A 115,343-nucleotide genomic window follows, 5' to 3' on the forward strand; every position below is an offset into this window, starting at 1 on the left:
CCTTTCCGTCGAGTGCAAAGGGCCGACCGATAAGGTGCTCTTGCCCTGGCTGGTCCACATCGCCAAGTTGCGCTGCAAGGTGCAACTCGATGAGAGTGCTGCCCAACTCTTGCTTGACCTGGTCGGCTCCGAGGTCGGCCTGCTCGTCGCCGACATCGAGAAACTCTCCGTCTATGTGGGCGAGAAGGCCAAGATCCGGCGCGAGGACGTCGCAAGGATGGTGGGGGCCGGGCGGGTCGAGCAGATCTGGAAGGTTCTCGGAGCCGCCGCCACGGGTAGCGGCAAGGTCGCCCTCGAACTACTCGACCGGTTGATCGCGGCCGGAGAACATCCTGTCGGGTTGCTCGCGGCCATGAACGCGTCCTTGCGGAAGCTCCACCACGCAGGCCAGTTGCGGCGGGCACGTTTCGACGCCAAGACGGCGTGCGCCAAGGCCGGTATCAATTTCGGTGTCGACGATGCAATCCGTCAACATGCCCACCTCGGCCCCAAGCGGGTCGACCAACTCCCAGCGATGCTGCTCCAGGCCGACCTCGACCTCAAGGGGTCGTCCAGCCTCCCTCCCCGCGTGATCATCGAACGTTTCCTGGTCCAGCTTGCGCGCCCTCGCGAAGACTGAACCCCTAGCCATCAGACAGGAGTTTCAAGGACATGACGCAGAGGTCGCGAGCCTGGTTCTTCCTGTGCGCCATGTCCACGGCGATGGCCACCCCGGCCATCGCCGCCGACGTCGATTCCTCCATCAAGGTCGAAGCTGAATCCGCCAAGGTACCCGTCGCTCTCGCCTGGGATCAGGGCGGCAAGCTCCTCGTCGCGCTGCGCGATGCCAGGTCCATCGCGGCCATCGATCCTGCTGGCTGGAAGGTCGTCGGGCGTTGGAAGATCGACATCTCCCCTATCTCGATGGCGTTCGCCGGGGACCGCAAGACGCTCCTCGTGGGCGGGCTTGATGGCAAGGTCCTCGTCCTGAATTCCGAATTTCAAACGATCCGGACGATCCCTTCGCCAAGTGGATCGACACGCGTGCTGCCTTTGCCGGGGACTCGCGTCGCGACGTCCTCGCCCTGGGACGGGGCGGTTCGGATCTGGGACTGGGAAACTGGGGCCGAAGTCAAGCGACACGCATTGCCTTTCGCTCCCGGAGCAATGATCCGCCATACTGATGGCCGTCTCATCGTGGCGGATGCTTTCGGCGGTCGGCTCTCCGTTCTCAAGCCGGGTGATACCGAAGCTCCTCGGACTTACGAGCTCGACGGCGTCAATCTCCATGCACTCGCGATCTCGGGCGACGGAAACGAGTTGCTCATCGGCCATATGTTCCAGTTCGATTCCGTCTCGGTCACGAATACGAATATCGACTGGGGTCTCATTCTCTCGTCGAAGCTGAGTGCGGTGCGATTGACCGACCTGGAACTGGATCCCGAGTCGACGAGCCAACTGCCAAGGCGTCGCCTGACTCTCGATGGCTCGGTCCACGGAGCGGCCGATCCGGCGGCTCTCGTCCTTTCGCCGGACGGAACCGAGATCTTCGTCGCCCTGTCCGGAGCTCATCAGGTCATCAAGTCCGTGAGGAGCGACGGCCGCAACAAGCCTCATCCCGGCGAGTTGCTCCCACTCGGCCACAATCAGCGGCTCGAAGTCTCCGAGGTCGGCCGCTCACCCGTCGCCCTCAGCCTCGACCCAACCGGACGATTCGTCGTCACGGCCGATTCCATGTCGGATAGCGTGACCGTCCTCGACCGCACTTCGCTGTCACAGATCGCTTCGATCCCCTTCCATGACGGGAAGCTTGCTCAGTCCGCGGCCCAACGTGGGGAGGCATTGTTCCGCGATGGCCGCCGTTCCTTGGATCGCTGGATGACCTGCGCGAGTTGTCATCCGAGCGGACATACGACGGGACTAAACTTCGACACGCAGGGGGATGGCGGTTATGGGGCCCCCAAGAACACCCCATCACTTCTCGGAGTCGCGCGGACAGAACCATTTACTTGGGTTGGGACTTTCCCCAAACTGAGCGACCAGATTCACCAATCGTTTTTGAACAGCCTGCGAGGTCGACGTCCCGAGCCCGAAGAAGTGAGCGACGTCGTCGCCTATCTTGAAACCCTGACTCCCCCCCCCTCGCTGAATACCCCCGACGAGGCCAAGGTGCGTGAGGGCGAGCAGCTTTTCCGCACGAGAGGCTGCGTCGAATGCCACCGAGCCCCGAATTTCACCGTCGACGGGCTACGCGATGTTGGATTGAATGACGACGCGGGCGGGCACAACGAATTTAATCCCCCATCGTTGCGTGGGCTTCATTGGTCGGCCCCTTATTTCCACGACGGACGCAGCGATACCCTCGAAGAAGTCCTCGCCGTTCATCCCGATCCCGAGAAACCCTCACTCAAATCTGACGAGATCCAGGCATTGATTGCATACCTGCGCTCCCTCTGATCCCCTCCCAAGATTCAAAATTCATGCTCGATTCGGCCTCCCGGTCGCCCTTCCCTTACTCAGACTACCGTCTGATGCCTTCTCACTAGGCTCCGTCCACAGAGTCCAGTGCTTTGGCATGGCACTTGCAATTTCACCATCTTAACAACCTTCGCCGCTTTGACCCACTCTCACTCAAGAACTCACCCACGACCTGTCGTCGGGGCGAGTCGGTTATTGAACCAAGCCCAGGAGCCCATGAATTCTTGACGATTGTTGAATTCAAGCATTTGATAGAGCCATCGGTCGGGCGGCCTTTTTCGATCCTGCAGGATTTGCGAAAAGTAGGAAGAAGTTGAATTCAAGAGAGTCTCAAAACCGAAGATCCATCGGCGGATGATTCTCGAAAATTCTGCTTGCATCTGTGATCGAATTATACCAGGATAAGACCTGTCCGACCGATCAAGGCAATCGAATTCGTTATGCTTGACCATTTGCCTTGCAGATAGGACCCGACCTAGCCTTTATTGGAAACTCAGGAGTCGGACGGTATGTTGCTTGAAACGTCGGATCATGAGCCCACGCTCTCCGAGCGAGTCGAAAGTCGAATCCGAGAATCGACTTATGGCCGGATCCGAAATCTGTCGGTTGAAGAGGTTGCTGGTCGTTTGGTGGTCCGCGGGCGTGCCCCGTCGCACCACACCCGGCAACTCGCCCTCCACGGCGTCCTCCAGTTGCTCTCGGGCGACCGTTTGCATGAGAAGATTGTGGTTGGTTGATACGTTTGCGTTTGTCTAAGACCGGATTTGAATTCGCGCCAAAGTTGTTACGCTCATCCGCGTCTGGGGGCTTTGATCTTCCCATCGCAGATTCCGAATCCCTTCACGATTCGGCCTCTGGCATGCGATCATGACCCCCGGGCGGTACACTCCCCCCTGAGCCGCACACCTCTCCCACCCTCATCAGACTGCCCTCCCTCGCTCGTCCGATTCTCAACCCCTGAACTTGAGCGACCGGCGTTTTTCGAGCATAGTACAATCGACTCTGTGTCTCCTTGCGCAGCCTCAAGGAAGGTAACTCGAAGCTCGCCACCAGGCTCGGTTCCCCTGTCGCTCCTCGTGCGCCGGGCGATCGGGTTTGCGTCGCTTTACGGAAAGGTTGAGACTCATGCGACCAGTGTGTCAGGCCTTGGCCCTGGGGATACTCCTGGCCGGATTGGGCCAGTTTGGGTTTGCGGCGGGCGATGCGGGCAAGTCCGAAGACTCGTGGGACGCGATCTACGTCGGCGGGAAGAAGATCGGCTTTATCCACGTCAGCGTCACACCAGTCAAGGACCGGGGACGTGACCTCCTTCGTGTCCGAGTCGATCAGGAATTCCGCATCAAGCGTGAAAACGACACGATGACGATGCGGACGACCTATGGCACGATTGAAACCCTCGCCGGCGAGGTCCTCAGGCTCGACCACCGAACGCTCGCCAGCAATCAAGAGATGCGAATCCATGGCGACGTCATCAATAATAAGATGAAGATCATCCTCGAGGGGAGCGGCCAGACGCAGGAGCAGGTCATCCCCTGGAGTTCCGACGTCCGCGGCCCTTACGCGGCCGAGCAAAGCCTCTCGCGTCAGCCGATGAAGCCCGGCGAGAGCCGGACGCTCCGACTCTACATCCCCGACGTCAACAAGGTCTGCGAGGGCACACTGACGGCCAAGGCCCCCGAGCAGGTCCTCCTCGGCGACGGCAAGCGTTCCCTGCTCCGAATCGATCAGCAGCTCAAGATCGATGGCAGGCCCTTCCCCGGCGGCGACGCGACCCTCTGGGTCGACTCCGGCGGACAGGTCCTCAAGACCCGCAGCGATCTCTTCCGCGAGCAGGGGGGCATGGAATACTACCGGACCACCCGCGAAGGGGCCACCGCCGGTGATACGGCCGAGTTCAACCTGCTCCAGGCTTCGATTGTCAGGATCGCAAACAAGATCGACCAGCCAGACAAGCGGCAGCACATCATCTATCGGGTCACGCTGACCGACGAGGATCCGACCAAGGTTTTCCCGAATGACCGTCGACAGACGCTCAAGCCGGAGAAGAACTCCAAGAGCGCGATCCTGGAGATCAAGACCGCGGGCCCGAACGAAGGTACTGCCTCGACCCAGCCGGTCGATCCCGTCTACCTCCGTCCCAATGCGATGATCACGAGCCAGGACTCCAACGTCGTCCGCCTCGCTCAGAACGCGGTCCAAGGCGCGGTGACCCCGTGGGACAAGGCGGTCAAGATCGAGCAGTGGGTCGCGACGAAGCTGACGGATAAGAACTTCAAGACGGCGTTCGCCCCCGCGAGTGAAGTCGCCGAGAACCTCTCGGGCGACTGCACCGAGCACAGCGTCCTCGTGGCGGCCATGTGCCGGTCCCAGGGGATTCCGACTAAGGTCGTGATCGGCCTGGTCTATGCGGATCGGCTCGGCGGCTTCGGCTACCACATGTGGAATGAAGTCTATGTGAACAATCGCTGGGTCGCCATCGACGCGGCGTTCGACCAGTCGGCGGTCGACGCGGTCCACGTCAAGCTCGACGAGTCGAGCCTCGACGGCGTCTCCCCCGTCGAGTCGATGCTCGCCGTCATCCGAGTCATCGGCAAGCTGTCGATAGAGACGCTCGAATTGCGATAACCAGGTGTCCTGGTCGCGAGCCGAACGTTTCGTCCCTCCACCCGCGGCCCCGAGTCGCAGTAATGCGGCTCCGGAGCCGTGGTCCGAAAAGCATGGTTGCAGAGGCTTGTCGGTCTCTGGTGCGGCTCGTAGACTGCCAGGTAGGTGGCCTTCCTTGCACTTCCCCCCCGCGAAGGGAAGGCCCGCCAAGGAGGTTGACGCACCATGTCTCGGCATCGATTAGGAATCTTGACCGTCCTCAGCGGCCTCGGATTGATCCCCGGCTTCCCTGCCGCCGCCCAGCAATCCATCTACCGTAATCTCCCCGCGAACAACCCCCGCCAGGCCGCTGTCACTCAAGAGCGCTCGGATATCACTCTGCTCCGAGCCTTGCAGAGTAATCCCGTCACGGCTCCCTACCGCATAATGACCTCCACGAGCAAGGAAGGTCGCGTCGTCCTCTCGGGCAGGGTCGGTACGCGTCAAGTTCACGACGTGGCCGTTCGCATCGCCATCGAACTGGGGATCCCCTTTCGGGACGATCTGAAGATTGACACGAACGAGGTCTACCGAGTCGCTTCTCTCACCGCTCCTTACGCCGCGGGCATCCCCGCGATGGGTGGGAGCCCTGGCTACATCTATCCCCAACCCCTCTTCGGCCGCCTCGACGATCCTTTCTACGGCTTCGAACCCCCGATCATCAGCTATCCCCCCTGGTGGCGATCCGTCACCATGCGTGAATCGCTGGCGACCACGCCTCCGCAGGGCAATTTTTCCCAGGGTGTGAACCCAGCGATTCCGAATCCCTACGAGCAGCCCAACGATCCCGCGGCCACTCAAAACGGCTCGGCTCCCGTCGCCATCCCGATGGGCGCCGAGGGTAAGGACGGTACGGTCGAGATGACCCTCAATGCTCAGGGGCAGGCCGTCCTCCGCGGCACCGTCCCCACGCTCGCCGATCGCGTGGCCGTGGGCCAGAAGATCGCCCAGACGCCGGGTATCACCGAGGTCGTGAATCTCATCGATGTCCAGGATACCAAGACCGACAACACGCCCCCACCTCCGCCCGAGCCCGCCGCGCCCGCCCTCCGGGAACTCGACGCGGACAAGCCCGCCCCCGCCGGTGAGCCCATCGAGCCGGTCGCCGAGAACGATCTGACGGCTCGACTGCGCCAGGTGTTTGGCCGACGTCCAGCCCTTGCCGATCTCCCGGTGCGCATCACGTCCCGTGATGGCATCGCCTATCTCTCTGGTAAGGTTCCGAGCATTTACGAAGCGATGCTGGCCTATCGAGCTGCGCAGCAGACACCGGGCATCAAGGAAGTTGTGGACCGGCTCGAGTTCGTCGTGCCCGACGGCGAGAGCAAAAATCCCCTGATCCAGAAGGGCCGCCCCGAAGACGTCGAGCCTTACCTTGCCGCCCAGATCCGCCGTCAAGTCGGTGACCTCGCCCACATCGACAAGGTCGATCTCAACGGCGAGTCCCTCGAGATCCAGGGCAACATCAGGCGCGATGAGGATCGGATGCGTCTGGAGGCGATCCTGCGTTCGATGCCCGCGTTGAGAGGCTACCGCCTGTCGACCGAGGTGGTCGTCGATCAATGAGATATGGCCGGAAAGCGGTTTGGGGCGGCCATGACTTCATGCCTGAGGATCGCGTGATACAATCGGGCCACGGGACGTCGGCCTCTAACTCGGCGTCTCGCTCGAGATGAGCAGGTCTAGGCCCGGCTGAGCCGCCCCCAATGACGACGACCGAGTCTTCGGAAGATTACACCCAGTCGCGACAAACGAGGGTTAATAACGCGGCCCCTGCTCCGCTGCCCGCCGACGTCGGGATCGTCGCGGCCTTATCAATCGAAGTCGGCTTCTTGCTCGACAGGCTCGCCAAGGTCCGCAAATATTCCGGTCCGAAGCATACGATCATCGAAGGCGAGTTGGGGTCCAAGCTCGTAGTGGTCATCATCGCGGGGATGGGCAGCGAGAGGATCCGCCAGGGCGCGCAACTGCTGCTCGACGGGCATCGGCCCCGCTGGATCTTCTCCGTCGGGTTTGCTGGCGCGTTAAACCCCGAGTTGGCCCGCCTGGACCTAGTCCTTGCCGATGAGGTACTCGACCTCGAAAGCGGGAGATTTGCGATCGATGTTGCGATCCCGTCCGACTCCCGCTTCAGGTCGGTCCACACCGGCAAGCTACTGACCGTCGACCAGATCATCGCGACCGCTGCCGAAAAGGCCGAGCTACGCAGCCGGACCGGGGCCGATATCGTCGACATGGAGTCGAGCGCCGTCGCCTCGCTGTGCAGCGAACGCTCGATCCGGTTCCTCTCGATCCGCGTGGTGAGTGACGACGCTCGAAGCGACCTCCCTCCCGAGGTCGTGAGCATGCTCACGCAGTCCGGCAGCTACCGCGTCGGCGCCGCACTTCGGGCCCTGTGGAAACGCCCTTCCAGCATCAAGGACTTCTGGGCCCTGCACGAGCATGCCCAGGAGGCGGCCGATCGCCTGGCCACCTTCACCGCCGAGGCCATCGGCCAGATTGATTGATTTGTATTTTTTGAGTCTTAGGAGTTACGCAGTAGTGTTCGCCTGTCCGTTGATTTCGATCGGTTGGGCCGCTCCGGAAACAGCCTGGAAATCCCAAAGGTCGCAAGCTCTCCACGGATGGGCCGATTTTCACGAACAAACGTCCACTACTGCGTAACTCCTAAGTCTTTGAGCCTCTCCTACTTCGATTCAATGGGTCGTAGGCGGACGGTACGAAGATCCATCACGGCGACTCCCGGCTTGGCGATCGCACGAACCTCGAGTTGGTACCGCCCGGCTTTCGGGATCGAGAGTCGCCCGATGTTTTGCGACTGGAACTTCTGGAATCCTCCGGTCTCGGGCACCGTGAGTTTCAGAACTTGGTCGCCGAGGCGAAACTCGACGCTGCTCCCCCCACTCCCGGTTCCGCAACCGACGAGTGCTTCGAGTTCGTAGTCGCCGGGGCGAATCGCGTCGAATTCCCAACTGGCCCAGTCATCGGCACGGACCCAATAGCCTAACGTGTTCTTATGGGGTAGCGGTTCGTAGCGGAGCATGATCCCGTGGATTTCAGCCGTGCTCGCGGGCAGGACGATGTTCCCGTCATCTTTCTGGCGATTCGGGGAGTAGTCCGGGTTCGGCGCGGGAGTTTGTGCCTTCACCCCGTCCCGCCAGGCCTTGAGCTGAGAGCCCAGTTCCTCCACGCGTTCGGGAGATACATCGGAGAGGTTCGTCGATTCGCCCGGATCGCGCTCGAGGTCGAACAATTCCCGCCGACCGGTTTCGTAGAACTCGATTAACTTCCATTTCCCCACCCGAATCGCCCCGCCAGGCCGACCTCCCTGGTTACTGTAGTGGGGATAGTGCCAGTACAGAGGGCGAGGTTTGAGTGCTTCGCCTTGGGTCAGCAACCCTACGAGGCTGACGCCATCCGACCCCGTGAAGGGATCGAGGCCACAAAGAGTCGCGAGAGTCGGGGCGAGGTCCCCGCTCCAGACGGGGGTCGACTCGATACCGGCCTGAATCTTCTCGGGCCATTTGACGATCAGGGGAACACGGATGCCTCCCTCGTAGAGCCAGCCCTTGCCTTCCCGCAAGGGAGCGTTAATCGTCGCGGGAGTATGCGGACCTTCGACCGTGGCCAACCCGCCGTTGTCACTCGTAAAAATGACGATAGTTTCTGAGGTCAGCTTGAGCCGGTCGAGGCAATCGAGAACCCGCCCGACGCTCGCGTCCAGACTCTCGAGCATGGCTGCATAAATGGGATTCTCTTGCCGGCCATGCGGCGTGCCGTCCCATTCGGCGTAGTGCTGAACGAGCTCTCGCTTGGCGACGAGTGGCGTATGCACGGCGAAATGGGGCATGTAGAGGAAGAACGGCCCCTTTGCATGAGCCTCGATGAATCGTTCGGCCTCGGTCGTGAGTCGATCCGTCAGGTATTCCTGGTCCGGTGCGTTTTCCAGGCCAGGAATGGTCTGACCGCCTCTTTCATAAGGCGAAAAGTAGCTCAGTGGCGAGCCCTTGGCATCGCCCGCTACATTCATGTCGAAACCTTGTGCCTTGGGATCGAAGCCAGCACCACCCAGGTGCCACTTGCCGATGCTCGCCGTCGCGTACCCTCGACGCTTGAACACCTGCGAAATCGTCCGCTCCTCTATCGGCAATTGCTGCAAGATCTGAGGCCGGGCCAACCGCTGTGCGGGAGAATCGGGGCGTCCAGGCAGCCAGTCGGTCAGGTGGAGTCTCGCCGGGTGACTTCCGGTGATAAGTGCTGCCCGCGTCGGCGAGCATACCGGGCTTGCCGCATACGCTTGCGTGAATCGCTTGCCTTCGCCGGCGAGTTTGTCGATGCGCGGAGTGCGATGAAAACGACTGCCATAGACTGAGAGGTCGGCCCAACCCAGGTCGTCCGCCACGATGAGGACGACGTTGGGATGAGCCACGTCTGCTCGACTCCCCGAACCTCCAACGACCGACAGCAGAACCACAAGCAGTGCGATGGAAACCCGAAAGTTGAGCGTCATGGCGTTCTAGCATCTCCAGACATCATTTGTTCGCGCCGCGATATGAGAAGACCTGCACTGCATCAACCTGAGTGACCGTCCTGAGGCTCACTCCGACTTCGAGACTGCTTCGAACCAAACGGGTTGCGTAAATGCCCCGTTCGTCGCTATGTCCCAGGCCTCCGCTCGGATCCATTTCCTGCCTGTCAGGTCGGCGGAACGGGTGATGGTTCGTTGCCCGAAAGATGAGGTGTCATCGAGCATGATGCGATCCCGATAGATGCGTTCGCCATCGCCGCTGATGAGGTCGACGTGGTGCATCGGAAACGTCCAATCGAGATCCAATTTAACCTCGACCTTGCCATTCGGCGGCCTAATGAGGGACTCGCCGCTCAACTTGCCGCCGACCTGGAAGTCACGAATCAAGACTTCGCCCGTGGTGACGAAGAAACGTCCATGACTCAGGGCGTCGAGGATGGGGCTCCAATCGTCATCGTATCGCGGCAGCCTGGGCAATCGAACGTAATTGACGTTCATATGACCGAAAAGTTCATGCGTGTGGTCGATCTTGAAGACATCGACCTCGCCGATCGCGTACTTGCGATCGCCCCAATTTGCCATGTCGTCGAGCAGATCGAGGCACCTTACGCCCAATCGAGGGATCGATAAATCCGCCGGCATCGCCTTCCAGGTTGCTCCCAGGAACGACCTATCCCGGAAGAACGGCTCGTGACGATACTCATCCGGTGCCCAGTTCGAGGCCTTGATCCTGGGATGGGCCGTCCAGGCGAGGCCATGTTCCTCGCGGATGAGGCGTTCCATCTCTGCCTGATTGCCCACGTGATAGAGTGTTCCCAGCCCGGGGCGAGTCTCGGCGAAAGGCTCATCCTTCCCGCGTTTCATGGTCCAGTAAACGGGCTTTGGGAAAAGATAAAGCCAGTGGCCGGGGTGCTTTTCCTTGCCCTCGGCGCCGAGATGGACGTTGGCCTCCTCGCCCGGCAGGAAGAGAATCTGATCGTCGGAGAGCCTGCGGCATTCGGCGAACATGGCCTCGAGTTCAGGGATTCGGACCTTCTCAGGCCCTTGCGGATGACCTTGGCCGTGGAATTCTGCCAGGTGGACGATCTTGACGCCCATATCCTTGAACATCTTCACGAGATCCGGGATCGACCTCCCCTTCCCTCGGGCGATCTCCTGCATGGCCGCGACGGCGACCTCCACGTGCCAGTGGCTGGTCATCGCGAGATGGCCGGGGATTTCGGGATAGCTGTCGTTGCGTGTGAATTTCAGGACCTGGCTGAGTGCCTCCTCCGTCTTGCCGCGACTCAGGAGGAAGAACACCCCCATCTTCTGCACTGTCTCCGGCGGGGCATTGAACCAGGGGACGTAATTACCCCCGCCCTTCTCCGTCTGACGGATCCCGAATCCCCAATTCTCCGCAGAGCCACGATGGGATCGACCCGCCCAGACCGTGCTCTGATTGTCGGTGAGATCTCGCGGATAGAAATATTGATGCGGGGGCGGAAAGCAGGCGACCGAGCCTCCGCCCGTCTCGGCGATCAGTGTGCGATTCCTGACGGCGATCGAGCGATCGTCATCCTCCGGCTTCACGTCCAAGGCTTGCGTTTTGCCCTCGGTGTCGCGCCATCCCAACCGAACCGGCATCGAGTCCGAGGCGACGAGCCCTGCGTCGTAGACGAAGGCACGAGAGTCCTCGTCGGTCTTCATCGCTGCGGCGACATGGACCAATGGAACCTTCGAATAGATCGTGAGTTCGAGCGCCCCCGCGAATGGCCCCGCTTCGAGTTTCTCCAGTCGAATCGTGGCCCGCCCTGGTATGCTCGTCACCTTGACCTTCTGCAGGTTCAGGCGTGAGCGAAATGTCTGATGAGGTCGCTTCGCGGGCGAGTCGAAGAAGACGTTGAAGACGCTCATGCTCGGGGGTCTGTCGGGGGGAGATTCTCGCTTCCCCACCGTGACCCAGAAGGTGGGCTCCAGATTCTTCAGGAGCGGATTTTGATCCTGAGGCTCCCCTTCGCGGTGTCCCGCGCCGAGTAAGGATATCGCGGAGACCAGCGCATTCTTGTCAGAGCTCAGGTCCAGGTCGATCCGTCCGCGTTCACGTTCATTGATGGGCCAGGATACCGACAGGCGGCTATTGCCGGCGCCTTCCTTCACCTCGACGCCGCAATCCGAGCGGTATTCGGTCAAATCGACCGCCGCTGAGCGGCTCTCCGCCCGCGAATCGCTGACGAGGACCAGGGCGAAACTTCCGATGAGAAGAAAGAAGGCCGTAGGACGAATGCGCGAGCGGTGTCGAAACATGGGAGAGGTTCCAGCCCTCGACGCGGCGGTAGTTCAGCTCTATTCATGCGCAACAAACGACTCGCCCGAGTATCCGAGAACCGTTTCACCCAGACAAGGACCGAGCCGGTCGTCGAGATGAGGGGGCGAATGGTTCAGTCCTGGCCGTCACTTTCCAGGGCTCTCTCCAACACTTGACCCATCAGCCGACGTGCCTATAGTTGGCTAATCTTGCTCATCGTCAGCCGAGACGAAGGCGAGTCCGCACCATTCGATTCCGATCACTTGAGGTCGGGCACGGTTGAGACGGGGTAGAAGGCCTTCGCGGACAGCCCGATTGATCGATATCTGTCTCATCCGTCTTTTCCAACTCGACCTCTCTAAAGTGATTGAAAACCTACATTTGCGTCGGCATCGACGGATCGACTGGCCTGACAATCCGTCCGGCTTCAGCAACGAGGGCCCGAGGAGATTATCCGCAGGGCCGCGAGAAATGCGCACTCGTTTCCCCCCCGACCTGAGAGATGGTTCAGCAAGGACTGCTTGAACCGGCTGGTAGACCATTCTTCGATCATTTGAATTTTCAAAGGATTGTCATGGATCATTCGAATACGACGAGCACCGCTGAAATCACGCCAGGGCGACAAAGGGCGATTCTCCTCACGCTTGCCGCGGTCCAGTTCACCAGCATCGTGGATTTCATGGTGGTCATGCCGCTTGGTTCGCAGTTGATGGATAAGTTGAACATAAATCCAGACAAGTTTGGAAACATCGTCTCGGCATACACCATCAGCGCGGGTATCGCCGGATTCTTCGCGGCGAGCTTTATCGACAGGTTCGGGCGACGTGCCTCGTTTCTCTCGCTTTTCAGCGGGTTTCTGGTCGGAACCTTACTCTGCGGTCTCGCCAATTCTTATGTGACGCTCCTGGCGGCCCGCGTGCTGACGGGTGCTTTCGGTGGGGTTCTCGGCGGCATGGCCATGGCGATCATCGGCGATGTCTTTCCTCCCCAGCGACACGCGTCGGCGACCGCGGCATTGATGTCGGCTTTCGCCGTAGCGTCGGTGCTGGGTGTGCCGTTCGGGCTCTTCATCGGCACGAAATTCGGGTGGCAATGGCCGTTCCTGGTCCTGGCGGGTTGCGGTGTGTTGGTGCTTCTTGCGGCGATGTATACCATGCCCCCTCTTCGGCAGCATCTCGATCCTTCGAAACCGGCGGCATCTCCCATCCGGCAACTCCAGGAAACTCTTTCGGATCCGAATCACGTTCGCGCCTTCACCCTTATCATCACCTTGATGTTCGGGACCTTCGCCGTCGTACCCTATATCGCGGCGTACCTCGTGGCGAACGTGAACGTCAAAGAGGATCAACTTCCCTGGATTTACGTCACGGGTGGAGCCCTGACCCTCGTAGCCGCGCCGGTAATCGGACGCCTGGCTGACCGCTTCGGCAAACTCACAGTCTATCGGTGCGTCGCCCCGGTCTCGGCGCTCTTGATGTTTCTCGTGACGCTGTTGCCTCCCGTCCCGCTGGTTGTGGCGGTGGCTATCGTTGGGTTGCTCATGATGAGCAATGCCGGGCGGATGATTGGCGCCATGGCCATGGTGATGGCCAGCGTCGATCCCAGGCGTCGGGGCACGTTCATGAGCGCGAACTCGTCCGTCCAACACCTGGCCAGTGGTCTCGGGGCGTATGTCGGGGGACAGATCATCGTCAAGCTTTCCAGCGGTCGCTGGATGAATTACCCGTGGGTCGGGGTCATCGGTGCCCTGGCGACGCTCTTCAGCCTGTACCTGGCCGGACGGCTCCGCACTTTCTCGGCTCCCTCGGCCCCGAACTCGACGGTTCCGGGCGAAATGGAGGAGGCCACCGAGGCCGTCGTCGCGGCCGAATCGTTCTAAATAGCAAAGACTTAGGTTCGTTCAATCTGACCTGCGGCCTCGATCCAGCAGCGAGGCCGCCTTATTTTCATCCTACATCCTCCCCGCCCATCTTCGCCGGATCTACCCTTCCCTTTCACGATTCTGATCCCGTTTGCGGCCTCGAACCGAGCATTCCAATCTCGGTAGAGAGTGTTTGCGCGGCTTGTAGGCCGCGCGAGAAGCGGCATTCTCAGGAAACGGTTGCATTTTGCGAGACCTCGTCGCACACTATCAAACTCTGTGTGGATCCCGATTGCGGGTGTCGTCCGGGGCTCTCATCTCTCCCCTCGGGCCGGTCCCTTGTCGGACCTCATCTGGGACCGTGCGCCCATTCTCCAGGTTGCAACCAACCGCATAAATCACTCGCCTTCATCGCTCGAGATCGAGGTCGGAGTCTGCGACCAAGGCTCCCCTCGACCCCTGGGCTGTGATCGAGGTACCTCTCGACCATACGAGTCTTGCAATGGCCATTCGCGTATCGCTGAACCATAAGACCGAATACCGCTACGATCGCGAGGTTCAGCTTACCCCCCAGGTCGTCCGCCTCCGGCCCGCGCCCCACTGCCGGACGCCGATCGTCAGCTATTCGCTGCGGATCCAACCCGCCGAGCACTTCATCAACTGGCAGCAAGACCCGTACAGCAACTACCAGGCGCGGCTCGTCTTCTCCAAGCCCACGAATGTCTTCTCGGTCGAGGTCGACCTGACCGCCGAACTCTCGGTCATCAACCCCTTCGACTTCTTCCTCGACCCCACGGCCGAACGAGTTCCGATCCGCTACGAGGAGCAACTCGTCCGGGAACTCGCCAGCTATCTGGAGAAGGAGCCGGCCGGTCCCCTGCTCCAGGGCCTGGTCGATGAATTTAACGATTCCGACGCCAAGACGATCGACTACATCGTTGCGATCAACCAACGCCTGAATCAGGCGGTCCGCTACGTCATCCGGATGGAGCCAGGGATCCAGGCGTGCGAGGAGACCCTCACCCTCCAGAGCGGTTCCTGCCGCGACTCGGCCTGGCTCCTTGTACAATTGTTCCGGCACCTGGGCATCGCGGCCCGATTCGTCTCCGGGTATCTGATCCAGTTGAAGCCGGACATCGTCGCGATCGACGGACCCCAGGGTGCCGCTGAAGACTTCACGGATCTGCACGCGTGGACCGAGGTCTTTCTCCCGGGAGCCGGCTGGGTGGGGCTCGACCCAACCTCCGGCCTTCTGGTCGGCGAAGGCCACATCCCCCTCGCCTGTGCGGCAGATCCCACGAACGCCTCGCCGATCTCCGGGTCGTTCACCTGGAACAAGCGACCTGGAGAATCCGAAGACGAGAAGTGCGAGACGGAATTCTCCTTTCATATGTCCATCACGCGGGTCCACGAAGATCCGCGCGTGACCAAGCCCTACACCGACGAGCAGTGGCAGTCGATCCTCGACCTCGGCCGTCGGATCGACGAGCAACTCCTGAATGGGGATGTTCGCCTGACGATGGGGGGCGAGCCGACCTTCGTCTCCGTCGACGACATGGAAGGGGCCGAGTGGAATGTGACGGCCCTCGGGCCGACCAAACGGGTCCTCGCCGGTGCACTCCTCAACCGGCTCCGAGATCGATTTGCCCCTGGCGCTTTCCTCCACTACGGGCAGGGTAAATGGTATCCCGGTGAACCCCTACCCCGTTGGGCGCTGTCGTGCTACTGGCGGCGCGACGGCGTCCCGCTCTGGGAAGACCCCAGCCTCTACGCCGACGAGACCCGCAATTACGGACATGCCGGCCCCCAGGCCCGAGCGTTCATAGAGGCCCTAGCACGAGCCCTGAACGTCGACCCGGCGAACAGCCGGCCTGGGTATGAAGACGTCTGGTACTATCTCTGGAAAGAGCGACAACTCCCCGTCGACATCGATCCGCTGGCTCGTTCGCTCGACGACCCGGAGGAGCGAAAGACCCTGGCCCGCGTCTTCGAGCAGGGATTGAACCACGTCGTCGGTTATGCCCTTCCGCTCCGTCGAGATCCGGTCGGATCGCAAAGGCGCTGGGTGAGTGGCCCGTGGGCCTTGCGTCGCGGTCATCTGTTCCTGATGCCGGGCGATTCGCCCATGGGGTTCCGGCTCCCCCTCGACTCCTTGCCCTGGCAGGCGCCGCAGGATCTCGAGCCGGTGGTCGAGCTCGACCCGCAGGCACCTCGCGACTCCCTGCCGAAGCTCGAGGATCTGCTCAAGCAACGGCGAATCTCCTTGCCCTCTTCCTATGGCCAGGGTCGCGAGCCCGGCACGGGTCCCCCGCAGTCGGATCCGTCGGCCCCGTTCGCCAACGCGTCGACGCTGGTCCGGACGTCCCTGTGCGTCGAGCCTCGCGACGGACGGCTCTACATCTTCATGCCTCCCTTGAGCCTCCTGGAAGACTACCTGGAGCTTGTGAGCGCGATCGAAGGGACCGCGGACGCACTCAACTTACCCGTGCTGGTCGAGGGCTATGGCCCCCCGACCGATCACCGCATCAATCATCTCAGCGTGACGCCCGACCCCGGCGTCATCGAAGTCAACATGCACCCCGCCCATAGTTGGGACGAGCTCGTCGACCAGACGACCACGCTCTACGAGGAGGCGCGGCAGACCCGGCTCGGCACCGAGAAATTCATGGTCGACGGCCGGCACACGGGGACCGGCGGGGGCAACCACATCGTCCTGGGTGGGACATCTCCAGCGGATAGCCCGCTCCTGCGGCGCCCGGACCTCCTCCGCAGCCTGGTCGCCTACTGGCACAACCATCCGTCGCTCTCGTACCTCTTCTCCGGGATGTTCGTGGGCCCGACGAGCCAGGCCCCACGGATCGACGAGGCGAGGAATGACAGCCTCTATGAGATGGAGATCGCCTTCCAGCAGATCCCCGACCACGGCACCACGCAGCCTTGGCTCGTCGACCGGGTCTTCCGCCACCTCCTCACCGACGTGACGGGCAATACCCACCGCGCCGAGTTCTGCATCGACAAGCTCTACTCGCCCGACAGCAGCAGCGGTCGTCGCGGCCTGCTCGAGATGCGCGGCTTCGAGATGCCCCCCGACGTTCGCATGAGCCTCGTGCAGCAGCTCCTGATCCGCTCGCTCGTCGCCCGATTCTGGGATCAGCCCTATGATAGGCAGCTCGCTCGGTGGGGGACGGAGCTCCACGACCGATTCATGCTGCCCCACTTCATCTTCGAAGACTTCGCCGACGTCATCACCGAGCTCCAGGAGAGCGGTCTCCCGCTCGAACGCGAGTGGTTCGTACCCCACTTCGAGTTCCGCTTCCCTAGGTTTGGTGAGGTCGCATACAAGGGAGTGGACATGGAACTTCGCCAGGCCATCGAGCCGTGGCACGTGTTGGGAGAGGAGGCCGGCCCCGGTTCGACGGTGCGATACGTCGACTCCTCGGTGGAGCGCCTCGAGCTGAAGGTCCAGGGGATGACGAATACACGGCACACCATCACCTGCAACGGCCGCCCGCTTCCCCTCCATCCTACGGGGACGAACGGCAAGTTCGTGGCGGGCGTCCGTTATCGGGCCTGGCAGCCCCCTTCATGCTTGCACCCGACGATCCGGGTGCATGCGCCGCTCGTTTTCGACCTCGTCGACACGTGGATGGCCCGCTCGCTAGGCGGATTTACGTATCACGTCTCTCACCCTGGCGGACGCTCCTTCGACACGATGCCAGTCAACGCCTACGAGGCGGAGAGCCGTCGGATCGCCCGGTTCGTCCCATTCGGCCATTCTCCGGGCAAGCTGAACGTGCCCAAGCCCGCGAGAAGCCTCGAGGCGCCTTTCACACTCGACCTCCGCTGGTCGTAATACCAAGCCTGTGCGCTTTCGTTCATTAACGCCAGTGAGTGGGCATATCTTAGATATGCCCACTCACGTTTAAGCCTTGTGAGTTTGCTGCCTTCGACGCAAACGATTCTCTGAATCGAACTTTGAGAGTGCCGCTCGCGAAAGCCTGGGTCGTCACTTCTGGGAATATTGTGACGATCCCGACTCTCGTCGTCAGGCATCCCGGAACCTTTGAGAAATCGACGAGATTTGATTGCACTGATGTCGTAACGGCCGTTTTCGCTAAAATCGACGTCGCAAGTACTTACTATGATAGCACTTGCAAGATCAGTGTACAACCGACCATTTAATACGAAAACGACGAGATTTTGGCCGATGGTTAGAATGGGGACCGAAGCTAGGCGCTCGGCACCTGGATCGTTATGAGGCGAACAGACCATCGTTTGGTCACTTCAACCTCTCCCTTAACTCGGATCGTCCCGACGACCATGGCCGAACTGCAATCCCCCGAACTGCTCGGGCACTCGCTCACTCCCGACGAAGGCTCCCCGCAGGCCTTCGACGAGATGGTCGCACCCGACGGCACCATCCGGGGGCACTGGCAGAGCTTCGTCCGGCAGTTGGTATCGCTCGGGCTTCCGGACGTTCGGAACCGCTGGGAAGACGCCAAGCACCTGATCCGCGAAAACGGCGTCACCTACAACGTCTACGGCGACCCGAGGGGCATGGAACGCCCCTGGGAACTCGACCCGATTCCGCTCCTTGTGTCATCGCAGGACGCGAGCTGGATCGAGCATGGGCTGACGCAACGCGCCCGGCTCCTCGAACTGATCCTGGCTGACCTCTATGGCCCGCAGCGAGCCCTGGCCGAGGGCTATCTGCCCCCGCCCCTGCTCTATGGACACCCTGGTTTCTTGCGCGCCTGCCAGGGGATCGAACCGCTGGGCAATCGCCGACTCCTGCTCTACGCCGCGGACGTGGGTCGAAGTCCCGACGGCATCTTTCGCGTCATTTCCGACCGCGCCCAGGCCCCCTCGGGACTTGGTTACGCGCTCGAGAATCGGATCGTGCTCACGCGGATGATGCCCGAGATCTTCCGGGAGTGTCGGGTCCAACGACTCGCCCTCTTCTTCCAGAGTTTGCGGCAGACACTGGCCTCGATCGCCCCCTATGATCGCGACAACCCTCGGATTGTGCTCCTCACGCCGGGCCCCTACAACGAGACCTATTTCGAGCACGCGTATCTGGCTCGGTACCTGGGATACACGCTCGTCGAAGGCAACGACCTGACCGTCCGCGATAACCGGGTCTATCTCAAGCTCCTCGGCGGCCTTCAACCGGTCGACGTCATCCTTCGACGCCTCGACGACGACTATTGCGACCCGCTCGAGCTGCGTCGAGATTCGTTCCTCGGAGTGCCCGGTCTGGTGCAAGCCGTCCGCGCGGGGAACGTTGCGGTGGCCAACTCCCTCGGCAGCGGGTTGGTGGAATCCCCCGCACTGCTCGCGTATCTACCGGGTCTCTGTCGCTTCTTCCTCGGTGAAGACCTGCGCTTGCCCTCAATTGCCACCTGGTGGTGTGGCGAGGAGTCTGGTCTTTCCTACGTCCTCGCGAACCTGTCGCGGATGATCGTCAGGCCCGCGTGTCGGTCAGGCCTGGTCGAGCCGATCTTCGGCGAGCGTCTCACCCGAGATGAGTTGGTAGCCCTGTCGGATCGCATCCGTCGTCGTCCCCTCGATTTCGTGGGGCAGGAGCAGATTTCACTCTCCACCGCGCCTGGCCTGGACGACTCCGGGTTCCAGCCCAAGCAAGTGGCCGTTCGCTGGTTCCTGGCGGCGACCGGCAACGGCTTCACCATGATGCCCGGCGGCCTCTCGCGGATCACCTCCTCGGCCGACTCCCTGGTCGTGTCGATGCAACGAGGCGGCGGGAGTAAGGATACCTGGCTCCTTTCCGATGGCCCGGTAAGCACCTTCAGTCTGCTCTCGCCCAAGGTCCAGGTGGTGAAGTTGAGCCGAGGCGGCGGCGACCTACCCAGCCGCGTGGCCGATGACCTCTTCTGGCTGGGGCGATACGTCGAGAGAGTCGAGGGGACGATTCGCCTCCTTCGCGTGATCCTGATCCGCATGACGGATCAAACGGGGCTCACGGAAGCCCCCGAACTCCCCGCATTGCTCCGAAGCCTCACGTACCAGACCATGAGTACCCCCGGCTTCATCGGGGCCGGAGCGGCGGAACGCCTCGCCACGCCCGAGGCCGAGTTGCTCTCGCTGATCGGCGACCCCAGCCGGACCACGAGCCTGAAGGCCACGATCCACTCGCTCCATCACCTCGCCGGCAAGGTCCGCGACCGCTTCTCGATCGATCTCTGGCGTATCCTGATCGGCTTGGACTTGGACACCGACGAGGATGACTTCCATCGCTACGACGGGGGCCGCGAATGGCCTCCGTTCGTCAGCTCGGGCCAGAAGGCACCTAGGCTACTCAGCGAGATCCGCGACATCCTCGACGACAAGATCCTCCGGCTTGCCGCCTTCTCCGGCCTCGTCGCCGAGAGCATGACGCGCGGCCAGGGGTGGCGGTTCCTCGACATGGGCCGGAGGCTCGAGCGGTCCCTCCGAGGCGTCGGCCAGATCCGGAGCACACTGACGACCGTGACCGGCCCCGAGGACTCCCTGCTCGAGGCCCTGCTCCAGGTCGCCGATAGCTCCATGACGTATCGTCGACGCTACATGAGCCAGCTCCAGACGGCTCCGGTCCTCGACCTCCTCCTCGCCGACGAGACGAATCCGAGGTCCGTTGCCTTCCAACTCCTCGCCCTGGCGGAAAGCCTCGAGCAACTCCCCCGCGGCGACTCAACGCATGACCCGAAGCTCGATTACAAGATCGCGATCGCGGCACTCGACCGAGTGCGGAACGCTGACCCCGACATGCTGGCCAGCGTCGATCCACGCGGCTCGCGCGCCGGGCTCGACGGACTTCTCTCGACCCTCGAATCGGAAATCCCCGACATTTCCGACCACCTCAGCCGGAGTTACTTCAGCCATCTCTATCCGTCGCGACATTCCATGAAGACCGTCGGGTTCCATCACTATGTACTATAAAATCACGCATACCACCCGATATCATTACGCCTATAACGTTTCCCTTTGTCATAATTTGACCCATCTGTCGGCGAGAAATAGCCCCTGGCAAGACTGCCTCGAAAGCGAGATCACGGTCAACTCGCAACCCGCGGTCTCCGTACCGCAAGTCGATTTCTTCGGCAACCCCGTGACGTTCTTCACGGTGCAAGAGCCGCACGAGCGCCTGGAAGTCACCGCGTTCAATCGCGTACGTATCCGACCCAGGCCCACACCCCATTCCGACGCTTCATGCAACTGGGAGGCGGCGCGTGACGTGATCGCGTCGGGCCGGGACGCAGAATCGCTCGACGCCTATCAATACGTCTTTGAATCTCACTACGTGAGGCATGAAGACGAATTGGCGCACTACGCGAGCCCTTCGTTCACGCCCGGTCGTCCGCTCATCGACGCGATCCTGGACCTCACGCGACGGATCCACGAGGAGTTCATTTTCGATCCGCAGGCGACGACGATCGAGACCCCTCCGCGGGAACTCTTGAAGATCCGGCGAGGAGTCTGCCAGGATTTCGCCCACTTCCAGATCGCCTGCCTGCGATCCCTCGGACTGGCCGCCCGTTATGTCAGCGGCTACCTGCTGACGACGCCGCCCCCCGGTCAACCCCGGATGGTCGGCGCGGACGTCTCGCACGCCTGGCTCTCGGTCTACTGCCCCGGCTACGGGTGGCTCGACGTCGACCCGACTAACAACCTCGTCGTCTCGGACTTACACCCGACGATCGCCTGGGGCCGCGACTACGACGACGTGAGCCCTATCAAGGGCGTGGTCCTCGGGGGGGGGAACCACACGGTTTCCGTCTCCGTCGACGTCATCGCCGAGCCCGATCCGCTCTGACATCGGGCTGGCGACATCGCACTCGGCAAGACGATCAGGCTTTCGCCTTCTCGAAGAGGCCGTAGATGCGAACGTGGCCATCATGATGGGCTACGGCCACATGACGCCCATCGTTGGCGAGGTCCAACCCACGGCCTGTGTTGGGCAGCGCCAGCTTGAAAAACTCGTTCACCTCGGTGGGCTTGAAGAACCAGAGAAATCCTCCACTCGTCCCGCCCGAGACCATCACGATCACGTTGGGCGCGAGGCTGCGGACGCCCCAGCCAACCCCCTTGATGTCCTCCTTGGGTCGCTGGAGTTGGACGAGTTTCCCATCCTTCCAATCGAGGACGACATTCGCGGGGTTACTCACCGCACCGAGCGGATTCGAGGCCTCGATCAATCCGGAGCCGACCAGATAGGTCCCGTCTGGGGTCAAAGTGAGGTCACGTACTCCGCCGTAATCAACCCCCTGAGAGGCGAAGTAGATCGCCAGCTTCGAGGCATCGAACCGCCGGACTTCCTTGAAGGTCGCGAGATCCCACTGGACGATCCGCCCCTGCAAATCCGCCGAGATCAGGAACTGCCCGGAGGGGTCGAACAGCACCTTGTAGACGGGTTTGTCGTGGCCGGGGAGACTGGCCAGCGGGGCCCCATCGGCCGCCGACCAAAGTCGAACGGCCTTATCATTGCCGCAGGTGGCGACCATCTTCCCCGAGGCGTTGACGGCGATGGAGTTGATCCAGCCCGAGTGGGCCTCGAACTTCCGCTTGGGGGTCGTTTCCTTGGATTCGACATCCCACGAATAGAGGATCCCCTCGCTACCCCCCGAGAACATGGTTGTGCCATCTGGTGTCGGCTCGAGCGCAAATGGCCAACTCTCATGCCCCTTCAGGACAGTCTTGGCCTTCGAGGCCATATCCCAGCGCACAACGCTCGCGTCTTCCGAGGTCGCGAAGACGAACCGCCCCTTGGGTTCGAATCGGCAGGCGATCAGCGGCTTCTCGTGGACGAGGTCGTGCACGAGATGAGCCAGCTCCGGCTTGGCCGGCGGCGTCGATGCGGCGTTGTCTAGCATGCTCATGCGAGCAGATCCTTGATCGCCGAACCGGCCGGGTCGCCGAGTTGGATGATGCGACCGTCGACATCGAGGTCTTCGGAGGGATTCAAGCCGACCGCCCGGAGATACGTGTGGTAGAGCTGCGCGGCGTTGACCTGGCCGTCGACGACTTCGGTGCCGTTCGGATTCGTCTTACCGTGAACCATGCCAGGTTTGATGCCGCAGCCGGCCATGGCAATCGACCAGGCGGTGCCCCAATGGTCTCGCCCGTAGAGGTAGTTGATGCTCGGCGTGCGGCCGAACTCGGACATGACCACGACGAGCGTATGCTTGAGCAAGCCCCTGGCGGCAAGGTCCTCGATCAAGTTCGAGAATCCCTGGTCGAACTCGCCGACCTGCTCGAGGTGGAACGAGAAATTCTCGTTGTGAGTGTCGTAGTTCGAGTGCGAGACCTGGACGTAGGTGACGCCCGACTCCAGAAGTCGGCGGGCGAGCAGGCAGTGGCGCCCGAAGTCGTGCGAACCGTATCGCTCCTGATCCTTCGTCGATTCCTTGGAGACGTCGAAGACCTCGCGTCGCTTCATCAGCAGTAGGGCCTGCTCGTAGGTCGTCGTGTAGGCCTCCGTCTCGGCCGTCCGACGACGCGTGGCGAACCGGTCGTTCATGCGACGGCGCAGGTCGTGTCGCAGGGCCTCGCCCTTCTCGTCGACGAGGCCGGAGCGGGTCGTGTTGTCGGGAGGATTGCCATTGCCGAGATAGAGCGCCGCATATTTGGGCCCGAGATAGGCGGCCTCGGTCCCCGTCCGACCGCCGCCGCCCGGCGTGATGTAGATGTAGCCGGGGAGCGGGTTGGTCTCAGCTCCTAGGAACTTCGCGGCCATGGAACCGAAATGAGGATGCGCCACGCCCGGCATCTCTGGCCGGCCGGTGTGCATCATGTACTGTCCCTTGGCGTGATCATTCTCGTTGGTATTCACACCTCGTGCCAGCGAGATGTGGTGCATCAGCTTGGCGGTCCTGGGCATCAACTCGGAGATCCGGGTTCCCGGGACGCTGGTCTCGATCGAGCGGAAGGGGCCGCCGGTTTCCGTGCCCGGCTTGGGATCCCAGGTCTCGAGTTGGCTCGCGCCGCCGGCCAGCCAGACGACCAGCACTTGCTTCTCCCGCCCCTGGAGTTCGGCGGCGATTGACGGCTGCACGAACCGGGAGAAACCAAACTGCGAGGCGACTCCGACTCCCGTCGCCAGGCCGCCGAGGAATCGCCGGCGCGACATGAGATGATCTTCTGAGCCGCACGCGTAATCGCATTTCATCGCTGGATCTCCCATCGTGGAGTCGGCTGGTCCGTCTACGCGACTGGCTGACTGGCTTGACTGCTCAGTGATTGAATCGGAACTCGGTCGACGCTGTCAGGGCCCAGGCAAGTTCCCGAATGGCTTCCCCCCGGCTATTCCCGCGATCGGCGAGGTAACGGGCGACCTCGTCCCGCTCTTCCGCGCTTGGGCGACGGCTGAGGATCGCGAGATAAAGCTCCTCGGCGAGTTCGCCCGGATCCTTCTTCTCGATCAGGCGTCCGCCGAGGTTCCCGGGGCTCGGGCTGAACCATTCCAGGATGATGTTGCTATTGGCAAAGAAGAGAGCCTGGTCCACGCTCGACTGCCCGGGATTCTCGGCCTGTCCCGCCGCGCTCCCGAACCTCGACGTGAATGGCTGGACGCTCCCCTGGAGCTGATCGTAAACCGCCTTCTCGACCGAGTCGGTCCTGATCTGTTTCCGCTTGTCATCCTGAGCCGTGATATCACGGAACTTCGTATCCACGTCGATCAGTTGATGCTCGGCCTGCTTCCGCTGGTTCGCCACGATCCCGGCGGCCTGCATCAGGCTCCAGGCGATCTGCTCGGAGTTCATCGGCTTCAGGAGCCCAATTGAAAGGCTCTCAGGAGTCGCTTCGGCCGTCGAACCGCCCGGCGGTGGTTCGCTCGAGCGCTGATAGACGCGGGTGAGGGCGATCTCGCGGATGAAGGCCTTCACGTCGTATTTGCCGTTCGCGAACTCCTTCGTCAGCATCTCGAGGAGTTCGGGATGGCTCGGTGGGTTATCGCCGTGATCCATGTCGAGCGGATGGACGATCCCGCGGCCGATCATCATCGCCCAGAGGCGGTTGGCGATCGTCCTGCTGAACTCCGGCACATCCGGCGAGGTGATGAAATCGGGGAGCAAGTCGCGGCGACTGTGCAGCGGCAAGGCCCTGATTTTTTCGCCGGGCGAGAGGCGATACTCTTGCCCCTTCGGGACGGCCGGCTCCGCGGCCTCTGTCCCCTCGATGATCCTTGGCTTCGTCGTGCGGACGATCTTCTTCTTGAAGACCGACGAGAATGAAACGTCGCCGTCCGCCTTCTCCCCGAAGGTCATCGCGCCGCGATCGTCGGCCACGAGATAGCTGCGATTGAAGAAGGCGAAGAGGCCGTAGTAATGCCCCTGCTTGAAGTCGCTGATCAAAGGATGATCATGACACTGGGCACACTGGAAGTCGCGGCCGAGGAAGAGCCGGCCGACGTCGCGAGTCAGCAGGTTCGGCTGACCTTCGCGGTCGAGGTAGAACTTGGCCGGACCTCGGTTCCCGGGCTCGGTGCCGTCGGCCTTCAGGATCTCGCGTACGAGTTGATCGTAAGGTTGATTGCGTGCAAATGCCTTGCGGAGGAACTCACGCCACTCGGCCGCTGGCACGTGCAGGTCGGCCCGACGTTCCATGAGCATGACGTCGAAGACCGTTGCCATTCGCCTGGCATAGCTCGGGCTGGCGAGGAGGCGGTCGATCAGGGCCGTCCGCTTGTAGGCCGAGGGGTCGTCGAGGAATTCCTTCGCCTCGGAGACGGTGGGAATGGTGCCGGCCAGATCGAGCCAGGCCCTACGCAAGAATTCGGCGTCCGTCGCCGGCGGGGCGACGATCTGGCCGTCCAGTTTCGACTCGATCTCGCGGTCGATCCGCTCGTGGAGGGGTAAAGGCTTCTCCCCTTCGGCGAGCCCAACGTTTGCGGTTCCGATGATCAGGACCCAGTTAGCGGCAACCCACGCAAGGCTGGGGTGGGATCGTCTCATCTTCACCCTCGGGAACGGCAGTAGCGATCACGCTCGTTGCGAGCGACCCGACGCGACGACTCTCGTCGTGCAAACGCCGGTGAGTGCAAATCGTGGCTGAATGTTTGTTAAACATACCCACGACGGGCACCTTCACGCAATCCAAATCTGGCTGCACGATTCCCGAAGATGGATCAAACGCTCCAACCTCCTTCGGATTTGCTCGATCCGACGAAAATCGGGGCGATGTCCCGTCGGAGTCTTGAAACGTCCCTCGTATACTTCCTCAAATGAAAAACGCGCATTCCATGGCCCGCTGATTCTTGAGAAGGAAGCCTCGCATGACGACGCCGGAACTCTCGATCGCCGAGCAAGCGGCCCGCGCCGCCAGCTCGATCCTGACACGGTATTACCGCGAAGGCGTCGAGATGAGGAGCAAGGATGTCTCGAACCTCGTTTCCGACGCCGATGTCGAAGCCGAGCGAGCGATTGTCGAGGTGATCCGACGCGCCTTTCCCGGTCACGAGGTCCTCGGCGAAGAGGTCCACCAGGGGGACGTAGAGGCCGAGCACCTCTGGGTCGTCGACCCCCTCGACGGCACGAATAACTTCGCCCACAAGATCCCGCACTTCGCTGTCTCGATCGCCTACTACCACAAGGGCGAGGCCCAGTGCGGGATCATCGTGAATCCGATCCGCGAGGAGTGGCACATTGCCGTCAAAGGCCAAGGAGCCTTCCAGAACGGCCGAAAGGTCCGGGTCTCCGAACACGCCCACCTGAATGAAGTCATCGTGGGTCTTGGTTTTTATTACGACCGGGGTGCCATGATGGAGGCGACATTGGGAGCCCTCGGCGACCTCAAGCGGAGCCACATCCACGGCAGTCGTCGCTTCGGCACGGCCTCGCTCGACCTCTGCATGGTCGGCATGGGTATGTTCGGAGCCTACTTCGAATACGAGCTATCACCTTGGGACTTCGCGGCCGGGCGACTCTTCGTCGAGGAAGCCGGCGGCAAGGTCACCACCTGCATGGGCAATCCCGTCACGCTCAAGAAGTCGAGCTTATTGGCGAGCAACGGACGCTTGCACGACCAGGTGCTTGCCATCGTCAGCAAACACAGCATCGGCGAGCCTGGCACATACGACAAATAGGGGCCGATCTTTCCGGCTGATCGCTACCTCGCTCGAATGAACCGCCTGTCCTTCCCGATGCGCCCTCAGGTCATTCATTCCGAGCGAGGTTCGGTGATTAGGCGACGGATTCTGACTGAGAAGTCGACTGGACAAACTCAGAGGATTGAGAGTCCCTTGCCCCTCTCGAGTTGCGGATGGAAGAGGGCGAGATCAGAAGCAGGCAATGAAGTGACTTTCACTCTTCCAGAACGACACATCGCAATTCGCGGAAATCGTAGTACACCCGCTCGCCTTGATAATTCTTCTCAACTCCGCGACCATCTAGCGAAGCTCGCCCCTCTCGAACCACGACATTCCCCTCGAGCACGACTCTCGACACCTTGCCCATTTCCTTGTCTTCGAATCCATCCTGGATCAAGACAGATTCCGGGGTGGTGCTACGAGAGGAGTGATGAGGGCCCCGAGCAGGGCCTTTCCGCGAGCCCGGATTTTCGCGGTGCGGGCGGAGCCAATTCCTCAGCATGGACCAGAAGCCTTCCATTGTGTAGACGTGGACCTCATGGAAGCCGTCGCCGTCCTCGTCCCGGGCGTTTCCGCCCCGGCCGTGACAAACCGTCTTATGCCGATATCCCTATTCCTCCAGCCGACTGTCGATGTCTTACTCGTTGGTGTGGATCAGCGTCCCCGGCGCGATCGTCGCCTCGATCAAGCTGCGGATCGTGGCCTGCCGGACGTTCGCTAGCATCCGGATCACGACCCGGCCGCCGCGCTGGAGCATACCGAAGATCGGCGGCTTCTCCTTCTCGAGCGTCCCTCGGCACGGGGACTCCTTCAGTCGTCGGCGGCCGACTCGGCCTTTTTTTTGACCGCCTCGGGATGGCCCTTGTGCCCGGCCACGACATAGACTTCGTCGCACTCGACCTCGCCGGAGAGTTCCTGCGGAGGGTCCGGTCGACGACCCCCTGGCGGAGCGTCGTGATCATGTCGCGGGCGTCCGATTTGTCGATGCCGACCTCGCGAAGGATTTGCAGATCCGAGAGGTTCAGCCCCATCAGATACAAGCAAGCGACCCAGTCCCGCAGCGACAGGTTATGGTGGACCCCGAAAACTGGACCATCTGTTAAGCTACTCAGACGGGTCTGAGGAGGAGGACGGATGGCGAGGAAGCGGCAAGTCCACACGGCGGCGTTCAAGGCTCAAGTCGCCCTGGCGGCCCTCAAGGGAGACCGCACGATCAACGAGTTGGCCGGCCACTATGGCGTCCATCCCACATCGATCCATGGCTGGAAGAAGCAGCTCATCAGCAGTGCCGAGGAGGTCTTCGGGAGTCCGGCCAAGGCGGCCTCGGCTGACGCCGAGGCACGCCAGGCCGAACTCTTCGAACAGATCGGGCGCCTCAAGATGGAACTCGAGTGGCTGAAAAAAGTCGCCCCATTCAGTTGAGGACCGAAGGCCCTTGATCGAGCCGGATCATCCCCGGTTGAGCGTGCGCCGCCAGTGCGAGTTGCTGGGGCTGAGCCGATCGAGCCTCTACTACCGACCTGCGGGTGAGTCGCCCGAGGACCTGCGCCTGATGCGGTTGATCGACGAGCAATATACGGCATGCCCGTTCTACGGCAGCCGCAAGATGACCGCCTGGCTGGAACAACGAGGTGAGGAGGTCAATCGGAAGCGAGTACAGCGCCTGATGCGGAAGATGGGCCTGGAAGCGATCTATGCCAAGCCCAGGCTGAGTCAGGCCGGGAGAGGCCATAAGATCTACCCTTATCTCTTGCGAGGTGTCAAAGCCCGGCGAGCGGACCACGTGTGGAGCACGGACATCACTTATGTGCCGATGAGTGGAGGGTTCATGTACCTGGCGGCGGTGATCGACTGGTACAGCCGGTACGTGATCGGCTGGCGGCTGTCGAACACGCTGGACGGCTCCTTCTGCCTGGAGATGTTGGAAGATGCCTTGAGGTCGGGGAAGCCCGAGGTGTTCAACACGGACCAAGGGGTCCAGTTCACGGCCGAGGCGTTCACCGGGAGGCTTGAGGCGGCCGGGATAGCCGTGAGCATGGATGGACGCGGCAGGGCATTGGATAACGTGTTCGTCGAACGGCTCTGGAGGACCGTGAAATACGAAGATATTTACATCCAAGGCTACGAGACGGTGCCGGAGCTGCAGCGAGGGTTGAGGCGATACTTCGGCTTCTATAACGAGGATCGGCTCCACGAATCCCTGGGGTACCGGACTCCAGGGACGGTCTACCGAGCGGACAGAGCCACGACGGCCTGATTGGACAGTAGCGAAGGATCGCCGTTTTTTGGTCTAGACAATGGGGTCCACCTCAGGTGATGACCGGCGAAGGCGGTGCCGCTCAGGTCGTCGATGCGTTTGCGGCAGCCCTTGCACTCATAATGCCGGCGTCGGGCTGGGTGTCTCGAGGCCGTTCTTGACGGCCGAGGTCGAGCCACACGAGGGACAAGCGATACCATCGGGCCACCGCATGTCGCGGGCGGACTGGAAGCATTTGGCGTCGTCGAAGAGATTCTGGATGTTCACCATGATGGGGCGGCTCGCAGCTCCGATCGCGATGCCGGTCATGGTCGTCCGAGACCCTTAATCCTAGCGAACGCGAACGCTCCATCACCCCGGAATCCGTCTTGAGCCTGTCCTGTTTAGCCTTAGCTCAACCATTGCTGTGCTAGGATCGAAGAGTTCGAAATGCAAAATCAGATCGTTTCCCATTTCGCAGGTGCGAAGGACGGGACACGATCTGATATTCTGCCTCTCACCCTGATTTTACAACAGCCATTGAGGATTGGCTGATCGGGAGAGAAGAGGGTGGATGACGGGATTCGAACCCGCGATATCCAGATCCACAATCTGGCGCCTTAACCGCTAGGCCACACCCACCGTCTGGTTGATGAGTCTTCACGATACAGACCCTCGAACGCTTCGTCAAGTTCACCCAACTGTCTTGATTCAGGAATCGAGGAGCGCCGGCCATGTTTCCACCGGACACGTCGCGAATCCGGCAAGTTTTCGGGTGACTTTCCGCGCGCGAGGATAGCTGGCATGGTAGATTTCCGCCGACGGGACGGGGGATTCAGGCACCGCTGATTTCTCGGCGTGGATTAGGAGACGAGGCTTCAACCGCAACCCTTTCCTCGGACGGGAAATCGGGACTTGACGGGGAGTCATAATGTCTTGACGCCGTCATAGCGAATTGCTGGGATGGCCCTCCCAATCTCAGGGCTCGCGGGCCTTCTCTTCCGTCGGACGAGGGAGTGGAGTGCGATGGCAAACTCACAACTCCGGATCGGCATCATCGGTTGCGGGCATGCCGCGCAGGTCCATCTCTCCCGTCTCGTTGCGACCGGCCAGGTCCAGGTCGTCGGGTTGGCCGATCCCGACCAGAAGGCTCTCACGGCTTTGAAGAGCAAGGCCGTGACGACTCCCGGCCAGTTGGAGCCGGCCACGTTCGCCGACCATCACGATCTTTTGAAGCAGGCGAATCCCGACGCCGTCGCCATCTTCACTCCGCACTTTGCCCATTACCGGCCCGCGATGGATGCCCTCCAGGCGGATTGCCACATCTTCATCGAGAAACCTCTCTCGACGAACGTGCAAGAGGCGGCCGATATCGTGGGACTGGCGAAAGGCCGCGGGAAGATCGTGGCCGTCGGACACCAATATCGCCTCAGCCCGAGCCTGATCGCGGCTAAGCAACGGGTGGCCGAAGGCGTCATCGGCTCCATTCGTTACGTTTCGGCGATGCTTGCCCGGCCCTGGCTGAAAGCCTTGCGTGATTCCGACGATCAATGGCGATTTGGTGGGAAAGTTGCAGGTGCGGGGATCCTTGCCGACGCAGGGGATCACCTGCTCGACTCCCTTCTCTGGCTCACGGGGCAGACCGCGGTTGAAGTGGCCGCAATCCAGGATCGTCATCCCGCGGGGTTCGACGTCGTGACCGCGGCTGCTTTGAAACTTTCGGACGGAACACCTGCTTCGGTCGGGGTTTTCGGAATCTCACCGACTCAACTTTTCGAACTGAAGCTATTCGGAGAACAGGGAACGCTCCGTTTGACCGATCAAGAACTCATCGAGGCGATTGGCTCCCGGCCAGATCGAGCGATCGAGCTACCGAAATCGGTCGAGAATATCGACCAGAACTTCGTCGGGGCGGCGCTCCGTGGAGAAGCATCTTGCTGTCCGGCCGAAGAGGCTTTGGACACGGTGCGACTCCTCGAAGCGATCCTGAGATCGGCGGCGAGTGGACAACTCGTACGCCTCGCTTGAAAGGCCATCCCGGATCGACGCAACTCCTTGCGGGAGAATCAGGATTCTCGTGGGATGATGCTTGACAATATCGTGCCTCGTGGACTACGTGTATGGCTCCGACTTGGCCACCGTGCCGGGCGCACAAGCGGGTGAGCGGGCCATCCACTTCACACACTGTCGGGGACATCCCCGTAGACCCCTTGGACTGAGGACTAACCTCATGCGGGAAAGTCAGGAAATGTTGGCGACCCTCATTGATTCGACCCAGGAACTGTTGCCCTGGGAAGAACGGCTTGTGGCCCCGCTCTTCGCCCGCGATACCGGCGAAGAGGAAGAGGAATTCGACGAAGAGATCGACGACGAGGATGATGATCTCGACGACGATTTCGACGACGAGGATGATGATCTCGACGACGATTTCGACGACGAAGATGATATCGATGAGGATCTCGACGACGAAATCGACGAGGAGATCGACGACATCGATGTGGATGATGAAGACGACGACCTCGACGACGACGATGACGACCTCGACGATGACGACGAAGATCTCGACGACGACGAGATCTAAGTCATACCTCGGTCGTTAGTTCGAGTCCCTCCTCCGGCGGGTCGTGTGGGCGGTCTTACGCTCTCACCCCTATCGAATTCGCGATCTTGGGCCGCATTGAACTCGCCGGGCTCTGGTTACCCCGACGAATTTTTGCGGCCCATGATCTTTGCGTGCGTGGTTTCGAATCGCCATCGATTGAAATCGCGGAACTTTGCTTGTTCAGAACCCCTGGTTCCGGCTATCCTTGTCCTATTATCAAGAGTACGATTTTCCCTAGGTGCTTGCGCCCGTTGGGAAACGCGGAGGCTAGGAGTCGGGAAGGGAGCACCTCTGATGGCCGCACACCAGGATCGTCCGGGCGACTCATCTTCCGATGGCCCGGCTCCCGAGACACCAACACGCCGGCTCCGTGAGCAGAGCCAGCTCGACTTCGAGCTCGATTTCTTCGGGCGCGTCCTCGAGCGTGATCCGTACTATACCGATGCCCTGCGCGTCCACGGGAACAACCTGGCCGCCAAAGGTTACTATTCGCGGGCGCTGCAGGTTGATCGTCGCCTGGTCCGGCTCCAGCCAGACCGCAATACCGCCTGGTACAACCTCGCCTGCAGCTATGCGTTGATGGGGATGATCGACGCCTCGTTCGTCGCGCTCCAGCGTGCTCTCGAACTGGGCTATCGTCGATTTGATCTCTTGCGACGGGATCCCGATCTGAAGTCCCTGCGTCACGATCCCCGGTTCCCTCGGCTGCTTCGTTAACGTCGCATCCCGACGCTCTCTCCTCCCCTGAATTTCGACTCTCGTCGAACTCGTTCGGACCGCACGTTCGAAACCGGATCCACCTTCGCCTGTGGCGACGTGGCGAGACCTCCCCGATCTGATATGCTCTTGGTCGTGACGCCGGCTCCTCCCCTGCCCCGAATCTGAGGTGGGGATGAGTCGGGCGGGAGTTCGATGCCAGTTAACCTTCAACTAGTGAACATGAAACATCACGAGTGGGAACACGTCCAGGAAGCTACCCGCGCGGTCAAGGCACATTGGTCGGGGACGCCGAGCGTGGGGATCGTCCTGGGCACGGGCCTCGGTGCGCTCGCCGAAGAAATCAAGGCCGAAGCGACGATCCCGTATCCCGACATCCCCCACTTCCCCAAATCCACCGTTGCCAGCCACCGTGGGCAACTCGTCTGCGGGTCGCTGGCGGGGCAGTCGGTGGTGGCGATGGAAGGTCGTTTCCACCTGTATGAGGGCTACACGGCGGCCCAGGTCACGTTCCCCATTCGCGTGATGAAGGAACTGGGCTGCCGATATCTGGTCGTGTCGAACGCGGCGGGAGGGTTGAATCCCCTTTATTCCAAGGGGGATTTGATGGTCATCGAGGACCACATCAATCTACTCAACCTGAACCCTCTGATCGGGCCGAACGATGATCGTCTCGGGGTTCGCTTCCCTGACATGATCGAGCCATATGACAAAGGCCTGCAAAAAATGGCGATGCAGGTCGCGCTCGAAGAGAACATCGTCGCCCATCGCGGTGTCTACGTTGCGGTGACCGGTCCGAACCTCGAGACCCGCGCCGAGTATCGGTTCCTGCGAGGGATAGGTGCCGACGTAGTGGGGATGTCGACCATCCCCGAGGTCCTGATCGCAGTCCACGCCGGAATTCGTGTGCTCGGCTTCTCGATCGTGACGGATCTCTGCCTACCCGACGCGCTCTCCCCCGTGAGCGTCGAGGAGATCATCGCCGTCGCCCGCGAGGCCGAGGGTAAGTTACGGACAGTGGTCCGCAAGGTCCTGGAACAGCTCCCGGCCTGAGCCGGTTTCGCTGTCCGATGGACTTGGAACCGAGTCGGCCGTCGGGTCCAGACGGTCGGGACTCGGTCATCACCGGCACATCGGGGCGGCCTATTCGCCGCCCTGAGTTCGAATCGTCAGACGCAACGCTCGCTTGCCAGGCCCGCGTGTGGTCTCGAGCCGCCCAGCACTGCTCTACGAAATCTGCTGTTAAGAACCATGTCCACGAACGCGAAACCGTACAAAGATACGCTGAACCTCCCGGTCACTCGCTTCGACATGAAGGCGAACCTGACCACGCGCGAACCCAAGATCCAGCAGCGCTGGCAGGACGCGAATCTTTACGCCCAGATTCGCAACGCACGCGAGGGGCGAGAACGCCGTGTCCTGCATGACGGCCCCCCCTACGCCAACGGCGAGATCCACATGGGGCACCTCCTGAACAAGGTACTCAAGGACATCGTCGTCCGCTCCTTCAACATGCAAGGGTTCGACAGTCCCTACGTCCCCGGCTGGGACTGCCACGGGCTGCCGATCGAGCACAAGGTCATGAAGGACCTCGGCTCGAAGGGTGCCTCGAAGACGCATGCCGAGATCCGCTCGCTCTGCCAGGCGGAGGCCCTCAAATGGGTGGATGTCCAGCGGCAGCAGTTCAAGCGGCTGGGCGTCGGCGGAGACTGGGAGAACCCCTACCTCACGCTCGACCCCCGCTACGAGGCTGGTATCCTCGACGTCCTCGGCGACCTCCTTGAACGCGGCTATGTCTTCCGCCAGCTCAAGCCGATCCACTGGTGCATGACCGATCGGACGGCCCTCGCCGAGGCCGAGCTCGAGTATCACGACGAGACCTCGTCGAGCATCTACGTCAACTTCCCGGTCGTCTCGGGTCTGCCCGAATCCTGGGGAGCCGGGCCCTGGCACGTCATGATCTGGACGACGACGCCGTGGACCCTCCCGGCCAACGTCGCGATCGCCGCACACCCGAGCCTGACCTATGTCGGCATCGAGTACCTCGATCCGACGAGCGGGCAACCGGTCCACACCGTCCTCGCCGCAGAACTCGTCGCCAAGGTGATGGCGATGCGCGAAGTCACGCAATTCCGCGAAGTCGGGCGATGCACGGGCAAGGAGCTCGAGCATGTCCAATACAAGCATCCGTTCATCGAACGGATGAGCCCGATCGTGCTGGCCGAGTACGTCACCATAGAGGACGGTACCGGCCTGGTCCACACCGCGCCGGGTCACGGTACTGAGGACTATCAGACGGGTCGTAATTATGGCCTACCCACCCTGAGCCCGGTTGATGCCTCGGGTCGATTCACCTCGGAGGCTCCGGAATTCCTGGTCGGCAAGGGGGTCTTCGCGGCGAATCCCGAGATCGTCACCTTGCTTCGCGAGTCGGGGCATCTGTTCCACCACCTCAACTTCCTGCACAGCTACCCGCACTGCTGGCGGTGCAAGAAGCCTGTGATCTTCCGAGCGACCGAACAGTGGTTCATCGCCGTCGATCACGACAACCTCCGAGCCGAGACCCTCAAGCAGATCGACGCAGTGCGCTGGCTCCCGGGCTGGGGCAAGTCGCGGATCGATGCGATGGTTTCCCTGCGCCCCGACTGGTGCATCAGCCGCCAGCGAGCCTGGGGTGTCCCCATCCCGGCGCTCGGCTGCAAGGCCTGCGGAAGTCAGCTCCTCACGGCAGAAACCGTCCGGCATTTCCGCGACCTCTTCCGCCAGGAAGGGGCCGACGCCTGGTACACGAAGCCGGTCGAGGAGATCCTGCCTCCGGGCGCGACCTGCCCCAAGTGTGGCGGTAAGGATTTCCAGAAAGAGGGCGACATCCTCGACGTCTGGTTCGAGTCCGGCTCGAGCCATCGCGGCGTGCTGGCCCAGGGCTTCGAGCTCGGATATCCGGCGTACATGTACCTGGAAGGATCCGACCAGCACCGAGGCTGGTTCCAGTCCTCCATCCTGACGGCCGTCGGGACGACCGGCCGGGCCCCCTTTGAAAACGTCCTCACCCACGGGTTCGTGGTGACGGCCGAAGGGGCCAAGATGTCGAAGTCCGGCGGCAACGCCATCTCGGCCGTGAAGTCGTCTGAGCAATATGGAGCCGACGTCCTGCGGCTCTACGTGGCGAGCATGGACTACGCTGACGACGTGCGGATGAGCGAGCGTGGCATCAAAGAGATGTCGGAGTCGTACCGCAAGATCCGCAACACGTTCCGCTACCTGCTGGGCAACCTCGAGGATTACGCCCATCCCGAATTCCTCGAGATCCCCCGCGACGCGCTCCACGAGATCGACCGCTGGGCCTTGCAGCAGTTAAACCGGCTGATCGTCGACGTCGTGAAGGCGTATCAGGAATTCGAGTTCTATCGCGTCTATCAGCGGATCTACCAGTTCTGCTCCGTCGATCTGTCCAGCTTCTACCTCGACGTCCTCAAGGATCGCCTGTACGCCGAGGCTCCCAAGGGGAACGACAGGAAGGCCGCGCAGTTCGTCATGGCGAAACTGCACAGCGTCTTGACGCGCTTGCTCGCCCCGCTGATCCCGCACACGGCCGAGGAGATCTGGGACTTCACGCCGCCGTCGGCGGAGAAGCTCGAAAGCGTCCACCTCACCGAATGGCCCGCTCCCGAACCGGAGTGGGACACGGGCGACGGGCGGCCGAAATTGCCCTGGGACGCGATCCTCGATTACCGCGCCGAGATCCTGAAAGGGCTCGAGAAACTCCGGGCCGCGAAGATCATCGGGAGCAGCCAGGAAGCCCTGGTCACGCTCGGCAGCGACGACCCGCAAGAGTCGGAACTCCTGAAGTCCCTGCGTTCGACGCTCGAGACCGTCTGCATCGTCTCGGAGATCCGCCTGGAATCAGAACGACCGGCGGAGGCGACCACCCTCGTCGAGCGGCCGAAGTCCTGGGTCTATGCCGTCCGATCCTCGCATGCGAAATGCGAGCGGTGCTGGAACCTGCGACCGACGGTCGGCCAGAGCGTGGACCATCCGACGCTTTGCGAGCGTTGCACCCAAGTCGTTTCATCCCTTCCCGGCTTCGCGGGTGCATCCCAATGAGGATCGACCTCGCGAGAACGTCCCGTGATCGGGGCGGACGCCGGGTGGGGAGTATCCAATGCGAGTGAGCGATCCGGTCATCATGGGGGCCCTCGGATTTAGCCTGGCCCTCTCGGCGTTCCTCCTCAGCACGTGTCTTTGCGCCGTCATGAGGGTCGTCAGTCCCAAGATTGGGTTGATCGACTCTCCGGGCGGGCACAAGGGGCATAAGAAGCCGACCCCTCTTGGTGGAGGCGTGGCGATCTGGCTGACCACCGTGATCGTGGTTGGCATTGGCTTCGTGGTGGCTGATGTCGATGGTGGCTTGCTCCCGGCCGCCTTGCTCAAGCACCTGGGCGGGATTCACGAGCGTGCGCGAGAACTCATCCTCATCCTGGCCCTCGCGACGATCGTGATGGGGATGGGCCTCCTCGACGATCGATTCACGCTCGGCTGGCGGATCAGGCTCGGGGTCCAGGTCGGACTGGCGCTGACTTTGGTCCTTCTCGGTGGACTGCGTGTCACGCTCTTCTGGCCGTTCTCGCACCCCATCGTCGGAGGCGCTATCACGGTCCTCTGGATCGTCGGGCTGACCAACGCCTTCAACATGCTCGACAACATGGACGGGCTTTCGGCCGGCGTGGGTCTCGTGGCGTCGGCGCTTTTCGCCGGGGCTCAACTCGCCGTCGGCAGCCTCTTCGCGCCCGGCGTCTTGCTCGTCCTGGTCGGGGCACTCGCCGGGTTCCTCATCCACAATCGATACCCCGCGCGGATCTTCATGGGGGATGCCGGGAGCAATTTCCTTGGCTTCCTCCTCGGCTCGTTGACGGTGGCGGGGACTTACTATCGCTACAACTCCGGCCTCTCTCCATATAGCGTGCTGTCCCCATTGCTCGTCATGGCCGTACCCCTCTATGACTCGATTTCAGTGATCGTGATCCGCCTGCGCGAGGGTCGGAGCCCATTCCTAGGAGACCGGCGACACTTTTCGCACCGGCTCGTCGACCGCGGCTTGACGCCGCCGCAGGCGGTACGCACGATTGATTTAGTCACCCTGGCGAGCGGTCTCGGGGCACTCCTACTCCATAGCCTCGACGCGTTTGGAGCGTGCGTGGTCGTGGGCCAGACGCTTTGCCTGCTGGGCGTGGTGGCGATCCTGGAAGTCTCATCCCCTCGACCGGAGCGCGTCCATGCCGAGGCGAAACGCATCGCCGACATCCCATCCGAGACCGGCGCCAGTACCGAGGCCTGAACCGCAGGAACCGGACTCCGACGCCGAATTCGGTCGCTGGCTCGGCGAGCGCGTGCGTCGCGTGGCCCTCGGCCTCACCGCCCTGCTCCTTACTGCGCGGGTCTACTGGCCCGGCGAGCCCGACCTCAAGTACGAGGCAGGAACCGGCCTGACCTGGGACCTTGCGATCCTGATCACAAGTGGCATCGCGGTTGCCGCTTCGCTCATCGGCGGCAAGTTTCGGGTCCGATTCTCATGGGTCGACGTCACGGTCCTCGGCCTGATGTTCCTCGTCGGCTTGAGTACCGCGCAAGCCGTCGACCGCCGGCCTGCAATTAACCTCGCATGGGATTGGGGCGCGCTCGGCGTGCTCTACATGCTCGTGCGCAACGTGCCCAGGACCCGCGGCGAGTCGAACGCCCTCGCCGCAGCGCTCGTGGCGACAGCCGTGGCCGTCTCCTTCTACGGGCTCTATCAGATCACCGTCGAACTGCCGAAGATGCGAGCCGACTACAGAGCCAACAAGGCCCAGCGGCTGCAACTTCTCGGCATCACCCCAGGCTCCGCCGCCCAGTACCTGTTCGAAAAGCGACTCAACGAATCGAACGAGCCGACAGCAACGTTCGCGCTAACGAACTCGCTTGCCGGGTTCCTCCTGATCCCGTTCGTCCTGATCCTCAGCCAGGGCTGGGAGAACCTGATCCGCAGGAAAGACCCCTCGGCCAAAGGTTCTCCCTGGCCGGGGCTCTCACTGGCGTTACTGCCGACGCTCCTCGTCGCCGTCTGCTTCCTGTTCACGAAGAGCCGGAGTGCCACCGTTGGAGTCGCCGTGGCCCTGGCCGTCCTCGCGTTCAGGGAGCGTCGCCGGGTGAAGACGAGCACCCTGGCCTTGGCGGGTCTCGCCGGCGCGGGCGTGCTGACCTTGCTGATCATGGTCGGTCTGGCGAGCAAACAACTCGACATCCTGGTCCTCACCCAATCGACCAAGTCTTTGCGATATCGCTGGGAGTACTGGGTCGGCGCCTGGGGCGTCATCACCGAGAGCAGCAATGCGTTCTGGAAGGGACATGGACCGGGGAATTTCACCTCGTCCTACCTCAAGTACAAGCTGCCCGAGTCGAGCGAAGAGATCTTCGACCCCCACAATTGCCTCCTCGAAGTCTGGTCCACGGCCGGGACACCGGCGATGGTGCTGTTCGTCCTCTCGATTGGGCTCGCGCTTCACGAGATGTTCGGGGCGAGCTCGAAATCGCTCGCATCGGCCAACAAGGCCAAGGATTCTGCAGATCCATTGGATCGAGACGCCGCCCCCCCTGCCCGATCCTACTGGGTTGTGGCCTGGGGAGCGGTCGGATTGCTCGCTGCGATGGGCCTCGGACGGCTCAACCCATTCGAGGGCGATGTCTTCGACCGCATCCTCCTCCTTGGCGGAGGCTGGCTCCTGGCCATCCTGCTCGGCGCAACGCTCTGGCGACGATTGCCCATCACGGCGGCCGCCATCGGTGCGGGTGTGCTGGGCCTAACCATCAACCTGCTCGCGGCAGGCGGGATCGGGATCAGCTCGGTCGCCATGATGCTCTGGGTCGGGATCGCGCTCGGGTTGAACCTACGCGAAGACCGTTGGTGTGGTCAGCTTCAAACCCGGGGCGGTCGACTTCCTGCGTTCGCTCCGGCAATCGTCTGGGCCGCGCTGATCGGTACGTTTTGCGGCGCCGTCTTGCCTTTCTGGAGATCGGAGGCTGAGGCCAACGAGGCACGTGAAGCCTTGATGAGCCGCCCGCCCCAGTTCGAGCGAGCTGAAGCTGCCTTCATTCGCGCGATCGCTGCCGATCCCCTCAGCACTAATCCCTACTTGGGACTGGCACAAGAGAAGATGGACGAGTGGTTGACACGGGGAGCCAAGATCGAGGACCAGCGCTGGATGATCATCCCCGACATCCTGGCAGATGCGATGGTGAAGCCGCGAAGCCCGATGTCCTGGACGCTCCACCAGTATCGTGCGAACGTCATTCGTACCCTGGTGGCTCGAATTGGCAGCCAGATGAAGCCCAAGGAGATGCTCAAGAGCCAGGGCAACATCGTCAAGTCTTTGCGCGAAGCCTCGCTCCTCTATCCCACAAACGCCTCGCTTCACGCCGAGCTTGCCCTGGCCTCCGCCGACATCGGCATGTACGCGGATGCCGTTGCCGAAGCGAAGGAAGCCTTGAAATACCATAAGCTCACCCCTCACGACGACAAGAAGCTTCCGAAGCCGATCCGACTCGCCATCGAGGAGCAGTTGCCGAAATGGGAACAAATGGCACCGGGCGGCATCCCTCAAGCCGTGAAGCCCAAGAAACAATAAGGTTTCCGCCAAACCTCGAATAACCTTGATCCGAACCCGAGGCCCCGGCGCATCGCACGCAATGCGCCGGGGATTCCTTCATTGATGGCGTTCGCATATCCTCCTCAGCGTCGAAATGAAGGATACAGATCGCCCCCATCTGTCGGCCCTTTCACTTGAACCGTCGGAGATCGTGTCGGGGTAAGATCGGGTTCGGTTTCCTTTTCGGTCCGAGACGACGGCGTGTTGCCTTGCCGCTCGCCAACGATCGTGAAGCGTTGACCGGGTTCAGAACTGAAGGAGGATGGAGATGCAGCGAGTCACTTACCTCGTGTTCGCGTTAGTCCTCGCAATCTCGTCGACCACCTGGAGCGATAAGCCAAAGGACGACAAACTCGACGGCACCTGGCTCCCAGCCTCTGCGGAGCTTGGTGGTAAGACGTTCCCAGACGAGGTTCGCAAGTCCATCAGGCTCGAGATCAAGGATGACGGGTACACGGTGACGGTCGGGAAGGAAATCGATCGAGGCACCTGCAAGCTCAACCCGGCGGCCAAGCCGAAAACCCTGGACGTCTTCGGGCTCGAGGGACCGAACAAGGGTAGGACGATCCTCGCGATCTACGAACGGGACGGCGATTCACTACGGGTTTGCTACGACCTCGGTGGAAAGAGTCGACCAACTGAGTTCAAGACGACGGAGGGTACTCTGCTCTTCCTCGTAGAGTACAAACTGCAAAAACCCTGATGTGATTGTTCTCTATTAACTTCAATCACTCATGCCTGAACAAATCAAATTCAGAGGAGACGGGACTCGTTGCATGGCTTCCTGAGCTCTCCCCGTTCAAATCATCGCAGCAAAGAACATGGCCCGATGTGATGAAAGCTCATCACATCGGGCCATTGGATTAGATGCTTACACTCGCGACGTCTCGGCAATGGAGATTATCGTCGGGAATTGTCTCATCGCAGGAACCGGAAGGCTCGGGCGTTGAAACGGCCCTGGGCCATCAACGGCCGGTTCTGACCGAAGCGGAAGCGGGACAGGCTCACGTAGCGAGCCGCCGCCTGCCGTTCCTGCAGCGAGATGTATTGCTCGGGGCCGGAGACCTCGCCGGCTGACACCGTGAACTCGGCCACGTAGTTCGGGTTGGGCGAATTGGTGGTCTGCGGGAAGGTCACGAAGGTCTTCTCGACCAGGGTGTTCCCGGCTCGGTCGGTCAATCCATTCGCGTTGATGGTCAGGACGTAGGTGCTCGCGGGCCGCCCCATACCGAGCGAGACGACCTCGGTGATGTCACCACTGCCGACTGCGCCTGGGACGAGCCTGATGCCCGTGATCGGCAGGTTCTGGGTAAACCGGCCCACGGACTGGAAGGTCACGTTGGCAGCGTTGGCCATCTGCGCCGCGTTCATGCCGCTGACGTCGTCATGCAGCGTGATCGAGAGGGTCCCCTGAGAAGGATCGAACTTCACCCCCTTCACCACCGGCCCGGTGGTGTCGACAACCAGGGCGTTCGACTGTAGCAGGTTCACCCCCTGGAGCGGCGTGCCCGAGGACGAATTCATGATCCCGAGGATCGCGTAGATGTTGTCGGACAGCCCGTTGCTGGTGATCGACCATGTCCCGGTGCTTCCGACCGAAGTCCCTCCGATCGCGATGCGGACATTTGGGGTCGACACCGGGATCGCGAAGAGTTGGATCGACGTCCCGGGCTGGGCGCTCCCCGTGAAGATCGGCGTGTTGTCCTTCGTGACGAGCGGGGCGTTCACGGCGCCGGCCAGCGGGCTGAGGACCTGGAACGCCCCCTTGGCCGTCGAGGAACTGCCGCCGGCATCTTTGACCGAGACCGAAACGGCCTTCGACCCCACGGTGCCGTAGGTGTTGGTCCCGATGACCTGGAAACGACCATTGCCCTGGCCCACGACTTGCCCGTTCGTGACGTGCCCATCACCCCAGGTGATCTGGGCGACGAAGTCCGCCGCGGAGGAGTACGGGTTCGCGTCGGTGAAGTTGGCCACGATTCCGCCAAAGGCCTGGCCCTGAACCGCCGTGTTGTCGACGGCCGTAGCCTCGATGGCGGCGTCGAGGACCTTGGCAGTCACCGAGGCCTTGGCCGACTTCCCGAAGTCATCCGAGATCGTGACGGTTATCGGGTAGGAACCCGCCATCTGATAAATCTCGGTCCCTTGAATACCGAACAAGCCCTGCCCGAGCGACACAACCGTCCCCTTGGACGAATCGCCATTGCCCCAGGAGATTGTCGCGGAGAAGGAGTTGGCGGAGGCGGTGGGTGCGTCGTGGAAGGTCGCAACTTGGCCACTGAAGGTCGATCCTTCCGTCAACGTGATGGAGGTTCCGGAAATCGGCTCGATCGGGGCGTCCAGCACCGTCACGGTGCCGTTCAGGGTGAGGTTGCTGCCACCGATGTCGACCACCTTGACGGTGATCGGATAATTACCCGGCGTCACATACTGATTCGAGCTCGAGATCGAATACTTGCCCCCGCCGAGTGAGGTGATCGTCCCGATCGACGAATTCCCGTCGCCCCAAAGGATCGGGGCGATGAAGTCCGACACGCTCCCGAACGGGTTGCCATCAGTGAAGGTGGCGACTTCGCCCTCGAAGGTCGAACCTTCGGTCTGGGCGGGGATTGTTGCGATCGTACCCGTCAAGGGGGCATCGGCAATGGTCGCCGTCGAGGTGGCCGTCGCCTGGCTCCCCCCGGAGCTCGTGATCGTCACGGTGATCGTATACGTCCCCGCAAACGTGTAGATGTGCGAGCCCAACACGTTGAAGGTCGTACCGAGGCCATTCGGTTGCGTGATGATCCCGACGCTCGTATCCGGTGTCGTGGCCGTGCCATCGCCCCAGTCGATGGTCGCGCTCAAGTCGGTGAGAAGCTGGAAGGTATTGAGGTCGGCGAACGTGGCCACGACCGCTCCAGCCTGCCCCTCGGGCACGATGGTGGCCCCTTCCACCCCGGAGACGTCGAAGCCGCTCGGGCTGATCGGGGCGTCGTTGACGACGACGGTGCTCGTCACGGTCACCGAACTATCGCCGTTGTCCTTGATCGGGATCGTTATCTGAAACGTACCAGCCTGCTTGTAGACGTGATCCGCCTTGACGTCGTACACGGAGTTCCCGATTGCCGTGATCTGGGCCGTCGACGTGGTGCCATCGCCCCAGTCCACAAGGACCGTCGTGCCGAAGTCGGAGATCTTGCCCAGTGGGTTCTCGTCCTTGAATGACCCGATCAAAGGTGCGGGATCGCCGGGCGCGACCAGGGGTTGACCGGCGTTCGAGGTCAACGATTCTGAGATCCCGGTCAGCTTCGCGTCCGCGATGATCGCCGTGCTCAGAGCGTCGGTCGTGCTGGTGCCGATGTCGCTGATCGAAATCTTGATCGTGTAGGTGCCGAACTCAGCATAAGTATGCGAGCCCGAGACCGTGTATGACCCGTTCCCATCGGAAGTGACCACACCGGTGGTCACGTCGGGGGTCGTCGTCGAGCCGTCGCCCCAATCAATTATCGCCGTGAACTGCGTCGCCGACGAGAAGGAATTGTCATCGGAGAAGGTCGCCACAGAGCCGGAGAACGCGGAGCCTTCCGTCGTATTGATGGTCTGGCCCTTCGAGGTCAGGGCCGCGTCGGCCACGATGGCGACACCCGCGATGACGGTCGTGCTACCGCCCACGTCCGTGATGGCGATGCTGACGTTGTACGTCCCCGCAAGGACATAGATGTTGGAACCGAAGATGTCGAACTGGCCCGCGGTCGTGCCGTTGGCCCGGACCGTCCCGGATGACTCACTGCCGTCACCCCAGGTAATATCGGCGGTGAAGTCCGATGGCAGGGCGAAGACATTGGCATCGATGAAGGAGCCGACCAGGTCGTTGAAGTTGTCGCCTTCGGTCGTATTGATCGTGAAGCCGCTAATGGGAGTGAGTGGCGCGTCCTGGACCTGGACATCTTCGCTCGATTCGCCGACCACGCCGTTGGGGCCGGCCACGTCGATCGTGAGAGTATAGGTCCCGAACTCGAGATACGTGTGCGAGGCGAGGATCCCATAGGTCCCATTCTTGAGATCCACGATCGTGACGGTCGTCGGCGACGACCCATCGCCCCAGTCGACTGTCCCGGAATAAGTCGACGTCGCCTGGAGCCCGTTCGTGTCGGTGAATTGCCCCACTTGAATATTCGTGAGCGCGATCCCTTCGGTCGCGTTCTTGATCTGGGTGGGCGTGACCCGCAAGGGAAGCGGGGTCATGTCAAGGACTAACGAAGGGGCGATCGGAGTGCCACGCCCCGTCACGAGGTCATAACCCGGAGCGGCGGAGAAGTCACCGTTGTTGCCCGAGGTGATGTCGTGGAAGTCGCCTGCCGGCAAGTTGTAGAGCATCGGCAGGGTTTGAGTCGGCCCGTCGAGGATCGAGTCGCCGAATTCGACGCGCTCCTGGTTGATGATCGCGATCAGGCCCGCCCAGGCCGGGCTCGAAAGGCTCGTGCCGCCGATCTGTTCCCAGGGAGTCGACGTGCCGTTGTCGTAGGAGTCGTAAATCGCAACGCCGGTGTTCGGGTCGGCGATGAACGAAACGTCCGGGATCGAGCGGAAGTTGTACGGGAGGGAGCTCTGATACGAAGGCTTGGGCTCGAAAGTGCTGATGCCGCCGCCGCTGCCGCTCCAGCCGGATTCCGAACTATAGCTGTCGTCGCCATTGAGGAAGAGCGAAGTCCCACCCACCGCCACCACGTTCGGCGAGTAGGCCGGATAGCCGCCTGGCGAGCCATCGTCCCCGGTCGAGGCGAGGAAGGTCACGCCATTGTGACCCGAAGGAGTGGTGAAAATATTGTTCTCGGTCGGATCGATCACGCTGCTCTCGCCGCCACCGAAGCTCATCGAGACCACCGAGACGCCCGGCAGGTTCTTGGCTGTGACGACCGCGGTGTCGATCAGGTCGGACGTGAACGCGCTATCCGCTTCCACGAGGATGATGTTGGCCTTCGGGGCGATCGCATGCGCCCACTCGACGTCGAGCGCCTCCTCACCTTCCCAGGTTCCTTTAGGATTACCCGCGCCGGCGGGGTCGGTGCCGGGGAGCGGCGAGGTTTGGCCTAACTGATTCAGCTTCGTAAAGCTCGGCGGATCGGGCAGCCCGAATTGCAAGTCGAAATTGTGTAAGTCGCTCACTGCGGTCGGCCAGTCGTACGCATCCACGATAGCGATCGTCTGGCCGGTACCGTCGCCCACGATCCCATTAATGGATATCGAATCAATTCCGTAAGCTTTTCGGATCTGGGCCGGGGTGTAACCCATCGGCGAGGCCGATTGATAGTGGTCCAGGCCGGGGCCCTGGTTGATGACGAGCGTGGGATACATCAGGGTCCCCACGCCGGCATCGAGCAATATGCGAGCGTCAAGCCATTCGATTCTCAAGCTCGCCTGGGTGTATTGACCACGCTTCTTATTCGCATCCGAGGCGCGGAACTTCTTCGCTCCGCGATTCCCTCGCGGGATCCAGCGCAGACTCATGGTGTTACCTCAATCGCGTTGAGTAAACTCGGGTGCAGAGTCTTTATCAATCAAGATTCGTCTTGAACCTAGATGCGTAACGTCGCATCAGATGACTTCCCAAGCCACTATCACGACTTTGAGAAGCGATTAATAGGACTGAATGAGAGCGCATCAACCTGGATATGACTCTATCCTCAAAAACTCCTCCGTCAACAAAATCCCCAAAATTTTAAAAGTCCAGCTAAGCACATGTTCGTAGTCTTTTGGTGAAGTCGAGTGCTTGTGTTCTTAAGAGGATCACACGCCATCTCACGAACACAGCCCGCGATTTTCGAAACTCGAATTTGTGGAAACTAAAAAAGCGTGTTCCGGCGATGGAATCGCCGGAACACGCTTTGGTGAGACAAGCAATCTATGTCAACGGGAGATGAGTGCGGTATAAAGCTGCAATGAAACCGAGGCGGGTCAGGCGTGGCCAACCGTAGAGGCGTTGGCGACGACGGCGGGCTCGCGTACTGGCTCAGGGGGGAGTTGGGGTTTCATCAGAAGGCGACGGCGGGCCGCGAGTCCAATCAGCCCAGTAATGAGCAGGACGACCGAAGCCGGCTCAGGGACCGACTGCTTCCTGGCCGGCTCGGATGATGACTCCGGATTCAGCGGCTGATTCGACGCGGCCTCGGCCGACGCCATTGAAGCGGAATCGCCTGTTCCCGGTTGGAGGAGCGGCATCGCTTCAATCAGGGAAGGTTCCCTCAGGGGAGTGAGGTTGGCGAGGATCTCGGCGGCAAGTAGAGTCGAGGGATCGCGTTCCAACGCGTTCGTTTCCTGGATCGCTAGATCGAGCCAGAGCTTGAACGGGCTATCGAGGTCGAAGTGGGCTGGATCTTGCCACGGATCGATGGCGTCGACTGGGTAGGGTGCCAAGGCGAGCGGCTGATCCGCGTTGGGCATCGAACCGGGGTTGAATGACATCAACGGACTGGCGTCGACCGGAGCAGTAATCCCGATGGCCGCGAGGAGTGCCAGGAGCCCAATCCGGCTCGCCACTCGCGTCAGGCCTACCCATCCGAACTTCCGCAACCCGACGGTCAGCATCGACCTCGATCCTGTATTTTGAGCCGAGTGAGTCAATTCAACCTCGACGCGTATGAATTCAGTCCCCTTCCATGGTCGAACATCAACGTCCCGAAAATAACGGCATACAAAACGTTGATTCATCCCTATCTTTCTGAACGTGTTCAGCACCTCTGCAAGCCGCTCTGACACCGAAGATGCCGTTTCGTTCAATCCCGTTCACTATAACGAGAAAATGTGTTACCCACACCTCTCAAAATCCCAAATGGAACCGATTCGCACCACGTTATTAAGACAATCCCATGTGAGATCCGTGGGACCTTGTCGCACCGAGTTCGTATCTTGGGCCGCTAATAACACGATAGGATAAAAATGCGAGGAATGGTGGAAGCGGCGGAAAGATTGCAGAAATTTCACGAGGAAGGTGGCTTCGCTGGAATCGCAAAGACGTTTTTCGTCGCTGGCATGATTAAGCGCGGATGCGGGCGGAGGGACTTGGAACGCGGAAGGGAAAGGAAATTGCCACAAGAGTCGGGTGACCGTGAATCCTGATTAACAGGAAGAATGCTGGCATGTTCGAGCGAAAATTCAGGAGGGACGTAGCCTCTACCTACTGAGACTATATCAGGCACACTCGGCACTGGCTCGCTCGCCACGACGCCGGATCGGGCCGAATTCGACTCGAATGAGGGCCGAGGGATCGAGGTGCGTGCGTGCGGCGCGTCGGACCTGGCGGGCACTCACCTGGCAGATCCGGTCGGGCCAGGTCGCAGGCTCCTCGAGGGGCAATTTCCAGTGCTCTAACTCCACGAGCCGCTCGGCACGTTGATCAACCGTCTGGTAGTCGAAGACCCAGGCACCGGCCAGATAACGTCGGGCGCGGTCGACCTCCTCGTCAGAGAAGGCCCCGGAGTGCATCGCCCGGATCTGGTCGGTGATGCCCGAGACGACGCGTTCCACCTCGTCGGGCATTGTGCCTGCATAGACCCGGAAAAGGCCAGGCTCGACGTCGGCCGAGTCTGTGATCCCCCCGCCGATGGAGTAGGCGAGCCCGAGTTCGTCGCGTATCAGGCGGCTCAAACGGTCGGTGAAACCGGGGCCGCTGCCGAAGATGTGATCGAGGATCGCCAGAGCTTCGAAGTCGGGATCGTTCCGGGTCACGCCGAGATGACCCATGACGATGTGAACCTGCTCGCCCGGGTGGGCGACGCGTCGGAGCCGTGGCCGAGCCGAGCGAATGGGACGCACGCAAGGTCGAGCTGGAGTTCCGCCCGCCTCCCACGATGCAAAATGCTTCCGGATTAAGCTCGTCAGCTTGCGAGGCTCGAAGTCCCCCACGGCCACCAGAAAGGCGTTGTCAGGCAGGAAGAGGCGCTCATGGTGATCCATGACGTCATCGAGGGTGATCCGCCCGAACTCTCGGACGAGACCGCGAGGATCGCGAGCGAGCGGGTGGTCGCCGTAGACGAGGCCTCGAAAAAGTTGATCCGCCCGATAGGCGGGATCTTCCTTGTCGGCCTGGATTTCGGCGATGATCCTTCGCTTCGCCCAGGGCAAGGCTTCCTCGGGAAAGGCCGGCCGCAAGATCACGTCGGCGAGGATTTCCATGGCGAGCGGCAGATCCTCCGCTCGGACACGGACGGAGACCCCCGTCGCACCGACTTCGAGCGTGCCTCCGACGTCTTCGATCGCCTCGGCCAGGTCATCAGCCGAGAGGTTCTCGGTTCCTTCCTCAAGGAGCCGTCCCGTGAGGTAAGCCAGCCCCGGCCTCGCCTCGCGGAGCATCCCGGCGTTCACGAATAACTCGAGGGCGACGATCCCGGTCCCCGGTCGGCGCTCGGTGAGCACTCGAAACCCGTTCGGCATGACCGAACGCTTGGGCTGGTAGTCGGCCAATCGCGTCGCGGCCGACGGAATGATCAGGTCGATCTCCCGTTCGACGGCGGCGGGAGCCCCCGGGCGTTCCACCTTGGGCAGAGCCTCCTGGGGCATGAGGACCGTGACGGCCCGGCTCGGCCGTGGAACCGACCAACCCACGGTGACGCTCGACTCTGTGAGATACGTCGAGGCGACGCGCCTGATGTCGTCAGCCTGGACGTTGATCGCGGCTCGATGTTCGTTCTGCCAGGATCGCCAGTCGTCCCAGAGGGCCACCTGCCCAAGGCCAGCGGCGAGGCCGCCAAGGTCCTCCTGCTCCCAACGCCAGGCTGCCTCGAGGCGGTTGCGAGAGCGCTGCAACTCATCAGGATTCGGGCCATCCTCGGAGAGGCGAGCGATGGATTCCATCGTCGCCTGCTCGAGGACTTCCGGCGTTGTATCGCTGGCGGCTTCGAGTTGGATCAGGAACTGCCCTGCCCAGCGAGCGTCTTCCTGCGCCGAATCAACCCAGGTGGCGATCCTTTTGTGCTCGACAAGCTCACTCCAGAGGCGAGACCTTCGACCCAGGGTGATGATGTCGGAAAGGACGTCCAGGGCCGGGCCGTCGGCATGACCACGAGGGACCGTGTGCCAACCAAGCAGGCCGCGGGCTGCCGCCTCCGACTCGACGAGCGTGAAATCGCGACGGCCCATCTGCCTGGGCTCGCTGGCTGGCGGCCTCAAAAGGCTCGCTTCCCCCACGGCGAGTCCGCCGAAGTTGGCCTCGATCTGGTCGAGGGCATGCTCGGCATCGACATCACCGACGACCACCAGCACCGCACCATCGGGGCGATAATAACGACGATAGAAAGCCCGGAGGTCGTCGACGCTGATGTCGGCCAGATCGTCGGCCCATCCGAGGATCGGGTTGCGATACGGGTGTCTCAGGTAGGAGACGGTGAGGTGGGTCTGGTCGAGTCGACTCAGGGGGGATTCGAGGTCTCTCGACCTTTCCTCGCCGATGACATGGCGTTCCGCCTCGACCTCGCGCGGGTCGAACTCCGCCCCGCACATCCGATCCGACTCGATCGCCAGCGCCAGTTCCCAGCGGTCCGACGGGAAGGCGAACCAGTAATGGGTGAAGTCCTCGCTGGTTTCGGCGTTGGATTGCCCTGCCGCCACGAACGCAAGCCGATCAATCTGCCCCTTGGGGAACCGCTCGGTCCCCTTAAAGAGCATGTGCTCAACGAAGTGGGCGAGGCCGGTCTTTCCGGCTGGCTCGTCCACCGAGCCGACGGGGTAATAAAGATCGGTCACGACGACCGGGGCGTTTTTTCTGGGTAACACGAGGGCCTTGAAGCCATTGGCGAGGGTGCGCTCGAAGACCGGGAGGTCCCCCACCCAGGTCTCTCTTGGGCGGGCGCTGAGTCTTCGGGCCATGGCTGCCCCTTTCGCGGCTGGTTGAATCCGATGAATCCCCGACCGCTTTGCGACAGTCACGGGCAGCGGAAGAGACATGAATCGGGCGGGCCCGCATGCGGAGAACCACCGGATCAGGTCACCTTGGACCCCAAACGATGGCCGAGAGGCACCTTCACGTTCCGGCGTTTCGATTCTCTTGATCCTTATTATCGTCTTCAAGTAGTCCCCGGATCGCAAGGTCTCTGCGAAGATCAACCGTTATTTCCCCTACCGCGTCCGAAAAGCTTCCGGATCTTGGCCTTGCATGGGGGGGCGGCATTCCTCAGAATAGGGCTCAAGGACAAGGGTTGTGAACCGGGCCCATCGGGGGTCTGGGAGAGCCGGGGGGGACCCGGGCAATGGGTGCTTGCGAACCTGGTCAGGGCTTGACGGCAGCAGCCATAAGCATCGCCTCCATGTGCCCGGGAGAACCTCCCCGGCTCTCCCAGCTCCCCGGTCAGCCCGCCCCGACCGGCTGCGTTGACGAAGCGAACCCGGCAACATTTCGCTTCCTAACCCGCGGTTCGAGGGAACGAGCCAAGTGGCCGCTGACAGGCAAGAAAAGCCGCTAACGCCTGCCTTCTCAGGGCAATCGGGCTACACGGTCGTGGCCCGTCGCTATCGCCCTCAGCGTTTCGAAGACGTGGTCGGTCAAGACCACGTGGTTCAGGCGCTCCGCAATGCGATCCGGATGAACCGCGTCACTCACGCCTACCTCTTCGTGGGTACTCGTGGCGTAGGCAAGACGTCGATCGCCCGCATCTTCGCCAAGTGCCTGAACTGCATCCATGGGCCGACCGACACCCCTTGCCAGAAATGCGACGTCTGCCAGGCGATCGCGGTCGGGCAGGATGTGGATGTCATCGAAATCGACGGCGCCAGCAACAACGGCGTCGATGATGTTCGAGAGCTTCGCCAGAGCGCCGGCCTGCGTCCAAGCCGATCCCGGTTCAAGATTTATTATATCGACGAAGTTCACATGCTCTCGACAGGGGCCTTCAACGCCCTGCTCAAGACGCTCGAAGAGCCCCCCGAACACGTCAAATTCTTCTTCGCCACGACCGAACCGAACAAGATCCCGATCACGGTCCTCTCGCGCTGCCAGCGATTCGACTTCGCGGGCATCACGACCGATCAGATCACCGAGACGCTCGCCGGCATCTGCGAACGGGAGAAGATCGACGCCGAGCCCGACGCGTTACGGACCGTCGCCCGACGTGCCGGCGGCTCGATGCGCGATGCCCAGTCGATCCTCGAGCAACTCCTCTCATCCAGCGGGCAGAAGCTGACGGTCGAGGAAGTCCACAGACTACTAGGGACCGCCAGTGACGAACGCCTGCTCGACCTGATCGATGCCCTCGCGGCACGACAACCGGCCAAGGCATTCGAGATCCTCGAAACCGCCACTCGCGAGGGGGTCCAGCCCACCGACCTGCTCAACGGGGTGCTCGAGTTCCTGCGCGACATCATGGTGTTCGCCTCGGGGGCACACGACACACTCCTGACGGCGACCCCTCGCCAGCGGCCACGGCTCCAGGCCATCGTCGATCGATGGTCGCTCGAGACGATCCTCGCCGCGCTGCAGATCCTCTCCGAGACCCGGAGTCGCCTGCGTGGGAGCTCTCACTCGAGGCTCCTCATCGAAATGGGCCTGTTGAGAGTGTCCCTGCTCGAGGACATGACGGAAATCAAGGATGTGATCGCCAGGCTCGCGGCGATGGAGTCGGGGATGCCCCTTCCCGCCCCGAGACCTCCCGCGACTCCCGCCTCCCTTCCCTCCAGCCAGGCGTCCCTAAAAAAAAAACCTGACGACCTAGGACGCGACGCCCCACCGGCAGAGAGGACTCCTGAACGGAGGGCTCCCGAACTCCGGGCGACTGTCGCGCCCCCGGAGGTTCGGCGACAGCCCGAACCTCCTCCGCCAACAACGACACCCGCTCAGAGTTCGGAGGCCCTCGACATTGAGGAAGTCCGGCGGGTCTGGCCCGAGTTGAGCCGTCTAGGTTTGCGCTATTGGAAAGGCTTGTGCCAGGTCACCCCGGCGCTGATCCAGCCCCCTGATCTGCTGGTCATCAGGGTGAATCCGAGATACAATTGGGTCATCGACGAGTGCGGTTCACGTGAGGCACTCGATCGGATCGAAGGTACGCTAGCCCAACTCCTCTCGCGACGGGTCACGATCAAATTCGAGTCTTCTCCTGACGCGGAGGCGCCGGCCGCTACTCCATCGCCTGCGTCGGCCGTAGCCCGTCGAGACGAGCTCGCCGGCGATCCCATGATCCAGAAGATCGTCGAGCTGTTCGAGGCTCGCCCGATCCACCTGGAGGCGGAGGAAGACGCCACGCCATCGTCGCTACCCGGGTGACGACGCCTCGCTTGATCGGATCCGCTCGCCTTTGCCATCAAGAAGGCCAGACGTGTTCAACAATCTAGGCAACCTCGCGGAACTGATGAAGAACGCCGGCCGGCTCCGCGAGAGCGTGGAGAAGGCGACGGAGTCGCTGGGTCAGGTCCAGGTCGAGGGGACATCGGGGGGCGGTGCCGTCACCGCGCGAGCCAACGGACGCCTCGAACTCCTCTCCGTCCGCATCGACCCCAAGCTCCTCTCGGACGGCGATCCCGACTTGCTCGAGGACCTCATCACCGAGGCCGTGAACCAGGCGCTGACGAAGGCGCGTGAGGCGGCGGCGAAGTCCATTTCGTCCATGGCCGGCGGCCTCCCCATCCCCGGGCTCACGGGACTCTTCGGGCAAGGTGGCGGGGGGGCCTGAGCCATGTCCGGTTACTCGTCCGCCGTCGACCGATTGATCTCGGCGCTCGGCCGGTTGCCCGGCATCGGCGCCAAGTCCGCGGAACGACTTGCTCATCATTTGCTCAAATGTTCCAATGAAGAGGCCCTGGCGCTTGCGGAGGCGATCCGCGACGTCAAGGATCGGGTGCGTCACTGCGAGACGTGCTACCACCTCACGGAGTCGGAACAGCCCCAGTGCGCGATCTGCAGGGACTCGAGGCGTGACGCAGGGCTGGTCTGCGTAGTCGAGCAGCCGCGCGACTTGCTCGCCCTTGAGAAGGCTGGTACCTACCAAGGGGTTTACCACGTCTTACTGGGAAGGCTTGCGCCTCTTCAGGGCATGGGGCCGGAGCAACTGACTGTCGAAGCTCTCGAGGATCGGGTCCGTTCGGGCACCGTTCGGGAAATCATCATGGCCACGAACCCGAATCTCGAAGGGGATGGTACCGCGCTTCTTGTCGCGAACCGACTGGCCGACACCGGCGTAAAAATCACGAGATTGGCTCGCGGACTGGCGTCGGGAAGCGTACTCGAGTTTGCGAATAAAGAGATGCTGGCCGATGCGATCAGCGGGCGTCAGCCATTCTAAATTCTGGCGATTTGGAGGGAGGGGACTCGAAGTCCGCACGGCTTGGCACTATAATTGCTTTGAAAGGGGGCGAATTCATACCGACGTTGCTTTTCCTCACCGAAAATCTGCTTCGACCGTGAGGTGACCGTTGACGGGGCCGAAGTGAGTTAGCCGATTTGGGCGACCATTTCCGGTCGCCGACGAGTCCGTAGAAACAATCCTTTCCATCTCCCACGGCGGAATATAGGACATGCGTCTCGATACCTCTCAGCAAATGCGGACCGATATGCGCCTCCGCATGGCGCCTCGCATGATCCAGTCGATGGAGATATTGCAACTCCCCCTTATGGCGTTGCAGGAACGGATTGATCAGGAACTGAGCGAGAACCCCGTCCTCATCGACCTCCGCGAGGCCCCTGCCCCCGAGGCCGATGGCGAGAGCTCCTCCTCAACCTCGAGCGAAGAGACGCCGACGGGTGAAGACTATTCGTCCGAGGAATGGAACGACTCCTACGGCGAGACCCATCGCCTCAGCCGCGCGGCCCTGAGCGAAGAGGCGGATCGCAAGCACGACGCAATGCAGAACATGGCGTCGCGGCCTCGCTCGCTGCACGACGACCTCTCCGACCAGCTCGGCTTCCTCGATAGCGAGTCGGCTGTCCGGTCGCTCGCCGAGTACATCATCTACAACCTCGATGAGAACGGGTTCCTGAATCACGACCTGAGCGACGTCGTCCGCGATTTTGGGGGTAACGTCACCCTGAGTCAGGCCGAAGAAGCCCTCTCGATGGTCCAACGGCTCGACCCACCCGGGGTCGGGGCCCGCAATCTTCGCGAATGCTTGCTACTGCAGCTCACGCCCGACGTCCCTTATCGCGACATCCTGCACGTCCTGATCTCAAATCACCTCGACGACCTGCAGCAGAACCGGCTTCCCGCGATCGAGAAGAAGACGGGCATCCCCATCGACCAGATCAAGGAAGCGATTGAGCACCTCCGACGCCTCAACCCACGGCCCGGAGCTCGGTTCACCCCCGAAAACGCCCAGTTCGTCGTACCCGACCTGATCGTCGAAGCCAATGAGCATGGCGAATACGAGGTCCGGCTCGTCGACGACCACACGCCGCAACTTTCGATTTCTCGCTATTATCAGAAGCAACTCAAGAACAAATCGACGGACGCGGCAGCCCGCGAGTTCATCCAGAAGCGTATCCAGTCGGCTCGCTGGTTGATCGAATCCATTGAGCAGAGACGCAACACGTTGCTCAAGGTGGCCCGGGCCATCATCGAACACCAGAAGGACTTCCTGGATAAAGGGCCCGAGTTCATCGAGCCCCTAAAGATGCAGCAGATCGCCGACCGCGTCCACGTCCACGTGACGACGGTCAGCCGAGCTGTCGACGACAAGTGGGTCGAGACGCCTCGCGGAATCTTCCCTCTCAAGCGATTCTTCGGAGGCGGGACAACGACCGCCGACGGCGAAGAAGTCGCCTGGGACACGATCAAGCAGAAGCTCCTCGAGATCATCGCCAAGGAAGACAAGCAGAATCCGCTCTCTGACGAGGAAATCGTCGAAGAACTGAGCCGCCATGGCTTCCCCGTCGCTCGACGTACTGTGACCAAGTATCGCAGGACTCTCCGCATCGCTTCGAGCCGTCAACGAAAGCAGTTCTGACTCACGGACGAGGGCGGCAAGCCGGCAACGCCACGGCCGTCAGGACGATCGCGATTTCGCGATCGTCCTGACGGCCGTTCACTTTGAATCGCATGCCAATAAGTTATAACTTGAGCGCCGGTCTTAAATCGACTCTCTCGCCTCGAAACGAAAGAAACGGGCCTGCCCCCCGTTCGAGGGGCAGGCCCGAAGTTAGTACGTGAGTCGAGCCTGCATCAGGCGAGGATGCCCTGAATCACCTTGCCATGCACGTCGGTCAGGCGGAAGTCGCGCCCCGCGTGACGGTAGGTGAAAGTCTCGTGATCGAAGCCCAGGAGGTGGAGGATCGTGGCATGCAGGTCGTGGACATGCACCTTATCCTGGGTCGCCTGGAAGCCGAACTCATCGGTCGCGCCGTGGACGTGCCCGCCCTTGACGCCGCCGCCGGCGAGCCACATCGAGAAGCCGTAGTGGTTGTGGTCGCGTCCGTTCATCTTGCCCGCGTTGGCACCGGGGGTCGGCAACTCGACGGTCGGTGTTCGGCCGAACTCGCCGCCCCAGATCACGAGCGTATCCTCGAGCATCCCGCGCTGTTTGAGGTCGGTCAGCAAGGCTGCGATCGGCTGGTCGACGTTCTGGGCGAGTCGACGATGCTCGGTCGCGATGTCGTCGTGATTGTCCCAGGGCTGGCCGTCGCCGTGCCAGAGCTGAATGTAGCGGACGCCCCGCTCGAGCAACCGTCGGGCGATCAGGAGTTGGCGAGCGTGGACGCCCGGGCCGTACATCGCGCGGATGTGTTCGGGCTCCTGTCCGACATCGAACGCGTCGCCGGCCTCGGACTGCATGCGATAGGCCAGCTCGAAGGACTGGATGCGGGCCTCCAGCTCCGCCTCCTGCTGACGCTTCTTCATATGCTCCTGATTGAGCTGATGAAGGAGGTCGAGCTGGGCGCGCTGGGTCGAGTCCGACACATAGCGATTGGTGATGTGTCGGATCAATTTCTCGATATCTGTATGCTGCGTATCGATGTAAGTGCCTTGATAGATCCCCGGCAGGAAGCCCGCCTGCCAGTTCTGCGATTCGGCGATCGGGAAGCCGCCCGGGCACATCACCATGAAGCCGGGCAGGTTCTGATTTTCGGTGCCGAGGCCGTAGAGAACCCACGAGCCGACGCTGGGGCGGGCCTGTCGCGCCTCGCCGCAGTTCATCAGCATGAGCGAGGGCTCATGGTTGGGCACGTCCGCGTGCATCGAGCGGATCACGCAGATGTCGTCGATGTGCTGGGCCGTCTGCGCGAAGAGTTCGCTGACTTCGATGCCGCTCTGCCCATACTTCCGGAAGGAGAATGGGGAGGCGAACGCAGCGCCCGTCTTCCGCTCCGTGGGAAGGTTGCTCGGCAAGGGCTTGCCGGCGTGCTTCGTCAGGGCCGGCTTGGGGTCGAACGTATCAACTTGCGAGGGTCCACCGTTCATGAACAGGTGGATGACTCTCTTGGCCTTCGGGGCAAATTGTGGCCTGCGCGGGACGAGCGGGTTGAGGGAGTCGCCCGTCGAGACGGGGTTGGCCAGCAAGCCGGCTTCCGACATCATGCTGCTGAGGGCGAGTGCGCCGAAGCCCATACCCGCACGACAGAGAGCCTCGCGTCGCGTGACAGGTTTTTCCGTCAGCTTGAGGGGTGGGTGAGGCATGGGTGGGACCTCTCTGGGTTTTCGGGGAGTGACCTACCGGCAAGTTAGGATCATCTTAACACGAGGTCGGCCTCGGCGGGAGGCCACTCGTGTTCCACCCCATCCAACATGCCGGCCACCGGTCAGTTAACCCATATCGGCCCGTCGACGAGCAGCCCGTACTTTTTCATCTTCTTGTAAAGGGTCGTCCGGTTGATATCCAGGACGCGTGCGGTCTCCTGGCGATTCCAGTTCAGAGCCTGCAACGCCTGGATGATAATCCGCTTCTCCGGCTCCTCGAGAGCTTCCTTGAGTGGCCGGATGTTCGCCGAATTCCTCGAGCGACTGCTCCCGCCCGCCTTCGAGTCGAGGAATCCGCCCGGCCCGGGGGAGAGATGGCCGGACGTGATCCGACTTCCCTGGCAGAGCTGGACGCCGCGCTGGATGACCGCCTTCAACTCACCGATATTCCCCGGCCACTGGTATTTGCCGAGGGCATCGAGGGCGTCCCTCGTGAAGCCAACCACCGATTTGCCGAGTTCCTGGGCGGCAGACTCGCGGAAGAATTCCGCGAGTGCTTCGATGTCCGTGTTTCGATGTCTTAGCGACGGTAGTTTGAAGCAGACGGCGCTAATCCTTTGGTACAACTCCTGCGCCCGCTTCGCCTGGTCATGTCCGGCGAGGCCGCTCTCGTCCGATGCCATGATGATGCGGACATTGGTCTGCGTCTTCTTCGTCAAGTCCTTGGTATTCTCGTGCTCCTGGAGGATGCGGAGAAGGTGCGGCTCGAGCTCCGGGGGCAGATCGCCGATCCGGTTCAGCAGCAGAGTCCCACCTTGTGCCTCATTGAGCTTGGCGAGCCAACTTCCGAGCGGCGTCCCGGCGGTCGTCGCCTGACTCCCATCCGGATTGTGATGCCCGATGTAGCCATTGGAAAGAGCCGAAACACACTCGAGCGAGACGAAGGGAGACGCCGCCCGTGGACTCAGGTTGTGAATGGTACGAGCCAGGAGTTGCTTGCCCGTGCCATGCTCACCGAGGATCAAGACCGGGTCGCGAGTCTGCGCGATGGAAGCCGAGGCCTTGAGGATATGCAGTAAGCTCGGGTCGGTGCCGATGATCCCCCAGGAACGGGCATTGCCATCGTCCCCCAGCCCGAACATCGCAGGCTCGAAGTGTCGGCCTCCTTCGCCTCCCTCGACGGCGACTCCGTTCGTTGCACTCGCAGGCACGGGGGACGCGGGGATCGTGATCCGGAGCCCGAGCGCTTGCACCACCGCCGCTCGCAGTTCGGTGGCGGAGACGGGATATTTCAGGACGCTCGACGCTCCCTGCCGGATCGCCTCGACGGTCTGCTCCGGATAGGCCCCCGGGAAGAGCAGGATCACGGGAACCTCTTTATGCTTGCGCTTCATGTACGCGAGCAATTCCAACCCCTCCATGTCGGTCGGATCGACCCCCGCGATGAGCAGGTCGATCCCGCCTCGCTCCATCAATCGGACCGCCGCGCGGTCGTTCGCCGCCTCGTCGATCTCCTGCCCTAACGACATGAGCATCGAAGTCAAAAGCGCCAAAGCCGGAGGCTCAGAATGTACGATCAAGAGTCGGGCTTTGCTCATGTGGACATACTCGAGTCGAACGGGACTGCGGAGAAGCGACTCAATGCACTTCCCCTCGATGATGGAATTGAGGAAGACCTACCCCCAGGCGATGGATAAGCTGGCCGAGATAGAGCCTGGATCTTGAACCGAAATGATGCCAGTACGCCCGACACCATGTCCGAAAATCAAAGCCACTTCATCCTGGCATGGCTTGGTTATAAAAATACGATTTGCCTTGCCTCACGTGACTGCATCGACCACCCTTCCTCTTCGCTGCACCTTCGAAGGTGGATACAAAGGCCCGGAACCACAGGATGCGTCGATCAGGCCCTACCCTGAAGCCGACCGATAGAGCCCGAATTTCCTCGTAACCTATTGCGGCTATCGAGCTCGAGGATGCGCCCCTTGATAGATATCGAGGAGTCGCTCTTTGGTGACATGGGTATAAATCTGTGTCGTGGTCAATTTCCGATGTCCGAGCAACTCCTGAACACTTCGGAGATCGGCGCCTCGATCCAGCAGATGAGTCGCGAAGCTGTGTCTCAAGGTATGCGGACTCGCTGCCCCATCTCGCAAGCCGCTCCTGACCACATGTTCGTCCAATAGTCTTCCGACGCTACGTGCGGTGATTCGACCTCCCCTACCGTTCAGGAAAACCGCTGGCTCGGGACTGCGCTTCGGAACTCGTAGGGGCAACCAATTTTGAAGCCAGTAAGCCGCCATCGATCCGATGGGACAAAGTCGCTCGCGTTTCCCCTTACCCCTCACCCTGACGAGTTCCTGATCGAAATCGAGGTCGTCCAGGTTCAGGCCCACGAGTTCACTGACTCGCAAGCCCCCGCCATAGAGCGTTTCGAACATGGCCCGGTCGCGGACTCCTAGCATTTCCACGGTCGAGATGCCGTCGAGGATTTTGACGATCTCCTCAACCCGTAGGAGTCGCGGCAGTCGCTTCGGTTGTTTCGGATTCCTGAGCCCACCAGCGGGGTCGGTCTTGATCACGCCCTGTCGCCGCTGATAGCGGAAATAAGTCCGCAGGCTCGCCAGGCGTCGGGCGATCGTGCTCGGGGCAAAACCCTTGGAGTTTAGCCAGACCGAGTACCTTCGGAGCGTCCGGGGATCGACGTCGCACGGGTTCGCCCCATCCCCCGACTCCTCCGCTAAAAACTCACTGAACCGTTCGAGATCCTCCTCATAGGACCGGATCGTGTTGAGTGAGGCATTACGCTCGGATTTCAAATGATTCAGAAAGCTGGAAATGGAAGGATGCATTTCGAAGAACCTCAGTCCTGCGTACGACTTGGAAAGCGTCCGACGATGATTTCGGCGTTCTCCGAGGCGTGATTGCAGAACTACTCTCCCATCGCCGCCATTTCCTACTCAGTCTTCTTCAGGATGACGAAAATCACCAAGTGCACGTTCGGGGCCAAACTCAATTCTTTATCGCACGAAGGCCTTCAAACCGCTTCGGGGCGATCTTCTTGTGCGAGAGCATTCCTTCCCAATGCCGCGATACAATTTTTCTGAGTCTTGGAACAGTGGATAGCTCGTGAGAATGATCATCTGGAGGTCGTGAGTCCGAGCCAGGCGACGCAATCGCAGGTCAGAACAATCCAAATCCGGGTGTTATTCTTTCAATCAGCTCTCGACAAAGGCTTTTTGACGAGTTTTATGCTCCGACAATCCCTCGTCCAAAGTCATGGTCATTTGAGCTAGATCTCGCGAGAAATGCCTCCGAGTCACATCCTCTCATCACGCACTGCACCTTGCTTGGAGGAACAATGCGGAAATAAGGCCAGAAAGCCCTGTCAACGCACTTGTTAATCCAAGTCCATGAGTTGTGTAAATTGAAACATAAAAAGTCGGAGGTTGATTTTTGGAGGCGGTCTTTTCTTGTATTGATACGACTCACTATCAAAATGATCCGGCCTGGGAATCCCGTTGAGAAAGATCAACGACCTCAGAATTTGCAAACAATACACAATTTAGATAGGCTCGAAATTCGCTATCTGTAACCACAATCTGAGCCAGGTCGAGTTCACGGGAGAATCGAGAATGAGCGAGTCAGGACCACAAGAAACGCTCACACACCGATTGATTCTCCCGAGAGACGCAAATCATCACGGGACGCTCTACGCCGGCGTCCTCCTCTCGCTCGCGCTGGAGGCGGCCTACGCGACAGCCTTCCGCGCGGCTGGACTCAACGCCAATCTCGTCCTGAGGCGGGTGCTGGACCTTCGTTGCCACCAACCCGTCCCGATCGGGCGAGTGGTCGAGATCCGGGGGTGTGAGATCCATCGGGCGCGAGCTCAAATTGTCGTCGCCGTATACGGCACGCCACTCAGGGATCGACCCATGCCATGGATGGATGGGCTGATGCAATTTGTGCAAGTGAGCGAGTCGGGGAGGCCCGAACCCCTGGACGAGGCCCCTCCGGAGCCATTGCCGGAGTTGACTCCTCCTTGGTCGAATCTGCGAGATCGCTCGATGCGGCTCCTGGCCATCCGACAATGAGCCGGATGGCCCGATCCACATCCGTCCGCAGACCGATCAGTCGGGGATGATTGGGTTCTCGGAGGTGCGACGCACGTCGTTTCGCTTCATCGGCAATTCGATGATGAAGTTGGAACCCTGCCCCCGTTGCGATTGGACGACGATCCGTCCACCGTGTTCGCGGACGATCTTCTGCGAGACGGGTAATCCCAGGCCTGTACCACGCGAGCCTTTCGTCGAGGCAAAGACCTGGAAGAGAGACGGCAAGTCTTCTTCCTCGATGCCCACCCCGTTGTCGGCCACGACGATCCGAGCTATTGAATTCTCGGCATCCCACTGGGTCGATACAGTGACGCGAGCCTGAGTAGCCCCCTCAGAAGCATCGATCGCGTTCGTGACGATGTTGAGCGCGGCGCGATGGATTCCGTCGGAGTCGATGTAGACTTGTGGCAGCTTGGGGTCGGCCTGCCAGACGAGTTCGACGCCGAGTTCCTGGGCTCGTGAGTTCATCAACTCCACGACGTCGGAGATCGTCTCATTGAGGTCGCACGACTCCAGGGCGGGCTCTCGGTCCTTAGAGAACGAGAGCATGTCCATGACCATGTTGTAGATCTTGGTCTGGTTCTTCTCGACGATCGTCCAACCCCTGCGGACGATGGCCTCATCCTTCTCGTTAAGGCCCATGTCGATGAGATAGCTGCCGCCTCGGATGCCCTGGAGGATGTTCTTGATGTGGTGGGACAGCGTGGCGATCGTCTGGCCGACCGCCGCCAGCCTCTCGGCCTGGATTTTGTCGTTATAGAAGACCGTATTCTCGATCGCCATCCCCGCCTGGTGGCCGATCGCGACCATGAGCATCAGGTGGTCCTGCGAGAATCGGCTCCGGATCGAGTCCCCCCCGAGGTCGGAGAAGTGAAACCCGCTCGCCGCTCGGAGGTCAGCGTACAGGACGCCGAGGGTCGCGTGCCTCCCCTGGATCGGGACGCAAATTGCCTCGCGGATCCCGAAGTTGACGATCGACTGGGCGGGCCCGAATCGTTTGTCCGACGGGGCGTCGGACGTGATGACCCCCTGCCCTTGTTCGAGGACATGATCGACGATGGTCCTCGAGATCGTCATCCGCTCGTCGGGCTCCGCGGCACCCTTCCATCGCACGGCCTTGGGGACGAGTCGCTGGGCGTCATCCTTCAAGAGGATGGCGCCGCGGTCCGCACCGATCGACTCGAAGACGAGTTCGAGGATCTGGGGCAGCAGCGCGTCGATCTCCATGACGTGGCTAATTGCCTGGGTCGCGCGATACATCACGGACAGGTTCAAGAGCCTATCCTTGAGCCAACCGCCGGCAACGTCGGGCGCCTGGAGCACACGCGAGCCTTCGCCCGCGGGGATGCTCTTCAAGATGGCGGAGCGGTCGTCCTTGCTCGAACGACTCAGGACATCGACCCTGGCGGTTAGATCGCGATCGCCCCCGTCATTGAAGAGCATGACCGTCTGGCCTAACTGTAGTCGATCGCCGGACCGCAAGGGTGCCTGATCGACGGGTTGGCCATTGACGAACGTTCCGTTAGCCGAGCCCAGGTCGATGATCCTATAGGAATCCTCGGCAGGGCGGACCTCGGCGTGTCTTCGGGATATTTCGGTGTCGTGGAGCCGGATGGGGTTCGACTGGTCTCGCCCCAAAGCCATGGGTTTGGATTTCAGTTCGAACCGCTTACCCTGGTCGGCCCCTTGGATGACGAACAAGGAGGCCACGGAGGTATCCTCTCCTCGGCTGGGGCGTGGTCGCGAAGGCGTATTCCTGGAGTCTCAGGCTAATCGACCACAAGTCGACCGTCAACCCGTCAGTCACGGCGTTGATGACCGGCGATATCCCACAAGATCCCGCCGGTCATTCCTCTCAGGTTTGGGGCGTAAAGAGAATAATCTCGACGCGACGGGGTGGCTGATCCCGTGCCGTAGCCTCGAGAGGTCGGGGGACCTGAGTCCCGAAGCCCACCGAGGCTACCTTGCGACTGCTAAACCAACCTATCGAGCTGATCGAATGCTGGCTGATTAGGTACTTGCGGACGGCGTCCGCCTGCTCTTGGGTCAGGATCTGTGCCATGTCCTGATCCCGGTCATCATCGGTGAAGGCGGCGATCACCACTTCCGAGGTCGGCCGCTTCACCGTCTTGAACCAGGTTGCGACGTCGTCGAGCTTCTTGCGGCCTGGCGCAGTAAGCACCGAACGGCCAGGCTCGAAGAGCTCGGCTTCGGGCAGTGTCCTGCTGTCTCGCTCAGACCCAGGATGAAAGAGGACGCGGTCTCGATCGAAGAAGGATCGGTCATTGAAGTAGCGCGAGAGTGGCCAGGTCCGCTTGAGCGCCGCGAGGTTCTCTTCGAGGTCATTGAGCGTCCGCTGACCACGGTCGGAAAGGGCGACCAACTTCCGATAAGCTTCTTCGTCCTGTACGAGTTTGCCCAGGCTCCCCTCGCCCTTCCTGATCGAGGCTGCGATCAGGTTGATCTCGCCGATCCCTTTTTCCGCTGCAGCCGCCACGGCATCGACACGCCCCAGCGCCCTGCCCGCCTTGGCGAGGAGGTCGTTCACCTCCATCAAAGGTTCTGAGGAGATGGTGCCATTATCGGGGAGTGGGAGGGCGTCGGGCTTGCCGGGGACTAGCTCAACGACCTTGGAACCGACGACCCCCTCCGTCAGGATCCGAGCCATCGCGTCGGTGCGGATCAAGGGACGTAAGCGGGTATCGATCCTCATCACTAGCCGGACTGGCTCTCCTGGCGACATAGGCGCCTGGATGTCTTCGACGACGCCCGCGTCGATACCCTGAATGCGTACCCGTTGGCCGACCTCCAGGCCTCCAATCGACGCGAAGTTCGAACGGACACGGAACGTGGGCTGGGTTCGCCACTGCCTGCTCGCCAACTGGGTGAGGGCGAAAGCAGCCAGGCCGAAGACCACCAGCACGAACAACGCATTACGCAAAGCTCGCCCGCGACCGATCTCTCGGCTCATGGACCGACCTCGATGTCCTGAGAACAACTCCAACGTCCCTATCGCACCACTTATTTACCGACAAACATCGCGCGGAAGATGGCCGAATCTCGATTCGCTCATCGTTCCTCGTTCCTACTGGCATACTGACAACGAGTAGGCGGATTCTCGGCGAAAATCCGTAACTGATTCTAGCCACGAGTTATCCCTTTCGCGAAGTCCCCCTCGCCCGACCTGGTCACTTCGACCAGTTCAGGGCACTTGCTAGATGCTGGATCCATGGAACGAGGAAAACGTTCGAGGCGAAGACGACCAGCATCGAGCGGACCACGCCCCGAGTCGCCTCGCGTCCCACGGCCTCGGTCGATCGATGAGAATTCAACCCGGTCCAGCAGCCGACGAGGCCGATCAGTGCTCCGAATACGGCCGTCTTCAACGTCGCCGGGATCACGTCCGACATCCTGAGAAATATCAGGGATTTGCTCCAGAAAACCGGGGCCGACAGGGAGCCAGCAAGCAGCTCACAAGACATGCCTCCAACAATCGCGGAAGCATCGATCACCACCGTTAATAGAGGCAAGGCGAGGACGCACGCGAGGACTCGAGGTGCAACCAAGGATTGGATAGGCGACGCGCCCAGGACCGATCTCGCGTCGATCTCCTCAGTCAGGACCATCGATCCCAGCTCGGCGGCCAGCCCCGCGCCGAGCCGTCCCGCGACGAGAAGGCCGGCGAGCATCGGACCCGTCTCCACGAGCACCGCCACCGAGAGGATACTTGGGAGCGTCGCCTCCACCCCATAAGTGACTAAGAGCCTCCGGGTCTGAAGCCAGGTCACCATCCCCACGCTCGCCCCTGCAACCATCACGATCGACAGGCTTCCCCAGGCGACTCGCTCGAACTGCCGAACGAGTTCCAATCTATTGCGCAGGAAGCAACCAGGAAGTGCCGCGAGAGCACGGACGCTAAAGTCGGCAAATCGACCCAGTTGCTCCAAACGATCCGACAATCCCGTCAGCATCAGACATTCGTCTCCAAACGGCTAACTCGCGACGGACTTGTGAGGTGCTTCGCCCCGGATACCAAAATCTTCAGCTTCGTCCATTCGAAGCCCAGGATCCTCTCAAGCCATTAATTTGCAGGCGAAAGACTCAGAGAATTCAACGACTGCTTCGACCTAGCCTTTGTCGAATCTCGTTTCCTAGGGTCTTAGGCTTGGGCATCGAGCTACCACACTAACTGTCAAAGAAATTTTTGAAAGTCCATAACAATCATGTCTAATTAGACAACGTTCTTGAGCTCGGTAAATAAAAGGCCCGGGACATTCTGGGCCGCTGTGATCTTCGCTGTCGGCATCTCACGCAAGTCAATTTATTTGGGGCTTGGCAAGGCGTGTTGTTTTTTCAGAACGTACGAACCGATTCCGAAGGCGTGGGATCGATCGGAATTGTCATGCATGGACTTAGGGATAAGATCAACGAATCGAATTAGTCTCTTCCGAAACAGAAACCAAATTCTGGAAGCGGCACTCGTTGAAGTGTCGATTCGGACGGGATTCAGGAAAATTCGTCGAGACCGGATTCGAGGGGAAAAATGCCCAGAGTTTCGAGAGCACATGCTGAAAATCTTACCAAAGAATGACGTTTCGCGTTCTCAGCAACTTGCGGCATCGCGATTGCTTCCCGGTCCGAACATGCCGAATTAACCGCAAAGTTCGCGGGTTGATCGTGTTAGGCCGAAGAAGCTCCTCGCTTACCTAGAGTTTTCAGTTGGAAAATTTTGCGCAGTCTACCTTGGACTTTTTGTTCGAGTATACTGTCTGAGGAGAGGTTCCATGACTGGGCGTTCACTCTGTGGAGGAACGGTTGCCCTCGGATTGTGCTTGTTCCTGGGCATCAATGTCGCGATCGCCGATGTGACCGGTGTCCAGAGCGCCTCGATTCCCAATACCACGCAGACGAACTGGTCAAGTTCGACGCCGAGTCTGCAAGGCACCAATCCAATGGTGTTCAACAAGTTCGACACGAGCTTGGGAACTCTGCAGTCGGTCAATCTGACGATGAGTTATTCCATCACTCAGTCGACCTCGATCACCTTCAGCACCGCCTCGACGCTTCAGGTCACGTCGGGGTTCGAAAAGACCGGTTCATCGACCTTGCAAGGTACGACGATCGACCTCAGCCTACCGAACAGCGGCGGAACAACGACCCTGGTTCAAGCTCAGGCTCCGGTCCTCACATATACCAAGACCTTCGACCCTAATGGGACGGCGCAGACTTTCTCGACGGACTTGCCACCGACGTCGCCCTATTACTTGAAGCCGGATAATCAAGACAGCAATAAAATTACGGGCACGGTCAGTAAGACGATCACAGACCCGACCCTTTTAGCGTTATTCGCCGGCGCAGGCACGATCGAATTGCCGGCCTCCGCGACCTCCGCCTCGATGGTCACGAATACCAACGGCAACTATGGCTCACGCGTTCTTACTTATGCAGGCATCACGATTGAGATCTCTTACACCTACGCCCCAGTGGTGGTACCGGAGCCTTCGAGCGTGATCCTCATGGGTCTGGGTGGTGGTCTCGTGCTCTTGTGCCATCGCAGGAGCCGTCGTAGCCAGAACTGAACCCCTGAGGTACGCGTTTGCTACAGCAGGGATATATGCTTTGGCCGACGTTTCATAGCTAGTATAAGAGCAAGCTTCATCTTTTAACGTTCAAGAATCAATAAACTGATTGTTTTCATTTTAGTCATCGGTCTAACAAGGTAGTGAAAGAAGCATAACTGCTTGATGTCTCATGTGGCGAGGTGGAATGGGCGTTTGCCGATCGCTTAGAGGAGTTTTGCGACATACCTCGCCGTACAACTCGACGACGGAATCGTGAGGCTCGTTAGTAGGGCAGCGTGAGATTTGCAGGCTTCGATCACGACCCACCGTTGAGAAGAGGCATCATACATGAGTGATCCAGCGTCGACTGCTGAGGCACATCCTCCCAGAGTCACGTCTCGCCGCCCCCGGCGACGGCCGACAAGCCGGAAGAATCTTCCCAACGTCGAGTCGCTCGAATTCCGTCTCATGCTGAGCGTCGGCTGCCCAGTCATCAGCGGATATGTCTTCCTCGACGAGAATTCGAACCCAGCGCTCACAAATAATGGGCTCCTCAACACGGGCGAGTTGGTTATCCCAAACGCGACCGTTGTGCTTCAGGATGCCAACCACAACGTCATCGCCACGACGAAGACCGACGCCAACGGTTTTTACGAGTTCCAGAACCTGGCCTCATCGTCGGAGCAGACGACCACCTCGGTCCAGACCGTCAGCGTGCCCAGCACTCTGACGAACTTTACCGACAAGGCCCTATCGCCTGCGGTCAATCTCTTCGACCCGTCGCTCGGCACCCTGACGAGCGTCACCGTCTCCCACTCGGTGACGTTCAACAGCACGGTGACCGCACAAAACCTGAGCCAGAACTCGTCGGCCGACATTACTGCAACCCTGAACGGCACTTACGAGCTCAATGGATTATTCCAGTCCGCAACGGGTTCCTTGTCGGTCTCGCAGGGACCGGTGACTTCGGGTCCTTACGACCCTAACAACCCTGACGGAAACCAAATACCTCCGTTCGTACTGTCAAAGACAGACGCCCCTAGCGCGACGACTTTCACCGACGCGGCGACCTTGGCCTTCTTCACATCAGGTGCCGGACGGACGACCATTACTCCGACGTTCTCCGCGACAGGTTCCGGCGTGGCGTCGGCTCCGAACGGAAACCTGGCAACGTCGGCCGTCACCGCCGCCCTTGCCTCGGCGACGATCACATATACATACATTCCGAAGGAATGCATCCAGGCTGGCCAGTACTATCTGGTCCAGACGCCACTCGTGCCGAACGTCACGGACGGCAAGGCGTCAGAGAACGGGGTCGTCTTCAATAACCCGGGCAGTCCTCAAACCCTGGCGATCACGGTCACGGACCAGGACCTGCCGAACAACGACTTCGCTAAACTGACCCCAACCCCACCGCCTCCGCCTCCTCCGCCCCCCCCTCCGCCGCCGCCGCCTCCTCCGCCCCCCCCTCCTCCGCCCCCCCCTCCTCCGCCCCCCCCTCCGGCCGAGGTGTGCCCGACGGTTGAGTCGCTCGTGCGGTACGGGATCCATCAGCAGCAGACGCAGCTCGTTCTGACGTTCTCCGGGACGGTGGACACCTCCAAGGTGAGCAACCCGGCGAACTATTACGTCTTCTCGTCGGCGGGCCAGTACATCCCGATCAAGCAGGCGATTTACGACGCAACGACGAATTCGGTGACCTTGATCCCGTCACGGAACATCAACGTCCACTATCATTTTGACCTATCGGTGAACCTGCCCTGCGCCAATGGGTGCACCACGGTCGTAGTCCCCTTCGGCGGTAAGGAGAGTCTCGCGGGGTTCACGAATCACCGCGGTCAGTTCGTGCCGGTTCAGAACGGGCATCTCGCCTCCAACTATCAGGCGATCGCGAGCGCACGAGGAGTGGCTCGCGTCGCCCATGCTCCGATCGCCCGGTACGGTCTGGCAAACAATGCCCGAGCACGTCAGGTTGTGAACAACCTGGCTGCACGTAATAACGCAATCGCGAATCCTCGAGCAGTCGATCCCGGGACCGTGACGGCCAACCTGACGCCCGCCCAGCGCCTACAGGCTCGGCGAGCTTTGATTCTGGCGGCCCACCGTCACCTTTATTGATTCGTTTCCTCCAAGGTTAGCGAAGTCATCCCGATCAGATGATACCCGCCCCGGTTCTATGAACCGGGGCGGGTATTTTTCGTGGCTCAGGACACGTCGAACTCACATGAGCATTGATCGTATCACCTGAGATGCATGCACGGATCGATTCGTGGCATCCATTCGCGCCGTCGTATGACCCTCCTGGATCACGCAGGCAAAATATTACAATGAGGAGGTTTGTTGGAGGGAGACTCTAGACAATGGGTTTGCGAATACGGGGTCAGGTTGGAGACAAAGGAATTGCCTTGCCGATAAGAGGGAGTTGATCGTTCACCCGGGGGGATGCGATGAAGCCCTTAAAGAACTCAGTCGAACGGCGGCCGTCTCTGAACCAATGGAAATCGGAGCTCGTGGCCGACTTCGTTCGAGTCATGCTCCGGGATCGTTGGGCTACGATTTTCCTCTCACTCGGCTGGATCCACCTGGCCGTCTTCTCGATTTCCCAGGTGTTCTACTCCCATGGGAATCGAAGTAAGACATTGTTCCCAGCGCTGTGGGCCCTGGAGTTCGGGGCCAACCTCTGGGTCATTCGAAAGATCGCTGGAGCCGGGTGGTATCGAAGTTCTCCATTCGTGGGCATTCTGGTTCGCGTTTGGGCGACCTTCCTGATCCTCTCCTTCAACGTCGCCTCTCTCAACACCCTGACGGGCTTCACTCTCGACTGGTTCAAGTCGGTGTGGACCACGCTGAGCACCTTCGGTTTCGCGACGACTGCCTACCTGATCTCCCCCTGGTTCTTCGTTCCAGCCGTGTTCATGTATTTCACGGGCCTGCTCATGGCGACGAACCCGGACTGGAACTATGCGATCTACGGCATTGCGTGGTGGACCATTCTCGAGTCATTCGGGATTCTGCTAATTCGTCGCAGCCGGCGTTCGAACCCGGAAAACGAACTGGTCTATAAAATGACTGACTCGATCACGCCGGAAGAAATCCCCGCGTGACCGAGTCGGATGATTTTCTGTCGACGTTTGACCTACTCGGCTCGATGATGAATTTCGTCCATTCGAATCATGTTCATCGGACGCACATGATGCGCTCGACATCGTCCGACGAAACGACGGGAGCCGTCCATGTCGGCAAATCGCAAAGGCCCCCACCACAGAAGATGTGATACCAGAGTTGCGTGGCCACGACGCTGGTGAGGTTCATGTCGAGGCCGAGTTGCTTCGCGTTGATGCGAGGCATCCAATTGCGATGGGCACGGGCTCGCGCCACGAGCTCCGGGTCGAAGAAACCGCCGGCGCGGAGCGACTCGGGGCTGAGGAGTTGACCGACCCAACTCGGGGCGGCCGGCTCGAGGAACGTATTCGAGAGGCTGGCGCGGAACATCGTCTTGGGCCGGTTGGCGATCTGCTTCGGCAAAGTCCGAGCGGCCACCTGGCGCAGGAGCCATTTGTCCGTCATGCCGCGGAGCTTGTAGCTCGGGTCTATTCCCGCGCAAAAGTTGATCACGTCGTCGTCGAGGAAGGGATACCTCGTCTCGACCGACGAATTCATGGCGATACGATCCCCCTTCGACAGAAGCAGCATGCCCGCAAGCATCACCTTGTAGCCAACGTATAAAGACTGGTTTAAGGGATCCCAGCGGCCGAAATTCTCGTTCGTGATGTCGAGGTCATCGTAGGCCGAATGGCCGGCGACCCGGTCCCACATGCCGCCCGAGTAGAAGTGGAAGCGGCTCTGCCCGAGCACGTCGTATAGGTCCTGCTGCGCGGTCCGGGCTCCGCCGATCGGGGTCCTCGACGGCCAGAAGTTCCGGTCGCCTCCGACGGATCGGAGCATCAAGCGTCGCAAGAGCTTGGGAACGCCGAGCCCGAAATGACGGGCATAGGCGTTCCGCACCTTCTGGGCCTTGAACCAAACGTAGCCGGCAAGGGCCTCGTCGGAACCTTCTCCGGTCAAGACGACCTTATATCCTTGACCGTGGACGGCCGAGGCGAGCCTCAAGAGGCAGGCGCACGAGGTGTCGAGCACGGGCCCTTCGGCGGCCATCACTAGTTCGGGATAGGCCGCGGCGATGTCGGAACGGTTCATCGTCACGGTCGTGAGGGGCGAGCCGAGCGCGTCGGCCGACTCCCGCGACTGGGTGCGTTCGTCGGGTCCCGCCTTGTCGAGCCCGATCGTGAACGATGGGACCGCGGCCCCCCGGACGCTCGAACTCAGGCCGAGCACCATCGTGGAGTCGAGCCCACCGCTGATGTAGCTGACGACAGGGACGTCGCCACGGAGTCGACGCCGGACCGACTGCTTCAACAAGGATTCGAGTTCCTCGACGAGCAGGGCGGGATCCTTCAGGCGACGCTCGTCGCCGGCGTCGGGGAAGTCGAGATCCCAGTACTTGCGGCGTTCGACCCGACCTTGATTGACTTTGAGGTAATGTCCCGGCGGGATCGACTTGATCCCCGCGAACATCGTCCGAGTTGTCCCCGCGGCGAAGAAGTGGAAGAAGTGGTCGATACCTTTGAGGTCTGGCGTCGCATCAATGAGCCCCGACGCAAGCAGGCCCTTGATCTCCGAGCACCAGACGAGCCAGCCGTCGTGCTCGGCGTAGTAGAGCGGACAGATACCGACCCGGTCGCGACCGAGGATGAGGGTCTCGTTGTCCCGATCCCAGAGCGAGACGGCAAACTGGCCACGAGTCTCGGCGAACATCCCCTCACCGCGATCCTCGTAGAGGTGGACCCAGACTTCCGTATCACAGCGCGTGGCCAACTCGTGGCCATTGGTCAGGAGTTGCTCTCGGAGCTCGGGATACTCGAAGAGCTCGCCGTTGAAGGCGACCCAGACATTCCCGCGCTCGTTCGAGATCGGCTGCCGGCCCCCGACGAGGTCGACGATCGATAAGCGGCGGGCCCCGAGTGCGACTCCCTGAGGTGGACCCCATTGTCTAGACCAAAAAACGGCGATCCTTCGCTACTGTCCAATCAGGCCGTCGTGGCTCTGTCCGCTCGGTAGACCGTCCCTGGAGTCCGGTACCCCAGGGATTCGTGGAGCCGATCCTCGTTATAGAAGCCGAAGTATCGCCTCAACCCTCGCTGCAGCTCCGGCACCGTCTCGTAGCCTTGGATGTAAATATCTTCGTATTTCACGGTCCTCCAGAGCCGTTCGACGAACACGTTATCCAATGCCCTGCCGCGTCCATCCATGCTCACGGCTATCCCGGCCGCCTCAAGCCTCCCGGTGAACGCCTCGGCCGTGAACTGGACCCCTTGGTCCGTGTTGAACACCTCGGGCTTCCCCGACCTCAAGGCATCTTCCAACATCTCCAGGCAGAAGGAGCCGTCCAGCGTGTTCGACAGCCGCCAGCCGATCACGTACCGGCTGTACCAGTCGATCACCGCCGCCAGGTACATGAACCCTCCACTCATCGGCACATAAGTGATGTCCGTGCTCCACACGTGGTCCGCTCGCCGGGCTTTGACACCTCGCAAGAGATAAGGGTAGATCTTATGGCCTCTCCCGGCCTGACTCAGCCTGGGCTTGGCATAGATCGCTTCCAGGCCCATCTTCCGCATCAGGCGCTGTACTCGCTTCCGATTGACCTCCTCACCTCGTTGTTCCAGCCAGGCGGTCATCTTGCGGCTGCCGTAGAACGGGCATGCCGTATATTGCTCGTCGATCAACCGCATCAGGCGCAGGTCCTCGGGCGACTCACCCGCAGGTCGGTAGTAGAGGCTCGATCGGCTCAGCCCCAGCAACTCGCACTGGCGGCGCACGCTCAACCGGGGATGATCCGGCTCGATCAAGGGCCTTCGGTCCTCAACTGAATGGGGCGACTTTTTTCAGCCACTCGAGTTCCATCTTGAGGCGCCCGATCTGTTCGAAGAGTTCGGCCTGGCGTGCCTCGGCGTCAGCCGAGGCCGCCTTGGCCGGACTCCCGAAGACCTCCTCGGCACTGCTGATGAGCTGCTTCTTCCAGCCATGGATCGATGTGGGATGGACGCCATAGTGGCCGGCCAACTCGTTGATCGTGCGGTCTCCCTTGAGGGCCGCCAGGGCGACTTGAGCCTTGAACGCCGCCGTGTGGACTTGCCGCTTCCTCGCCATCCGTCCTCCTCCTCAGACCCGTCTGAGTAGCTTAACAGATGGTCCAGTTTTCGGGGTCCACCATACCCGGCTCGATGTGAACGGCTTCGTCATCCGGCCCGCGATGGGCGATCGCTCGCGTCATCGCCAGGAGTCGCTCGGCAGGAAACTCGCGACGACCCACCAGATCCATTGCGCCGGCAATTCCGCACATCTTCGCCCGCTCCCAGGTGCCAATCTCGATCACCCACCCCATAACGTGGCCTTGGCACACGTCCGGAGTCGAGTGTCTCTGTAGGTACGTCTAGTATAAACGACGTTTCTTACCGGAGTCGGCGGGGGCGGGCATCGTCAGGCGGCGCGCAAATCCGTTCGGATCAAGGAATTGACTTTGGTCGAGCAGCTCAACTTCAGCTAATCTGTGAACGTATTTCCTTGCTTTCGCAAACGTTACGACTGGTAGATCCAACCGTCTTGGGCGTCGTGCTCGGCCTGCAATCGGCGGGCGCGATCGTGGAATAGGAAGGCAACAAAAATTCCGGTTAAGGCACCTCCAACATGGGCGAGATAGGCCACCCCCCCCGAGTTTCCTAGGCGGCCGACCGAGCCGACTCCCTGCCAGATCTGCAGAATGATCCAACCGCCTATGACGAACACGGCGGGCATCTGGGCGATGATTCGAAAAACCAGGACCCTCACGCGATTGTGCGGGAACCAGATCAGATACGCCCCCATGACCCCGGCAATCGCACCCGAGGCTCCGAGCGTCGGGATCATCGAGTCGGGGTTCGCCGCGATCTGGAGGAGCGTCCCGATGACACCGCACGACAGGTAAACGAGGATGTAGCGAGCCCGACCAAGGACCTCCTCCACATTGTCGCCGAAGATCCAAAGATAGAGCATGTTCCCCGCGAGGTGTAGCGGGCTCCCGTGCAGGAACATCGCCGTGATGATCGTGAACCAGACGGGGAATGGGACCGGACCCTGGTTGATCGTCTCTTGCTCCGCACCAACTCGGTTAGGCCCCGCGGGGTCCATCTCCCAACGTTTGATCACCAGATCAAACGGTTCCGCGAGGTCGACGTTGTGGCTGATCTCGTAGGGGGTGGCGGCGTACGAGGTCTGGAAGGTCATCCCTCGGTCGACTTCATACAAGTACATGACCACGTTGATGGCGATCAGCGCGTACGTCGCGAACGGGACGATCCGCGTCTTCTCGAGGTCGCCGAGCGGGATGACCATTTCGCGGTTCCTTGCGTCTGTCGGTAGGTGTGGAGAAGCGCGTCAAAGGGTCGCGTCAACCTTGAGCCGACGAGCCCACTCGACCAACGAGCCCCGGGTCGAGGTCGAGAGCGTCATCCCCTGTTCGCGGATCATCTGGCGTCGATCTTCGCTGACGGATGGGATGAGTTGGCCCACCGCCGGCGTGGCGAAGTCCATCATTGCGCCGACCCGCTCGACGAAGCTGGAAAGCGGCTCGATCGAGTCGACTCGAAGCGCGAGGATCATCCAGTCGCCGTCTGGAACGAGGGCCGCCATCCAGGGCTTCAGTGCGACCGGGGTGATGGTCTTGGCCGACCGGTTCGTCCTCCGCGACCGGCTAGATTCGCCGTCCGCAGCGAGCGTCGAGTCGAAGACAGCCGGCGGCCCCTCCTCGGCCGGGATCGCCAGGGCATACTGCCCGTCCGGACCGAATGCGAAGGCCGCGGTGGGGCCGCTCGCCATGCCGGAGACGATGGCTGCGGCGGGTCCGGTCGGGGCGAGATGGCTGGCTCTTACGAGGCCGATCCCTGCATCCCTCGCCTTCTCGATCGCAAGTTCACCGGCCCGAGCCAGGACGATCGGAGGTGCTCCGGATCGGCCTTCGAGGACGACCGTGCCGAGAGTTTCACTCGTCACAAAGCCCACGCTCGAGGGGTCGAATTCTCCGCGCTGGAGTCGGTCGAGCCAATCGGGCAAGGACTCAATGCCGAAATTCGGGGCACCCGCCGCATCAAACCAGAGCAGATGCCCGACGAGTTGGGAGGCCCGGGACGTGGGAAATCCGGCCGCTGAAGCCAACGCCACGGCGAAGCGTCGCAGGTCCTCGAGTCGATATCGTTTGGCTTCGCTCACGCCGGTAACGGCCTCTCGCGTTGACGAACGGTGTCGAGGCGAATCCGCACCTTCGCCTCACTTTGCATTCATCAACACTGTAATCGAGGTCGCACCGCTGTGCAAAGGAGCCGAGATGCGATGATCTAGCTAGTTGTAATGAAGGTCTCTCGATTGGGTGAAAGCGCGGGAGGTTTTTGTGGAAGGGAGTGCAAAAGGCCTCGTCGATGATCTACGGGGCTCTTGTTCAGTTCGTCAGGCTAATACAAGGAACGCCGAGGTCAGGATTTGAATCCTGACCTCGGCGTTCCTGTGGTCAAAATGAGGTACATGTTGAGGTAAAGCCGTGAACGACTTGGCGGTATCAGGCCACCAAGCCTCGCGGAGCTAGCTGCGGGTCAGGTCGTTCCCATTCCTTACGGATGCATGACAGCCCGAAGGCGTAGAGCTCGAATTCGTCACTCAGGCGGCGGAGTATGGGACGTTTCTTCTCCTCCCCGTCGAGCTCGCTCGCGAGTCGGTACGAACGTTTCCCCTGAGCCTGAAAATCCACGAGATGATCGGCGGACGTTGAGGCCCTAAGTTGATCGAGGGCGTCGGGATAGATGCCGGTCCAGAAGAGGGTAAAGTCCCCGACGTGACGGTGACATTCGTAGCGCCTTGAGGCATCGGTGGACGCCTCGGCTTCGGCGACCATGGCGGTGACTTCGGTGAGCCGCTCGCCTCGCGCATTGCGAAGCCGCCAGATGGTCTGGGCGGGGACGAACCGGACCAGGAGATCCGCGACGTACCCTACGAGGTTGGGGTCACCGATACCAAGTTCATTCATGAACGTGTATTCGGTGATGCCTCGGAAGAGGCGGTGAAGTGCATGCGAATCCGGTATCTCGCGCGTCATCACGGGGCGCTCCTCACCCTGCTCGGACACGTAGAAGAGACTACCAAAACGAACGTCTTTTCCTGAGAGCAACATTTACGCCGAATTCAAGGAAATTTCAACGCGAGTTCTCGGCGCGGTCGAGGGAGCTTGAACCGGACCCCCGTTCGTGGCATCATAAGTCCCAGAGACATAACAGAGACGAAGCTCGAGTCCGCTCGTTCTTTCAGAATCCAACGCTGCGGAATCGTCGGGAGGATGGTCGTTTGCGCATCACGTTTCACGGGGCGGCCCGGCAAGTGACCGGTACGGCCCATCTCCTCGAGATCGGCCCGCACAAGATCTTGCTCGATTGCGGCCTCTTCGATTCGAACCGGATCGACCCCGAGAGTCCCAATCGCCAGTTCACGTTCGACCCCCGCTCCCTCGACGCGGTCATCGTCTCGCACGCGCACAACGACCACATCGGGCGTCTGCCCCGCCTCGTCCGTTCGGGCTATCGTGGGCCGATCTACGCCACCAAGGCCTCGGCCGACATCCTCAATGTGATGCTCCGCGACAGCGCCCGCATCCAGAGGGATGATCTCAGGAACGCGTCTACAAAACATATGAATGTCGAGGCCGTCGAGCCTCTCTTCGAACTGACCGACGTCGAGTGGGTCGTCGAGCGCCTTGTCCGCCAGTCCTACAAGACGCCGGTCGAAATCCTCCCGGGAGTCGAGCTGACGTACTTCGATGCCGGCCACATCCTGGGCTCGGCGATCATCCAGCTCGATTATGAAGAGGACTCCAGGAAGCGGCGCTTCGTCTTCACCGGCGACCTGGGCCGCAGGAACATGGAGCTCTTACCGGATCCGACCGTAATTAAAGATATCGACATTCTCGTCTCGGAGTCGACGTACGGCAATCGCGAGCTCGACTCGTACGACAAGCTCATCAAGCAACTCCACGCCATCGTCGCGCGGGCGACCCGACTCCACAGCAAGGTGGTCATCCCTGCGTTCAGTTTGGGCCGGACCCAGCGCATGGTCTACTGCCTCCAGGAACTCTTCGCGCTTCACAAGGTCCGTCCGATCCCGATCTACGTGGACAGCCCCCTGGCCTTGCGGCTCACCGAGATCCATCGCGACCACCCCGAGTCATACACCGAGACGGCACAGCGACTCATGGACAAGGATCCGATGTATTTCGGATCCAAATACGTCGAATTCTGCGCGTCATGGGATGACTCCCGCCGCCTGAACTACCTGCACGGGCCCATGGTCATCATCGCCTCGTCGGGCATGTGCGAGGCCGGCCGTATCCGTCATCACCTCCGCCACGTCGTCGACGACCCGGACAATGCGATCGTCATCGTCAGCTACCAGGCTGAGGGGACCCTGGGCCGACAACTGGCGGAAGGGGTCGAACGGGTCCAGATCATGGACCAGTGGCATGACCTCAACGCGGCCGTCTACGTCCTCGACGGCTTCTCGGGGCACGCGGACCGCAACGACCTCGCCTGGTGGTACGAGCAGACCGGCGGCGGCATCGAGCATGGCTTCCTCGTCCACGGCGAGCCCGACAGCCTCGAGGCCCTCGCCCCGGTGCTCCAGAAGCACGTCATCAACCCGGTCCAGATCCCGGATCGGCTCACGACCTACGAGGTCTGATCGAGGTGAGCCAGCAAAGGCGATCAGAAGGAAAAGGGCTCGCCGTCATCCATGAACATGACGGCGAGCCCTGATTATTTGTAGGCCTGGCGAGTGGCCGCGGTTCAGGTCTTCAGGCCGTTCGTAAGTTCGGCCACGAAGTCTCCGATTTCCTTGACGATCTCGGTCCGATGACGGTTTTCCGCATCGGCCAGGCGCCTGACGATTGCGCTGCCCACGATCAGGCCATCGGCGACCGGGGCGAGTTCCTTCACATGATCCGCCGAGCTGATGCCGAAGCCGATGCAGATCGGGAGATCGGTCTGGGTGCGGAGCCAGGCGACGTTCTCAGCGAGTTCCGGCGGAATACTCTTCCGCTCGCCCGTGATGCCTGCGACAGAGACATAGTAGACGAAGCCCGTCGTCGATCTGGCAATCTGGACGGCTCGCGTCCGAGGCGTGGTCGGGGTGATGAGCTGGATCAGGCGCAGGTCGAAGGCGGTGGCCTTGCGGCAGAGGCTTTCCGACTCCTCGACGGGTAGATCCGGTACGATCAGGCCGTCGATCCCGGCTGTCACCGCGTCTCTCAGATACCGGTCGACGCCCTGCTTGTGGATGATCGAGTAGGAGACCATCGTCACGAGCGGGGCCACCGTCAGCGTACCCGTCGCAGTCTCGGCGCGAAGCGTTCGAATCGTCTGGAAGATGTGCGAGAGCTTGATGCCCTTGGTCAAGGCTCGGTGGTAACTCTCGGCGATGACCGGCCCGTCGGCGATTGGGTCGGAGTACGGGATCCCGACTTCGACCATGTGGGCGCCCCGCGCGACCAGCTCGGTGATGAGAGCCGCCGTCGTGGGAAGGTCGGGATCGCCCGCGGTGATGAACGGCATCAGGGCGCGTCGGCCTTCGCTGCGGAGCCGGTTGAAGAGGACATCAATGCGATTCATGGAAGACTCGGTCGTTGGGTCTTGAAAAGCGGCAGGGACGACCCCTCGCGGCCGGGGTCATGCGATGACGACGCTGTCAATCGACCGTCGATCACACGCGGCGATCGACGGTCGTCATTCGAAACGGCTCCGTCCACCAGCTCGAGTGGAAGGCCGAAAACTGGCGACCTCCATCGGCTCCGTCACGACGGCAAGGCTCGCTCAGATCGGCTCGCCGCGAAGTCGGGCGACCTCGTAAGCATCCTTGTCGCCGCGGCCCGACAGGCAGACGACGACGACCTTATCGGCCCCCATTCGAGGCGCTTCCTTCAGGGCCTGCGCCACCGCATGGCTCGACTCAAGAGCGGGCAGGATGCCCTCATACTTGGCAAGGGTCTGATAGGCGGCGAGGGCCTCGTCATCGCGGACGCTTTCGTAACGGACGCGGCCGGTGTCCTTCCAGTAGCTGTGCTCTGGCCCTACGCCCGGATAGTCGAGGCCGGCCGAGATGGAATGGACGTCGCAGGTCTGGCCGTCGTCATCCTGGAGCACGTAACTGAGGCTGCCGTGGAGGACGCCTGGCTTACCCTGCGTCAGGCTCGAGGCGTGCCTGCCGAGTTCGGGTCCATGCCCCCCGGCCTCGGCCCCGACCAGCTCGATGGACGTGTCGTCGATCAGTGGGGCGAACATGCCGGCGGCGTTGGAGCCACCCCCGACGCAGGCCACGACGGCGTCGGGGAGCCGGCCGATGCGGGCGAGGCACTGCTCCCTCGTCTCGCGTCCGATGACGGCCTGGAAGTCGCGGACGATCATCGGGAACGGGTGCGGCCCAACGACGCTGCCGATGGTGTAGTGGGTCTTCGCCGAAGATCCCATCCAGTCCCGCATGGCCTCGTTTGTCGCGTCGCGGAGGGTCCGCGTGCCGGTGCCGACGGGGACCACCGTGGCGCCTAGGGTCCGCATGTTGAAGACGTTGAGCTTCTGGCGACGAATATCCTCCTCGCCCATGTAGACCGTGCATTCGAGGCCGGTGAGGGCACAGGCCGTCGCGGTCGCGACGCCGTGCTGCCCCGCGCCGGTCTCGGCGATCACGCGAGTCTTCCCCATACGCTTGGCGATCAGGACCTGCCCCAGGGCGTTGTTGATCTTGTGGGCCCCGGTGTGGTTCAGGTCCTCGCGTTTCAGGTAGATGGCGGCACCACCAAGCTTCGCGCTGATGCGCTCGGCATGGAAGAGCGGCGAGGGCCGGCCGACGTAGTTGGTGAGGTAGTCCTGGAGCTGCGCCTGGAATTCGGGGTCCGCCTTGGCCCGCTCATACTCCTCGGTGAGCTGACTCAACGCATCCATCAGCGTTTCGGGAACGAACCGTCCTCCGAACATCCCAAACCGCCCGAAGGCATCGGGCAAAGCTGCGGTTGACGGTTTCGGTTCGGTCGTTGCGGCCATGGGCTCGACTTTCCTGAGCTTCGACGATCAATAACGATGCACTGAAAGCAAGACGCCCATTGTCCCGACAGGACCGATGCCTGGTCAAGCCCCGCTCTCGTGCCGAGGCCTGATCTTCGGAGGTCGTTACAACAGGTGCTGGAGATAGATGGAGGGCTGAAGCCGGGATTCGGTATGAACCGGCATTCCTCGCCTTGCAGCCGGCGAGAAACGGCACAATAAAAACGGGAGCAAGGAAATCGATTTTCCCTTACTCCCCGTGATAACTGACACTCGTATGTCTCAAATGTCGCGGCACCTAGATTCAGCGAGACCGCGATCGCGACTTCGTGGTGACAAGCTCCGGCTCCTCGGACGCCATGTAAAAGTCAAAGAATTGCTGGCCAGCGAAGTAGTCGGACATGGCCTTACGGACGGAGCGGAGTTGCTCGAGGAAGTGGGCGTACTGGCGAACGAGGTGGCGACGGCGATCGTCGGGCATCTGGAGGATGTCGGCGTAGTAGCGACGGCCCAACTCGGCGTCGTAGAAGCTCCAGAGCCGCTTGATGCGGATGCCGGTCTCCTCATCCTCGTAGTCGAGCATCCTCGCGTATTGACGCGCTTTCATCTTCTTGGCGTACGCAATCAATTCGGCGTCGGATTCATAACCGCTGTTGCGGTCGATCCAGTCCACGATCTCTTCGGTCGTCAGACGCGGTCCGTGCGTCTCGCAAAGCTCCTTGAGACTCACCACGATCTCGGCTGGTCCCATGCCTACCTCCCGCCGAATCGACCCGATGGATTTGATGGATGAGCCACTGTCGGCCCGATCACTAATTCGCTGCATCTCCTCTCGATTATATCGGTTACGCCATCGCGTGTCGATGGACTAGCGTACAAAGAGCGCAAATTTACATCCTGTTCAGGCATCAAGGGCTCGGTTTCATGCGTACAGCCCGCAAACACACCGATCACGGGTCCGCAAATTCATCACAATCGTCAAAATGTCCTAAAGGATAGGACGCTCCTTACTCTTCGGTTCCTCCAATCCGCACGGCTAATCACAGTTAGAAGATGCCCAGCGTGGCGAAGAGATCGCTGATGCGGCTGGCATTCCTTCGCATCGCCCCGGCGATGTTGGTGCTCCCCGTCGATCGTATCAAGCCGAGGGCCAGGTTCCGTAACGCCGCAAAGACCTCGGGGCCGAAGCCTTTGCGAATCCGGCTGGCATCTTCTCCCAGGCTCACGTCTCGCACATGGTGCGAGCGGTTCTCGATGGTCCAATGGCCGCGCGACCAGCGCAGGAGTTCCTCGGCACCGGCCATCGAACGCGGCACGCTGGTGATGAAGTGGCGGGTCTCCGTGGTGCGCTTGCCGTCGCGCAGCACGACCGAGTCGATTCGGCCGACCTGGCCCACTCCGGGCCAGTCCAGATAGCCGTTCAGGGCCGTCGTGGCCGTCGACGTGCGACGCTCGGTGCGGCCATGTCCTTTCTCCAAGGTGGTCGCTGTGTCGATGGCCTCAAGCCAGAGGCGCCGCTGCCGGGGGGGAAAGAGCCTCTACGGCTCCCGGGGCGAAGGCCGCTCGGATGTCGGCCGGGAGTGCGGGCTGATTGTCCTTGACCACCCAGAGGTAATGGCCGCCGCTGTCGACGATCTGACGGCTCAGGTCGCGTTGACAGAAGATGGCATCGCCGGTGATGAGACGGCCCTCGAGGACCAACCCCGAGAGGAGCTGGAGGGCGGCCTTATGTTCATTCGTCTTGTCCTTGGCGCCGTCGGGCACCTTGGCCTGGGCCACGGTCAGCCCGGATCGGTGGGCGACCAGCGAGAGCAGATGAACGGCTTTGTTCAGGCCATCGAAGCTGCCGCGAACCGACTTACCGTCCAGGGCGAAGGGGGCAAGGAGGCCTTCGTCCTCCGCGGGGATTTGGCCGAGCAGGGCCTCGGCCCAGCGGGTCAAGGCCGCCTCCAGTGCGGCCGGCGAGAGGGCCATGAGGACCTTGCGAATGCCGCCGGACTTGGGAGGACGCCTAGTGAATCCGAGGCGATGCATGAACGCGATGTCCTGGTCGTGGGCCCATTGGCCGATGGCGGCATAACTGCGGGAGCCACACATGATGGCGCAGCAGGCCAAGGCGAGGACGGCCGATAGGGGATGCTGGCGGCCGTGTCGACTGCGAGGGTCGAGGACCTCATCGAGGAAATGGAGCAAGCCGAGATTTGAGGGTGCGTCCATGCCAAGGATCTCGAAAGGGGTCGTTCTAAGCCGAAGACGCTTCTCTAACCTCCCCACAATGAATCCGTCAATAGCCCTGCTCCAATCCGGCCGTTCGTTGACGGGGCTCGACGGGCAAGTTAGCCTGGCGCCTCCGAACTCGATCGTTCATGATCTATTGAACAAGCATCGATTCACCTCCAAAAAGCGACGGAGTTCCCACCGATGTTCGCACGCGTCTTATGCGTCCTGACCCTGTGCCTGGCCTCGACGGCCCATGCGGCCGACGACGAGGGGTTCGTGACTCTCTTCGACGGCAAGGATCTCTCCGAATGGATCATCCCCGAGGGAGACAACGGCCACTGGAAGATCCTCGAGGGCGTCATCGACTACGACGCCAAGAGCGAGGCGAAGGGCAACAAGAACCTCGTCAGCAAGAAGGAATACGAGGATTTCATCCTCAAGATCGAGTGGCGCCTCAAAGAGACCCCCTACACGAACCCCCGCATTCCTTACGTCCTCCCCGACGGCACGCATGCCAGGGGCGTGGATGGGAAGCCGCTGACCCTCGCCCTGCCCGATAGCGACTCGGGGGTCTACCTCCGCGACGTGAAAGGTAAGAGCCAGGTCAACATGTGGTGTTGGCCCATCGGCTCGGGCGAAGTCTACGGCTACCGGATGGACGCAAAGCTGCCGCCGGCCGTCCGAAAAGGCGTGACCCCGAAGACCCAGGCCGACAAGCCCGTCGGGGAGTGGAATGACTTCGAGATCAAGCTCGTGGGCGACCGCTTGACGGTGGTCCTGAACGGCGTCACGGTCATCGAGGACGCCCAGCTCCCGGGGATCCCGGAAAAGGGCCCGCTCTCGCTCCAGCACCATGGCGGCTTCCGAGACGGCAAGTACACCGGCCCGCCCAGCCTCGTGCAGTTCCGCAACATCAAGATCAAGCCGCTGCCCCGCAAGTCAGCCGCCAAGGCCGATGACCGCGGTGCTGCCTCGTCCGGGTTCAAACAGGCGACCCGATAAAGCTCGAGCCGATTCGGCCTTTCCCGAACCTCTCTTCGTCCTCTACGATGGTAGGACGAGCCTGAACGCGTGATAACGTAGGGAGGTTCGGGAGGCCGCCCCATGATCCATCGCATCGCATCCGTCTCTATCGTCCTGGCCTGGTGTCTCACGTCGAGCACGTTAGCAGGCGAAGACGACGCCGCTGCCGCCGAACGCGGCCGGATCGCCTTGACCTTGCAGGGTTACCTCAAGCCGGCCTGGAAAGACTCGACGTATCGGAACGTGAGCCGGCTCTGGGGTAACGAGAAGGTCCCTGCCGACCTCTCCGACGCCGGATACGCCGAGGTTTTCAGTCGACGCTACGGCCTTCACCCCGCCCCCTATCCCAACGACGGCCTCCCCATGGGCCTGCGACGAGGGAACGGGCCCGACGGCTCGAAGACGGGGATCCAGATCGACTGCATGGTCTGCCACGGCGGCTCGATCGGCGGCACAAGTTATGTCGGCATCGGGAATTCGACGCTGGACCTGACCTCGCTCCTGCAAGAAATGACCCAGGCCGAGGGGAGACGCCTGCCGCCCAGCCTGTTCGTGCTGAATAGCGTGCGAGGCCCCGTCAACGCCGGGATGATCTCCGCCGTGCTGCTCGCCTTACGGAATCCCGACCTATCCTTCCGCGCCTTCCCGCTCTTACTCGGGGCTCGACTGCCCGAGATGGATACGCCGCCGTGGTGGCGGCTCGGTCGCAAGTCGACCATGTATTACGACGGCCGAACCGATGCGCGCTCGGTCCGGACCAACATGCAGTTTCTGATGGGTGAGAAGACTCTCAAGCAGTTTCAGGAACTCGAGCCGACCTTCCGGGACATCCAGGCGTATCTCAAGAGTCTCAAGCCGCCGAAGTACCCATTTTCAATCGACGCGGCGAAGTCAGGACGTGGCGAGCAGGTCTTCGCGAAGAATTGCGTCAAATGCCACGGTACGTACGGCCCGGATGGCAAGTACCCCAACAAGATTATCGAGTTGAAAGTGGTCGGCACCGACCCTGCCCGAGCCCTCGGACTCTCCGACCGCCTGGTCGCCCACTACAATACGACCTGGTTCGCCGCCGATCATCCCTCCGATGAGACGATGGTAGGCTATCAGGCCCCGCCCCTCGATGGTCTCTGGGCGACGGCCCCATTCCTTCACAATGGCTCGATCCCAACCTTGAAGGCACTCCTCCAATCGAGCCTGCGTCCCAAAAAGTTCAAACGGGCCGCCAATACCGACTTCGCCCACTTCGATCAGCGGGAGGTCGGCTGGAAGGTCGAGGTCATCGACGACTCAGCTCCCTCGGAAAAACCGCAGTCGTTCGTCGAGTCGCGTTCGACCTACGACACGTCGCGTTTCGGACTCGGTAATGGCGGCCACACCTATGGCGACAAACTGACCGACGACGAGCGGAGCGACCTGATCGAATACTTGAAAACACTCTGACCCGATCAGGCCGCTCGCCATCAATCAATCGCTGAGGATCAGTCGTCGGAGTTCTTCTCGATCGGTTGATCGACTGCCGGCTTCAAGGTTGTTTGCAGCGTCTTCGCGACGTCGCCCGCGACGCGGAAGGCTCGGAGCGCGTTCCCGCCGAGGATCTTGGCGATATCGGCGTCGGAATAGCCACGTCGAATGAGTTCCTCGGTGAGCTTGGGATAGCACGAAACGTCTTCGAGCCCGACCGGCCAGGACGTGATGCCGTCGAAGTCGGAGCCGATCCCGACATGGTCGATCCCGGCCACCTTCACGATGTGGTCGATGTGATCGGCCACATCCTTGATGGTTCCCCGAGGCATCTTGTAAGCCTTGTACCAGGCTTCGAAGGCCTTCTTGGCTTTTTCGGGGTCGGCGTTCTTCTCGCGAGCCTCGGCGCGGGCCTTGGACATCGCGCGGGCGGCCTCGGGGACGACGAAGGCCGAGTAGAAGTTGACCATCACCACGCCGCCGTTCTTCGGCAATTGCTTGAGGATCTCATCCGGGACGTTCCGAGGACTTGGCGCCACCGCAAAGGCGCTGGAGTGGCTCGCGATGACCGGCGCCTTGGCAATCCGTAAGACGTCCTCCATCGTCTCCGCCGAAACGTGGGAGATATCGACGAGCATCCCGAGACGGTTCATCTCGAGCACAACCCTTTCGCCAAATGGGGAGAGCCCGTGGCTCTTGGGCAGGTCCACGGCCGAGTCGGCCCAGTCGAGCGTCGTATTGTGCGTCAGGGTCATGTAGCGGGCGCCGAGGCGATGGAAAGCTCTGAGCATCGCCAAATCCTCCTCGATGGCGATCCCCCCTTCGATCCCGATGAGCGAAGCGATCTTGCCCGCCTTGACAATCCGCTCCACATCCGCGGCGTCGAGCGCGAGTTCCATGTCGTTGGGGTATCGGTCGACCATCCGGTGGACGATGTCGATCTGCTCGATCACTGTCCTGCCCGGATTTTCATGCTCGTTGGGGATGAAGACCGACCAGAACTGGGCTTTAAGGCCACCCTCGCGCATCCGGGGGATATCCGTCTGCCCCTTGGGGAGCTGCTTGGCCAGGTCAAGGGTCTCGAAATTAACGTCCCCTTCCTTCCGAAGGCTCCAGGGCAAGTCGTTATGACCGTCGAACACGAAGGCCGACGCGTGTATCCGTCGAGCCCGTTCGGCAATCTCGGCATCCGTGTCGGCTCCCGCCAGTCTCTCGGTCCCTATCCAGGCGACGACCAACCCCAGGACGAATCCCCATCGCATCGATAGCCTCTTTCCCGCGAAAACCTACGTTGCACAAGCGGCTCCCCAACCAGGGGCCCATTCTAGGGGTGTACGATGTCGAGATCCAGTCACCGGATCAATTCAACATGCTAGCGTTCTAAAGCGTTAGAATCTCAGCCCGCAACGGAGTGCGGTCACGAGACCTGGCGATTTGATATGGCAGGCACAACATGGAAGCTGGCGTTATCTCGGATCGAATGGGGTTCGACGGTCTGGAATCGGCAGTCCGGTTATTTCAATTCGAGCGGGAAAAGGCGATCAAGATCCCTGGCGAATCGGCGTGCAATTAGGTTACAATTCTTAGCCTTGTCTCCGACCATGTCGGCCGGAGTGTCTTGCAAGATGACATAAGGTGAGGTGTCCCGTGCCCTTCCGTCCTCGGAAAAAGAAGATGCGTCAGTCGAAGTACCATCGCTGCAAGCGCTGCGGGGGCCAGGTCCGCCGTCACATTGGTCGTTGCAAGAAGTGCTCGGAAGCCCAGTGAGACTAGGTCATCACGACCCTAGTTCATGGACCTCCGCCAGCTCGAAATGCCTGAATCTTCGGTGAGCAGGCCCCGTTTTCTCGAAGCCTGCTCCCGATCCTCTCCTTCGTCACCGGCTCGGCTCTAGCTCACGAGCCATCAATCGGCCGGTCGCGTCCCGGCGGGAATTCCTGTCTCGGAAGATCGGCTCAGAACGCGAACCGTCAGGTCCGACTGGACGCGTATCTGACAGGAGAGGCGAATGTCCGGCCCGAGTGACGCTTCGCGCGCGAGTCGGGTCTCTTCCGCCTCCTCCATCGGCCCGACATCTCCGGCAATTACCTGCACCCGGCAGGTCGTACACCTGGCATTCCCGCCGCAGCGGTGCATGATGTCGATCCCGGCATCCTCGATCGCGAGGACGAGCTTGACCCCGGCCTCGGCCAGGAATGTCTTTTCCCCTTCGACGGTCACTTGAGGCATCGTCAATCCGCTCCTTCTCAGGCTCATCCAGCAGTTTTCAGCGTCGGATAGACTAATGGAGACGCTCTCCACCGGGCAAGAGCCCGCCTCAGGCCGCCCCCCTCGTCATTTCACCTTTGCCATCACCTCGAATGTTCTGTGAAATGGCCCTCGGCACGTTCACAGGGTCGTGAAAATCCCGGGCCACTTCGTGGAGAAACGAACGCTCATCGGTTCTAGCGATTCGTGGCCCCCTATAATTCAAACCAGCCATGACGACATGGTTTCCCTCAGCGAGGAACCGCCTCAGATGTCGAATTCGGACCAGCGACTCTCGAACGGGGCGACAACTCGCGAGGGCCTCCGGTCGGTTGGCGAATTTCGTATCACTTGCGATTTGATGACCTGGCTGGCCGTGATGGTGGGGATCATACTGCGCGTCGCGGAGTATGCCCGCAACCGTTCGCTTTATCGCGATGAGGAATCGCTCCTGCTGAACCTCGTCAACCTGCCAGTCTTCGATCTCTGGACAAGGCTCACGGAGTACCAACTCGCGCCGCCGGGGTTCCTGATCCTTGAGCGGATTATGGTTAGGCTCCCCTTCCCTGTCGTGCCCTCCGCGCGTTTCATCCCTCTGCTCTGCGGCATCTCCTCGATGTTCCTCATGCGGAAGGTTGGGAAGGCATACCTCAATCGGGACGCGGTCCCCATCGCGGTGGCCTTCTTCGCCCTGTGCGACTACCTCCTCTATTACTCCTCGGAGATCAAGCAGTATTCAGGCGAGGTGATGTTTGCACTGCTGGGTTTCCTCGTCGCCGCTCGCCCCGTCGTGGATGAACTGTCGAACCGCAGGCGACTCGCGCTCCTCACTGCCTTCGGGGCGATTTCGACCTGGTTTTCCTTCTCGATGGCCCTGGTGCTGGGCGGACTCGGTCTTCGCTACGTATTCGTCGCCTGGAAGGCGCATCGCCGAGACCTCGTATTCAAAGCGTGCGGGATGTGCATGGTCTGGGGGATCAGCTTCGGCATCTGCTTCGGGATCGGTCAGAGGCTCCTCGACCGATCCGACAGCTTCATCAGCGACTGGTGGGCCTTCGCGTTCCTTCCGTTCCCGCCGAGGAGTCTCCGGCAACTGGATCAAACCTTCTGGCAACTGGCGAATGTCTTCATCAACCCTGCATGTTTGCATACGCCGCTCAATGAGCCTTATTCGGGCCTGGTCGACCTCGCGGTCTTCCTGCTCGGCGTCGTCTCGCTCGCGAGACGCTGGCGCGGCGGTACTTTCTTATTACTCGCGCCACTGGCTTTCGCACTCGCTGCCTCCGTCCTCGAAAAATATCCCTTCCATGGCCGACTCCTTCTCTTCTTGATCCCTACGATCCACCTCTTCACAGCCCAGGGGGTGTTGGCTTTCGGACAGCGCTTCGGTCGATTCGCCGCCATCCTGCTCGCCTCCTTTTTGCTCTTTCAACCGATCGCGAATTGTTTGTGGAACGAACTCGTCATGGTGAGGTCGCGTACGTTCGACTCGCACGGAGACCTCTATCCCGACCTCCTCGACTATTTCGAGATCAGGGAGCACAGGGAGAAAATAGACAAACATTTTCGATTGGACGGCCTTCCGAGCAGGATTCAAGAATAGTTCGACAAGCCGGCTCCGACGAAAATGTGCCCGAGGCTTTCTTCAAAGCAACGCCGTCCCGATACGAGTTCAAATCGCGCGAACTCAGTCCTTTTTGGTCTTGGACTGACTTCAAAACACATCGAATCCATCTCTTCTAACGCTCGAGTATTCCCGGTTAAATCAAGCTCGAGACGCACGAACCCGGCCTGGTTTCAAGGCGGGTTTACGGGTCTTGGCAAGCGCATCCGTTTCCGCCATACTATCGCTCCAAATCGGAAGCCCTCTCCCCACAAGGGGAAACGGGTCTCATTCTTCGGATGCTGGGGGATGACATGGCCGGTCAGACACAGAGAATCGACAAGCTCCGAGAATTGGCGAGGAATCTTTGGTGGACCTGGCAACCTAACGTCATCAGCTTGTTCCGAGAGCTCGACCCCCAGCTCTGGCGTGACATCGATCACAATCCGATCGAGTTCCTCAAGCGCCTTCCCGACGACGTCCTCCAGCGTCGGGCCGCCGAGATGGCGCTCGACTCCCGGATCGACTATGCCTTCCGCCGCCTGTCGGAGTATCTGAAGAACACCGACTCCTGGGGCGCGATCTACGCGGCGAACCTCCGCGCCCGACCCGTCGCCTATTTCTCGGCCGAGTTCGGCCTGCATGAGAGCCTGCCGATCTACTCGGGCGGCCTCGGCGTGCTGGCGGGCGACCACCTCAAGAGCGCGAGCGACCTCGGCATTCCCCTCGTCGGCATCGGCCTACTCTATGACCAGGGCTACTTCCGACAGAGTCTGGACGAGAACGGATGGCAGCGAGAGAGCTACCTCAACGCCAACCCCGACCTCCTCCCGATCGAGAAGGTCAACGGCGAAGATGGCAGGCCCCTCCTGATCTCGATCGACACGCACAACGGCGTCTTGCACTCGCAGGTCTGGCGCGTCGAGGTCGGCAGGACGACCCTGCTGCTCATGGATGCGAACGTCCCCGAGAATTCCGAAAGCGACCGCAAGCTGACGGCCCGGCTTTACGGCGGAGACGCCCGCGTCCGCATCCGCCAGGAGCTCTTGCTCGGCGTCGGCGGCATCCGAGTCCTCAGGGCGCTCAACATCGCCCCGTCGGTCCTCCACCTCAACGAAGGCCATAGCGCCTTCGCCGGCCTCGAGATGATCCGGTCCGAGATGGAGATGAACGCCGTGCCCTTCGGCGACGCGATGCGTGACGTCGCCCAGATCACGGTATTCACCACCCACACGCCGGTCGCCGCCGGCCACGATCGCTTCGGAGCCCAACTTGTCGAGGAGAACCTCGGCAAGATCCGCGAGGGCCTGCACCTCTCGTACGACGACTTCATGGGCCTCGGCCGCGTCTATCCGGGCGATACGAGCGAGCTTTTCTGCATGACCGTGCTAGCCCTCAAGCTCTCGAGGCACGCCAACGGCGTCAGCGCCCTCCACGGCCTGGTCTCGCGACGGATGTGGCACCCACTCTATCCGAACCGCACGGAAGAAGCGGTCCCCATCGGGCACATCACCAACGGCGTCCACGTCTCGAGCTGGGTCGCCCCCCAGATGCACTTCCTCCTCGACCGCCACCTCGGGCCCGAGTGGCCCAAGCGGATGCGGCACCCGGAGACCTGGGAAGGCGTCACGAGCATCGAGGACGCCGAGCTCTGGGAAACCCAGCAAGTCCTCAAAGCCAGGCTCATCGAGTTCGTGCGCCGTCGCCTCGTCGCGCAGGCCGAGAAGCGGAACGAGGGCGAGGCTTCGATCAAGAACGCGAGCACCGCGCTCGACCTAAACGCCCTGACGATCGGCTTCGCCCGCCGATTTGCAACTTACAAGCGGGCAGGCCTGGTCCTCCAGGACATCGAGCGGATTGCAGCGTTGATCAACTCGAGCGATCGGCCTATCCAGTTCATCTTCGCGGGGAAGGCTCACCCCGAAGACCAGTACGGCAAGGAACTGATCCAGGGCATCGTCCGGCTCACGCACCAGGCCAACCTGACCCATCGCCTCGTCTTCGTGGAAGACTACGACATGAACGTGGCCAGGCAGCTCGTCCAGGGGGTCGACGTCTGGCTGAACAATCCGCGACGTCCCCAGGAGGCGAGCGGAACCTCGGGCCAGAAGGCCCTCCTTAACGGTGCCCTCAACTTCTCGATCCTGGACGGCTGGTGGGGAGAGGCTTACGACGGCGCGAACGGCTTCGCCATCGGCGGTGGCCAGTCGCACTCGGTCCCGTCAATCCAGGACGAGCGCGATCACAAGGCCCTCGTCGACACCCTGACGAACCAGGTCATCCCCCTCTATTACACGAGGGATTCGTCGGGCCTGCCGCGTGGCTGGATCGCCCGCCAGAAGAATGCCCTGCGCTCGCTGGCCTGGCGTTTCAACGCCGACCGCATGGTCATGGACTACGTCCAGAGCAGCTACCTGCCGGCGGCGGGCGGCATCTCGTGCGCCGTGCCCCAGTCCTGAGGCATTCGACAACCGGGAGCCTGAGTCTGACTTATGGCAGGACGCAGGCTCTCCCCGTTGGGCAATGGCCGGCCGATCTGCTAACCTTGAGGTGCCAACGATTTTCGGCTCAGTCTAGTCCTCCCAGGGCGAGCGCATGATCGGCGAGAAGCTCGGATCGTTTCGAGTCGAGGAAATTCTCGGAACGGGAGCGATGGGTGTCGTCTACCGGGCGATCAGCGAGACGACCGGCCGTCCCGCGGCCGTGAAGGTCATCAGCGGCGAGGTCGCCCAGCGCAGCAAGAGCTACGAGCGCTTCCGCCGCGAGGCGGAGATCCTCCAGCAGTTCCGCCACCCGAACATCGTTCGCTTCCTGGCGCTGGGCCGTTACCAGGGGACGTCGTACTTCGCCATGGAGTACGTCGCGGGAGAGAACCTCGAGCAACTCCTCAACCGTCGAGGCCCCTTGCCCTGGCGCGAGGCGGTTGATTTTGGGATCCAGGTCTCCGAGGCCCTCCAGTACGCCCACGAACACGGCGTCGTTCATCGCGACCTGAAGCCATCGAACCTCATGGTCTCCGAGAAGGGTCGCGTGAAGCTGACCGACTTCGGGATCGCCAAGGATCTCGACGCCACGGCGCTCACCGCCACAGGGCGTACGCTCGGCACCGCGGCCTACATGGCCCCCGAGCAGATCCGAGGCGCCCCGGCGATCAGCCACAAGACCGACCTCTATGCCCTCGGTGTGGTCCTCTACCAGATCCTGACGGGCCGACCCACATTCGAGGGGACCTCGGCCGTCGTCCTGATGCATTGCCACCTCAACGAGCCGGCGCCCAGGCCGAGCGCCAAGGTGGCCGAGATCCCGGTTGCCCTCGACAAGCTGATCGTGCAACTCCTCGCCAAGGATCCGGCCGACCGCCCCTGGGATGCCGCGGCAGTTGCGTTAGCCTTGACGGAGATCCGCGACAAGGCCAGCCGGGGCGAGACCGTCCCCATGGTCTGGCCAACCGATGGCGACCCCACCATCAATCCCGTTAGGACGGGCCTGGAGCCGACCAAGAAAGCCAAGAAGCCCTCGACGTCGAAGGCGAACAAGAGGATTTTCGTCCCCGAGCGGCAGCACATTGAGATCGGCCTACTCGTCCTCGCGCTCGTCGCGATGAGCGGGTTCCTGGGATACATGCTCTGGCCGTATAGCGAGGAGTACCTCTACAGCCAGGCCAATATCCTGATGGCCTCCGAGCATCGCTCCGACTGGGAACGGGCGCGTGAGAAGTACCTCGACACACTGGATCGCCGGTTCCCCGAGAGTAAATACCGGTCGACGGTCCAGTCCTGGCGGGATCGGATCGAGCTCTCCCGGGCGATTGATCGAGCTGTGTACCTCGAGACGCCCCATCCCACGCCGATCAACAAGACGCAGAACGTCGGGGAAGATAGCTACGTCCAGTATTTCAGCCTTGCCTCCGAGGCATCGAAACGTCACGACGACCTACTCGCGATCCATTACTGGGATCAGATGTCAGCCAATCTCAAGGACAAGGAATTCGACCCCGAGATACGGCGCTGGTATTTGCTGGCCCAGAAGCGTTCGGAAGACCTGAAATCCGCGGTGGAGCAACGACGGAGGCTCGTCACGAGCCTACTCGAGCAACTCGCGAAGGCGCGGACCATGAATCGCGCCACCGAGGTCGCCAACATCGCCAACAGCATCATGACCCGATACGGCGACTACACCGACCTTACGGATGTGCTGTCCGAGGCAGGCCTGACGCTACCCTCACCCGAGGCGGCCGTGCCCGAGCCGTCGGCTCCCCCGGTCGACGAAAAGCGCGCCACCCCGCCGGGGCTCGACAAGGAGAAGCCGGCCGAGCCCGAAAAGCCCGAAGTCTCAGCTCCCAAGTCGATCTGAGCGCCCGCTGGAAGGCCTCGCGATGACTCTCTCACCGATCACGCGATAATGCAGCTTCGCGACAGGTGTGGGTCGGTCAGGCTTTCGATGGCCTTGATCACGGCTCGAGCAATCTTGCCCCCTCCGGGACCGGAGGGTTCGATGCGCGAAGCGGGGGAATAGTCCGAGGCCTCGTTGCAGATCAGTCGGAGGTCGATCAAGGGAAGACCGGCACGGAAGGCCTCGCGCAAAATGACTTCATTGAAGAGGCTCAACCCGCTTTCAAGGGCCGGCTCCAGATCCGGGATCGCGTCGTAAATGGTACAAACAAAGGTGGGCAGACCACGCTCCAGGGTCGCCTGTAGCATGGCTCGGTAGTCTCGCTGAAATTCTGAGCGAATGATCGCCAGCCGGGTCATGACCTCGGAGTAGGATCGCGCTGCCCCATTCAGAATGAGGCTGCCGTGATCGAGTGCGTTATTCCCGCCGGCACTGACGATCAGGTGCGTGGCGTCCGATGGGAGTCGCATTAACTGGCCGAGCACCCCGTCGGTCGCTGCCCCGTCCGTTGCGAGGAGCGTCGCCTTCCATCCTTTCGGCAGGATTCGCCGCAAGTGCTCGATGACCGATGGCCCACCGGGGACGTAACTCGCGTTGTCGAAGATAGAATCGCCCAGCAGAACCACGTGTCCCATCGAGTTCACCCCGCCCACAAGTGAAGTCTGATCTTCGCCCGAGAAAGCGATCAGCGTAGTAGCTTGCACATGAACACCGGCTTAATCGCTAGCTCATGACATTATAGCCATCGACTCCATTCTTATCGTGAATCAAAAAATGTCCTCGCCAGGAATCGAACCTGGTCTTCGACCTTCGCAAAGTCGCGTGCCTTCCATCACACTTCGAGGACGTGTGGGATCCCTTGGAACCGGGGAATAGACGTTTCCTCCGCCCGGGAGTCGAACCCGGTCTTGCGGCTCCGAAGACCGCCGTGCTTCCGTCACACCCGCGGAGAGTGCCCTTGCCAGGAGTCGAACCTGGCCCTCGACTTTCGGAGAGTCGCGTGCCTTCCTGCACACCTCAAGGGCATTGACCGAGCAGGGATGCAAGGATTCGAACCCTGTACGCGAGTGTTGGAATCTCGCTGCTCTCCCAGGAGCACATCCCTATCCCTATCCCAAGCGCTCAGAGACGGCTGAGGACGGGTTCGTCATCGAGGAACTTCGCCCAGCTCTCGGACCTGTCGCCGTGCGACGAATAGAACGGCTTCCAGTCGGGGCGACTCGGGGCCTTGCGGAGCCGCATGCCGGCCTGCTCAGGCGTCCGGTCGGCCTTGCGGCCGTTGCAGTTCGTGCAGGCCGCCACGCAGTTCGTCCAGGTCGAGGCGCCGCCGTGGGCCCTCGGGATCACGTGGTCGATGGTGATGAGCTCCCAGCCGGGCTGAATGCCGCAATATTGGCACGAATGATGATCCCGCTTGGCGACATTACGGCGGCTGAACGTCACCGCCTGCCCCGGGAGCCGATCATAGCGAGCCAGGCAGACGACCTCGGGGACCCGGAGACGAAACCTGGCCGAGCGGATGCAAGGGGCGTCGATCGCAGCTTCGAGGCTCGACCACTCATCCCAGGTCATGAGCTGGTATTCATCCGGGTCGACGACCCGGGCGACCTCGTTCCAGATCATGACCAGGGCTCGAGCCACCGAGCAGACACCCACCGCTTGCCAGTGGCGATTCAGGACGAGCGTCGGTCGATTGAGGACATTCCGAACCATTGCTGCGACTCCCCCCGGAGATGTGCCCGACCGGGATCGAACCGGCACCGTCCGCCTCACAAGCGGGTGTGCTGCCATTACACCACGGACACAGCGGAAGGGGCGGGAGTTGAACCCGCAAGGCTCATCGCTCGCCCGCCTTCCAAGCGGGTCCCGTCGCCGATCGGGTGGCCCTTCCTTTCAACTCGCCTGCGCTAACAGTGGCCCCGGATGGAGTCGAACCATCGCTCTTCCCCATGTCACGGGAATGTCTTTGCCGTTAGACGACAGGGCCAGTCTCGAACCATAGTGCCCCGACCGGGAGTCGAACCCGGAACCCCTCGTTAGGACCGAGGTGTGATCATCCGCTTCACCATCGGGACGAGCGGAAGGTGAGGGATTCGAACCCTCATTCCCCTTGCGAGGGAAACCGCATTAGCAATGCGGCCCGGCCAACCGTATCCGGCTACCTTCCGACGACGACCTGAGTGGACAGCCGGGGAATCGAACCCCGATCTCCTGGGTGCAAACCAGGCATCTTCCCGTTGAGACTAGCCGCCCGTGAGTTTTGTGTTTACGCGTGGGCCTTTCGGCGGATTCAAATCCGCCAAACGCCCTCTCGAATCGTCCCGGATGGAGTCGAACCATCGTCGCCTGGATGTAAGCCAGGAGTCGTGCCGTTGGACCACGGGACGGGTCAAAACGTCTTCGGTCAGGAACACATCTCGATTCGATGACGAGTCTCAGGCCCCGGTATCGATCCGGGCGAATCGGCCTTATGACGACCGATGGGGCACCTGCCCAGCCTGAGCATAAGAACCGAAAAAGTGGCCACGGGGAGATTCGAACTCCCACGTCTCGAGGACTCGGGCCTCTCAGACCCGCGCGTCTACCGTTCCGCCACGTGGCCATGTTGTCTACGGACGAACTTCACTGACGACCGAGTGGGTGATGGAGGAGTTGAACCTCTCGCCTTCCGCCTCACAAATTACTTTGGCAACGGTTTTACAGACCGCCGTGAGGAGCATCACCCTAGTTGGAGCGAGACCACGGGGAGTCGAACCCCGAGCTGCGCATCGACAGTGCGCGATGTTGCCGTTACACCATGGTCCCAATAGTCGCATCCGCATAGCTCGGGAGGGATTCGAACCCTCAGCATCTCTCGTTCTGAGCAAGAGTGGTCTGCCAGTTGCCTACCGAGCTGTCCGCGCCGGACCTCGACATGTCGAAGTCGAGATCCGAGATCCGGGGGCTGGAATCGAACCAGCGACCTCCACGTTCAGAGCGTGGTGCGGCTACCAGCAGCCACCACCCCGGAGTATTGCCAAGCCTTCTCGGCGAGGTTCGGGAAGGAGGATTTGAACCTCCACCTCCTGATTCAAAGTCAGGTCGCCTACCGTTAGCGGATTCCCGAGAGCGTCCTTCGGGAGTCGAACCCGCCTGTCGGGTTTGGAAGACCCGTGCCTTTGCCGCTCGGCCAAGGACGCAATGTGTTTCAAACGTTCATTCGCTCACACAAGTCGACACTCAGCGGAGAGGGAGGGAGTCGAACCCTCAAGGCTCATCGCTCGACCGACTTCGAATCGGGTGCCGTCGCCAATCGGCTTGCCTCTCCTCATGCTTGACGAGCACCGGCGGGAGGACTCGAACCTCCAATCGTCGCCTTAACAGGGCGCCGCCTTACCGTTAGGCCACACCGGTCAGAAACTTCGGCCCCGACCATTCGAGGCGAGACCGAGTCAAGGCGGCCGGATTCGAACCGGCGTTCTCCTGCTCCCGAAGCAGGCGGAGTACCATGCTTTCCCACGCCTTGAAGTAACGCAGAGTGTCCAGTGGGAGTCGAACCCACGCTTCCGCCATGGCAAGGCGGGAGGCTACCGCTACATCATGGACACATCACGACGCACCGAATTGTCACAGGAGCGAGAGCACCGAGCAGGAGTCGAACCTGCGTTGCCGCATTACGGGTGCGGTGTCCTGGCCTCTGGACGACCGGTGCCGAACGAGTCGAGTTGGGATCGGAGGGACTCGAAGCCTCACCCACTGATTAAGAGTCAGGCATGCCGCCGGTAACACTTCGATCCCTTCAGTCTGCGAGATCGGCCCGGGAGGAATCGAACCTCCGCCTTGCGGTTATCGGCCGCATGTTCTACCGCTGAACTACAAGCCGAATCCGTCATGCTCAGGCCCTTTTCACGACGTCATTTCATGACATCATTCGAGGATGGGGTCAGAGGGATTCGAACCCTCGCTTCCCAGCTTAAAAGGCCGGTGTGCTGCCATTACACCACGACACCGAGATATCATGATTAATATCATGAATTTATTCGCTAATAGGTAAATAGTTTAATTTAAAGAGTCGGGACGGCCGGACTCGAACCGGCGATCTCCTGCTCCCAAGGCAGGCGGATTACCAGGCTTTCCCACGTCCCGTCGTGCGGAATCCATCATGGCGTCCTGATTTGAACTGATGTTCTCGAGCTCCCCGAGCCCGCGGATTGCCGGGCTTTCCCAGGCCTTGAATCGACTGACACCGAGTAGCCCGTGAGGGAGTTGAACCCTCATTTCCGCTTTGAAAGAGCGGTGTCCTTCCACTAGACGAACGGACCAAATCGCGTCGCGGGAGTGGGCCGGGGGGCGCTCGAATCCCCGTCTGCGGTGTTTCAAACCGCCGCTACGCCATCTCAGCTACCGACCCGTGCCAAGAAAAAGGCCCGGTGTCCTCGGGACACCGGGCCTTGAGCCACCACGAAGATGGGTGCGGCCGAGTGTCACCAGGGATTAGGATCGAGGTCGTACGAAGTCGCAGGACGGAGGCTGGAAATCCAACCTAGCATCTGCGGGCTTCGATATCGTTCATTGAAAAACGTCACGATAACCTCGTTATTGCTGGGATCTTGATGATTGCCGAGCGAGTTGTTGACTCATGTTTTGGTGTCAATCACCCGCTTACACCCATAGAGACGCGCCTCGCCTCGATGATGTTCGCGCGAATTCGAGGATTTCTCGAATCGACGTTTGAGACTATAAGCCGGGCCCGCCCAAGCCCGGATGTTCTCGATGGATAGGCTGTAAGAGTCGCGGTGATTACGTCATAATTTCGAGGATTCGCGGGCTCGCCGCGATCCTGCCTCCCGGCGCATCGAGAGAGACCATGCCGAACTCAAAAGCAGTCGCAATAGCCTGGACGGTCTTCATGCTGATCCTCATCTGGATTCCAGGACACTGGTTCAACATGGTGGAAGACAATGTCCCGGGGCCATACTTCTCCCTGGACAAGGTCATCCACTTCAGCCTCTTCATGTTCTTCGGCTTCTTCTGGACGAGGACCGCTCCGGACCTGCGACGGATCCTGCCTGTCCTATTGGTCGGTATCTTTCTGGCCGTCGTGAGCGAACTGGTTCAGGGGCTCCCGGCAATCAAGCGCGATCCAGACAAGATGGATGCCCTCGCCGATGTGCTCGGTTTGTTCGCGGGCGTATTGTTGCAACTCGGCTGGGTGGGTTTTCGAAATCGAACGAAGTCCGTCGAGGCCGGCACTTCTTGACGGACGTGTCAATCCTGTGATGACGCGACCCACTCAGACTTGATTTTCGGAAGCCGTAATTGTTCGCAAACCAATCCGATGAGCCGACGACGGCCGCTTCCGGTAGATTGATCTCTTAAATTCCTGCCTCAATCGCAGCAAAACCTTCCCAGTCAAAACACTCTCTGCGTCCGATAAAAGCCACCGCGTGACGGAAATGACAAATTCGAGGGGTATCTGCCAAAAAGGCAGAAACCCAAACGTCACTCACCCCACCTCTCAAATCCTAAATCGATTACTCATTACGATTTAGGGATCAATACAGGCATCGGTACACGAGTTGCAAATCAAGGGTGCGAGAACTCACCGAAACGGGTGCGTGCGTTAGCGGTTGCCCTTGTGTCGTTGGCGGCGCGAGGGTGAACGACGACGACAATTGTGAGCGTCGAAGGAGAATTCACCGTGGCGAAGATGTTGGCCTACGATGAGGAGGCCCGCCAGAAGCTGGCGAATGGCGTGTCCAAGCTGGCTCGGGCTGTCCGAAGCACCTTGGGTCCGCGCGGCCGCAACGCCGTCATCGATAAGGGCTGGGGGAGCCCGACCGTCACCAAGGATGGCGTGACCGTGGCCGAGGAGATCGAGCTGACCGACCCTTATGAAAATATGGGTGCGCAGCTCGTCAAGGAAGCCGCCAGCAAGACCTCCGACGCCGCGGGCGACGGCACGACCACGGCCACCGTCCTGGCCGAGGCCATCTACAAGGAAGGCCTCCGGGCCCTGGCCGCCGGCGCCGACCCGATGGGCCTGAAGCGCGGCATCGACAAGGCGGTTGCCGCCGTCGTCGAGCACGTCAAGGGCCAGTCCAAGAAGGTCTCCGGCAAGAAGGAGATCACCGAGGTCGCCGCCATCGCCTCGAACAATGACAAGGTCATCGGCGAGAAGCTGGCCGACGCGTTCGAGAAGGTCGGCACCGACGGAGTCATCACCGTCGAGGAAGGCAAGGGATTCGAGACCAGCGTCGACGTCGTCGAGGGCATGCAGTTCGACCGCGGCTATCTCTCGGCACACTTCGTCACCGACCAGGATCGCATGGAAGTCGTCCTCGACGACGTCTACCTCCTGATCTACGAGGAGAAGATCAGCTCCCCGCAGAAGCTGATCCCGGTCCTCGAGCTGATCGCCCGGGCCAACAAGCCGCTCCTGATCATCGCCGAGGACGTCGAAGGCGAAGCCCTCGCGACTCTCGTCGTGAACAAGCTCCGCGGCATCCTCAAGGTCGCCGCCGTCAAGGCGCCCGGCTACGGCGATCGCCGCAAGGCCATGCTCGGCGACATCGCCGTGCTGACCGGCGGCAAGCCCATCTTCAAGGACCTCGGCGTCGAGCTCGACGGCGTCCAGCTCACCGACCTCGGCCGCGCCCGCAAGGTCACGATCAGCAGCGAGAATACGACCATCGTCGAGGGTGCCGGCACCCAGGACGAGCTCAAGGGTCGGACCGAGCTGATCCGCCGCGAGATCACCCAGACCGATAGCGAGTACGACCGCGAGAAGCTCCAGGAGCGTCTCGCCAAGCTCGCCGGCGGCGTGGCCCAGATCAACGTCGGTGCCGCGACCGAGACCGAGATGAAGGAGCGGAAGGCCCTCGTCGAGGACGCCCTTCACGCCACCCGTGCCGCGATCGAAGAAGGCGTCGTCCCCGGCGGCGGCACGGCCCTGATCCGTGCGGCCTCGGCCCTCGACGCGCTGAAGCTGACCGGCGACGAGGCCCTGGGCGTCGCGATCATCCGTCGCGCCCTCGAGCAGCCCGCCCGATCAATCGCCGAGAACGCCGGCATCGACGGCTCGGTCGTCGTCAACAAGATCCAGAAGTCGAAGGAAACCAATTTCGGCTACAACGCCGAGAACGGCACCTGGGGCGACATGCTCGCCGCGGGCATTGTCGACCCTGCCAAGGTGACGCGCTCTGCCCTGCAGAACGCCGCCTCGGTCGCCGGCCTGCTCCTCACCACCGAAGCCATCATCTGCGAGCCCAAGAAGAAAGCCGAAGCGGCGGGTCATCACGATGACCACGGCGGTGGCATGGGCGGGATGGGTGGCATGGGCGGGATGGGTGGCATGGGCGGAATGGGGATGATGTAATCTCCTCACCTTCGTCATCTTGTTGAATACGGTTGCGATTCTATACCAGAGAGCCGGCTCCCGCGAAGGGAGCCGCCTTGGAACGAACAGAGATAAGGATAGTTCCGATGGCCAGCATCAAGATTCGTCCGCTCGAAGATCGCGTTGTGATCAAGCAGATTGAGGCCGAAGAAAAGACGGCCGGCGGTATCGTGCTCCCGGACACCGCCAAGGAAAAGCCCCAGCGCGGCCTCGTCGTCGCCGTGGGTCCTGGCAAGCTCCTCGACTCCGGCGAGCGCGCCACGATCGGCGTCGTCGAAGGCGATGAGGTCCTCTTCGGCAAGTACTCCGGCACCGAGATCAAGGTGGACGGCGAAGAGATCAAGATCCTCCGCGAAACCGACATCCTCGCGAAGATCGTCAAGTAATCCGCCTCCGCGTTCTCGACCCTCGGCGCCCGACAATTCTCGGGCGTCTGGGGTGGGATCTCGCTTTCCCGGATGGTCTCGAGCGAGCGACGGTGCCAACCGAGTTGCCTTGGGGTTTGAGCCCTCGATACGGCCTCCCCTCCTCGATTCTTTCGGGCGACACCGTCCCACTTTCCGCACACATAGCACACCGCATCTCGCAGTAGGGGGAGTTCTCGTGGCAAAGCAACTGCTCTTTTCCGACGCCGCTCGCCGCAAGATGCTTGATGGCGTCGACATCCTGGCCCATGCCGTGGGCACGACGCTCGGGCCGACCGGGCGTAACGTCATCTTGAGCAAGTCCTTCGGTGGCCCGAACGTCACCAAGGACGGCGTCACCGTCTCGAAGGAAATCGAGCTGGCCGACCCGTTCGAAAACATGGGCGCCAAGCTCGTCAACGTCGTGGCATCGAAGACGTCGGACGTCGCCGGCGATGGCACGACCACGGCCACCATCCTGGCCCGCGCCATCTTCCGCGAAGGCCTCCGCAACATCACCTCGGGTGCCAATCCGACGGCGGTCCGTCGAGGGATCGACAAGGCGGTCGAAGCCGCCGTCACCGAGCTCCGCGATAAGATCTCCCGGCCGGTTTCCAAGAAAGAGGAGATCGCCCAGGTCGGCACCATCTCCGCGAACAACGACCCCACGATCGGCGAGATGCTCGCCGATGCGGTCGAGCGAGTTGGCCGCGACGGTGTGATCACCGTCGAGGAAGGTAAGACCGCCAGCACGACGCTCGAGTTCGTCGAGGGCATGCAGTTCGACAAGGGGTATCTCTCCCCTTACTTCGTCACCAGCCCCACGACGATGGAAGTCATCTTCGACGACGCCCTGATCCTCCTCCACGAGAAGAAGATCAGCAGCCTCCGCGAGATGATCCCCCTCCTCGAGCAGGTGGCCCAGTCGGGCAAGCCGCTCCTGATCATCGCCGAGGATGTTGACGGCGAAGCCCTCGCGGCCCTCGTCGTGAACAAGCTCCGCGGCGTCCTGAACATCGCGGCGGTCAAGGCCCCCGGCTTCGGCGATCGCCGCAAGGCGATGCTGGGCGACATGGCCATCCTGACCGGCGGCACGGTCATCAGCGAAGACCTCGGCCTCAAGCTCGAGAAGCTCACGCTCAAGGAGCTGGGCCGGGCCAAGCAGGTCAAGGTCAACAAGGACAGCACCACCTTGATCCAGGGTGCCGGCAGCAAGGCCGACATCCAGAAGCGGATCGACCAGCTCCGCCGCCAGATCGAAGAGACCGAGAGCGAGTACGACAAGGAGAAGTTCCAGGAGCGGCTCGCCAAGCTCTCCGGGGGCGTCGCCCTGATCAACGTTGGCGCCGCGACCGAAGCCGCCATGAAGGAGACCAAGGCCCGCGTCGAAGACGCCCTCCACGCGACGCGAGCCGCGGCCGAGGAAGGCATCGTCCCGGGCGGCGGCACCGCCCTGCTCCGCGTCGCCCCGGCCGTCCAGAAGGTCTATGAGGAACTGTCCGGCGACGAGAAGCTCGGCGCCGCCATCATCCTCCGGGCCCTGGAAGAGCCGGTCCGCCACATCTCCTCGAACTCCGGCTTCGACGGCGGCGTCGTCGCCGACGAGGTCAAGAGCCGTGAAGGCTCGGTTGGCTTCAACGCGAACTCCGGCGAATACGTCGACATGTTCGCAGCCGGCATCGTCGACCCGACCAAGGTCACCCGCTCTGCCCTGCAGAACGCGGCCTCGATCGCGGCCCTGATGCTCACCACCGAGGCCATGATCACGAACATCCAGGACGACGAGAAGGACAACGCTCCTCGCGCCGAAGGTTCGGTCCGCTAAGACCGTTTCCGAATCGAGGGCCGGGTTCGGACAGGGCTGTCCACCCGGCCTCTTTTTTTGAGCCGCCCAATCAACGAAGCGCACCCACGAACCAATATCAATCGGTTCCGAACGTCCAGCATCCGTTCGAAGTTACTTCACCTCGCCCACATCATCCACACTGGAGGCAGGTCGCTCGGTGCGGTGTCCCGTTTCGGCGAAATATGATATCATTGACACGCCGAAAATGGGCCGAACCCTTGACCTGCGTGAGACGCCATGCCGATGGCAACAACGAAGCGTGATTACTACGAAGTGCTCGGGCTGAAGCGAGAAGCGACCCCCGAAGAGATCAAAAAAGCCTATCGGCAACTGGCTCTCAAGAATCACCCCGACAAGAATCCGGGCGATGCGGAGGCGGAGAAACGCTTCAAGGAAGCCGCGGAGGCTTATGAGGTCCTCTCCGACCAGGCCAAACGCCAGCGCTACGATCGCTACGGCCACGCGGGCATGGAAGGCGCGGGGGTGCATGATTTCCGCAACGCCGAAGACATCATGTCGGCGTTTAGCGACATCTTCGGCGGCGGCCTCTTCGGCGACCTCTTCGGGCAGCAGCGCAAACGCGGCCCCAGGCCTGGCCAGGATCTCCTCTACAAACTTGAAATCGAACTCGTCGAGGCGGCCCGAGGCACGACCAAGGCGATCGACATCAATCGCCAGGAAGCCTGCGGCGATTGCAAAGGTTCGGGCGCTCGCAAAGGAACCGTTGCGACCACCTGCAATTACTGCGGCGGTCAGGGTCAGGTCGTGCAGTCGCGTGGGTTCTTCCAGGTGGCCTCGACCTGCCCCTCCTGCGGCGGCGAAGGGGTCCGCGTGACCGACCCTTGCCCGAGTTGCCGAGGGTCAGGTCGTGTGCCGTCGGTCGCCCACCTCAAGGTGGACGTACCCCCTGGCGTCGAGAGCGGGATGTGGCTCCAGCTCCGAGGCCAGGGAGAGCCCGGGGATCCGGGGGCTCCTCGCGGCAATCTACGCATCCAGATCATGGTGCGTAAGCATCCGTTCTTCGAACGGAACCGCAACGACCTGCTCTGCCAGGTCCCGATCAGCTTCCCGCAAGCGGCCCTCGGCGCCGACATCGAGGTCCCGACCCTCGACGGCCCCGACCGACTCCACGTCCCCAAGGGGACCCAGAGCGGCGAGGTGCTCAAGCTCAAGACGCGAGGAATGCCGGACATCAGCGGCCGAGGCCGGGGCGACCTGCTGATCGAGGTCATCGTGGAGACCCCTCGCCACCTCAGCGTCCGCCAGGAAGAGCTGCTCCGCGAGCTGGCCGAGATCGAGCACGAGGACGTCAGCCCCAAGCGCAAGAGCTTCTTCGAAAAGCTCCGAGACTACTTCACCGAGGATGCCGAACCCGGGGAATCCGAGGAATCGTGAGCCCCGTGATCGCCCTTTCGCATAGTCGACCAGAAGGATGAGGCCATGAGCGACGCCAACCCTTTCAGCGAGAATCCGCAATCCGAAGGACAGGCGAAGTCGAGCCCCCAGAACGAGGACCTCACCCAGGTCATTCGTCAGCGGGACGAATACCTCGAGCAACTCCTGCGTAGCAAGGCCGAGTTCGCGAACTATCAGAAGCGCTCGAAAACCCAGGCCGACGCCGACCGAGCCTATGCCGTCGGATCGCTGGTGAAGGACCTGCTCGACGGCCTCGATAACCTCGAGCGTGCCACCGACGCCTTGCGTGCATCGAGCGTCGCCGGGATCACCGAGGGTCTGGACATGGTCCAGAAGCAACTGCTAGCGACCCTCGCCAAGCACGGCGTCGAGCCGATCTCGGCCCTCGGTCAGCCCTTCGACCCGAACGAGCACGAGGCCCTGACCCAGCAGCAGAGCGCCGAGTATCCCGAAGGGACCGTCGTGGCCGAGCTGAGCAAGGGCTATCGCATCAAGGACCGCGTGCTGCGACCGACCAAGGTTGCGGTCTCGATCAAGCCGCTGCCCCACTGACGCTTCGAACGCAAGGCGAAGAGACATGCCCACCTACGACTACATTTGCGATGCCTGCGGACACGAGTTCGAGGCGTTTGAATCCATCAAGGCCGACCCCCAGAAGGTCTGCCCGACCTGCAACGAGTCCAAGCTCAGGCGCAAGATCGGTCCGGGAGCGGCGATCCTCTTCAAAGGCTCCGGCTTCTACCAGACCGACTACCGGAGCGACTCGTACAAGCAGCGTGCGGCCGCCGATAAACCGAGCGACTCGTCCTCGAGCAAGCCGGCTGAATCTTCGGCTCCGGCCAAGTCCGAATCCCCCAAACCATCGACCGGCGGTTCGAGCTGATGATCCGAGGCCGCTGTCCCACCTGCTCCAAGGCTTACGAAATCCAGAAGATCGATGATCTTCCCGGATTCCCGTTTTGCTCGGAGCGCTGTCGCCTCATCGACCTGGGACGCTGGGCCGATGGCACCTTTGCCATCCCCGTGACTCCGAAGACGAATCCTGACGGGGACAACACCCCGCCCGAGGAAGAGTCCGAAGAGGAATGATCTGTAAGGTCGATTCCGCTTATGGCCAGGGGTCGCCCATTTAAGGCGATCTTACCAAGAGACCCCGTCGAGCCTGTTTCGGCTCGACGGGGTCTTTGCATGTCGCGTCGAGACGCCGATCAGGAGAGCCGGTGATCGGCGATCTGTACGAGCTGAGCGACGGGCAGCTTGTGCGGGCACGAAGCTTCGGCGGCGGCGAGATCGGCCGTGGCGAGGTCGCGGGCCTCGGGCGGAAGGGCCTGGTAGAGGGCACGGGCCTCCTGACGCTTGCCGTAGACCGAGTAATAACGCAGGTAGCGGAGGACCGTCGCGACGGGCACGCCGCGGGCGGCGGTCTCGCAGAGGTGGCCGCAGCCGTGGCAGTACATGTTCGCCGTCTTCTCGCGATGCTCCTCGAGGAGTCGGGCTTCCTTCTTCGTCAGGGGCTCGCGGACGGCCGCCGTGTTCTCCCGGAGCATGTCCATGTTCGTCATCTCACTGACGACGACCTGGAAACGCTGGTCGGTGAGGACGGTCTTGATCGCAGCCTGGGCCTCCTTGAAGCCCTTTGCCACAAAGTCCTTGAAGGCCGCGTGCCCGTTCACTTCTTCCTTGAAGGCACCGGCACCCCCTTGCGACTTCATGCAAACGAGGCCGAGGTTCGCCTTCGAGGCCTTATCCACGGCGCGTCGGATTTCGTCACCGACCATGGTCCGGTAGTTGTACTGGATCATGATCTGGTCGATCCAACCGCACTCGGCCGCAGCCTCGACGACCTCGACCAGACGCTTATCGTGGCAGCTCAGGCCGCAGAAGCGGATCTTGCCGGCTTCTTTCAGCTTCTGGAAGGCCGCCTTCACGTCCTTGTCGAACAGCATGGGGATCTGTTCGCCGGTCAGGCCGTGGAGGTAGTAGCTGTCGACGTAGTCGGTCCGCAGCCGTTCGAGGCTCTTGTTGAGCTTGTCCTCGAAGATCCGGCTCGCGTTGGCACCCTTGGCCGTCCGGAAGCTCGCATTCTTGGTGACGAGATAGACGTTCTTACGCATCTTGGTCCGTTCGAGGACCTCACCGATCGTCTTCTCGGACATCCCCTGCTCATACGACTCGGACGTGTCGATGTAGCGGACGCCGGCCGCGAGCATCCTCTGCACGAACGATGGGTCGACCGACCAGCTCGTCCCCATGCCGAGCCGGCTGACTTCCTGTCCGGTCCTCCCGAGCTTGATCTTCGGGAGTCCTTCCGGAGCGGCCGCGATCACGGCCTCGGCCGAGGCCAGGGCCGGGCCCACGGCCGCGGCGGTCTTGAGAAACCGACGCCTGCTTCCTCCGCAAGAACCGTGGGACTCTGCCATGGTTTCCACCTTTCGGTCTCTAGGGTTCGGCCGTGTTCGGTCGTTGAAGTCGCGGCGACTCGTCCGGTTGTCCGGTCCAGCCAAGGTCAGGATGACCTCCGAATGTCGAGGTCATCATTGGCTCGCCAGCGTGGTTCCACATCGGGGTCTCGTCGACGTGGCGCACTTGGCAACTCCCAAAATTCCTATCTTGAAAGCGACAAAACTGCAAGAGCCGGCTCTCCCTTTGCAGGAAGGCCGGCTCTTACAGATGGAAATCCGTCGCTAGCGTTCAGGCCGCCTCATTGAGGGAGCGGAGGCAGCTCGATCGGCTCGGGGAGCGGCGGGGCGTCGGCCCCTGCTCCCGCGTCCGCGGGAGCGGCCGGAATGGCCTCGGGGGCGGCGGTCGGAGCCGTCGAGGCGGGAATCACCTGGGGCTCGACTCCCTCGGGCTGCGTGGACTGCGTCACGTCAGGCGGGATGCTGACCGGGGCAGTCGGGGGCGAAGCCATCGGGGGCGGTCCGAGCGGTCCGAGCGGGGCGGGCAAGGCCGGCTTCGGCCCATCGGGGCCGCTCTCGAGCGGAGCCTGGGGCGGCAGCGGGTCGGGGTTCGCGGGGCCCGTGACGGGCCGCGGGTGGTAGTCGCCATCCGGGGCGATCGGCAGACGGCGGTGGCCTTCCTGCTGGTCGCGGGCCTGGATGTAGGCCTTTTGCGGGTGCGGGCCTTCGGCGACGGCGATGTTGTCGTAGGCGAGCAGCGTACCCTTCGCCTCTTCAAGGGCCACGATCGAGATGTTGTACGTGGTCTTGAACTGGGCTTCCTGGGCCACTGCGTTGGCGTACTGGCTCACCGCATCGAGATAGCGGTCGATCGTGATTCGACCTTCCTCATAGAAGGCTCGCTGGGCCTCGAGTCGCTGGGCGGCCGCCGCCCTGAGGCGTTGGGCCGTCTTGAACTGCTTGTAGTTCGCGTCGACTTCGAGGAAGAAACGAGCCAGAGAGTGCAAGGTCTGATGGACGATTTGCTGGAGATAGGCTCGCTGCTTGAGCAAGGTGTACTGGGCACTTCGCACGGACGCCAGCGGTGACCGCATGCCGAGCGGCATTTGGAAGGAGAATCCGACCTGCCAGGTCTGGAAGTTGTTGTAAGAGCCGGGAGCCGCGTTGAGGCCCGCCGCACGCTGTTTCGCGAGGATTCGCCCGTCGATCGCCTGGATCGACTTACCCGTCATCACGGCTTCCGCCGTGTCGAGGTCTTTACCGAGGCCGTTGAGCTGGTAAAGGGCGTTCAGGTTCAACACGGGCAGGAGTTGATTGCGGGCCGTGAGCAGCTGGAGTTCGGCGACGCGGACGGTGAGTTGCTGCGTCACGACGTCGGGCTGGAAGGTCAGCATCTGGGCCACGCTGGCGTCCCAGTCGGGCTGGAGCCTCGCTTCGCTCGGGGCCGTCACGGGCAGGATGCGTCGGCTGTCCGCCGGGGGAAGGCCGAGGATGTTGCGGAGCTGTCGTTCGGTCGTGATGACGTCCGAGGTCTTCGTCACAAGGTCGAGCCGGAACTGCTCGAGACGCTGAGTAGCTTCGGCGACGTCCGCCACGGTTCCGCGACCGACTTCGAGCTCCGATTCCTCGCGACGCTTGATCTCTTCGGCGAGTTCGACGGCCTTTTCGCTGCTCCAGAGCTGCACGTGCTGCTGAGAAAGGCTCCAGTACTGCTGCTCAATCGACCGGACGTGGGCCATGATCTCGGCCTTGAACTTCCAGACGGCCGAGTCGGCGTTGATTCGGGCCAACACGATCGGGGCGCGATTCGCCTCGAGGCCGACCGGAGTTCCGGGGTTGCCGCCCGGCAAGGGAGCACTACCCAACAAAGGCTGTGTCAACGACAGCTGAGTGTTCGTCGTGTAAGCTGACGGGAACACGTTGTTGACGCTGTTCGTGTAAGCATACTGGATGTTGTGCGTCACCCCGAGGGTCGCACCAGTCGCCGTCCGCTTCTGAATGCCGGTCTGGAATGCGGCGGTATCCTGCACGAAAATAAATGGTGACTTGGCACCGACCGTGAAAATACCGGTCGTGGCACCACTGTTCAACGGCTGGACGTTGTGGCCCCACAAGAGGCTCGTCGTGAAGGCCGTGTCGAAGGTCGACAAGGCCTGGGCGATCTGCGTTTCCTGTATCGCCGGGTCGTAGACCGTTTGGAGGGGAGACGCACCCAGCGAGCTGGAAACGCCGCCGCCGGCACCGTTATTCAAGGGCGTCGGTTCGAATCCGCCGACGGGGATACCCTGGGCACCCAGCGAGATCACGCGGACGACTTCCGAGTTGTCGAGGCCGATCCGGATCGCATCCTGGAGCGTCAGCTCCCAGATCTCCTGGGCCTCGGGATCGTTGGTCGTGCGAGGCTTGGCCACCTTCGGCATAGGCATCGAGAGCGAACTGCTCAGGAACTGTGCCTGGGTGACCTCCTTATCCTCCTGCGCAATCGTCCCCATGTTCTCATGCGGGACGGCCTTCGATTGGTCAATGTAGGGTAGCCGCTGACAGCCAGCGGAAGCGGACCAAGCCGCCGCCACTAGAGCTGCTTGAGCGAGCCGATTCTTGATTCGCATCAATCGCATGGCCAGGCCGTCCTTGACAATAATCGCCATGTGACGTGAGTGTCCGGGTCGAGAAACGGGATTGGCCGCCGACTTCGACGGTCGAAACCCACTCTCAGAACGCGGTGGCGGCCGGTCGCTTCCATACGTCCGAACCGCACAAAATATCAACACCGCTATGTTGACTCAGCCAAGACCAGCCGGGGAGAGTCCCGTCGGTTTGGTGTCACGTCGTAGCCCAGAACGAACAGGCCCGCGAGCGAGCATGAGCTCCTCGTCTTCGAGGGGTCCGTCCGATCGTCCTGTCCACTGGTATCGGTTGAGTCAGAAGTGCGTCTTGAAGCGATTGGGCGGATTCTACGGAATTCGACCGATTCGTCCTAGGTCAAATGTCGCGCAGTCCGGGCCTAGCTGGAGGCGTCGTACCCGTCCACGAGAACGGGACGAACTCCGGCTCGACCTTCCTGATTATAGCGGTGGAAAAAGAGGCGACGGCGAAAATCGCAGCTCAGGCGACGCCCCTGCGGGAATTCCGAGCCGGGGCAATATCGACATAAGACCAACCCAGCTTACGCTTGAGCAAGATGATCTCGCCCGGGTCGGTCCCTTCGAGCGCATGTCCGAGAAACTGGATCATGTATCCGCCGACGAACAGGATGAGCGCAAACAGGAAGATGGGGAGTGAGACGAGCCAAGAATATATGGGGATGAGCAAGACCCCGAGGACCGTGGGAGGGATCCCGATCATGTGGAGGACGAAGCTCACCGGATCGCGATGGCGTGCCATCCATCCTTCAACCAGCTTGGCGGGGGGCTGGGGCGGGCAAAGCATCAAGGGTCTCCACGATGCGAGTCGAGGGAGGGGCCGGCCCGACCGATCGACGCTTGACGAGTCAAGACGGTACGAGTAGGTTGAGCATCTTGGCTTTACAACCAATTTATCGACCCGGATCTTTGTCCGCAACGCGTAACTGGTCAAATGCGTGCGGACGACAGATCCTGACCGGACGGCGGAGATCGTTTCGCGATGTCGTATCAAGTTACGCTCATTCCTGGAGATGGCGTCGGTCCCGAACTCGCCGAGGCCGCGCGGCAGTGCATCGACGCCACGGGCGTCAAGATCGACTGGGATGTGCAGGAAGCGGGCGTCGACATCATGGCGAAGGTCGGAACCCCCGTTCCGGATAGTGTCATCGAGTCCTGCCGCCGCACCAAGGTCGCCTTGAAGGCGCCGATCACAACCCCCGTCGGCACCGGCTTCCGCAGCGTCAACGTCTACCTGCGCCAGGCCCTCGACCTCTACGCCTGCGTCCGCCCCTGCAAGCAGTTCGAGAACGTCCGGACGTTCTTCTCGAACACCAAGGTCGACATCGTCATCGTCCGCGAGAACACCGAGGACCTCTACCTCGGCTGCGAATTCGAGCAAGGGAAGCCGGAAACGGCCGAGCTGATCGCCGACATCAAGCGGCTTAACAACAAGACGATCCGGCCCGACTCGGGCATCTCCATCAAGCCGATCTCGATCACAGGCTCGCGCCGGATCGTCAAGTACGCCTTCGAGTACGCCCGCAAGCACGGGCGCAAGAAGGTGACCTCGGTCCACAAGGCGAACATCCTCAAGTACTCCGACGGCCTCTTCCTCGAAGTGAGCCGTGAAGTCGCCAAGGAATACCCTGACATCGAGTTCGAGGATCGCATCGTCGACAACATGTGCATGCAGCTCGTACAGAAGCCCGAGCTGTATGACGTGCTCGTCCTGCCGAACCTCTACGGCGACATCATCTCCGACCTCGGCGCCGGCCTCGTCGGCGGCCTGGGCGTCGCCCCCGGCGCCAACATCGGCGAGTCGGGCGCGGTCTTCGAGGCCACCCACGGGTCGGCCCCGAAGTACAAGGGCCAGTGGAAGATGAACCCGACCGCCCTGATCCTCTCGGGCGCCCTCATGCTCGACCACCTCGGCGAGACCGAGGCGGCCAAGCGGCTCGAGGCGGGCGTGGCCAAGGTCATCAAGGAAGGCAAGGATGTCACCTATGACATGAAGCCCCATCGCGACGATCCTTCGGCCGTCGGGACCCTGGAAATGGCCAAGGCGATCATCCGCGCCATGGACGCGTGAACACCTTGATCAAACGGTTCGACGAGGCCGCCTACCTCCGCCTCATCCGGGGCGAAGTGCGAGGCCCGGCGGCCTCGCTCGCCAGGTTCGGCCTGAGCCTGGCCGGCAAGGCTTATGCAATCGGGGCCGCGTATCGCAACGCGGCCTATGACTCGGGACGAAAGCCCGTCTATCGCCCCGAGATCCCCGTCGTATCCGTCGGCAACTTGACCCTCGGAGGCACGGGCAAGACCCCCATGGTCGAATGGGTGTCCCGCTGGTTCCGCGCGCGTGACGTCCGCGTCGCGATTCTGAGCCGAGGCTACGGCCAGGAGAACGGGGTTAACGACGAAGCCCTCGTCCTCGAAGAAAACCTCCTCGATGTCCCCCACCTCCAGGGGGCCGACCGGGCCGACCTCGCCCGACGAGCCCATGAAGAGCTCGAGTCGCAAATCCTCGTCCTCGACGACGGCTTCCAGCATCGCCGGCTGGCCCGCGACCTCGATATCGCGCTCCTCGACGCACTCGAGCCGTTTGGCCTTGGGAAAATCTTCCCGCGAGGCCTGCTGCGCGAGCCGGTTCGTTCCCTGAAACGAGCCCAGGTCGTCGTCCTCAGTCGGGCCGATCTGGTCGAGCCCGACGCACGTCATCGTATTCGGCAAGAGGCGGAACGCCAGGCCGGGCCGATCGCCTGGGTCGAGGCTCGCCACGCTCCAGTGGCGGTCGCGGACGCCGAGGGCCAGACGACTGACCTCTCGACCCTCGCCGGGAAACGGGTCGTGGCCTTCTGCGGGATCGGGAATCCGGAAGGGTTCCGCCGCACGCTCCAGCCGCTCTGCGGCAACCTCGTCGATTTCAAGGTCTTCCCGGATCACCATCCCTACTCGGCCGAGGACGTCGCCAGCCTCGGGACGTGGGCCCAGGGCCAGGGTGCCGAACTGGCCTTGACCACGCAGAAGGATTCGGTAAAGCTCCGCGCCTTGACCCTGAATTCCATCCCGCTCCGCTATTTGAGGATCGGGCTCGAAGTCATGCAGGGCGAAGCGACGCTCGAAGGCGCCCTCGAGCCGCTGCTCCCCCGCGAGTGAGTGGAACTCGGGGACGCTGGACGAAGACTTGAAGGCGGAGCCTCAGGTTTCTTTCGGTCCACCGGCGACCGGACGATTGGTAGGAACAGGGAGCGACACCTCGGCCCCAGGGATGGGAAGGCCCCTTCGTGAACATCGTCGTATTCTGCCCCAACCTGATCGGCGACACGGTGATGGCCACGCCGGCCTTCCGCTCGCTCCGCCAGGCGTTTCCCGACGCGAAAATCGTCGGCGTCATCAAACCCCACGTCGCCCCGACGCTTGACGGAGCACCCTGGTTCGATGAGATCATCCGCTTCGACCACAAGTCGAAGGACGATCAATTCCGGACCCGAGCCGTCATCAAGCGAATCAGGCAGGATCGCCCCGAGTTGGCCGTCCTCTTCCCCAATTCATTCCGATCGGCCCTGATCGCCTGGTTCTCGGGAATCCCGAGGCGCATCGGCTTCGGCAAAGGGGGCCGCGGGCTCCTGCTGAGCGACGCCCTCTCCTTCCCCAAAGGCAAGGATGGGAAACGGGTACCCTTCCCGATCGTCGAGTCCTACCTCGAGATCACCAAGCTCCTGGGTTGCCGCCCCGAGTCATTGCGTCCCGAGCTCTTCACAACGGCCAAAGACGAAGCGGCCGCCGAACACGCCTGGGAGCGCCTCGGGCTTTCGAACCACTCTCGCGTCATCTGTCTCAATACCGGGGGAGCCTTCGGCCCCGCCAAGAGCTGGCCCGAGGAATACTTCGGTCAGGTCGCGAGGCGTCTCGCCGAGGAGCGAGGGGTCGGTGTCCTCGTCCTCTGCGGGCCGAGCGAGCGCGATGCCGCTCGCTCGATCGTGAGGCTCGCCGATCATCCCAGCGTGGTCAGCCTGGCCGACGAACCCCTCAGCATCGGCCTGAGCAAGGCCAGCGTACGACGATCGGCGCTCATGATCACGACCGACTCGGGCCCTCGCCACTTCGCGGCGGCCTTCAAAGTCCCGGTCCTGACCCTGTTCGGCCCGACCAACATTGGATGGACCCGGACCTATCATCCGCACGCGGTTCACCTCTACCGCAAGGTCCCCTGCGGACCTTGCCAGAAACCCGAGTGTCCGCTCGGTCATCACCGCTGCATGAAGGAGCTGACGCCGGTAACCGTCTTCGAGGCCGCCTGCCGTTTCCTGTAAGTTGGCGCCACGTAAGAAGCCCTGAGGACGTCTTCATCCGCGGGAATTTCACGTATGCCGGTCTGCCTCGTCACAGGTGCTATCGGTTTCTTGGGACGTCACCTCATCGCGGCCCTTAAGACACGCCCTACCCACTTCGGCCGAATCGTGGAGACGGGACGCACTCTACCCCACGCTAATGAGAGTCGAGAATTCGTCCCGGCGGATCTGACAAAAACCGAGAGCATTCGAGGCCTACTCGAAGCCGTTTCCCCCGACGTCATCTTCCACCTCGCGGGTAAGACTCCTCCTGGAAGCGCGGAGGACTTCTACCGGGCAAACACCTTGGCCACGGCCCTCCTCTTTGACGTCCTTCGAGAGCGAGGTCGACCCGTTCGCGTCGTCCAGGTCGGCTCCGCGGCCGAACTCGGTGTCGTCCCCGACTGCGACCTGCCGGTGGGAGAGGACTATCCGTGCCGGCCGACGAGTGCCTATGGCCTCAGCAAGTGGCTTTGCACCCAGGCCGGCGTCGTATCCCAATTCCCCATCGAGGTGATCGCGGCTCGGGTCTTCAATCCGGTGGGTCCAGGTATCCCGGAAACTCAGGCCATCGGAAGCTTCGCCACGCGGCTGGCCGATCCGGGGATCTCGGTCCTGAAGGTTGGCGACCTGACGGTGAAGAGGGACTTCGTCGACGTTCGCGATGTGGCTCGAGCCCTGATCGCACTGGCCCAGCAAGGCCACGCTGGATTGGTTTACCACGTCGGGACGGGGCAATCTCAGACGGTTCAGTCGGGCCTCGATTACTTCATCGGGCGCAGTGGTCGAAGCATCGAGACGATCAGCGAATCGATCGGCGGGCTTGGCGGCAGGTTGAACGACTCGCGGGCCGACATCATGCGCATCAAGAAGCACACCGGCTGGCGTCCCGAAATCCCCTGGGAGCAAAGCCTTTCCGAGATCTGGGACGAGGCCGTGCGCCGACGTGGGTTGCCATTGACCACATAATGTTGCGGTCGTATCATTCCGCCCGCGGACGATGGAGCGCGCCGCACACGGGTTCAGGGAGGAACTCGCTCGATGACCGTCCGTCGCCTCTTGGTCGTTCTGGTACTCTTGGCGGCGACGTCGCACGTTCTCGCGATCGGCCGGACGCTCCTGCCCGCGCAGGATGGCCTCAAATTCCTCCGGGTCGCCCGGCAATTTCAGACGGTCTCCTGGGTCGAAGCCACCCGAGGTTCCGACCAGCACCCTCTCTATCCCCTGCTCGTCGCCCTGACCGAGCCGCCACTCGCCCAATTACTGGGTCACGGCCCCGACACCTGGCGCATCGCAGCCCAGTTGGTGTCGAGCGTTTCCGCTCTCCTGATCATCATCCCGCTCTACTGCCTGACACGCTCGTTGTTCGACGAGCGTGTCGGCGTACTGGCGGTCTTCATCTACACGCTACTTCCGCTGCCCGCCGCGGTCGGCCACGACACGCTGAGCGATAGTCTGGCGTTATTCCTCGCCATCTCCGCCCTTGCACTAGGCGAGCGGTCGCTGAGAACCAACGGCTGGATCACTCCCCTGGCGTGTGGGGTCGTCTCGGGGCTCGGATACCTGACGAGGCCAGAGGTCCTGATCGTCCCCGTAGCCGTCCTGCTCACGGCCGCCACATACTGGAAATGGAAGGTCGCGTCACCGCAGTTCGTCCCGAGATTCGCGACGCTGGCGATCACGTTCCTGTTCCTCGTCGGCTCCTACGCGATGGTGAAGGGCGAGTTGTCCGAAAAGCTCTCGCTCCGCAAGACGGCCGCGATGGGGCCTTCGGCCAAGTCCTCGCGCAAGGCCGAACAATGGCTTCCCCCCGGCTTGAAAGATGCTCGCTGGGACTTCTCCCCCAAGGAGGAATCCGAAGAGCCCGAAACCGCCAACCTCGCCAGGACGTTGGAGTGGCTATTCTTCCACTGGGCCGAGGGCCTTTGCGGGGTCTTTGCCTTCTTCGGGCTGTGGGGAGTCGCCCGAGCCGGATACATCCGCAAGGTTTGTTGGGAGTTGGATGCGGCCTCCGCACACATCGAAACACACGAAGACGCCTCAGGCGCCTCGAGGCTTCTCCCAGGTCCAAGGCTGATCGTCGTCTATCTGGGACTCTTCAGCCTCGTGCTCGTCAGGCACGCGCTTCGGATGGGATACCTCTCCGACCGCCATTCCCTGACCCTGATCGCGACCTCGATCCCCTGGGCGGCGGCCGGGACGTTCATTTGCGCTTTGCGGCTCTCGCGAGTGCTGAGGTGGAACACTCGGCTTTCAGTCCGCGTCGGCACCCTGGCCATCGTGATCCTGATGGCGAGCGCCGGTTACCTGCAGGCCAAGCCGTCACACGCCAGCCGATGGGGTCATTGGGCCGCCGGGCAGTGGCTCCGCGAGAACGTCGCACCCGACGAGGCGATCCTCGACACCCGAGGTTGGGCGGCCTTCTCCTCGGGTAAGCCGAACTACGACTACTGGCACGTGCGCCAGGCTCTGACCGATTCTCACCTCCGCTACATCGTCGT

79 protein-coding genes, 27 tRNA genes, 1 other RNA gene and 1 pseudogene (2 of these 108 cut by a window edge) are annotated in these 115,343 nt (G+C 61.6%); 47 read left to right on the forward strand and 61 right to left on the reverse strand.

From position 1 onward, the window contains the following. The 6 genes from holA to ACOYYX_RS30500 all read left to right on the forward strand — a co-directional run. On the forward strand, positions 1–619 hold the 3' portion of the coding sequence (holA, locus tag ACOYYX_RS30475; protein WP_422926469.1) for a DNA polymerase III subunit delta. 386 nt of this gene lie to the left of the window's left edge; 619 of the gene's 1,005 nt are visible here — the last part of the coding sequence; its start codon lies off the left edge, out of view; its stop codon occupies positions 617–619. A gap of 32 nt (positions 620–651) precedes the next feature. Next, entirely contained in the window at positions 652–2,436 is a 1,785-nt protein-coding gene (locus ACOYYX_RS30480) for a cytochrome c peroxidase (protein ID WP_422926470.1), read from the forward strand. Between the two features lie 530 nt (positions 2,437–2,966). Further along, positions 2,967–3,194: a hypothetical protein gene (locus tag ACOYYX_RS30485; RefSeq protein WP_422926471.1), complete on the forward strand. Its 228-nt coding sequence runs from the start codon at positions 2,967–2,969 to the stop codon at positions 3,192–3,194. 388 nt (positions 3,195–3,582) lie between these two features. Further along, on the forward strand, positions 3,583–5,082 hold the full coding sequence (locus ACOYYX_RS30490; protein WP_422926472.1) for a transglutaminase-like domain-containing protein: 1,500 nt from the start codon (positions 3,583–3,585) through the stop codon (positions 5,080–5,082). A 204-nt stretch (positions 5,083–5,286) separates the two neighbouring features. Continuing rightward, on the forward strand, positions 5,287–6,666 hold the full coding sequence (locus ACOYYX_RS30495; RefSeq protein ID WP_422926473.1) for a BON domain-containing protein: 1,380 nt from the start codon (positions 5,287–5,289) through the stop codon (positions 6,664–6,666). A gap of 140 nt (positions 6,667–6,806) precedes the next feature. Beyond that, positions 6,807–7,607 carry a nucleoside phosphorylase gene (locus ACOYYX_RS30500; protein WP_422926474.1) on the forward strand — a complete coding sequence of 267 codons (801 nt, stop codon included), beginning with the start codon at positions 6,807–6,809 and terminating at the stop codon, positions 7,605–7,607. Between the two features lie 179 nt (positions 7,608–7,786). On the opposite strand, the gene ACOYYX_RS30505 is transcribed toward ACOYYX_RS30500, so the two are convergent. Beyond that, entirely contained in the window at positions 7,787–9,502 is a 1,716-nt protein-coding gene (locus tag ACOYYX_RS30505) for a sulfatase-like hydrolase/transferase (RefSeq protein WP_422926475.1), read from the reverse strand. Positions 9,503–9,697: 195 nt separating this feature from the next. Then, positions 9,698–11,914, reverse strand: a complete 2,217-nt coding sequence (locus ACOYYX_RS30510) for a hypothetical protein (protein ID WP_422926476.1) — start codon at positions 11,912–11,914, stop codon at positions 9,698–9,700. Between the two features lie 575 nt (positions 11,915–12,489). Here ACOYYX_RS30510 and ACOYYX_RS30515 point away from each other — a divergent pair. The 4 genes from ACOYYX_RS30515 (at position 12,490) to ACOYYX_RS30530 (ending at position 21,586) form a co-directional block, all read left to right on the forward strand. Then, the gene (locus ACOYYX_RS30515) at positions 12,490–13,794 is read left to right on the forward strand and encodes an MFS transporter (protein ID WP_422926477.1); all 1,305 of its coding nucleotides are present in this window, start codon (positions 12,490–12,492) and stop codon (positions 13,792–13,794) included. 484 nt (positions 13,795–14,278) lie between these two features. Next, positions 14,279–17,629, forward strand: a complete 3,351-nt coding sequence (locus ACOYYX_RS30520; protein WP_422926478.1) for a DUF2126 domain-containing protein — start codon at positions 14,279–14,281, stop codon at positions 17,627–17,629. Positions 17,630–18,096: 467 nt separating this feature from the next. Further along, the gene (locus ACOYYX_RS30525) at positions 18,097–20,712 is read left to right on the forward strand and encodes a circularly permuted type 2 ATP-grasp protein (protein ID WP_422926479.1); all 2,616 of its coding nucleotides are present in this window, start codon (positions 18,097–18,099) and stop codon (positions 20,710–20,712) included. A gap of 55 nt (positions 20,713–20,767) precedes the next feature. Beyond that, positions 20,768–21,586: a transglutaminase family protein gene (locus tag ACOYYX_RS30530; protein WP_422931684.1), complete on the forward strand. Its 819-nt coding sequence runs from the start codon at positions 20,768–20,770 to the stop codon at positions 21,584–21,586. A 34-nt stretch (positions 21,587–21,620) separates the two neighbouring features. On the opposite strand, the gene ACOYYX_RS30535 is transcribed toward ACOYYX_RS30530, so the two are convergent. The 3 genes from ACOYYX_RS30535 to ACOYYX_RS30545 form a co-directional block, all read right to left on the reverse strand. Further along, positions 21,621–22,649 (reverse strand): WD40 repeat domain-containing protein, encoded by a 1,029-nt coding sequence (locus ACOYYX_RS30535; RefSeq protein WP_422926480.1) that lies wholly within the window; start codon positions 22,647–22,649, stop codon positions 21,621–21,623. Beyond that, positions 22,646–23,899 carry a DUF1501 domain-containing protein gene (locus tag ACOYYX_RS30540; RefSeq protein ID WP_422926481.1) on the reverse strand — a complete coding sequence of 418 codons (1,254 nt, stop codon included), beginning with the start codon at positions 23,897–23,899 and terminating at the stop codon, positions 22,646–22,648. The genes ACOYYX_RS30535 and ACOYYX_RS30540 overlap by 4 nt, the downstream gene beginning before the upstream one ends. Before the next feature lie 103 nt (positions 23,900–24,002). Next, complete coding sequence (locus tag ACOYYX_RS30545) at positions 24,003–25,724, reverse strand: DUF1549 domain-containing protein (protein WP_422926482.1); 1,722 nt, start codon at positions 25,722–25,724, stop codon at positions 24,003–24,005. A gap of 320 nt (positions 25,725–26,044) precedes the next feature. Here ACOYYX_RS30545 and ACOYYX_RS30550 point away from each other — a divergent pair, with 320 nt between their 5' ends. Further along, positions 26,045–26,854: an inositol monophosphatase family protein gene (locus ACOYYX_RS30550; protein ID WP_422926483.1), complete on the forward strand. Its 810-nt coding sequence runs from the start codon at positions 26,045–26,047 to the stop codon at positions 26,852–26,854. 396 nt (positions 26,855–27,250) lie between these two features. On the opposite strand, the pseudogene ACOYYX_RS30555 reads toward ACOYYX_RS30550, so the two are convergent. Next, a pseudogene (locus tag ACOYYX_RS30555) lies at positions 27,251–27,972 on the reverse strand (IS1595 family transposase); the annotation flags it as partial. 19 nt (positions 27,973–27,991) lie between these two features. Here ACOYYX_RS30555 and ACOYYX_RS30560 point away from each other — a divergent pair. After that, positions 27,992–29,114 (forward strand): IS3 family transposase gene (locus ACOYYX_RS30560; protein WP_422926310.1). Its coding sequence is split into 2 segments (ribosomal slippage): positions 27,992–28,272 and positions 28,271–29,114, totalling 1,125 coding nucleotides; the frame shifts between segments, so codons are not numbered across the junction. A gap of 117 nt (positions 29,115–29,231) precedes the next feature. On the opposite strand, the gene ACOYYX_RS30565 is transcribed toward ACOYYX_RS30560, so the two are convergent. Continuing rightward, entirely contained in the window at positions 29,232–29,423 is a 192-nt protein-coding gene (locus ACOYYX_RS30565) for a transposase (RefSeq protein WP_422926484.1), read from the reverse strand. Between the two features lie 239 nt (positions 29,424–29,662). After that, positions 29,663–29,735, reverse strand: a tRNA-His gene (locus ACOYYX_RS30570). Positions 29,736–30,119: 384 nt separating this feature from the next. Here ACOYYX_RS30570 and ACOYYX_RS30575 point away from each other — a divergent pair. The 8 genes from ACOYYX_RS30575 to ACOYYX_RS30610 all read left to right on the forward strand — a co-directional run bounded on the left by ACOYYX_RS30575 (position 30,120) and on the right by ACOYYX_RS30610 (position 40,794). Continuing rightward, positions 30,120–31,121 carry a Gfo/Idh/MocA family protein gene (locus tag ACOYYX_RS30575; protein ID WP_422926485.1) on the forward strand — a complete coding sequence of 334 codons (1,002 nt, stop codon included), beginning with the start codon at positions 30,120–30,122 and terminating at the stop codon, positions 31,119–31,121. A 79-nt stretch (positions 31,122–31,200) separates the two neighbouring features. Continuing rightward, on the forward strand, positions 31,201–31,674 hold the full coding sequence (locus ACOYYX_RS30580; RefSeq protein ID WP_422926486.1) for a hypothetical protein: 474 nt from the start codon (positions 31,201–31,203) through the stop codon (positions 31,672–31,674). A gap of 315 nt (positions 31,675–31,989) precedes the next feature. Further along, positions 31,990–32,412 carry a TPR end-of-group domain-containing protein gene (locus tag ACOYYX_RS30585; RefSeq protein WP_422926487.1) on the forward strand — a complete coding sequence of 141 codons (423 nt, stop codon included), beginning with the start codon at positions 31,990–31,992 and terminating at the stop codon, positions 32,410–32,412. 222 nt (positions 32,413–32,634) lie between these two features. After that, entirely contained in the window at positions 32,635–33,465 is an 831-nt protein-coding gene (locus tag ACOYYX_RS30590; RefSeq protein ID WP_422931685.1) for a purine-nucleoside phosphorylase, read from the forward strand. 198 nt (positions 33,466–33,663) lie between these two features. After that, positions 33,664–36,516 carry an isoleucine--tRNA ligase gene (ileS, locus tag ACOYYX_RS30595; protein ID WP_422926488.1) on the forward strand — a complete coding sequence of 951 codons (2,853 nt, stop codon included), beginning with the start codon at positions 33,664–33,666 and terminating at the stop codon, positions 36,514–36,516. A 58-nt stretch (positions 36,517–36,574) separates the two neighbouring features. Continuing rightward, positions 36,575–37,747: an MraY family glycosyltransferase gene (locus tag ACOYYX_RS30600; RefSeq protein WP_422926489.1), complete on the forward strand. Its 1,173-nt coding sequence runs from the start codon at positions 36,575–36,577 to the stop codon at positions 37,745–37,747. A 52-nt stretch (positions 37,748–37,799) separates the two neighbouring features. Next, complete coding sequence (locus ACOYYX_RS30605; protein WP_422926490.1) at positions 37,800–40,070, forward strand: O-antigen ligase family protein; 2,271 nt, start codon at positions 37,800–37,802, stop codon at positions 40,068–40,070. A gap of 283 nt (positions 40,071–40,353) precedes the next feature. Beyond that, positions 40,354–40,794 carry a TIGR03067 domain-containing protein gene (locus ACOYYX_RS30610; protein ID WP_422926491.1) on the forward strand — a complete coding sequence of 147 codons (441 nt, stop codon included), beginning with the start codon at positions 40,354–40,356 and terminating at the stop codon, positions 40,792–40,794. 215 nt (positions 40,795–41,009) lie between these two features. On the opposite strand, the gene ACOYYX_RS30615 is transcribed toward ACOYYX_RS30610, so the two are convergent. The 3 genes from ACOYYX_RS30615 to ACOYYX_RS30625 form a co-directional block, all read right to left on the reverse strand. Beyond that, a complete protein-coding gene (locus ACOYYX_RS30615) occupies positions 41,010–45,581 on the reverse strand; it encodes a hypothetical protein (protein WP_422926492.1) in 4,572 nt (1,523 codons plus the stop codon). A 447-nt stretch (positions 45,582–46,028) separates the two neighbouring features. Further along, complete coding sequence (locus ACOYYX_RS30620; protein WP_422926493.1) at positions 46,029–46,850, reverse strand: VPLPA-CTERM sorting domain-containing protein; 822 nt, start codon at positions 46,848–46,850, stop codon at positions 46,029–46,031. Between the two features lie 411 nt (positions 46,851–47,261). Beyond that, positions 47,262–49,934: a M16 family metallopeptidase gene (locus ACOYYX_RS30625; protein ID WP_422926494.1), complete on the reverse strand. Its 2,673-nt coding sequence runs from the start codon at positions 49,932–49,934 to the stop codon at positions 47,262–47,264. A 364-nt stretch (positions 49,935–50,298) separates the two neighbouring features. Here ACOYYX_RS30625 and ffs point away from each other — a divergent pair. The 5 genes from ffs (at position 50,299) to rpoN (ending at position 54,992) form a co-directional block, all read left to right on the forward strand. Continuing rightward, positions 50,299–50,396, forward strand: an RNA gene (ffs, locus tag ACOYYX_RS30630) — signal recognition particle sRNA small type. Positions 50,397–50,496: 100 nt separating this feature from the next. Continuing rightward, the gene (dnaX, locus tag ACOYYX_RS30635; RefSeq protein ID WP_422926495.1) at positions 50,497–52,320 is read left to right on the forward strand and encodes a DNA polymerase III subunit gamma/tau; all 1,824 of its coding nucleotides are present in this window, start codon (positions 50,497–50,499) and stop codon (positions 52,318–52,320) included. A gap of 52 nt (positions 52,321–52,372) precedes the next feature. Continuing rightward, positions 52,373–52,726: a YbaB/EbfC family nucleoid-associated protein gene (locus ACOYYX_RS30640; RefSeq protein WP_422926496.1), complete on the forward strand. Its 354-nt coding sequence runs from the start codon at positions 52,373–52,375 to the stop codon at positions 52,724–52,726. Between the two features lie 3 nt (positions 52,727–52,729). After that, a complete protein-coding gene (gene recR, locus ACOYYX_RS30645; RefSeq protein ID WP_422926497.1) occupies positions 52,730–53,335 on the forward strand; it encodes a recombination mediator RecR in 606 nt (201 codons plus the stop codon). 232 nt (positions 53,336–53,567) lie between these two features. After that, the gene (rpoN, locus tag ACOYYX_RS30650) at positions 53,568–54,992 is read left to right on the forward strand and encodes an RNA polymerase factor sigma-54 (RefSeq protein WP_422926498.1); all 1,425 of its coding nucleotides are present in this window, start codon (positions 53,568–53,570) and stop codon (positions 54,990–54,992) included. Positions 54,993–55,207: 215 nt separating this feature from the next. Here the strand turns inward: rpoN and ACOYYX_RS30655 are convergent, their stop codons facing one another. From ACOYYX_RS30655 to ACOYYX_RS30680, 6 genes are all read right to left on the reverse strand, one after another. Then, positions 55,208–56,659 (reverse strand): DUF1501 domain-containing protein, encoded by a 1,452-nt coding sequence (locus ACOYYX_RS30655; RefSeq protein WP_422926499.1) that lies wholly within the window; start codon positions 56,657–56,659, stop codon positions 55,208–55,210. Between the two features lie 122 nt (positions 56,660–56,781). Next, positions 56,782–58,194 carry a sigma-54-dependent transcriptional regulator gene (locus ACOYYX_RS30660; RefSeq protein WP_422926500.1) on the reverse strand — a complete coding sequence of 471 codons (1,413 nt, stop codon included), beginning with the start codon at positions 58,192–58,194 and terminating at the stop codon, positions 56,782–56,784. 426 nt (positions 58,195–58,620) lie between these two features. Then, positions 58,621–59,511: a tyrosine recombinase XerC gene (locus tag ACOYYX_RS30665; protein WP_422926501.1), complete on the reverse strand. Its 891-nt coding sequence runs from the start codon at positions 59,509–59,511 to the stop codon at positions 58,621–58,623. A 1,278-nt stretch (positions 59,512–60,789) separates the two neighbouring features. Further along, positions 60,790–62,484, reverse strand: coding sequence for an ATP-binding protein (locus tag ACOYYX_RS30670; protein WP_422926502.1), 1,695 nt, complete (start codon positions 62,482–62,484; stop codon positions 60,790–60,792). Positions 62,485–62,629: 145 nt separating this feature from the next. Beyond that, positions 62,630–63,745 carry an MlaD family protein gene (locus ACOYYX_RS30675; protein ID WP_422926503.1) on the reverse strand — a complete coding sequence of 372 codons (1,116 nt, stop codon included), beginning with the start codon at positions 63,743–63,745 and terminating at the stop codon, positions 62,630–62,632. 217 nt (positions 63,746–63,962) lie between these two features. Beyond that, positions 63,963–64,589, reverse strand: coding sequence for an MlaE family ABC transporter permease (locus ACOYYX_RS30680; RefSeq protein ID WP_422931686.1), 627 nt, complete (start codon positions 64,587–64,589; stop codon positions 63,963–63,965). A 969-nt stretch (positions 64,590–65,558) separates the two neighbouring features. Here ACOYYX_RS30680 and ACOYYX_RS30685 point away from each other — a divergent pair. The 3 genes from ACOYYX_RS30685 to ACOYYX_RS30695 all read left to right on the forward strand — a co-directional run bounded on the left by ACOYYX_RS30685 (position 65,559) and on the right by ACOYYX_RS30695 (position 69,439). Continuing rightward, positions 65,559–66,353 carry a choice-of-anchor E domain-containing protein gene (locus tag ACOYYX_RS30685; protein ID WP_422926504.1) on the forward strand — a complete coding sequence of 265 codons (795 nt, stop codon included), beginning with the start codon at positions 65,559–65,561 and terminating at the stop codon, positions 66,351–66,353. 450 nt (positions 66,354–66,803) lie between these two features. Beyond that, the gene (locus ACOYYX_RS30690; RefSeq protein ID WP_422926505.1) at positions 66,804–68,453 is read left to right on the forward strand and encodes a choice-of-anchor E domain-containing protein; all 1,650 of its coding nucleotides are present in this window, start codon (positions 66,804–66,806) and stop codon (positions 68,451–68,453) included. Positions 68,454–68,845: 392 nt separating this feature from the next. Continuing rightward, entirely contained in the window at positions 68,846–69,439 is a 594-nt protein-coding gene (locus tag ACOYYX_RS30695) for a hypothetical protein (RefSeq protein WP_422926506.1), read from the forward strand. Positions 69,440–69,512: 73 nt separating this feature from the next. Here the strand turns inward: ACOYYX_RS30695 and asnB are convergent, their stop codons facing one another. The 6 genes from asnB to ACOYYX_RS30725 form a co-directional block, all read right to left on the reverse strand. Beyond that, positions 69,513–71,405, reverse strand: a complete 1,893-nt coding sequence (gene asnB, locus ACOYYX_RS30700) for an asparagine synthase (glutamine-hydrolyzing) (protein ID WP_422931687.1) — start codon at positions 71,403–71,405, stop codon at positions 69,513–69,515. A gap of 17 nt (positions 71,406–71,422) precedes the next feature. Next, a protein-coding gene (locus ACOYYX_RS30705; protein ID WP_422926310.1) for an IS3 family transposase occupies positions 71,423–72,545 on the reverse strand; the annotation gives its coding sequence in 2 pieces (ribosomal slippage) (positions 71,423–72,266 and positions 72,265–72,545; 1,125 coding nt in all). A 31-nt stretch (positions 72,546–72,576) separates the two neighbouring features. Then, positions 72,577–72,771, reverse strand: a complete 195-nt coding sequence (locus ACOYYX_RS30710; protein ID WP_422926507.1) for a hypothetical protein — start codon at positions 72,769–72,771, stop codon at positions 72,577–72,579. A gap of 203 nt (positions 72,772–72,974) precedes the next feature. Continuing rightward, positions 72,975–73,766 (reverse strand): rhomboid family intramembrane serine protease, encoded by a 792-nt coding sequence (locus ACOYYX_RS30715; RefSeq protein ID WP_422926508.1) that lies wholly within the window; start codon positions 73,764–73,766, stop codon positions 72,975–72,977. A gap of 42 nt (positions 73,767–73,808) precedes the next feature. Beyond that, positions 73,809–74,639, reverse strand: coding sequence for an Ldh family oxidoreductase (locus ACOYYX_RS30720; RefSeq protein WP_422926509.1), 831 nt, complete (start codon positions 74,637–74,639; stop codon positions 73,809–73,811). A gap of 343 nt (positions 74,640–74,982) precedes the next feature. After that, complete coding sequence (locus ACOYYX_RS30725) at positions 74,983–75,516, reverse strand: hypothetical protein (RefSeq protein WP_422926510.1); 534 nt, start codon at positions 75,514–75,516, stop codon at positions 74,983–74,985. 245 nt (positions 75,517–75,761) lie between these two features. On the opposite strand from ACOYYX_RS30725, the gene ACOYYX_RS30730 reads away from it, so the two are divergent. Next, the gene (locus ACOYYX_RS30730; protein WP_422926511.1) at positions 75,762–77,147 is read left to right on the forward strand and encodes an MBL fold metallo-hydrolase RNA specificity domain-containing protein; all 1,386 of its coding nucleotides are present in this window, start codon (positions 75,762–75,764) and stop codon (positions 77,145–77,147) included. A 104-nt stretch (positions 77,148–77,251) separates the two neighbouring features. Here the strand turns inward: ACOYYX_RS30730 and trpA are convergent, their stop codons facing one another. The 5 genes from trpA to ACOYYX_RS30755 form a co-directional block, all read right to left on the reverse strand. Continuing rightward, on the reverse strand, positions 77,252–78,073 hold the full coding sequence (gene trpA, locus ACOYYX_RS30735; protein WP_422926512.1) for a tryptophan synthase subunit alpha: 822 nt from the start codon (positions 78,071–78,073) through the stop codon (positions 77,252–77,254). Positions 78,074–78,274: 201 nt separating this feature from the next. After that, entirely contained in the window at positions 78,275–79,498 is a 1,224-nt protein-coding gene (trpB, locus tag ACOYYX_RS30740; protein WP_422926513.1) for a tryptophan synthase subunit beta, read from the reverse strand. A 304-nt stretch (positions 79,499–79,802) separates the two neighbouring features. Beyond that, on the reverse strand, positions 79,803–80,249 hold the full coding sequence (locus ACOYYX_RS30745; protein WP_422926514.1) for a hypothetical protein: 447 nt from the start codon (positions 80,247–80,249) through the stop codon (positions 79,803–79,805). A gap of 295 nt (positions 80,250–80,544) precedes the next feature. Beyond that, entirely contained in the window at positions 80,545–80,976 is a 432-nt protein-coding gene (locus tag ACOYYX_RS30750) for an ISAs1 family transposase (protein WP_422922865.1), read from the reverse strand. Between the two features lie 22 nt (positions 80,977–80,998). After that, on the reverse strand, positions 80,999–81,715 hold the full coding sequence (locus tag ACOYYX_RS30755) for an ISAs1 family transposase (RefSeq protein WP_422926515.1): 717 nt from the start codon (positions 81,713–81,715) through the stop codon (positions 80,999–81,001). A 204-nt stretch (positions 81,716–81,919) separates the two neighbouring features. Between ACOYYX_RS30755 and ACOYYX_RS30760 the strand changes: the two genes are divergently transcribed. Beyond that, a complete protein-coding gene (locus tag ACOYYX_RS30760) occupies positions 81,920–82,720 on the forward strand; it encodes a 3-keto-disaccharide hydrolase (RefSeq protein WP_422926516.1) in 801 nt (266 codons plus the stop codon). A gap of 102 nt (positions 82,721–82,822) precedes the next feature. Beyond that, positions 82,823–84,181, forward strand: coding sequence for a hypothetical protein (locus ACOYYX_RS30765; RefSeq protein WP_422926517.1), 1,359 nt, complete (start codon positions 82,823–82,825; stop codon positions 84,179–84,181). Between the two features lie 38 nt (positions 84,182–84,219). Here the strand turns inward: ACOYYX_RS30765 and ACOYYX_RS30770 are convergent, their stop codons facing one another. Continuing rightward, entirely contained in the window at positions 84,220–85,464 is a 1,245-nt protein-coding gene (locus ACOYYX_RS30770) for a dipeptidase (protein WP_422926518.1), read from the reverse strand. A 643-nt stretch (positions 85,465–86,107) separates the two neighbouring features. Beyond that, entirely contained in the window at positions 86,108–86,431 is a 324-nt protein-coding gene (locus ACOYYX_RS30775; RefSeq protein WP_422926519.1) for a 2Fe-2S iron-sulfur cluster-binding protein, read from the reverse strand. A 289-nt stretch (positions 86,432–86,720) separates the two neighbouring features. On the opposite strand from ACOYYX_RS30775, the gene ACOYYX_RS30780 reads away from it, so the two are divergent. The 3 genes from ACOYYX_RS30780 to ACOYYX_RS30790 all read left to right on the forward strand — a co-directional run bounded on the left by ACOYYX_RS30780 (position 86,721) and on the right by ACOYYX_RS30790 (position 92,405). Beyond that, on the forward strand, positions 86,721–88,052 hold the full coding sequence (locus ACOYYX_RS30780; protein WP_422926520.1) for a hypothetical protein: 1,332 nt from the start codon (positions 86,721–86,723) through the stop codon (positions 88,050–88,052). A gap of 314 nt (positions 88,053–88,366) precedes the next feature. After that, on the forward strand, positions 88,367–90,511 hold the full coding sequence (gene glgP / locus ACOYYX_RS30785) for an alpha-glucan family phosphorylase (protein ID WP_422926521.1): 2,145 nt from the start codon (positions 88,367–88,369) through the stop codon (positions 90,509–90,511). Between the two features lie 193 nt (positions 90,512–90,704). Beyond that, a complete protein-coding gene (locus tag ACOYYX_RS30790) occupies positions 90,705–92,405 on the forward strand; it encodes a serine/threonine-protein kinase (protein ID WP_422926522.1) in 1,701 nt (566 codons plus the stop codon). A 38-nt stretch (positions 92,406–92,443) separates the two neighbouring features. Here ACOYYX_RS30790 and ACOYYX_RS30795 read toward each other — a convergent pair whose 3' ends face one another. From ACOYYX_RS30795 to ACOYYX_RS30930, 28 genes are all read right to left on the reverse strand, one after another. Beyond that, positions 92,444–93,079: an SGNH/GDSL hydrolase family protein gene (locus tag ACOYYX_RS30795; RefSeq protein ID WP_422926523.1), complete on the reverse strand. Its 636-nt coding sequence runs from the start codon at positions 93,077–93,079 to the stop codon at positions 92,444–92,446. A 246-nt stretch (positions 93,080–93,325) separates the two neighbouring features. Beyond that, positions 93,326–93,396, reverse strand: a tRNA-Arg gene (locus ACOYYX_RS30800). Position 93,397: 1 nt separating this feature from the next. After that, positions 93,398–93,469, reverse strand: a tRNA-Arg gene (locus ACOYYX_RS30805). Positions 93,470–93,566: 97 nt separating this feature from the next. Next, complete coding sequence (locus ACOYYX_RS30810) at positions 93,567–94,157, reverse strand: HNH endonuclease (RefSeq protein WP_422926524.1); 591 nt, start codon at positions 94,155–94,157, stop codon at positions 93,567–93,569. Between the two features lie 21 nt (positions 94,158–94,178). Next, positions 94,179–94,249, reverse strand: a tRNA-His gene (locus ACOYYX_RS30815). A 2-nt stretch (positions 94,250–94,251) separates the two neighbouring features. After that, positions 94,252–94,335 (reverse strand) — tRNA-Ser (locus ACOYYX_RS30820). A gap of 23 nt (positions 94,336–94,358) precedes the next feature. Then, a tRNA-Val gene (locus tag ACOYYX_RS30825) sits at positions 94,359–94,431 on the reverse strand. Positions 94,432–94,446: 15 nt separating this feature from the next. Further along, positions 94,447–94,519 (reverse strand) — tRNA-Arg (locus ACOYYX_RS30830). A gap of 3 nt (positions 94,520–94,522) precedes the next feature. After that, positions 94,523–94,611 (reverse strand) — tRNA-Ser (locus ACOYYX_RS30835). Positions 94,612–94,625: 14 nt separating this feature from the next. Then, positions 94,626–94,697, reverse strand: a tRNA-Ala gene (locus ACOYYX_RS30840). 63 nt (positions 94,698–94,760) lie between these two features. Then, positions 94,761–94,831 (reverse strand) — tRNA-Val (locus ACOYYX_RS30845). Positions 94,832–94,964: 133 nt separating this feature from the next. Then, a tRNA-Leu gene (locus ACOYYX_RS30850) sits at positions 94,965–95,046 on the reverse strand. Between the two features lie 132 nt (positions 95,047–95,178). Continuing rightward, positions 95,179–95,249 (reverse strand) — tRNA-Asp (locus ACOYYX_RS30855). A 16-nt stretch (positions 95,250–95,265) separates the two neighbouring features. Continuing rightward, positions 95,266–95,339: transfer RNA gene (locus tag ACOYYX_RS30860), tRNA-Leu, on the reverse strand. Between the two features lie 40 nt (positions 95,340–95,379). Then, positions 95,380–95,454: transfer RNA gene (locus ACOYYX_RS30865), tRNA-Gln, on the reverse strand. Between the two features lie 25 nt (positions 95,455–95,479). Then, positions 95,480–95,550: transfer RNA gene (locus ACOYYX_RS30870), tRNA-Gln, on the reverse strand. Between the two features lies 1 nt (position 95,551). Continuing rightward, positions 95,552–95,623 (reverse strand) — tRNA-Gly (locus ACOYYX_RS30875). 44 nt (positions 95,624–95,667) lie between these two features. After that, positions 95,668–95,751 (reverse strand) — tRNA-Ser (locus tag ACOYYX_RS30880). Positions 95,752–95,765: 14 nt separating this feature from the next. Next, positions 95,766–95,837, reverse strand: a tRNA-Asn gene (locus ACOYYX_RS30885). Between the two features lie 38 nt (positions 95,838–95,875). Next, positions 95,876–95,949 (reverse strand) — tRNA-Pro (locus ACOYYX_RS30890). Between the two features lie 11 nt (positions 95,950–95,960). Further along, a tRNA-Gly gene (locus tag ACOYYX_RS30895) sits at positions 95,961–96,031 on the reverse strand. Positions 96,032–96,063: 32 nt separating this feature from the next. Then, positions 96,064–96,135, reverse strand: a tRNA-Thr gene (locus ACOYYX_RS30900). A 14-nt stretch (positions 96,136–96,149) separates the two neighbouring features. After that, positions 96,150–96,221 (reverse strand) — tRNA-Lys (locus tag ACOYYX_RS30905). Positions 96,222–96,235: 14 nt separating this feature from the next. After that, positions 96,236–96,306: transfer RNA gene (locus tag ACOYYX_RS30910), tRNA-Ile, on the reverse strand. A gap of 55 nt (positions 96,307–96,361) precedes the next feature. Then, positions 96,362–96,433, reverse strand: a tRNA-Lys gene (locus tag ACOYYX_RS30915). Between the two features lie 62 nt (positions 96,434–96,495). Then, positions 96,496–96,569: transfer RNA gene (locus ACOYYX_RS30920), tRNA-Pro, on the reverse strand. Positions 96,570–96,674: 105 nt separating this feature from the next. After that, positions 96,675–96,745, reverse strand: a tRNA-Glu gene (locus tag ACOYYX_RS30925). A gap of 17 nt (positions 96,746–96,762) precedes the next feature. After that, a tRNA-Phe gene (locus tag ACOYYX_RS30930) sits at positions 96,763–96,834 on the reverse strand. Positions 96,835–97,332: 498 nt separating this feature from the next. Here ACOYYX_RS30930 and ACOYYX_RS30935 point away from each other — a divergent pair. The 8 genes from ACOYYX_RS30935 (at position 97,333) to ACOYYX_RS30970 (ending at position 104,577) form a co-directional block, all read left to right on the forward strand. Next, positions 97,333–97,683, forward strand: coding sequence for a hypothetical protein (locus tag ACOYYX_RS30935; protein WP_422926525.1), 351 nt, complete (start codon positions 97,333–97,335; stop codon positions 97,681–97,683). A 441-nt stretch (positions 97,684–98,124) separates the two neighbouring features. Beyond that, positions 98,125–99,801, forward strand: coding sequence for a chaperonin GroEL (gene groL, locus ACOYYX_RS30940; RefSeq protein WP_422926526.1), 1,677 nt, complete (start codon positions 98,125–98,127; stop codon positions 99,799–99,801). A 107-nt stretch (positions 99,802–99,908) separates the two neighbouring features. Beyond that, on the forward strand, positions 99,909–100,208 hold the full coding sequence (gene groES, locus ACOYYX_RS30945) for a co-chaperone GroES (RefSeq protein WP_422926527.1): 300 nt from the start codon (positions 99,909–99,911) through the stop codon (positions 100,206–100,208). A 217-nt stretch (positions 100,209–100,425) separates the two neighbouring features. Next, positions 100,426–102,051 carry a chaperonin GroEL gene (gene groL, locus ACOYYX_RS30950; protein WP_422926528.1) on the forward strand — a complete coding sequence of 542 codons (1,626 nt, stop codon included), beginning with the start codon at positions 100,426–100,428 and terminating at the stop codon, positions 102,049–102,051. Between the two features lie 258 nt (positions 102,052–102,309). Beyond that, entirely contained in the window at positions 102,310–103,467 is a 1,158-nt protein-coding gene (gene dnaJ / locus ACOYYX_RS30955; RefSeq protein WP_422926529.1) for a molecular chaperone DnaJ, read from the forward strand. A gap of 45 nt (positions 103,468–103,512) precedes the next feature. Next, positions 103,513–104,040, forward strand: coding sequence for a nucleotide exchange factor GrpE (grpE, locus tag ACOYYX_RS30960; RefSeq protein WP_422926530.1), 528 nt, complete (start codon positions 103,513–103,515; stop codon positions 104,038–104,040). A 25-nt stretch (positions 104,041–104,065) separates the two neighbouring features. Beyond that, positions 104,066–104,371: an FmdB family zinc ribbon protein gene (locus ACOYYX_RS30965; RefSeq protein ID WP_422926531.1), complete on the forward strand. Its 306-nt coding sequence runs from the start codon at positions 104,066–104,068 to the stop codon at positions 104,369–104,371. Then, positions 104,371–104,577, forward strand: coding sequence for a DNA gyrase inhibitor YacG (locus ACOYYX_RS30970; protein WP_422926532.1), 207 nt, complete (start codon positions 104,371–104,373; stop codon positions 104,575–104,577). Before ACOYYX_RS30965 ends, ACOYYX_RS30970 begins: the two co-directional genes overlap by 1 nt. 119 nt (positions 104,578–104,696) lie before the next feature. Here ACOYYX_RS30970 and ACOYYX_RS30975 read toward each other — a convergent pair whose 3' ends face one another. From ACOYYX_RS30975 to ACOYYX_RS30985, 3 genes are all read right to left on the reverse strand, one after another. Continuing rightward, a complete protein-coding gene (locus tag ACOYYX_RS30975) occupies positions 104,697–105,908 on the reverse strand; it encodes an aldo/keto reductase (RefSeq protein ID WP_422926533.1) in 1,212 nt (403 codons plus the stop codon). 281 nt (positions 105,909–106,189) lie between these two features. Further along, positions 106,190–108,379, reverse strand: coding sequence for a TolC family protein (locus ACOYYX_RS30980; RefSeq protein ID WP_422926534.1), 2,190 nt, complete (start codon positions 108,377–108,379; stop codon positions 106,190–106,192). 613 nt (positions 108,380–108,992) lie between these two features. Beyond that, positions 108,993–109,316, reverse strand: a complete 324-nt coding sequence (locus tag ACOYYX_RS30985; protein WP_422926535.1) for an Mpo1-like protein — start codon at positions 109,314–109,316, stop codon at positions 108,993–108,995. Between the two features lie 195 nt (positions 109,317–109,511). Between ACOYYX_RS30985 and ACOYYX_RS30990 the strand changes: the two genes are divergently transcribed. From ACOYYX_RS30990 to ACOYYX_RS31010, 5 genes are all read left to right on the forward strand, one after another. After that, a complete protein-coding gene (locus ACOYYX_RS30990) occupies positions 109,512–110,600 on the forward strand; it encodes an isocitrate/isopropylmalate dehydrogenase family protein (protein ID WP_422926536.1) in 1,089 nt (362 codons plus the stop codon). A 5-nt stretch (positions 110,601–110,605) separates the two neighbouring features. Then, complete coding sequence (lpxK, locus tag ACOYYX_RS30995) at positions 110,606–111,667, forward strand: tetraacyldisaccharide 4'-kinase (RefSeq protein WP_422926537.1); 1,062 nt, start codon at positions 110,606–110,608, stop codon at positions 111,665–111,667. Between the two features lie 128 nt (positions 111,668–111,795). Continuing rightward, on the forward strand, positions 111,796–112,824 hold the full coding sequence (gene waaF / locus ACOYYX_RS31000) for a lipopolysaccharide heptosyltransferase II (RefSeq protein WP_422926538.1): 1,029 nt from the start codon (positions 111,796–111,798) through the stop codon (positions 112,822–112,824). Positions 112,825–112,878: 54 nt separating this feature from the next. Further along, a complete protein-coding gene (locus ACOYYX_RS31005) occupies positions 112,879–113,811 on the forward strand; it encodes an NAD-dependent epimerase/dehydratase family protein (RefSeq protein ID WP_422926539.1) in 933 nt (310 codons plus the stop codon). 72 nt (positions 113,812–113,883) lie between these two features. Continuing rightward, positions 113,884–115,343: the 5' portion of a glycosyltransferase family 39 protein gene (locus ACOYYX_RS31010; protein WP_422926540.1), read on the forward strand. Its footprint extends 178 nt past the window's final position; 1,460 of the gene's 1,638 nt are visible here — the first part of the coding sequence; the start codon lies at positions 113,884–113,886; its stop codon lies off the right edge, out of view.

Origin of the sequence: Singulisphaera chitinilytica, from assembly GCF_049331405.1 — a bacterium.
Lineage (GTDB): Bacteria > Planctomycetota > Planctomycetia > Isosphaerales > Isosphaeraceae > PoT.

Excerpts from the sequence above, each read along its gene's own strand:
- ACOYYX_RS30480 (WP_422926470.1), top strand. The coding sequence starts at position 652 with ATGACGCAGAGGTCGCGAGCCTGGTTCTTCCTGTGCGCCATGTCCACG.
- recR (WP_422926497.1), top strand. The coding sequence starts at position 52,730 with ATGTCCGGTTACTCGTCCGCCGTCGACCGATTGATCTCGGCGCTCGGC.
- ACOYYX_RS30680 (WP_422931686.1), bottom strand. The coding sequence starts at position 64,589 with ATGGTTGCAGGGGCGAGCGTGGGGATGGTGACCTGGCTTCAGACCCGG.
- groES (WP_422926527.1), top strand. The coding sequence starts at position 99,909 with ATGGCCAGCATCAAGATTCGTCCGCTCGAAGATCGCGTTGTGATCAAG.
- ACOYYX_RS30585 (WP_422926487.1), top strand. The coding sequence starts at position 31,990 with ATGGCCGCACACCAGGATCGTCCGGGCGACTCATCTTCCGATGGCCCG.
- ACOYYX_RS30725 (WP_422926510.1), bottom strand. The coding sequence starts at position 75,516 with ATGACGCGCGAGATACCGGATTCGCATGCACTTCACCGCCTCTTCCGA.
- ACOYYX_RS30665 (WP_422926501.1), bottom strand. The coding sequence starts at position 59,511 with ATGCATCCTTCCATTTCCAGCTTTCTGAATCATTTGAAATCCGAGCGT.
- ACOYYX_RS30520 (WP_422926478.1), top strand. The coding sequence starts at position 14,279 with ATGGCCATTCGCGTATCGCTGAACCATAAGACCGAATACCGCTACGAT.
- ileS (WP_422926488.1), top strand. The coding sequence starts at position 33,664 with ATGTCCACGAACGCGAAACCGTACAAAGATACGCTGAACCTCCCGGTC.
- ACOYYX_RS30540 (WP_422926481.1), bottom strand. The coding sequence starts at position 23,899 with ATGTCGCGCCGGCGATTCCTCGGCGGCCTGGCGACGGGAGTCGGAGTC.
- ACOYYX_RS30685 (WP_422926504.1), top strand. The coding sequence starts at position 65,559 with ATGACTGGGCGTTCACTCTGTGGAGGAACGGTTGCCCTCGGATTGTGC.
- ACOYYX_RS30715 (WP_422926508.1), bottom strand. The coding sequence starts at position 73,766 with ATGGTCATCCCGCTCGGCGACCTCGAGAAGACGCGGATCGTCCCGTTC.
- ACOYYX_RS30600 (WP_422926489.1), top strand. The coding sequence starts at position 36,575 with ATGCGAGTGAGCGATCCGGTCATCATGGGGGCCCTCGGATTTAGCCTG.
- ACOYYX_RS30675 (WP_422926503.1), bottom strand. The coding sequence starts at position 63,745 with ATGAGCCGAGAGATCGGTCGCGGGCGAGCTTTGCGTAATGCGTTGTTC.
- ACOYYX_RS30590 (WP_422931685.1), top strand. The coding sequence starts at position 32,635 with ATGAAACATCACGAGTGGGAACACGTCCAGGAAGCTACCCGCGCGGTC.
- ACOYYX_RS30500 (WP_422926474.1), top strand. The coding sequence starts at position 6,807 with ATGACGACGACCGAGTCTTCGGAAGATTACACCCAGTCGCGACAAACG.
- rpoN (WP_422926498.1), top strand. The coding sequence starts at position 53,568 with ATGCGTCTCGATACCTCTCAGCAAATGCGGACCGATATGCGCCTCCGC.
- ACOYYX_RS30760 (WP_422926516.1), top strand. The coding sequence starts at position 81,920 with ATGTTCGCACGCGTCTTATGCGTCCTGACCCTGTGCCTGGCCTCGACG.
- ACOYYX_RS30610 (WP_422926491.1), top strand. The coding sequence starts at position 40,354 with ATGGAGATGCAGCGAGTCACTTACCTCGTGTTCGCGTTAGTCCTCGCA.
- ACOYYX_RS30790 (WP_422926522.1), top strand. The coding sequence starts at position 90,705 with ATGGGTGTCGTCTACCGGGCGATCAGCGAGACGACCGGCCGTCCCGCG.
- ACOYYX_RS30970 (WP_422926532.1), top strand. The coding sequence starts at position 104,371 with ATGATCCGAGGCCGCTGTCCCACCTGCTCCAAGGCTTACGAAATCCAG.
- glgP (WP_422926521.1), top strand. The coding sequence starts at position 88,367 with ATGGCCGGTCAGACACAGAGAATCGACAAGCTCCGAGAATTGGCGAGG.
- dnaJ (WP_422926529.1), top strand. The coding sequence starts at position 102,310 with ATGCCGATGGCAACAACGAAGCGTGATTACTACGAAGTGCTCGGGCTG.
- ACOYYX_RS30575 (WP_422926485.1), top strand. The coding sequence starts at position 30,120 with ATGGCAAACTCACAACTCCGGATCGGCATCATCGGTTGCGGGCATGCC.
- ACOYYX_RS30975 (WP_422926533.1), bottom strand. The coding sequence starts at position 105,908 with ATGGCAGAGTCCCACGGTTCTTGCGGAGGAAGCAGGCGTCGGTTTCTC.
- ACOYYX_RS30565 (WP_422926484.1), bottom strand. The coding sequence starts at position 29,423 with ATGACCGGCATCGCGATCGGAGCTGCGAGCCGCCCCATCATGGTGAAC.
- ACOYYX_RS30985 (WP_422926535.1), bottom strand. The coding sequence starts at position 109,316 with ATGCTTTGCCCGCCCCAGCCCCCCGCCAAGCTGGTTGAAGGATGGATG.
- ACOYYX_RS30550 (WP_422926483.1), top strand. The coding sequence starts at position 26,045 with ATGACGACGCCGGAACTCTCGATCGCCGAGCAAGCGGCCCGCGCCGCC.
- ACOYYX_RS30810 (WP_422926524.1), bottom strand. The coding sequence starts at position 94,157 with ATGGTTCGGAATGTCCTCAATCGACCGACGCTCGTCCTGAATCGCCAC.
- ACOYYX_RS30625 (WP_422926494.1), bottom strand. The coding sequence starts at position 49,934 with ATGGCCCGAAGACTCAGCGCCCGCCCAAGAGAGACCTGGGTGGGGGAC.
- ACOYYX_RS30690 (WP_422926505.1), top strand. The coding sequence starts at position 66,804 with ATGCTGAGCGTCGGCTGCCCAGTCATCAGCGGATATGTCTTCCTCGAC.
- ACOYYX_RS30535 (WP_422926480.1), bottom strand. The coding sequence starts at position 22,649 with ATGAGCATGCTAGACAACGCCGCATCGACGCCGCCGGCCAAGCCGGAG.
- ACOYYX_RS30770 (WP_422926518.1), bottom strand. The coding sequence starts at position 85,464 with ATGCGATGGGGATTCGTCCTGGGGTTGGTCGTCGCCTGGATAGGGACC.
- ACOYYX_RS30660 (WP_422926500.1), bottom strand. The coding sequence starts at position 58,194 with ATGCTCATGTCGTTAGGGCAGGAGATCGACGAGGCGGCGAACGACCGC.
- trpA (WP_422926512.1), bottom strand. The coding sequence starts at position 78,073 with ATGAATCGCATTGATGTCCTCTTCAACCGGCTCCGCAGCGAAGGCCGA.
- ACOYYX_RS30510 (WP_422926476.1), bottom strand. The coding sequence starts at position 11,914 with ATGTTTCGACACCGCTCGCGCATTCGTCCTACGGCCTTCTTTCTTCTC.
- grpE (WP_422926530.1), top strand. The coding sequence starts at position 103,513 with ATGAGCGACGCCAACCCTTTCAGCGAGAATCCGCAATCCGAAGGACAG.
- ACOYYX_RS30965 (WP_422926531.1), top strand. The coding sequence starts at position 104,066 with ATGCCCACCTACGACTACATTTGCGATGCCTGCGGACACGAGTTCGAG.
- ACOYYX_RS30935 (WP_422926525.1), top strand. The coding sequence starts at position 97,333 with ATGCTGATCCTCATCTGGATTCCAGGACACTGGTTCAACATGGTGGAA.
- ACOYYX_RS30615 (WP_422926492.1), bottom strand. The coding sequence starts at position 45,581 with ATGAGTCTGCGCTGGATCCCGCGAGGGAATCGCGGAGCGAAGAAGTTC.
- ACOYYX_RS31005 (WP_422926539.1), top strand. The coding sequence starts at position 112,879 with ATGCCGGTCTGCCTCGTCACAGGTGCTATCGGTTTCTTGGGACGTCAC.
- ACOYYX_RS30775 (WP_422926519.1), bottom strand. The coding sequence starts at position 86,431 with ATGCCTCAAGTGACCGTCGAAGGGGAAAAGACATTCCTGGCCGAGGCC.
- ACOYYX_RS30745 (WP_422926514.1), bottom strand. The coding sequence starts at position 80,249 with ATGGGACCAGCCGAGATCGTGGTGAGTCTCAAGGAGCTTTGCGAGACG.
- ACOYYX_RS30515 (WP_422926477.1), top strand. The coding sequence starts at position 12,490 with ATGGATCATTCGAATACGACGAGCACCGCTGAAATCACGCCAGGGCGA.
- ACOYYX_RS30990 (WP_422926536.1), top strand. The coding sequence starts at position 109,512 with ATGTCGTATCAAGTTACGCTCATTCCTGGAGATGGCGTCGGTCCCGAA.
- ACOYYX_RS30655 (WP_422926499.1), bottom strand. The coding sequence starts at position 56,659 with ATGCCTCACCCACCCCTCAAGCTGACGGAAAAACCTGTCACGCGACGC.
- ACOYYX_RS30485 (WP_422926471.1), top strand. The coding sequence starts at position 2,967 with ATGTTGCTTGAAACGTCGGATCATGAGCCCACGCTCTCCGAGCGAGTC.
- ACOYYX_RS30780 (WP_422926520.1), top strand. The coding sequence starts at position 86,721 with ATGTCGAATTCGGACCAGCGACTCTCGAACGGGGCGACAACTCGCGAG.
- ACOYYX_RS30755 (WP_422926515.1), bottom strand. The coding sequence starts at position 81,715 with ATGGACGCACCCTCAAATCTCGGCTTGCTCCATTTCCTCGATGAGGTC.
- ACOYYX_RS30795 (WP_422926523.1), bottom strand. The coding sequence starts at position 93,079 with ATGGGACACGTGGTTCTGCTGGGCGATTCTATCTTCGACAACGCGAGT.
- ACOYYX_RS30545 (WP_422926482.1), bottom strand. The coding sequence starts at position 25,724 with ATGAGACGATCCCACCCCAGCCTTGCGTGGGTTGCCGCTAACTGGGTC.
- ACOYYX_RS30495 (WP_422926473.1), top strand. The coding sequence starts at position 5,287 with ATGTCTCGGCATCGATTAGGAATCTTGACCGTCCTCAGCGGCCTCGGA.
- ACOYYX_RS30490 (WP_422926472.1), top strand. The coding sequence starts at position 3,583 with ATGCGACCAGTGTGTCAGGCCTTGGCCCTGGGGATACTCCTGGCCGGA.
- trpB (WP_422926513.1), bottom strand. The coding sequence starts at position 79,498 with ATGGCCGCAACGACCGAACCGAAACCGTCAACCGCAGCTTTGCCCGAT.
- ACOYYX_RS30765 (WP_422926517.1), top strand. The coding sequence starts at position 82,823 with ATGATCCATCGCATCGCATCCGTCTCTATCGTCCTGGCCTGGTGTCTC.
- ACOYYX_RS30525 (WP_422926479.1), top strand. The coding sequence starts at position 18,097 with ATGGCCGAACTGCAATCCCCCGAACTGCTCGGGCACTCGCTCACTCCC.
- ACOYYX_RS30980 (WP_422926534.1), bottom strand. The coding sequence starts at position 108,379 with ATGGGGACGATTGCGCAGGAGGATAAGGAGGTCACCCAGGCACAGTTC.